The sequence below is a fragment of the Roseobacter sp. MH60115 genome (assembly GCF_015644665.1).
GTDB lineage: Bacteria > Pseudomonadota > Alphaproteobacteria > Rhodobacterales > Rhodobacteraceae > Roseobacter.
On the sequence record NZ_JADOBQ010000013.1, the window covers coordinates 1 to 86,645 of the forward strand.

General features: G+C 62.3%; 86 protein-coding genes. 34 read left to right on the forward strand and 52 right to left on the reverse strand.

The annotated features are described in order from the left end of the window. The 4 genes from ISX84_RS22445 to ISX84_RS22460 all read left to right on the forward strand — a co-directional run. A partial coding sequence (locus ISX84_RS22445; RefSeq protein WP_195822657.1) for an FCSD flavin-binding domain-containing protein occupies nt 1-206 on the forward strand: 206 nt, incomplete at its 5' end. Between the two features lie 84 nt (nt 207-290). After that, nucleotides 291-722 (forward strand): DUF302 domain-containing protein, encoded by a 432-nt coding sequence (locus ISX84_RS22450; RefSeq protein WP_195822658.1) that lies wholly within the window; start codon nt 291-293, stop codon nt 720-722. Between the two features lie 84 nt (nt 723-806). Beyond that, a complete protein-coding gene (locus ISX84_RS22455; protein ID WP_195822659.1) occupies nt 807-1,868 on the forward strand; it encodes a YeeE/YedE family protein in 1,062 nt (353 codons plus the stop codon). Nucleotides 1,869-2,128: 260 nt separating this feature from the next. After that, nucleotides 2,129-2,965: a prephenate dehydrogenase/arogenate dehydrogenase family protein gene (locus tag ISX84_RS22460; RefSeq protein ID WP_195822660.1), complete on the forward strand. Its 837-nt coding sequence runs from the start codon at nt 2,129-2,131 to the stop codon at nt 2,963-2,965. Nucleotides 2,966-3,177: 212 nt separating this feature from the next. Here the strand turns inward: ISX84_RS22460 and ISX84_RS22465 are convergent, their stop codons facing one another. The 8 genes from ISX84_RS22465 to ISX84_RS22500 all read right to left on the reverse strand — a co-directional run bounded on the left by ISX84_RS22465 (nt 3,178) and on the right by ISX84_RS22500 (nt 8,698). Continuing rightward, nucleotides 3,178-4,116 carry an MBL fold metallo-hydrolase gene (locus ISX84_RS22465; protein ID WP_195822661.1) on the reverse strand — a complete coding sequence of 313 codons (939 nt, stop codon included), beginning with the start codon at nt 4,114-4,116 and terminating at the stop codon, nt 3,178-3,180. After that, nucleotides 4,116-5,030, reverse strand: coding sequence for an MBL fold metallo-hydrolase (locus tag ISX84_RS22470; RefSeq protein ID WP_195822662.1), 915 nt, complete (start codon nt 5,028-5,030; stop codon nt 4,116-4,118). The genes ISX84_RS22465 and ISX84_RS22470 overlap by 1 nt, the downstream gene beginning before the upstream one ends. Before the next feature lie 137 nt (nt 5,031-5,167). Continuing rightward, the gene (locus ISX84_RS22475; RefSeq protein ID WP_195822663.1) at nt 5,168-6,109 is read right to left on the reverse strand and encodes a 3-keto-5-aminohexanoate cleavage protein; all 942 of its coding nucleotides are present in this window, start codon (nt 6,107-6,109) and stop codon (nt 5,168-5,170) included. A gap of 3 nt (nt 6,110-6,112) precedes the next feature. Further along, the gene (locus tag ISX84_RS22480; protein ID WP_195822735.1) at nt 6,113-6,856 is read right to left on the reverse strand and encodes a branched-chain amino acid ABC transporter permease; all 744 of its coding nucleotides are present in this window, start codon (nt 6,854-6,856) and stop codon (nt 6,113-6,115) included. Further along, a complete protein-coding gene (locus ISX84_RS22485) occupies nt 6,853-7,143 on the reverse strand; it encodes a 3-hydroxyacyl-CoA dehydrogenase NAD-binding domain-containing protein (RefSeq protein ID WP_195822736.1) in 291 nt (96 codons plus the stop codon). The genes ISX84_RS22480 and ISX84_RS22485 overlap by 4 nt, the downstream gene beginning before the upstream one ends. Continuing rightward, nucleotides 7,118-7,504, reverse strand: a complete 387-nt coding sequence (locus ISX84_RS22490; RefSeq protein WP_195822742.1) for an SDR family NAD(P)-dependent oxidoreductase — start codon at nt 7,502-7,504, stop codon at nt 7,118-7,120. The genes ISX84_RS22485 and ISX84_RS22490 overlap by 26 nt, the downstream gene beginning before the upstream one ends. Before the next feature lie 4 nt (nt 7,505-7,508). Next, nucleotides 7,509-7,862 (reverse strand): cupin domain-containing protein, encoded by a 354-nt coding sequence (locus ISX84_RS22495; protein ID WP_195822664.1) that lies wholly within the window; start codon nt 7,860-7,862, stop codon nt 7,509-7,511. Then, nucleotides 7,862-8,698, reverse strand: a complete 837-nt coding sequence (locus ISX84_RS22500) for a cyclase family protein (RefSeq protein ID WP_229884507.1) — start codon at nt 8,696-8,698, stop codon at nt 7,862-7,864. The genes ISX84_RS22495 and ISX84_RS22500 overlap by 1 nt, the downstream gene beginning before the upstream one ends. A gap of 217 nt (nt 8,699-8,915) precedes the next feature. Between ISX84_RS22500 and ISX84_RS22505 the strand changes: the two genes are divergently transcribed. Beyond that, nucleotides 8,916-9,686 (forward strand): IclR family transcriptional regulator, encoded by a 771-nt coding sequence (locus ISX84_RS22505; RefSeq protein ID WP_195822665.1) that lies wholly within the window; start codon nt 8,916-8,918, stop codon nt 9,684-9,686. Nucleotides 9,687-10,033: 347 nt separating this feature from the next. On the opposite strand, the gene ISX84_RS22510 is transcribed toward ISX84_RS22505, so the two are convergent. The 8 genes from ISX84_RS22510 to ISX84_RS22545 all read right to left on the reverse strand — a co-directional run bounded on the left by ISX84_RS22510 (nt 10,034) and on the right by ISX84_RS22545 (nt 16,889). After that, on the reverse strand, nt 10,034-11,263 hold the full coding sequence (locus ISX84_RS22510; RefSeq protein ID WP_195822666.1) for a rolling circle replication-associated protein: 1,230 nt from the start codon (nt 11,261-11,263) through the stop codon (nt 10,034-10,036). 368 nt (nt 11,264-11,631) lie between these two features. Further along, nucleotides 11,632-12,297 (reverse strand): M15 family metallopeptidase, encoded by a 666-nt coding sequence (locus ISX84_RS22515; protein WP_195822667.1) that lies wholly within the window; start codon nt 12,295-12,297, stop codon nt 11,632-11,634. Continuing rightward, nucleotides 12,275-12,841 (reverse strand): hypothetical protein, encoded by a 567-nt coding sequence (locus ISX84_RS22520; protein WP_195822668.1) that lies wholly within the window; start codon nt 12,839-12,841, stop codon nt 12,275-12,277. Before ISX84_RS22520 ends, ISX84_RS22515 begins: the two co-directional genes overlap by 23 nt. A gap of 61 nt (nt 12,842-12,902) precedes the next feature. Further along, a complete protein-coding gene (locus ISX84_RS22525) occupies nt 12,903-14,507 on the reverse strand; it encodes a hypothetical protein (RefSeq protein ID WP_195822669.1) in 1,605 nt (534 codons plus the stop codon). A 118-nt stretch (nt 14,508-14,625) separates the two neighbouring features. Beyond that, nucleotides 14,626-15,504: a hypothetical protein gene (locus tag ISX84_RS22530; RefSeq protein ID WP_195822670.1), complete on the reverse strand. Its 879-nt coding sequence runs from the start codon at nt 15,502-15,504 to the stop codon at nt 14,626-14,628. A 149-nt stretch (nt 15,505-15,653) separates the two neighbouring features. Continuing rightward, nucleotides 15,654-15,812, reverse strand: coding sequence for a hypothetical protein (locus ISX84_RS22535; RefSeq protein ID WP_195822671.1), 159 nt, complete (start codon nt 15,810-15,812; stop codon nt 15,654-15,656). A gap of 190 nt (nt 15,813-16,002) precedes the next feature. Next, the gene (locus tag ISX84_RS22540) at nt 16,003-16,212 is read right to left on the reverse strand and encodes a hypothetical protein (protein WP_195822672.1); all 210 of its coding nucleotides are present in this window, start codon (nt 16,210-16,212) and stop codon (nt 16,003-16,005) included. A gap of 149 nt (nt 16,213-16,361) precedes the next feature. After that, nucleotides 16,362-16,889 carry a cyclic nucleotide-binding domain-containing protein gene (locus ISX84_RS22545; protein WP_195822673.1) on the reverse strand — a complete coding sequence of 176 codons (528 nt, stop codon included), beginning with the start codon at nt 16,887-16,889 and terminating at the stop codon, nt 16,362-16,364. Nucleotides 16,890-17,008: 119 nt separating this feature from the next. Between ISX84_RS22545 and ISX84_RS22550 the strand changes: the two genes are divergently transcribed. From ISX84_RS22550 to ISX84_RS22570, 5 genes are read left to right on the forward strand one after another with little or no spacing between them, the layout of a single operon-like run. Next, nucleotides 17,009-17,521 (forward strand): flavodoxin family protein, encoded by a 513-nt coding sequence (locus tag ISX84_RS22550; RefSeq protein WP_195822674.1) that lies wholly within the window; start codon nt 17,009-17,011, stop codon nt 17,519-17,521. 59 nt (nt 17,522-17,580) lie between these two features. Next, complete coding sequence (locus tag ISX84_RS22555) at nt 17,581-18,288, forward strand: ABC transporter ATP-binding protein (RefSeq protein ID WP_195822675.1); 708 nt, start codon at nt 17,581-17,583, stop codon at nt 18,286-18,288. Between the two features lie 6 nt (nt 18,289-18,294). Beyond that, nucleotides 18,295-20,658 carry an ABC transporter permease gene (locus ISX84_RS22560; protein WP_195822676.1) on the forward strand — a complete coding sequence of 788 codons (2,364 nt, stop codon included), beginning with the start codon at nt 18,295-18,297 and terminating at the stop codon, nt 20,656-20,658. Nucleotides 20,659-20,662: 4 nt separating this feature from the next. Next, nucleotides 20,663-21,874 (forward strand): efflux RND transporter periplasmic adaptor subunit, encoded by a 1,212-nt coding sequence (locus tag ISX84_RS22565; protein ID WP_195822677.1) that lies wholly within the window; start codon nt 20,663-20,665, stop codon nt 21,872-21,874. Beyond that, entirely contained in the window at nt 21,871-23,523 is a 1,653-nt protein-coding gene (locus ISX84_RS22570; protein ID WP_195822678.1) for a PHA/PHB synthase family protein, read from the forward strand. Before ISX84_RS22565 ends, ISX84_RS22570 begins: the two co-directional genes overlap by 4 nt. On the opposite strand, the gene ISX84_RS22575 is transcribed toward ISX84_RS22570, so the two are convergent. Next, nucleotides 23,520-23,873 carry a phasin family protein gene (locus ISX84_RS22575; protein WP_195822679.1) on the reverse strand — a complete coding sequence of 118 codons (354 nt, stop codon included), beginning with the start codon at nt 23,871-23,873 and terminating at the stop codon, nt 23,520-23,522. The two genes, ISX84_RS22570 and ISX84_RS22575, sit on opposite strands and share 4 nt — an antisense overlap. A gap of 217 nt (nt 23,874-24,090) precedes the next feature. On the opposite strand from ISX84_RS22575, the gene ISX84_RS22580 reads away from it, so the two are divergent. Then, a complete protein-coding gene (locus ISX84_RS22580; protein WP_195822680.1) occupies nt 24,091-25,221 on the forward strand; it encodes a site-2 protease family protein in 1,131 nt (376 codons plus the stop codon). Between the two features lie 14 nt (nt 25,222-25,235). Here the strand turns inward: ISX84_RS22580 and ISX84_RS22585 are convergent, their stop codons facing one another. Then, nucleotides 25,236-25,682 carry a universal stress protein gene (locus ISX84_RS22585; protein WP_195822681.1) on the reverse strand — a complete coding sequence of 149 codons (447 nt, stop codon included), beginning with the start codon at nt 25,680-25,682 and terminating at the stop codon, nt 25,236-25,238. A 163-nt stretch (nt 25,683-25,845) separates the two neighbouring features. Here ISX84_RS22585 and ISX84_RS22590 point away from each other — a divergent pair, with 163 nt between their 5' ends. Further along, a complete protein-coding gene (locus ISX84_RS22590; protein WP_195822682.1) occupies nt 25,846-27,396 on the forward strand; it encodes an ATP-binding protein in 1,551 nt (516 codons plus the stop codon). On the opposite strand, the gene ISX84_RS22595 is transcribed toward ISX84_RS22590, so the two are convergent. Continuing rightward, a complete protein-coding gene (locus ISX84_RS22595; RefSeq protein WP_195822683.1) occupies nt 27,363-28,133 on the reverse strand; it encodes a response regulator in 771 nt (256 codons plus the stop codon). The genes ISX84_RS22590 and ISX84_RS22595 overlap by 34 nt on opposite strands. A 173-nt stretch (nt 28,134-28,306) precedes the next feature. On the opposite strand from ISX84_RS22595, the gene ISX84_RS22600 reads away from it, so the two are divergent. After that, the gene (locus tag ISX84_RS22600) at nt 28,307-28,984 is read left to right on the forward strand and encodes a helix-turn-helix domain-containing protein (RefSeq protein WP_195822684.1); all 678 of its coding nucleotides are present in this window, start codon (nt 28,307-28,309) and stop codon (nt 28,982-28,984) included. Between the two features lie 13 nt (nt 28,985-28,997). Here the strand turns inward: ISX84_RS22600 and ISX84_RS22605 are convergent, their stop codons facing one another. Beyond that, the gene (locus tag ISX84_RS22605; protein WP_195822685.1) at nt 28,998-29,429 is read right to left on the reverse strand and encodes a DUF2267 domain-containing protein; all 432 of its coding nucleotides are present in this window, start codon (nt 29,427-29,429) and stop codon (nt 28,998-29,000) included. Between the two features lie 22 nt (nt 29,430-29,451). Then, nucleotides 29,452-30,633, reverse strand: a complete 1,182-nt coding sequence (locus ISX84_RS22610) for a hypothetical protein (protein ID WP_195822686.1) — start codon at nt 30,631-30,633, stop codon at nt 29,452-29,454. Nucleotides 30,634-30,781: 148 nt separating this feature from the next. On the opposite strand from ISX84_RS22610, the gene ISX84_RS22615 reads away from it, so the two are divergent. Beyond that, nucleotides 30,782-31,267: an Hsp20/alpha crystallin family protein gene (locus tag ISX84_RS22615; RefSeq protein ID WP_195822687.1), complete on the forward strand. Its 486-nt coding sequence runs from the start codon at nt 30,782-30,784 to the stop codon at nt 31,265-31,267. A 54-nt stretch (nt 31,268-31,321) separates the two neighbouring features. Then, nucleotides 31,322-32,161: a universal stress protein gene (locus tag ISX84_RS22620; protein WP_195822688.1), complete on the forward strand. Its 840-nt coding sequence runs from the start codon at nt 31,322-31,324 to the stop codon at nt 32,159-32,161. On the opposite strand, the gene ISX84_RS22625 is transcribed toward ISX84_RS22620, so the two are convergent. Continuing rightward, a complete protein-coding gene (locus tag ISX84_RS22625; RefSeq protein WP_195822689.1) occupies nt 32,151-32,858 on the reverse strand; it encodes an endonuclease/exonuclease/phosphatase family protein in 708 nt (235 codons plus the stop codon). The two genes, ISX84_RS22620 and ISX84_RS22625, sit on opposite strands and share 11 nt — an antisense overlap. A 55-nt stretch (nt 32,859-32,913) precedes the next feature. Here ISX84_RS22625 and ISX84_RS22630 point away from each other — a divergent pair, with 55 nt between their 5' ends. Both ISX84_RS22630 and arcC read left to right on the forward strand, forming a co-directional pair. After that, a complete protein-coding gene (locus tag ISX84_RS22630) occupies nt 32,914-33,567 on the forward strand; it encodes a hypothetical protein (protein WP_195822690.1) in 654 nt (217 codons plus the stop codon). A gap of 116 nt (nt 33,568-33,683) precedes the next feature. Continuing rightward, nucleotides 33,684-34,598, forward strand: a complete 915-nt coding sequence (gene arcC / locus ISX84_RS22635) for a carbamate kinase (protein WP_195822691.1) — start codon at nt 33,684-33,686, stop codon at nt 34,596-34,598. 15 nt (nt 34,599-34,613) lie between these two features. On the opposite strand, the gene ISX84_RS22640 is transcribed toward arcC, so the two are convergent. Together ISX84_RS22640 and adhP are read right to left on the reverse strand one after the other, a co-directional pair. Further along, entirely contained in the window at nt 34,614-37,283 is a 2,670-nt protein-coding gene (locus ISX84_RS22640; RefSeq protein ID WP_195822692.1) for an HAD-IC family P-type ATPase, read from the reverse strand. A 62-nt stretch (nt 37,284-37,345) separates the two neighbouring features. Further along, nucleotides 37,346-38,368, reverse strand: a complete 1,023-nt coding sequence (adhP, locus tag ISX84_RS22645; protein ID WP_195822693.1) for an alcohol dehydrogenase AdhP — start codon at nt 38,366-38,368, stop codon at nt 37,346-37,348. Between the two features lie 210 nt (nt 38,369-38,578). On the opposite strand from adhP, the gene ISX84_RS22650 reads away from it, so the two are divergent. Genes ISX84_RS22650 through ISX84_RS22670 form a run of 5 tightly spaced genes read left to right on the forward strand, consistent with a single transcriptional unit; the run spans nt 38,579 to nt 42,221 of the window. Further along, nucleotides 38,579-39,199: a glutathione S-transferase family protein gene (locus ISX84_RS22650; protein ID WP_195822694.1), complete on the forward strand. Its 621-nt coding sequence runs from the start codon at nt 38,579-38,581 to the stop codon at nt 39,197-39,199. A 28-nt stretch (nt 39,200-39,227) separates the two neighbouring features. Continuing rightward, on the forward strand, nt 39,228-39,896 hold the full coding sequence (locus ISX84_RS22655) for a cupin domain-containing protein (protein ID WP_195822695.1): 669 nt from the start codon (nt 39,228-39,230) through the stop codon (nt 39,894-39,896). Continuing rightward, nucleotides 39,896-40,579 carry an SDR family NAD(P)-dependent oxidoreductase gene (locus tag ISX84_RS22660; protein WP_195822696.1) on the forward strand — a complete coding sequence of 228 codons (684 nt, stop codon included), beginning with the start codon at nt 39,896-39,898 and terminating at the stop codon, nt 40,577-40,579. The genes ISX84_RS22655 and ISX84_RS22660 overlap by 1 nt, the downstream gene beginning before the upstream one ends. Before the next feature lie 3 nt (nt 40,580-40,582). Further along, a complete protein-coding gene (locus ISX84_RS22665) occupies nt 40,583-41,656 on the forward strand; it encodes a flavin monoamine oxidase family protein (protein ID WP_195822697.1) in 1,074 nt (357 codons plus the stop codon). Beyond that, a complete protein-coding gene (locus ISX84_RS22670) occupies nt 41,646-42,221 on the forward strand; it encodes a TetR/AcrR family transcriptional regulator (RefSeq protein ID WP_195822698.1) in 576 nt (191 codons plus the stop codon). Before ISX84_RS22665 ends, ISX84_RS22670 begins: the two co-directional genes overlap by 11 nt. A gap of 18 nt (nt 42,222-42,239) precedes the next feature. On the opposite strand, the gene ISX84_RS22675 is transcribed toward ISX84_RS22670, so the two are convergent. The 25 genes from ISX84_RS22675 to ISX84_RS22795 form a co-directional block, all read right to left on the reverse strand. Beyond that, nucleotides 42,240-45,554, reverse strand: a complete 3,315-nt coding sequence (locus tag ISX84_RS22675; RefSeq protein WP_195822699.1) for a hypothetical protein — start codon at nt 45,552-45,554, stop codon at nt 42,240-42,242. Next, nucleotides 45,551-46,912 carry an ATP-binding protein gene (locus ISX84_RS22680; protein WP_195822700.1) on the reverse strand — a complete coding sequence of 454 codons (1,362 nt, stop codon included), beginning with the start codon at nt 46,910-46,912 and terminating at the stop codon, nt 45,551-45,553. The genes ISX84_RS22675 and ISX84_RS22680 overlap by 4 nt, the downstream gene beginning before the upstream one ends. Then, the gene (locus tag ISX84_RS22685; protein WP_195822701.1) at nt 46,905-50,177 is read right to left on the reverse strand and encodes a contractile injection system tape measure protein; all 3,273 of its coding nucleotides are present in this window, start codon (nt 50,175-50,177) and stop codon (nt 46,905-46,907) included. Before ISX84_RS22685 ends, ISX84_RS22680 begins: the two co-directional genes overlap by 8 nt. Continuing rightward, entirely contained in the window at nt 50,174-52,366 is a 2,193-nt protein-coding gene (locus ISX84_RS22690; protein ID WP_195822702.1) for a hypothetical protein, read from the reverse strand. Before ISX84_RS22690 ends, ISX84_RS22685 begins: the two co-directional genes overlap by 4 nt. After that, on the reverse strand, nt 52,363-53,208 hold the full coding sequence (locus ISX84_RS22695; protein WP_195822703.1) for a hypothetical protein: 846 nt from the start codon (nt 53,206-53,208) through the stop codon (nt 52,363-52,365). Before ISX84_RS22695 ends, ISX84_RS22690 begins: the two co-directional genes overlap by 4 nt. Beyond that, a complete protein-coding gene (locus tag ISX84_RS22700; protein WP_229884508.1) occupies nt 53,205-57,122 on the reverse strand; it encodes a hypothetical protein in 3,918 nt (1,305 codons plus the stop codon). The genes ISX84_RS22695 and ISX84_RS22700 overlap by 4 nt, the downstream gene beginning before the upstream one ends. A gap of 135 nt (nt 57,123-57,257) precedes the next feature. Further along, a complete protein-coding gene (locus ISX84_RS22705) occupies nt 57,258-58,160 on the reverse strand; it encodes a hypothetical protein (protein WP_195822704.1) in 903 nt (300 codons plus the stop codon). 8 nt (nt 58,161-58,168) lie between these two features. After that, nucleotides 58,169-58,600: a GPW/gp25 family protein gene (locus ISX84_RS22710; RefSeq protein ID WP_195822705.1), complete on the reverse strand. Its 432-nt coding sequence runs from the start codon at nt 58,598-58,600 to the stop codon at nt 58,169-58,171. A gap of 2 nt (nt 58,601-58,602) precedes the next feature. Continuing rightward, the gene (locus tag ISX84_RS22715) at nt 58,603-58,893 is read right to left on the reverse strand and encodes a PAAR domain-containing protein (protein WP_195822706.1); all 291 of its coding nucleotides are present in this window, start codon (nt 58,891-58,893) and stop codon (nt 58,603-58,605) included. A gap of 15 nt (nt 58,894-58,908) precedes the next feature. Beyond that, a complete protein-coding gene (gene vgrG, locus ISX84_RS22720) occupies nt 58,909-60,672 on the reverse strand; it encodes a type VI secretion system tip protein VgrG (protein WP_195822707.1) in 1,764 nt (587 codons plus the stop codon). A 9-nt stretch (nt 60,673-60,681) separates the two neighbouring features. Further along, nucleotides 60,682-61,374: a LysM peptidoglycan-binding domain-containing protein gene (locus ISX84_RS22725; protein ID WP_195822708.1), complete on the reverse strand. Its 693-nt coding sequence runs from the start codon at nt 61,372-61,374 to the stop codon at nt 60,682-60,684. Between the two features lie 3 nt (nt 61,375-61,377). Next, nucleotides 61,378-61,551, reverse strand: coding sequence for a hypothetical protein (locus ISX84_RS22730; protein WP_195822709.1), 174 nt, complete (start codon nt 61,549-61,551; stop codon nt 61,378-61,380). Beyond that, on the reverse strand, nt 61,551-62,006 hold the full coding sequence (locus ISX84_RS22735) for a phage tail protein (protein WP_195822710.1): 456 nt from the start codon (nt 62,004-62,006) through the stop codon (nt 61,551-61,553). Before ISX84_RS22735 ends, ISX84_RS22730 begins: the two co-directional genes overlap by 1 nt. A 5-nt stretch (nt 62,007-62,011) precedes the next feature. After that, nucleotides 62,012-62,470: a phage tail protein gene (locus tag ISX84_RS22740; RefSeq protein WP_195822711.1), complete on the reverse strand. Its 459-nt coding sequence runs from the start codon at nt 62,468-62,470 to the stop codon at nt 62,012-62,014. A gap of 20 nt (nt 62,471-62,490) precedes the next feature. Then, nucleotides 62,491-64,668: a cadherin-like domain-containing protein gene (locus ISX84_RS22745; RefSeq protein WP_195822712.1), complete on the reverse strand. Its 2,178-nt coding sequence runs from the start codon at nt 64,666-64,668 to the stop codon at nt 62,491-62,493. 13 nt (nt 64,669-64,681) lie between these two features. Further along, complete coding sequence (locus ISX84_RS22750; protein ID WP_195822713.1) at nt 64,682-65,419, reverse strand: hypothetical protein; 738 nt, start codon at nt 65,417-65,419, stop codon at nt 64,682-64,684. Then, nucleotides 65,419-65,991 carry a DUF4255 domain-containing protein gene (locus ISX84_RS22755; protein WP_195822714.1) on the reverse strand — a complete coding sequence of 191 codons (573 nt, stop codon included), beginning with the start codon at nt 65,989-65,991 and terminating at the stop codon, nt 65,419-65,421. The genes ISX84_RS22750 and ISX84_RS22755 overlap by 1 nt, the downstream gene beginning before the upstream one ends. Nucleotides 65,992-66,114: 123 nt before the next feature. Next, nucleotides 66,115-66,717 carry a hypothetical protein gene (locus ISX84_RS22760; protein ID WP_195822715.1) on the reverse strand — a complete coding sequence of 201 codons (603 nt, stop codon included), beginning with the start codon at nt 66,715-66,717 and terminating at the stop codon, nt 66,115-66,117. Further along, nucleotides 66,714-68,315 carry a transporter substrate-binding domain-containing protein gene (locus ISX84_RS22765; RefSeq protein ID WP_195822716.1) on the reverse strand — a complete coding sequence of 534 codons (1,602 nt, stop codon included), beginning with the start codon at nt 68,313-68,315 and terminating at the stop codon, nt 66,714-66,716. Before ISX84_RS22765 ends, ISX84_RS22760 begins: the two co-directional genes overlap by 4 nt. After that, on the reverse strand, nt 68,312-69,100 hold the full coding sequence (locus tag ISX84_RS22770; RefSeq protein ID WP_195822717.1) for a class I SAM-dependent methyltransferase: 789 nt from the start codon (nt 69,098-69,100) through the stop codon (nt 68,312-68,314). The genes ISX84_RS22765 and ISX84_RS22770 overlap by 4 nt, the downstream gene beginning before the upstream one ends. Then, entirely contained in the window at nt 69,100-70,383 is a 1,284-nt protein-coding gene (locus ISX84_RS22775; RefSeq protein ID WP_195822718.1) for a transporter substrate-binding domain-containing protein, read from the reverse strand. The genes ISX84_RS22770 and ISX84_RS22775 overlap by 1 nt, the downstream gene beginning before the upstream one ends. Nucleotides 70,384-70,395: 12 nt before the next feature. Next, entirely contained in the window at nt 70,396-71,013 is a 618-nt protein-coding gene (locus ISX84_RS22780) for an eCIS core domain-containing protein (RefSeq protein WP_229884510.1), read from the reverse strand. A gap of 149 nt (nt 71,014-71,162) precedes the next feature. Continuing rightward, nucleotides 71,163-72,113: a ParB N-terminal domain-containing protein gene (locus ISX84_RS22785; RefSeq protein WP_195822719.1), complete on the reverse strand. Its 951-nt coding sequence runs from the start codon at nt 72,111-72,113 to the stop codon at nt 71,163-71,165. After that, nucleotides 72,113-73,444, reverse strand: a complete 1,332-nt coding sequence (locus ISX84_RS22790; RefSeq protein WP_195822720.1) for a ParA family protein — start codon at nt 73,442-73,444, stop codon at nt 72,113-72,115. The genes ISX84_RS22785 and ISX84_RS22790 overlap by 1 nt, the downstream gene beginning before the upstream one ends. A gap of 3 nt (nt 73,445-73,447) precedes the next feature. Further along, nucleotides 73,448-74,389 carry a helix-turn-helix domain-containing protein gene (locus ISX84_RS22795; RefSeq protein WP_195822721.1) on the reverse strand — a complete coding sequence of 314 codons (942 nt, stop codon included), beginning with the start codon at nt 74,387-74,389 and terminating at the stop codon, nt 73,448-73,450. Between the two features lie 595 nt (nt 74,390-74,984). On the opposite strand from ISX84_RS22795, the gene ISX84_RS22800 reads away from it, so the two are divergent. Beyond that, nucleotides 74,985-76,052 carry a Fic family protein gene (locus tag ISX84_RS22800; protein ID WP_229884511.1) on the forward strand — a complete coding sequence of 356 codons (1,068 nt, stop codon included), beginning with the start codon at nt 74,985-74,987 and terminating at the stop codon, nt 76,050-76,052. Nucleotides 76,053-76,064: 12 nt separating this feature from the next. Here ISX84_RS22800 and ISX84_RS22805 read toward each other — a convergent pair whose 3' ends face one another. From ISX84_RS22805 to ISX84_RS22815, 3 genes are all read right to left on the reverse strand, one after another. Beyond that, on the reverse strand, nt 76,065-77,129 hold the full coding sequence (locus tag ISX84_RS22805; RefSeq protein WP_195822722.1) for a YeeE/YedE family protein: 1,065 nt from the start codon (nt 77,127-77,129) through the stop codon (nt 76,065-76,067). A 40-nt stretch (nt 77,130-77,169) separates the two neighbouring features. After that, on the reverse strand, nt 77,170-77,505 hold the full coding sequence (locus ISX84_RS22810; protein WP_195822723.1) for an ArsR/SmtB family transcription factor: 336 nt from the start codon (nt 77,503-77,505) through the stop codon (nt 77,170-77,172). A gap of 99 nt (nt 77,506-77,604) precedes the next feature. After that, entirely contained in the window at nt 77,605-77,964 is a 360-nt protein-coding gene (locus tag ISX84_RS22815) for a hypothetical protein (protein WP_195822724.1), read from the reverse strand. Between the two features lie 78 nt (nt 77,965-78,042). Between ISX84_RS22815 and ISX84_RS22820 the strand changes: the two genes are divergently transcribed. The 11 genes from ISX84_RS22820 to ISX84_RS22870 form a co-directional block, all read left to right on the forward strand. Next, on the forward strand, nt 78,043-78,780 hold the full coding sequence (locus ISX84_RS22820; protein WP_195822725.1) for a cytochrome c biogenesis CcdA family protein: 738 nt from the start codon (nt 78,043-78,045) through the stop codon (nt 78,778-78,780). A gap of 13 nt (nt 78,781-78,793) precedes the next feature. Continuing rightward, a complete protein-coding gene (locus ISX84_RS22825) occupies nt 78,794-79,366 on the forward strand; it encodes a thioredoxin family protein (protein WP_195822726.1) in 573 nt (190 codons plus the stop codon). 95 nt (nt 79,367-79,461) lie between these two features. Next, on the forward strand, nt 79,462-79,935 hold the full coding sequence (soxX, locus tag ISX84_RS22830; RefSeq protein ID WP_195822727.1) for a sulfur oxidation c-type cytochrome SoxX: 474 nt from the start codon (nt 79,462-79,464) through the stop codon (nt 79,933-79,935). Nucleotides 79,936-79,966: 31 nt separating this feature from the next. Next, a complete protein-coding gene (gene soxY / locus ISX84_RS22835) occupies nt 79,967-80,383 on the forward strand; it encodes a thiosulfate oxidation carrier protein SoxY (protein ID WP_195822728.1) in 417 nt (138 codons plus the stop codon). Between the two features lie 16 nt (nt 80,384-80,399). Beyond that, nucleotides 80,400-80,729, forward strand: coding sequence for a thiosulfate oxidation carrier complex protein SoxZ (gene soxZ, locus ISX84_RS22840; RefSeq protein WP_195822729.1), 330 nt, complete (start codon nt 80,400-80,402; stop codon nt 80,727-80,729). Nucleotides 80,730-80,754: 25 nt separating this feature from the next. Next, nucleotides 80,755-81,600, forward strand: coding sequence for a sulfur oxidation c-type cytochrome SoxA (soxA, locus tag ISX84_RS22845; protein WP_195822730.1), 846 nt, complete (start codon nt 80,755-80,757; stop codon nt 81,598-81,600). A 66-nt stretch (nt 81,601-81,666) separates the two neighbouring features. Further along, on the forward strand, nt 81,667-83,364 hold the full coding sequence (gene soxB / locus ISX84_RS22850; protein ID WP_195822731.1) for a thiosulfohydrolase SoxB: 1,698 nt from the start codon (nt 81,667-81,669) through the stop codon (nt 83,362-83,364). Nucleotides 83,365-83,388: 24 nt separating this feature from the next. Then, nucleotides 83,389-84,657 carry a sulfite dehydrogenase gene (gene soxC / locus ISX84_RS22855; protein ID WP_195822732.1) on the forward strand — a complete coding sequence of 423 codons (1,269 nt, stop codon included), beginning with the start codon at nt 83,389-83,391 and terminating at the stop codon, nt 84,655-84,657. Further along, nucleotides 84,641-85,657 carry a c-type cytochrome gene (locus tag ISX84_RS22860; RefSeq protein ID WP_195822733.1) on the forward strand — a complete coding sequence of 339 codons (1,017 nt, stop codon included), beginning with the start codon at nt 84,641-84,643 and terminating at the stop codon, nt 85,655-85,657. The genes soxC and ISX84_RS22860 overlap by 17 nt, the downstream gene beginning before the upstream one ends. Next, nucleotides 85,657-86,361: a c-type cytochrome gene (locus ISX84_RS22865; RefSeq protein ID WP_195822741.1), complete on the forward strand. Its 705-nt coding sequence runs from the start codon at nt 85,657-85,659 to the stop codon at nt 86,359-86,361. Before ISX84_RS22860 ends, ISX84_RS22865 begins: the two co-directional genes overlap by 1 nt. 28 nt (nt 86,362-86,389) lie before the next feature. Beyond that, nucleotides 86,390-86,645, forward strand: a 256-nt coding sequence (locus ISX84_RS22870) for an FAD-dependent oxidoreductase (protein ID WP_195822734.1), incomplete at its 3' end; no start/stop codon positions are given.

Here is an 86,645-nt window from a genome sequence, read left to right on the forward strand (position 1 = left end):
CGGCGAAATTCTCCAACACCTGCTGGTCGCTGATCGACGCCAATGACGGGGTGAAGGTGGGGGCGACCTACGAGGCGACGGCGGAGAAGATCGCCAAGGTGGACGGGTTCATCTCCGCCACCGGCGAAAGCAGCGCCCTGCGCCGCGCGACCTACGAGGAATCCGAAGGCTGGTACAAGGGGATCACAGCCGACATGTTCGGCTGACCCGCGCGCCGGGCTGACCTGGATCAAGGGCAGGCCCGGCGCGACATGTTTGACTGGGGCCACCCTCATCTGGAAGGAGAGACTATGAGACGTTTCATGCTTGCCGCGACGGTTGCCCTGATCGCGGGATCGGGCCAGGCGGCGGATCAGGCGGTCACCCACGCCTTTGACGGCAGTTTCGAGGATGCGGCCTTTGCCGTGGAAAGCGCCATTGTCGGGCGCGGGCTGGTCATCGATTATGTCAGCCACACCGGCGAGATGCTGAACCGGACCGGCGCGGATGTGGGCAGCACCAAGGCGTTGTTCAATGAGGCGGATATTTTCCTTTTCTGCTCGGCGCAGGTGTCGCGGGCCGTGATGGAGGCGGACCCGATGAACATTGCCCATTGCCCCTATGGCATTTTTGTCGCGGATCAGGCGGGCGCGGTGATGATCGGCTATCGTACCTACCCGCAGGGCGAGATGCAGCAGGTGCAGGCGCTTCTGGACGAGATCGTGCAGGAGGCGCTGGAATAGCCAGGCGGTGCTGCCTGCTTGACCCACATCAAGGTGTATAGCGCCCCGTTTCGGTAGGCCCGTTCTGACGGGAAAGGTCTGGCGATGGTGGAAACCCTGATTGACCGGTTCGGAGATGGGGCCGTGCTGATGATGGCGGGGGCCGTGGTTGGCGTGCTCTTTGGCGTCGCGGCGCAGCATTCACGGTTTTGCCTGCGCGCGGCAACGGTCGAGCTGTCCGAGGGGCAGGTCGGGCCGCGCCTGTCGATCTGGTTTCTGGCGTTTTCCGCGGCCGTGCTTTGCGTGCAGGGCGCGATTTCTCTGGGGTTCCTCGATGTCTCCGAGGCGCGGCAGCTGGCCGCCACCGGCAGCCTCTCCGGGGCGGTGATTGGCGGGCTGCTCTTTGGGGCGGGTATGATCCTTGCGCGCGGTTGCGTCAGCCGTCTGCTGGTGCTTTCGGCCACGGGCAATTTGCGCGCGATCCTGACGGGTCTGGTGCTGACGCTGGTGGCGCAGGCCGCGCTGCGTGGGGTTCTGGCCCCCCTGCGCGAAGGTCTCGCGGGGCTGTGGTTGATCGACGGCGGTGCCGCGCGCAGCCTGCTTGCGCAGCTGGGGGTGAGTTCCACTGCGGCGGCGATATGCGCCGCGATTGCGCTGATCCTCACCGTTGTGCTGGCGGTGGCCAGCCGCCTGCCGGTGACCCGCATGATCGCTGCCGGATGTGTCGGCGTGGCGGTCGGCCTGGGGTGGATTTTCACCTACACAATTGCCCAGAGCTCTTTCGAGGTGATCGCGGTGTCGTCCATCACCTTCACCGGGCCCTCGACCGACACGCTGATGGGGCTGGTCAATGCGACCCGCTTGCCGCTGAGCTTTGGGGTCGGGCTGGTGCCGGGCGTGTTTGCCGGGGCCGCCCTGATGGCACTGGCCTCGGGGGAGGCGCGGATTGAGCGGTTTGGCCCCGACACACCGATGGAGCGCTACCTGATCGGGGCGGTGCTGATGGGCTTCGGCAGCATGCTGGCGGGCGGCTGTGCCGTGGGCGCGGGCCTGTCCGGCGGGTCGATCTTTGCGGTGACCGCCTGGGTGGCGCTGCTTTTCATGTGGGTGGGGGCGATGCTGACCCACCGGCTGTTGCAGGTGCGCGTGAGCGGCTACAGGGTTTGACTTTGGATCAGACGCTGCTGGCCCGTCTATGCCAAGCGGAGGTTTATGGCCGCGCAGCGAATGTGTCTAAGAGCCCAAAGTTCCAAATGCTGCGCCATGCGCCAATGGCAGTTACCGTATATCGTTGACGTTGCTCGCATTAGTGCACTATCACTGCGGCCATGATGAAATTGTTCTTCGCATTGCAGGGCTATTATCCCCAGCTTCCATAGCTGCGGGTCATTCATCATTGGTTTTCCGCTGCCCTGACAGCGGTCAACATGCAAAACGACCTTGTGCCGGGCGGTACATTCAAAGGTCGAAAAATGAACAACAAAAGCAGAAGTCAAAACAGGTCGCTCGGCATCGTGGGATTTGGCGCGTTCGGACAACTTGCAGCCCGTCATCTTGGTCAGCATTTTGAGATAATGGCCTACGATCCGTCCCCGGACATTGCCGTGGCCGCAAAGCAGCTCGAAGTACGACTGTCATCTCTGCACTCGGTGTCGCAGGCTGACGTTGTCCTCATTGCGGCACCAGTGTCCTCATTCGAAGGGGTTGTCAGCGAGATTGCGGTTGCTTGTAAACCTGACGCACTGATTGTCGATGTCGGCTCGGTCAAAGTCGCTCCTTCCGAAATCATGCGGCGGCTGCTTCCGAACCACGTAGATATCGTTGCGACTCACCCTCTGTTCGGTCCTCAAAGTGGCAAGACAGGTATTGAAGGTCTGAAAATTGCGGTCTGTCCAATTCAGGGTAAACAACATGCGAGGCTGGCTGCGTTTTTACACAAGGTTCTGGGGCTGTCAGTCATCATGACAACACCAGAAGATCACGACCAAGAAGCAGCAGTTGTCCAAGGGCTCACGCATCTCATCGCCAAAGTGCTGTTGGGAATGGGCCCGCTGCCAACGTGCATGACAACGAAGAGCTTTGACCTGTTATCTGAGGCGATTTCCATGGTGCAGGATGATGCCCCGGAAGTATTTGAAGCGATTGAAAAGGCTAACCCCTACGCCGAGACCGTGAGACGACAGTTTTTTGACTTGGCCGCGAGTTTGAGTATCGAACTGGAAACAGCATCGAGAATACCATTGCACAATGAAACCGGACATTGATGGCGCAGCATCTAACGGCAGCAAAGTCCCGCAAAGCAGATGTAGAACATACTTTTTGCAACGGTGGGTTCGGGCGACATCGCTTTCCAGTGGCGGACTATTTGCCAAAAGGATCAAATCGTTCTTTCGGTAGGATGTTCCGGGAGTTGAAAGCCTATGGATTGGCGGGCGTCCAAGGGTCACACTACGTGGCGTGCAGGGGCGACACCGGCCTATTCAAACTCCATCTGCTCAAAGACCCGGCCCGCGTTCTTGGTCGCCAGCTCCTCGAAGGTGTCGAGATGGGCATAGGGGGATTGATCAACGTAATAGGCCTCGGCCAGCCCGCCGCCCGCGTCGATATGGGCGCCGATCTGGGTGCGCAGGTATTCCAGATAGCCCTTGGTGTAGCGGCGCACCTGATCCATGTTGGTCGGATGGCCGTGGCCGGGGATGACATAGGTGGCCTCCAGCGCCTCGAAGGCGTTGTCCCATGTGTCCAGCCAGTCGGCGGCATAGGTGTGCTCGAAAATCGGCAGCATGCGTTCGTGAAAGGCCATGTCGCCTGAGATCACGAGGCTCTGATCCGGCAGCCAGACCACGATGTCGCCCGGGGAATGGGCGGGGCCGAGGTAACGCGCCTCGATCCGGAACGCGCCCATCTCGACGGCATATGTGTCCTCGAAGGTCTCTGTCGGGCCCTGCAGGGTAGTGCCCTCGGCCCGGTCGCGGTTGTAGCGTTTCATGCCCTCCAGGATGCTGCCGCCGTAGTCCGCAATTTCCGTGGCGGCATCGACATGGGCGACGATGGGCACGCCCTGTTCCGCCCAATAATTGTTGCCGAGCATGGCGTGGCCCTGACCGTTTTCGTTGAAGACCAGTTTCACCGGCTGGTCGGTGATCGCCTTGATTTCATTGTGCAGGGCAGCGGCGAGCCCATAGGCGGCCCCGGCGTTGATCACGACGACCCCGTCGCCGGTCACGATGAAGCTGAGATTGTTGTTATGGCCCGCGTTTTCATAGGTCGGCGGGGCGGTGGCGCCGATGGCGGAGAAGACGCCGGGGATCACCTCCACCGGTTTGTCATAGAGCAGCGAGGCGGGGTATTTGTCCGCGATGTCCTCGCTGGCATAGGCGGATGTGGCAAGCAGAAAGGGCAGGGTCCAGCGCATTACGCGTCCTCCGGAAGAAAGCGATAGGTCGCGCCGTCGCGGGTGACGCGCCCGAGGCCGCCGTGGGGCAGGTGAAAGCCCATCAGCGGGATGTCATCGGTTGCCAGGTGATCCAGCAGCCGCAAGCGGGTCGCGGCCCCAAGGTCCGGGTCCTGATCGGCCCCGCTGGGCCAGTCGGGGCGGGCAAAGGCCACGTGATGGTTGCCGATGGCGTCCCCACCGACCATGACCGCCTGCGTGCCGTCGCGGATTTCAAACGCCATGTGACCGGGGGTGTGGCCGGGCGTGCCATGGGCCAGGATGCCGGGCAGGATTTCATCACCGCTGTTGAACAGGCTGATCTGATCCTCGACCGCCTGCAGCCTGCGCGCTGCCCCCACGGCAAAGGAGGCGCGGGCCTCGCCGATAGTGGTGACCGTGTCGGGGTCGGTCCAATAGGTCCATTCCGCTTGCCCGATCATCAGCTCCGCCTGCGGAAAGACCGGATCGTCGAAGTCATCGAGGATCCCCCAGAGGTGGTCGGGATGGGCGTGGGTAAAGACCACATGGGTGATGTCTTCGGGGGCGACGCCCTGTGCGGCGAGACTGTCAAGGAGGGCCCCGGCGCTCGGCATGAACCCCGCGCCTGCGCCCGCGTCGAAGAGGATGATTTTGTCATCCTGACGCAGCAGTGTCAGGTTGCAAGGGGGTTTCAGTTGGTCGGCGGAGACACCGTTTTTGGAGAGGATCTCCTGCAGCGGTTCTTGGGGCAGACCGTCAAAGAACATCGATCCCGGCAGTACCAGATGGCCGTCGCTAACGCTGGTGATGTCAAAAGACCCCAGCTGCAGCGTCTGGGCGACGGTGTAGAGAGGTGTGGCACAGGCCGCGCAGCCGCCGAGACCCGCAAGGACCTGCCTTCTGTCCAGTTTCATGCCGCCCTCCCAGACAAATTCTATTTCATGAATATGACATGGGAAAGACGGGGAACACAAGCCTTGCGTTGGCGGTCAGCTTGGTGGAAGTGCCGCTGTTTCGACGGGGCGCAAACCACCCCTGGACGGACCCGGGATCAGAACGCCACGCGGTCGCCGCCCTTGAGGTCCAGCATCGCGCGCGCCTCGTCCGGGGTTGCGACCTCGCAGCCCAGATCCTCGACGATGTGGCGTATTTTCGCGACCTGCTGCGCGTTGCTGTCCGCCAGTGTTCCGCGCAAGATAAAGAGGCTGTCCTCCAGCCCGACGCGCACGTGGCCGCCCATCTGACTGGCGGTTGTGGCCAGCGTCATCTGCGCCTCGCCCGCGCCCAGCACGGACCAGCGATAATCCTCGCCAAAGAGCCGGTCTGCCGTGCGTTTCATGAACACCAGATTGTCGACCTCCGCACCGATCCCGCCCAGGATGCCAAAGATGAACTGGATGAAGACGGGCGCCTTGAAGAGCCCGATATCCATGCAGAATTTCAGATTGTAGAGATGCCCCACGTCGTAGCATTCATGCTCGAATTTAACGTCATGGGGACTGAGCGTTTCTGCGGCCTCGCGAATGTCGCGGAAGGTGTTGCGAAAGATGTTGCCGTCCGAGTTGGCGACATAGTCCTTTTCCCAGTCGAATTTCCAGTCGTCATCGCCATAGCGCCCGGCAAGCGGATGGAAGGAGAAGTTCATCGATCCCATGTTCATCGAGCACATCTCAGGGGAAAACGTCTTGGCCGGGGTGATTCGGTCCTGAATGGACAGGGTCAGGGAGCCGCCGGTCGAGATGTTCACAACCGCATCGGTCGCCTGTTTGATGCGCGGCAGAAAGGGGGCGAAGTCATCGACATTCACAGAGGGCGACCCGGTGTCGTTGTCGCGGGCATGCAGGTGCAGGATGGAGGCGCCAGCCTCTGCGGCGGCCAGCGCCTGTGCGGCGATATCGTCATAGGTATAGGGCAGGGCGTCCGACATGGTGGGCGTGTGAATCGCCCCCGTCACGGCGCAGGTGATGATGGTTTTCTGTTTCGCCTTGGCCATGGGTCAGCCTTTCTTGGGGGAGGGTTTGACGCGGAAACAGAGCGGGAAGAGTTCGACGTCGAACCGGCTGCGGATCAGGCCCCAGAGGCCGGTCGGGGCCTTCAGCATGATCACGATGGCCACGGTGCCGAGCACGATGAGGTAGATCGTCCCGAGGTCCGCAAGGGTTTCGCGCAAGAGAAAGAAGATCAGCGTGCCGATGATCGGTCCTTCGATGGTGCCGATGCCGCCGATCACCACGATGAAGATCACGAAGGCCGTCCAGTCGTTGACCGAAAAGGCGGCGTCCGGCGAGATGCGCAGTTTCTGCAGGAAGATCAGCGCGCCGATCATGGCCGTCAGCGCGGCGGTGACCACGTAGACGATGAATTTCGTGCGCCAGATGTCGATGCCAAGCGAGCCTGCGGCCAGTTCATTGTCGCGAATGGCGGTCAGGGCCAGCCCGTTGCGCGACCGCAAAAAGAGGTAGACGGCGGCGATCACGAGGACGGCGGAGCCCATGGCGAGCCAATAGCTCAGGTGTTCGCGGCCCGACCGCGAGGCGGCCAGGGATCTGACGATGCCCACCGGCAGCGATGATCCGGACCCGCCCCCCAGTGCGGAGACCTGGGCAAAGGACAGGCGGAACACCTCGGCGATGACCCATGTGCCGATGGCGAAATAGGCGCCGCGCAGCCGGAAGATCAGAAGGGCGACCGGCACGGCGATGAGCGCGCCCGGCGGATGCAGGCCACCAAAGATCGTCAGCGCAAAGCGTCATCTGCAGCGGCATCCTCTGTCCATTCGGTACAGACAACCTTCACCAGTGGGATCATATGGGGCGAGGTCCACCAATGGGTGCCAAGCGCGCGAGATTTCAGACGCAGCCCGCCGATGATCCCGGTGATCGGCATGACCGAGGTGTTGGACGTTAGAGTGCAGCTCTCCGGGGCGTGTTCCTCGACCTCGGCAAAGATCTCTTGCTTGAGCGCCAGCTTTTCCGGGCGGCCTCGCAGCCAAGCGCCTTGGTCATCCCGTCCACCGCCGCCCTTGATGTATAGCCTGCCGGGTGGCCCAGAAGACCACGGGCGGAGGAGACAATGACGATCTTGCCACCTCGTTCATGCCCGAGGCGACCACCAGAATGTCGAGCTGGCCGAAGGTTTGAACCGTTTCGGCCACCATGTTGGCGCAAGCGGTCTCGCTGTCGGGCCGCGCGTTGATCTGGTGAACGGGGCCGGTGCATGTCGCGGCAACCTCGGCCATCGCAGTGGCATTGCCTGCGGCCAACACCAGTTTGCAGCCCGCCCCCGACAGGCACTGCGCAGCGACCGCGCCGAAAGCGCCGGAGGCCCCGGTGATCAGCGCCACCTTGTCCGTCACGTCGAACATCGAAAAGGGATTGTCGAGCGCCATGGGTCTACTCCGGCCTTTTGCCATCGGGATAGGGGATCACGACCAGCATTTTGCAGATATGGTTGGATTTGTTCTCGATGCGCCGCCGTTCACCCAGGGGGATGGTGCAGCTGTCCATGGCGGCCAGAACGGTCTCCGTGCCATCGACCTCCACGGTCATCTCCCCTTCGAGCACGACGTAGACCTTTTCAAAGGGTGTGCTGTCCGGGCCCGCACCGCCGCCGGGCAGGAATTGCGAGAACCCGACCCACTGGTTTTCCGGCCCGCCCTCTTCGAACCCCTGCAGCCGCAGGCCTGCGACCCCCCAATGGTTGGGGGCCTCATAGGGCTGTGCCTCGGAGAAGCGCTTGAGGTGCATCAGAAAGCCTCTCCGGCTTCGATGCGGTAGGCCTGCGCCGTGTCGGTGATCGCAACCAGGCGGATGATGCAGCCATCACCGCGGTCCCAGTTCCAGGGGAAAAAGGCAAAGGTCACCCGTTTGCCGGTCACCGCATCCAGATCACCGCCGACGTTTTCAATGCCCAGGATACCATTGGAGAACAGCGTGTTGTGGACAGGTTCCCATTCCGGGAAGTCATCTTTCCAGTCGTTGCCGCCGGACCATTCCTTATACTCTGCCTCCAGATGGGGCAGGATCGGTCCGTTGCGCTGCGGGCCGATCGCGGTGGCCAGCGGATGGTCGTTTGCCTGGGTATCGTGGCCAACCACCTTGACGCCTTTCTCCACCATCCAATCGGCGGCGGATTGCACCAGACCGGGGCAGTAGGCAAAGTAGTCACCGTCTTCATATTGCTTGTGCCAGCCGGTATTGATGATCAGCACATCGCCTTTCCGGATCGCGTGCCCGCAGGCCTGCTCCAGATCGCCCCCGGTGATCGATTCCCACTTCTTCTTGGGGATCGACACCACGATACCGGTGCCAAAGAAATGCGGCAGCGGCACCTCGTCGATAAAGGGCGTGCCCTGCACCACATGCGCCGGTGCGTCGATATGGGTCGTCACATGCATCGTGGTCGTGATGGTCTGGCTCAGCACGCCCGACTTAGCCATGTAGTGTTTCCGCTCGATGGCGACGTCCTTGAAGTAGGGCCAGTTCGGGCATTGATAGCCGAACCGATGGCTGAGGTTCACGAAAGTCAGCCCCATGTCGTTGTCGTCATTTGCCTGAAACTCAATACCGCGGATTTCCACCATGGAGTCACGTCCTCTGTTCACTGCCGGGCAGTGTGGGTTGGTTTTCGAATGTTCGGTTGGGCCTCCCAGCCTCGATGCATATTTTGATACACATGCACCGTATCGCGGTCAATATAAAATTACGATACGGTATTTCTGTACCGTATCGTGGGTATTTATCTTGACACCAGACGCAACAAGCGGGAGACCTAGGTTGTGACACATCCCCGGAGATCCCATGAAAACGGAAGAATTTGACAGCGGCAGGAGTGGCATCCAGGTGATTTCCCGCGCCGCGACGGTGTTGCGCAGCCTCAAGGAACACCCGGAAGGTTTGAGTCTGGGCCAGATCGCGGCTGAAGTTGGTTTGCCACGCTCGACGGTCCAGAGAATCGTCGGAGCGCTTCAGACGGAGCGATTGCTGATTTCAAATGCATCCGGTGGCGGCGTCAGACTGGGCCCGGAGCTTGGCGCGCTGGCAGAGGCCGCGCGCTACAACACGGCCGAGCAATGCAGATCGCTGCTGAGTGATCTGACGCAGGCGACGGGCGAGACCTCCGATCTTTCGGTCCTGCGCGGGGACAGGATGATTTTCATTGATCAGGTGCCGGGCACGCATCGGTTGCGCACGGTGTCGTCGGTGGGTGAGGTTTTCCCGATCACGACAACGGCCAACGGTCGGGCCTGCCTGGCCAGACTGCCGCGGGACATCGCGCTTGAGCGGGCGCACTCCGAGGCCGGTCGCAACGGTGTTGATTTTGACCTTCAAGAGTTTAGCGCGATGCTGGATGAGGTTACGAAAACCGGTCTTGCCTATGACAACGACGAGCATTCCGACGGTATTTCCGCGGTGGGCTTTGCCTTCGAAGACTTGGCAGGAGACCTGCACGCCATTTCTGTTCCAGTCCCAACCACGCGGTTTCTGCGGCAAAAACCCGAGATTGAAGCGGCCGTTCTACGCGCCGCGCGCGCCGTTGACAAACTCATGCAAAGCAACCGTTCCAAATAGCGGACCGTCTGATCCTTTTCCGGAGGCAGACGCTGCTGGGAACCACGAGTGACACATAATGAGAATTAAGTTAACACCAATGAGTAGTTATCTTATGGTGTTTACGCACATGAGGCAGGGCCATTTGTGCGAGATTGAAGTTATGCACCTTCAATGTCATGGTTAAAGCTGACTAGATGTAGCTTGTCAACGTCTTTCGCACCATGGAACGTATTTTCTTGAACCACCTTTTCCGCGCGTGGCTTTTTTTGGGTCCGGCATGGTTTTGCAGGTCTTGCGCGCCTTGACAGACGAATGCTTTTCAGCATGCAAGGTTCTGCTTTTACGCCGGAACGCAGGGGAGGGGGCTAGTGCCCCAATCGCCGGATTGCGCGGGGTTTGCGTTGTGGTGGTTTCTGTTCTTTGAACGATAGCGGCTTTTTTTGGCCGCTTGTATTTTTGGGAGTAGGTGCGTCGGGTTGGCAGTCCAATACGTGCCTTTCGACGTGAGACATTCGATACCCGAGACGTTGAAGGTTTTGGAGAGCTTCGTCTACGTTTGTTGCGTGCCATGGGTCATGGTCCTCAATGTATACGGCGGCGGTGCCGTCGATGTGTTCAACAAGGATGTACTTGTTTTCGATGTCGAGAATGTGCCTAGTCTCGTACAGGCCATCGAGATGCTGTTGAAATTCATCATATTCAGCATCAGGAGTAGAACGGGGCGGACGCTTTTGAGCGATATGCTCCGCCCATCGCTCATCGGTCCAATCAAGATCGAGATCGATAAGCTTGTCCTCGCGCTCTAGAAGTAGCTCCGAATAGGGAGGCAGTGAGCCGCGAGAGATGGACCAGAGGGCGCGATAGGCGTCAAGGTAAATTTCCGCCATACGCCCTTGGAGGTAGAAGCCCTTACGCTTGCCCTTTCTGTCAAAGACATCGGCGAAGGCGTAATCAAGAGATCGCGGAGCGAGAGACTGCTTAACGTGGGCGTCAGCAAGCTGCATGAAGAAATCATGGCCCAACGGGGGCTTTTTGGACATAGCAAGATGGGTCCGATGAACCTCAAGATTAAGGTCCTTGAGGACGTATTTCAGGGCGTAGGCGAATGCGCCGTAGTCAGGAGCCTGAAAATAGGACAAGCCATGCGGCCAGCCTGACCATTCAATACGGTCCCACTTTTCAACAGCTATGTAAATTTCGTGGGGTTTACGGTCGATTTTGGTTGGCGAGACGGGCAGGAGGTTGCCCGATATGAAAAGAATAATATGCCAATGAGCACGACCGTTGTTTGACCCATATTCGCCCGTGACGAGATACCGGACTTTGCGCTTGGGTTCCCCACGCTTGGTTTTACGAAGTCTCTTGAGAAACTTCTGAATATCCGAGTAGACGAGGGCTTGGGCGTGGGGGTTATCTTCCCCACCGCCGTAGGTTAAAGTAACAGCCAGCGTTTGTTCGCTGGTGTTTTGTTCGGCAATGCAGCGACCTACTAAGTCGTTCACACGGTTGGCGCGGCATTGCCAGCAATAGCGACACGCGACCATCTGAAAAAACGGGTGTTCGTCGATGTAAAGCTTACAGGGTGAAATGCACATCAAATCTTACCTCGCTTAAGCCATACGGGGATTGAGAGGTTGCGGGAGCGGAAGTAGGAGAGCGGGAGAACTTGACCGCCCCGCTTGAGAACAAGAGCATTGCTGCGCTGGACGCACAGAGAGGCGCGCGAGGGTTTTGCGGTTTTTTTGGTTGTCGGTGTCACTAATTGCATATCCCAACAAGAAGGGGGGAGGTTGCGCCCGCCCCGCGTCGATGAGAGCGACGGGGGCGGGCATCTGGACCCGCTGTTGCGGCTGAGAGGCGCTAAGGCGCGTCCAGAAGAGGGTGGCATACTGTGAGTGAGTGCCTCCGGCACTGAGGCCGGAAGGACACCACGTTTCGGCGCAGGAGTGCGCGATACAGTTGCTTAGAGTGGAGTGCGGCTTTGCTTGTGAGCGCGCAGCTTCGCAGCCAGAGGCCGGGAATAGGCGTTAGCGTTGAACACCTTTTCGCCGTCCCTGATCTTGCGCCAGTCCTTGAGTTGCCAGTGAGCAGGGTCCCAAAAGGACCAGTCGCCACCCCACTCAATGGGGATGTTGGCTTTCCGGGCAACCTCTTTACCAATCACGCCAATGAGCCGCCACTTGCGTTCGGCCATCTGCGGATCATCGTCCAATTCCCAATGATAGAGGGAATGCACGATATCGACAGCGAGGCCGTAGTTGTGCGGAGACGAGCCGGGCGGGGCCTTGGAATTGCCGCGCCGATAAATCGCACGTTGGGTGGCGGCATCGCGCACAAAGCAGTGGGCATAAAAAGAGAACCCACGCGCCTCAAGCTCTTTGTGAAACTTGCGGTAGAATTCCACAATCAGAGGGTGCGCGCCCTCGGTGGAAACCTTAAGTGCTTGTTGCTGATGCAGTTTAGACTTGACAAGCGCCATATCCCTAAGGGAGAGTGCAGCAGCTTGATACTTCTGCGGTTTCCTTTGGACGGGAGATTGACTTTGTTGGGCTACGGGGGAGCGTTGCACCGCTCCCCCTTTGAATTGGCGGAGGAAAGCCATGAGACTACTCCTTAACATCTTGATCATCGGGTTTCTCCTTTACTGCCTTTTCTTGTTTGCCTTTCTCGGGAACTTCATCTGAAGACGGGTTATCCTCAATGACCGAGTCGGGGTCCGGCTTGGGCTTGGCATCCTCGCGAATTTGACGCAGCGTCTCAGCAAGCATTTCATCACGGCGGCGCTCATTGAGCTTGGCCATGTACATCATGCGGTCGAGTTCAGTATTGCGACGGCCTTGCGGGATCGGGTTGGTGTAAGCTTCCTCATCCGTCTTTTCGACAAGATGAGAGGCGGCAGGACCCTTGACGTACATCTGAGCGCCCATTTCAGAGCGAAACTGGACGTAGACAGGGATGGCCGTAGAGAGAGAGCATTGGAAAATGCCATAGCAAGAAGCGACAAGAACGGCATCCTTCATGTCTTCGGTAAAGGAAGCCCAGACGGTGCATTGGTCCGTTGAGTTGACTGTGAACGCGACGGTGCGCGCACCATTCGGGCAGTCAAAAGCCAGTTTGTCGCTGGAGAGCATAAGCTCCCATCCGACAGGTGATTTGATATCAAAGATTTTCACGTGGTTTTCCTTTCGATGAGTGTGTCAGAAATCGTCAAAGACGATTTCTGACAGAAGTTGATTAGGCGGACTGATCGATACGCGTATCGTCCGCCTGCTCGATGAGAATATTGTAGTCATCTGTGTTTTCTTCGAGGCGCTTACCGCGCACCATGTCGGTGATGATGCGGCAGGAACCGATAGTATTGATTTCGAACGGTTCCGCTGTAGCATCCGCGAACACCTTGTGGTGCAGGTTGTTCGCAAGATAGAAATCGGAGGTAAGCGCAGGATCGACGGTTTCGACAGCCCAGATTTTCTGGCGATTTTCATCGAAGGGATCGCCAAGCTGGCGGTAGTATTTGCCACCGATGTTGACGAGAGAGCGATCCCAGCGGCTGTTGAGGTAGGAGTACCCAAAGGTACCATCCGGGTCGGTCTGTTCGACGTCCACGTCCTTATTCTGGATGACATCGACCTTTTCAGGATCGAGTTCATCGCGGGTGGCAGAAGGCCAATCGTCAGGGTCCATGGTATGGAGGAAGTGATCCCGCTGACGCTCGAACAACTGTTCGGGGACAATCTCACTGACGATAAGAATGATACCGCCGGTGTTCATAGGCGGGGTACGGATGGTGAGATTGAGCATGGTCTCACCGGTAGTGACACTCTTTTCAAGGTTGCCACTATCGGTTGCCCAACGCCGATTGTAGCCAATCAGCGTGGTCTTGCGATCAAGAACAATGGGCTGAGACAGTTGGGCGTCGGGGACGCGGATGCCATCCATAAGCATGTCGATGATATGGTCATCATCCAGACCAGCGTGCTTTTTACGCTGCGTGGCCATCCAAGCGGTTTTCTTGGCCAGTTCGATGTTTGAAAGAGAGAGCTTAACACCGTCCTGGGCGAGTTCTGCATAAATGGCAGGCAGTCCGCCAGCGTCCTGAAACGTCATGTTGGTACCAGACCAGCCGGTGACCTGCCTATAGCCGGTTTCGGTCTCGTACATGTCGCGGGCGACAGATGCGGTAGTACCGTCAGAACCGATACCGGAAACACGAACACGCTCCGCAATTCTGAGTTCGACCTCGCCGTCAATCGCAGCCTGATCGAAGTCAGGGACGATGGAGCGGAAAGTGGTGTTGCGCCACTCGCAATTGGCAAGCGTGGTGTCGAGGGGGGTGCGTTGAGGAAGTTCCTTTGAGATTTGCTTACGGCGGAAATTGACCCAGCAGTTATACGCCTCGACAAGAGCGGAGTTGATGGGATCGCCCTGTTTGGCATGGATACCCATGGTGCGGAAAATCTCGGCATTGCGATCAAAGTTGATCGGCGCAATGAAGGGGACAACATCGCCACCTTCTTTATCCGGCTCGCCCTTGTAGGACCGGTTGAAACGGTCAAGGGAGCCCTCGAAGCGTTCGAAGGCAAGGAAGGGGACGAACACAGCGCGGGTGGTAACCGCGACAGGGTTCATGAGGGTTTCCACGGTTTCTGTCATGTCGATTTTGACGCGGATACGGGACGAGCCGACTTGTTCCTCGCGAAGAAGGGGAATATAGGCATGGGGCACAACCTTACCCGCGAAGCAGGAGGTCTGGCCCCGGATTTCATTGGGGCGGATCGTCTTTGCGACACGCCGTGCAACGGCAGACGTGGTGTCTGTGAAACGAGAGTTCATTTTCATTTGAGTGCCTTCTTTTTCTTGGCGTTAAGCAACAGTCGTTTGTTGCGGTTGGGGGTGAAGTATTTGCGCAGAGCCTTGCGGATACGCTTGCGGCGTGCGCGGCAGTTCGCGCAGGCCATTAGTGCGAAGTCATCGCGGAACCCGCGCGACCCTTGGTGGTGTTTTTGGAAGGAACCCCAAGCCTAGGGGGAATGACCTTGCGCACGGCTTGCTCGAAGGTCAGAGAGGCGTCCGAGCCGTAAAGCTCGTGAACCTTGTCGGCGACCTCTTTGCCGTGTTTACGGACAATCTTTTGAAGCTTGCGATTGTACCCGAAGTCGCGGAGGGTATTGACAACGCCACCGACCTCTTGAGCAACATCGCCATACCGCGCCTCCGCCATTTCAGCATCGGGCGAACGAGGATCGATGTAGCTTTGAGCATCAATGTGAGATGCATTGGTTGTGGTCGCGCGACCGGGATCAAGAAGGGGTTCGAGACCCTCTTGATTGCGGGACTGGGTGGTCACCTGCTGGATATCGTAGCCGAAGCCCCCGAGAGGGGCCTTATTGCGACGTTGCAAATCCTTAAGTTCCTCGCGCATCATTTCGACGCGCAATTCGTCTTCTTCGGATTTGTTAAAGAGCGGCTCGTTGTTGTACCAGTTGGTAACAGAGCGCTCCATGGCTTCGGTGACGAAGTCACCGGACGCGAGGGCAGGGGGTGTGACAGCGCCACCGGTGAAACCCTGCCCGCCAGTGTACCCAAGGACGGTCAGGGGATTGAAGCCGTTTTCACGGGCCTCTTTGGAGAGCCTGCCAAGGTCGAGCTTATTAAGCTCTGACTGGTATTTGGCAAGCTCCAGTTGGTTGCGGTAATTGCGGTCTGAGGTTCTGGAAGCAGAACTGCCAGCCCGCTTGCCGTCGATCAGCGAGCCGATGCCGCCGCCAATCGCGCCGCCGGTGGGACCTCCGAAAAATGTCCCACCGATCTTGCCGAGGGTTGAAAAGAAACCCATTATTCTGCCTCCAACATACGCCGGAGACGGGCGTAGGTAGCTGTGGCCCTCGCAGCGTCAATATCGGCAAGGCGAATAGGACCGGGCTGTTTAATCTGCTCAGATAGCTGATTGATCAAACGGTTTAGCTGAGCGCTATCCATGGGAGATTACCCCTTGCGGTTGAGATGAGAGAGAATAAGATCAAGCGCGACCCCGGCTAGCGCGGTGAGACCCGCGACGATGGTTGTCGTGGTGTCGCTGTTGACGCCCAGACCCACGAGATAGGCGCCGAAGGCCGTTCCGGCGCGACGGAGGATGGGAGACATAATTTCGGTTATGATAACTTTACGCATTGGGTTGCACCCCTCTGGTTAGCGAGGCCACAAGATATAGTGTCAAGCGGCGTTTTCTGCGGTTTACTCACCCATGGGGCGAGTTGGACGGGTTGAGGTGCATAATGAGAATTATGTAAATTTAGTTATCGCATCCCGTTCATCTTGAAATGAACACTCATTGCTAGACCGGAAAATTGCCCTCATCGAAGGGATCGAATTCAGGGTCTTCCGGCACCACATCCGGTTTTGGATCTTCCGGTGGCGTCGGTGTGGGGTCCGGGTCGACAGGCTGCGGGTGTTCCGGCGACGGCGGCGCGGGCGGCGGGTCCGTGGGCATCGGCGTTTCGGAGGGTGGTTTTTCAGGTGGCCGTTGCAGATTTCGGGCAACCATAGCGGATCCTTTGCTGTCTGTTGCCTGTCCAATGTACCCGCCATGCCGTCGCGCCGACTTGATTGGGATCAAGGCTTGCTGTCCCTGTGTCCGTCTGAAGTCTGTTCGCCTGACCAACGGCGTGCATCGGTCCGATGCTACATCATCGTCTAGTGCAGCGATCCTCTGGTGCTGAGCGACAATGCGCGGCCCCAGCCCAGTTCCGACCCGGTCAGGACAATCTCCGACGGGACGCGAAAGGTCTCGCCGATCCCGGCCAGAAGGTCGGCGATTTGCCCGGAATAGATGCCAAAGACGACGGCGCGAAACTGTTGCGACAGGACCATCAGCCTGTCGAAATCATCACGTCCGACAAGCAGTGCCCCGACAGCCGTCTCTGCCATGGCTTGCGCCCTGCGGTGGTTCAGCGGGATCAGACAGGGCGCTGTCCAAAATGCTTTTTCATCGGACCAGACGCTATAACGGGCGCTGTTCTGCTTCTCTCTGCCCGTGTCCTCCACGCGGAGAGTGCCGGACAGCAGCAGGCAGATCGCGTCGGTACGCCCATCGGGATCAAAGACATAGGCCCCGCGTGGAACCTCAACAAAACGCCCGCGTTGCGCCAGAAACCGCAACACCTTTTCCGACCTGATCCCAAGCCGTTCGAGCTGCGTGTGGCGTGGTGATTTCGACTGCATGGTCTTCATCCGTTTTCGGCTGTTGATAGGCCGGGTTTTGACGCCGCTTTTTGATATTTATCAACGCCGTGGTGCACCTTCTCTGCGAGGGTTTTGCAAACCTCATCGGAGATGCCCCTATGAAACCCTACCACCCGAAGACCGGCATTGTGTATTACTCGCGGACCGGCCATTCCCGGCGCATGGCCCTAAAGCTGTCGAACCTCCTCAACGGCAGCCTGGTCGAGCTCAAGGCACCGGCCTATACCGCCGGTTTTCTCAGCTATCTGCGCGCCGGTTTCGACAGCGTGAGACAGCATTGCGTGCTGGGCCCGCAATCTTTCACGTCGCTGACGGAGTATGACCGCATTGTCCTCTGCGGGCCGGTCTGGACCTCATACCCTGCGGTACCGCTACGGGCCTTGCTGCGCTCTGATGTGGATTTGCCCTATACGGTTGCGATGTTTCTGACCAGCGGGGCGCATTCACCGCCGCACAAGGCGTTTACGGCGGGCGAGGCCGATCTAACCCACAGGTTTGTGGCGACAGCATGCGTTGCCAATGCGGATGAAGGCGGCGACGAAGAAGCCCATATCATCAAGCGGTTCCTGAGAGATCTCGAGGATGCGCGCGCGTCTTCTTACGGAACTTGATATCCATCAAGTTGCGCCCGTCCGCTGCCCTGTATCACCCGGGTGAGCAGGAGACGCCCGTGGCAGACATTATCTTCAAGACGCAAGGTGTCACCAAGGTTTACGACACCGGTGAGCTTAAGGTCTACGCGCTCGATAGCGTCGATCTTGAGCTCTTCAAGGGTGAGTTGACGGTGCTGCTCGGCCCCTCCGGCAGCGGGAAATCGACGCTGCTCAACATCCTCGGCGGGTTGGATCATGCAACGGACGGGCGGGTCTGGTTCGATGATCTGGAACTGACGGATATGTCCGACCGGGGCCTCACGCGGTACCGCCGCGATCATGTCGGTTTCGTCTTCCAGTTCTACAATCTGGTGCCCAGCCTGACGGCCCGCGAAAACGTGCAGCTGGTAACGGATGTGGCCCCGCACCCGATGCCTGCCGAAGAGGCGCTGGACCTCGTGGGTCTGGGCAAGCGCATGGATCACTTTCCGTCAGAGATGTCAGGGGGTGAACAGCAGCGGGTCGCCATTGCGCGCGCCATCGCCAAACGCCCGCAAATCCTGCTCTGTGATGAACCGACCGGCGCGCTGGACAGTACCACAGGTGTGCAGGTCTTGGAGGTCTTGCGCGACATCAACGAACGCTTTGGCACCACCACGGTGGTGATCACGCATAACGCGGAAATCCAGCGCATGGCGCATCGGGTGATCTTTTTCCAGGATGGCAAGATCAGCGAGACCCGGATCAATGCCGAACGGCTCGCCCCGTCCGAGATCGCGTGGTGATCCGCCATGCAGGCGATTGACAAAAAACTGCTGCGCGATTTCAGAAGGCTCTGGATGCAGGCGATTGCGATTGCGCTGGTCCTGGCCTGCGGGGTGGCGATCCTGCTGACCTCGGTGGGGATGTATTCGGCGCTGTCGGAAACCCGGACCGCCTATTACGAGCGTAACCGGTTTGCGGATGTCTTTGTGCACACGACGCGGGCCCCTGAATCGCTACTGCCTGAGATTGCCCGGATCGACGGGGTTCTGAATGTCGAGGCCCGGATTTCAGGCGATGCGATCCTCGACATTCCCGGACGGGTGAAAACGGCCGTGGGCCGGGTGCTGTCCTACCCCGAAGACCGGGAGCCGGTTCTGAACGTGCCCCTGCTGGTGCAGGGCCGGTTTCCCAATCCGATGGTGACGGATGAGGTTGTGGTCAACGCCCCTTTTGCGGAGGCCAACGGGTTTGAGCCGGGGGATAGTTTCAGCGCCAACCTGCGCGGGCAAAAGCGCGCGTTGACGATTGTGGGCACCGTGCTGTCGCCGGAATTTGTCTATACCATCGGGCCCGGTGCCCTGATGCCGGACAACACATCCTTTGGGATCATCTGGATGTCGGAACGGGCTGCTGCGGCGGCCTTTGACATGACAGGCGCGTTCAATGACGTGGCGATTGCGGTGGCTGCGGGCCTGCCCACGGCCCCTGTCATCGATGCGGTGGATGACCTGCTGGAGCCCTACGGCGGCTTCGGAGCGTACGACCGGACCACGCAGCAATCCGATGCCTTTCTGGATGCCGAGATCAGCCAGCTCAAGGGGATGGCCGCGATCCTGCCGCCGATCTTCTTTGGCATCGCGGGGTTTCTGGTCAGCATGGTGCTGAGCCGGATCATCGCGCTGGAGCGTAGCGAGATCGGACTGTTGAAGGCCATCGGATACTCCAACACGGAGGTTTGCCTGCACTATCTGATGCTGGCTGGGCTGATTGCGCTGGCGGGGGTCTTGCTGGGCTGGGGCGCAGGGACAGTGCTGGCCCGCAGCATGGCCAACCAATACGCGCAGTTTTTCAATTTCCCCTTCGTGATTTTCCGGGTGTCTTATTGGGTCTATGCCGCAGCGGGTCTGGCTGGGCTGGCGACCACCAGCCTGGGGGCTGCGCATAGTGCGCTGCAGGCGGCGCGGCTGGCCCCGGCCATCGCGATGCAACCCCCTGCCCCGCCCCGGTTCAAACGTTCGGTCATCGACGAGATGATGGCCCGCCTGCGTCTGACGCAGCCGACAATCATGATCCTGCGCAGCCTCTTGCGCTGGCCCTTGCGCAGCTTTCTGACCTCGCTGGGGCTGGCGCTGGCCGTTGCCTCGGTCATTGCGTCGATCTTCATCAATGATGCGCTGGATGAAATCGTCGACCTCGCTTTTTATCAGACCAACCGTCAGGACGCGATGCTGATCTTTTCCGATGATGTCCTTGAAACTGCCTTGGAAGAGGCCCGCACCCTGCCCGGCGTCCTGCAGGCCGAAAGCCAGCAGTTTCACACCGCCATCCTGCACAAGGGGCATCTGTCGAAACGCGTGGCCGTCGAAGCGCGCCGCCCCGGCACGGATCTCAGCCGCGTTATCGATGCCTCGGGCCGTCTGATGACGGCGCCGCCGGGCGGGATTCTATTGTCGCTTCGTCTTGCCGATCAGCTGGACGTGCAGGCCGGGGATGTGATCGAAGCAGAGTTCCTCAGCGGCAGGCGCGAGACCTTCGATCTGGTGGTGACCGGGTTGGTGGAGCAGCATTTCGGGCTGGGGGCCTATATGGATCTGGCGTTTCTGAATGCGCTCTTTCGGCAAGCGCCGCAGCTGACGACGGTGAATGTGACGCTGGATGACCACCAGACGGAGGCGCTGCACAAGGCGATCAAGGAATTGCCCGAACTGTCGGGCCTGATCGAGATGACCGAGAACCGGCAATCGTTTCAGGACACCATCGACCAGAATGTGACCGTGATGAACACCATCTACATCGTGATTGCCGTGCTCATCACCGTCGGCGTGACCTATAACGCCGCGCGCATCCAGCTGTCGGAACGGGCGCGCGAGCTGGCCAGCCTGCGCATCCTCGGGTTCGACCGGGGCGAGGTGTCCTACATCCTCGTGGGGGAAATGATGCTGATCGCCCTGATCGCACAGCCCTTTGGCTGGCTGATCGGGGCATGGATTGCGCGCACGATGACCAATGCCTTTACCAGCGATGTCTACGCCATTCCGCTGGTGTTGCAGCCCGCCACATTTACCAGCGCCAGTCTGGTCGTGCTGACCGCCTCTTTCGTGTCGGTGATGATCGTCCGCCGGCGGCTGGATCGGCTGAATCTGGTCGCCGTCATGAAGACAAGGGAATGAAATCATGACCTATTCTACACGTACGTTGGTTTTGATCGGGTTCGGCGTCGCCGTGGTGTCCGGGCTGGCCTACGTCAGCTTTCGCGAGGACCCGGTGCCTGTGGACCTCGCAGAGGTCACGCGCGGCCCGCTGGAAGTGACGATCAATGCCGAAGGCGAAACCGAAGTGCGCGACCTCTTCGAGGTGGCCTCTCCCATTGCGGGCACGGCGCTGCGGTCCCCCGTCGAGGAGGGCGACAGGGTGCGGGCGGGCGAAACGGTTGTCGCCATCGTGCAACCCGCGTCCTCGGGCTTGTTGGACGCCCGCACCCGGCTGCAGGCCGAGGCCACCTTGCAGGAAGCCCTGGCAGCGCGTCACGTGGCGCAGGCGGATTTGCGACAGGCCGAGGAAACCCTCAGCTTTGCCCGGTCGCAGTTCGACCGCACACAGGCCCTGGTCAACCGGGGTGTCGCCTCGATCACCAAGCTGGAGGATGACACCCAGCGTCTGGCGGTTGCCGAGGCCGCCGTGCAGGCCGAAGAGGCGCGGATCGAAATGGCGCAAGGCACGATCGAACGCGCGCGGGCGAGCCTGCTGGAAACCGATGAAACGGACCACCGGCCTGCCAGCTGCTGCGTTGAACTGAGGGCCCCGGCGGATGGTGTCATCCTGTCGGTGGGCGCCATCAGTCAGCGCCCGGTGTCCATTGGCACCCCGCTGGTCAGCATCGGCGATCCGGAAGACCTCGAACTGGTGGCCGACATCCTGTCCCATGATGCGGTCCGGTTGGAGGCCGGGGCGCTGGCCTATGTCGAGCGCTGGGGCGGCGACAAGACGCTGCAGGCCCGGCTTGACCGTATCGACCCCAAGGCGCGCACCAAGGTTTCCGCTCTGGGCATCGAAGAGCAGCGGGTGGACGCCTATTTCACCCTGACCAGCCCGCGCGCGGATCGGCCCAATCTGGGGGACGGCTTCTCCGTCTTTCTCAGGATCGTCGAATGGCATGCGGATGATGTGCTGCAAATGCCGCTGAGTGCCGCCTTTCGGGATGGGGCGGATTGGGCTGTGTTTGTCTCGAACGGTGGGGTGGCGGAGAAACGGACCGTGACGCTGGGCCGCCGCAATGCGCGGGTGACCGAGGTTCAGGGCGGTCTGGACCCCGGTGAACAGGTCGTCACCCATCCCAGCGATGCCATTTCAAGTGGCGTCACCCTCGTTGAAAGGTCGCAACTATGACGGATGCATCCGCAAAACAGCACAAGCTTGACCCCAAGTGGCACGCCGCCTTTGGTCAGCTGACCGGTGGGTTGTCCCCGGCGGCGCTGGCCACGGCCTATCTGGATTGGTCGCTGCACCTGATGGCCTCGCCGGACAAGCAATCGGACCTGCTGAAACTCGCGATATCGCCTGCCGCCGATGCCGATCTGTCGCAGGATCCGCGGTTCCGGCACCCGGCGTGGCAGATGTTTCCCTATAATCTGGTCGCACAGGGGTTCATGACCACGCAGACCTGGTGGGATACGGCAACCACCGGCATGCCCGGCGTTGATCCGAAACATGCCGAGATCGTGCATTTTGCCGTGCGGCAGTGGCTGGATATGCTTTCGCCTGCGAATTTCGCGGGCAGCAATCCGCAGGTTCTGGAACGGACGCGCGAGGAGCTGGGTCAGAATCTGGTCCGTGGCGCGCGCTACTGGATGGAAGATTTCAACCGGCTGATCTCCAACCAGCCGCGCCGTAGTAGCAGCCATCGCGTGGGGGAAGATCTGGCGACCACACCGGGGGATGTTGTCTTCCGCAATGGGTTGATCGAGTTGATCCGCTATCATCCCACCACCGACAAGGTGCGCCCGGAACCGATCCTGATCGTGCCGGCCTGGATCATGAAATACTATATTCTGGATCTCACGGCGCAGCGGTCCCTGGTGGCCTACCTGCGCGATCAGGGGTTCGAAGTGTACATCATTTCCTGGAAAAACCCCGACAAGAGTGATGCGTCCCTCTCCATGCAGGACTACGTGGATCTTGGTGTGCGGGCGGCCATTGCGCAGATCACATCCACCGGGGCCAAGCATCTGCATGCGGCGGGCTACTGTCTGGGCGGGACCTTGCTGGCGATCACAGCGGCGGCGATGGCGCGCGATGGCGATGACAGGCTGCGCACGGTCAGCCTGCTGGCCTCGCAGGTCGATTTCTCCGAGCCGGGGGAATTGGGCCTCTTCATCAACGAAAGTCAGATCGCGTTTCTGGAAGATATGATGGCCACGCGCGGCTATCTCGAAGCGGATCAGATGGCCGGGGCGTTTCAGTTGCTGCGCTCCAACGATCTGATCTGGAGCCGGGTCATCAGGCACTATCTTCTGGGCGAACGCACGGCGGACAACCCGCTGATGGCCTGGAATGCGGACGCGACCAGAATGCCCGCCACAATGCATTCCGAATATCTCAGGCGGTTGTTTCTGAACAACGATCTGGCCAAAGGCCGGTTCGAGGTGGATGGCGCATCCATTGCGTTGACGGACATCCGCGCGCCGATCTACAGCGTGGCGACGGAAAAGGATCACGTCTCGCCCTGGACATCGGTGTTCCGACTATCTCTGCTGACGGATACGGATGTTACCTTTGTGCTGACCAACGGCGGCCACAACGGCGGTATCCTGTCTGAGCCCGGTCATGCGGGTCGGCATTTCAGGCATGGCCATAAGGTGGAAGGGGATGCGCATATCACTGCGCAGGACTGGTTTGATCGTGAAACCCCACAGGACGGATCGTGGTGGGAACATTGGTCGGGATGGTTGAAAAAACGAAGCGGCGATCCCGAAGATCCCCGCTCGTCACGCATCACCGTTCTGGACAAAGCGCCGGGGCGCTACGTTTTTGGTTAGGACTTGCTGTTCTGATCCTTGAGGTTTGCCGCAAAAGTCTTGGTGCCCATCTCGACCAGCTTGCCGGTTTCGGCCTGATACTGATCCAACGCTTTCTGGACGAACTCGGTCTGGATCGCCTGAAGCTCGGTCATGTTCTTGCAATGCAGGATCTCATGCTGGGTCTTCACGTCTTCCTTGATCCGATCTGCGACGAAACTGGCCACTTCGGCCCCCATGTCGCCCATGGTCTCGATCCAGGCGCTGCTCATGCCAAGCATATTGCCGAGCCCGGCTTCCTGCAGTTGGGTGAACGCGGCCAAGGGCGCTTCGCTCAGGGATGAAGGTGACTTCTCTGCCTTATTTGCCATGTCTGGCCCTCCTATTTTTGATAGCTCGCCTCAATCCTAGGTCCCGATCCTGCTGTTTGATTGACATTGCTCAATCCGGCGTGCTGGGCGCGGCGCAGATCGGCGCGCAAGCGCTCAGACGGCAATTGCCGGAGATCACAAGCGCCCGGTCTCTTGAGAAAAGTCAATGAACACACATCCTTCGCCGCTAATCTGGCGACCAAAGATGAGGCGGCTTATGTTCTCAAACGCAGTCAAACTCTTTTCGATCAACGGCTTCGACATCAAGCTGGACCCAAGCTGGGTTCTCATCGCGGCCCTGATCACCTGGTCCCTTTCCCAAGGGTATTTTCCCTCTATCCTACCACATCAGAGCGCCGGTACCTATCTGGTCATGGCCCTGATCGCGATGCTGTGCTTTTTCGCCTCGCTGCTGCTGCATGAGCTTGCCCATTCCATCGTCGCGCGCCGGCTGGGGGTGCCGATCAAGGGGATCACCCTTTTCCTCTTTGGCGGTGTCGCGGAACTGGAGGCCGAGCCGCGTTCGGCAGCGGTGGAGTTCTGGGTGGCGCTTGCGGGCCCAGCAATGAGCCTTGCGCTGGCGCTGGGGTTCTGGATCCTGGCACAGCTGTCAGAAATGCTGGCGGCCGCGACGCCGGTGTCGATGGTGCTTGGCTACCTTGCGCTGATCAATCTCATCCTGGCGCTCTTCAACCTCGTACCGGCCTTTCCATTGGACGGCGGGCGGGTCTTGCGCGCCTATCTCTGGCACCGCAAGGGGGACGTGCTGGCCGCTACCGAAACGGCGGCGCAATCGGGCAGGGTGTTTGCCTATGTGCTGATGGGATTTGGCCTGGTCGCGCTGTTCAACGGGGCAATGGTTGCGGGGCTGTGGCAAATCATGATCGGGTTCTTTGTCCTGATGGCGGCGCGGGCGGCCTATCAGACCCAGCTGGCCAAGGCGGCATTTGACAACAAGACCGTGGTCGCCCTGATGAAACGCGATCCTATCGTGATCAGCCCGAACATGACGCTATCGGAATTCGTGAACCGCATCATGCTGCGCCACAATGTCAGCTTTGTCCCGGTTGTCGAAGACGGGGTTCTGCTGGGCCATATGGATCAGGCGGTGCTCGCAGGGATCGATCGCGAAAACTGGGCCAATACCCGCGTGGGCGACGTTTTTGCGGGGCTGGATGATCAGGTGTCGATCTCCGGCGAGATGCCGGTGCAGGACCTGATGGCCCGGATTGCCGACACCGGGCGGCGCAAGTTCCTCGTCGTCGACGGGCACCGGCTGATGGGCGTCATTTCACTGGCCGATCTGACCCACTATCTGCACATGTCCGATCTTCTGCGTCACAAGTAGGCAGGCCCCGGCGTTCAGGCGACCGAGAGGCAGGCGCACTGTGCCAGATGGTTGATACGTTGTGTCGTGCTGCCCAGGACGAGGCCCGAAATACTGCTCAACCCGCGCCGCCCGGTGACGATCAGATCGGCCTGTATCTCATTGGCGTGCGACAGGATTTCGGTGGCGGCATCGCCATGGGGCATATGTGTTTTCACCGATTTGCATCCCATGTCATCGGCGATTTTCAGGCCGTCGTCCAAGACCTGCTGCCCCGCTTCTTCGATTTGCGCAAAGGTCGGCTTGTCGATCGCGGCATGATATCCGGCCACGGCGCCCATGGAGAAAGCCGCCGTTTCTGCATGCGGCACATGCAGAATGGTGACCGTGCCCGCGTAGTGCTTGGCCAGATCACAGGCGATGCGCAGGGCCCTTTCCGCCTTGTCCGAGCCATCCATGCCCACAATGATTTGTCTGAACATCCCAACGGTTCCTTCTTGTGGTCGAAAGCTTTGCGCGCTCTAGAGTTCGGGTGGGCGCCTGAGCGTTTTTTCACAGTGCTGCAAAGCGGCATTGAGGAATATCAATTCAGGCTTGCGCCTTTGGACGACCTTTTGGCAGGCTGATCGAAAAGCGATGGTGTGAATGGGTAACGGCGATCAGGACAGCGGGCTTTTGCAGGCCATTCTGGAGATGGCGGCGGATGCGGTGATCGTGTCCGATCAGACGGGGAAGATCACACGCGCCAATCCCGCGGCCTGCCGTCTTTTCCAATACGACGCGGACGCGTTGATCGGGCAAAGCGTCAATGTTCTGATGCCCACGGCGCTGGCGGATTTGCATGACGGGTTCATGGCGCATCACGTGAAGACCGGCGAGGAGCGTATCATCGGTGTCGGCCGTGACGTGGAGGGGCAGCGACGGGACAAATCCATCTTTCCGCTGCACATCTCCGTCAGCTACGCGGATGTTTCGGGTCAGCGCATGTTCGTTGCGATCATGCACGACCTGACGCAGGACAAGGCCACCCAGCACGCCCTCTCCCGGTCCCAGCGGCTGGATGCGATTGGCCAGATGACGGGCGGTATTGCACATGATTTCAACAACCTGCTGACGGTCGTGATCGGGAACCTGGAGCTCCTGGAAATGCGCGGGGCCAGCGACCGGCAGATGGTGCTGATCAAGGACGCGCTGGATTCGGCAGAGCTGGGGGCCGATCTCACAGCACGTCTGATGGTCTTTGCGCGGCGCAGCAATCTCAAGCCGGTCGAGACCGACCTGCGCGTTCTATGTGAAGAAACACTGGCCATTCTCAGGCGCACGCTGGGGGCCAACACGCGCATCAAGACCAATTTCGCGCCTGATCTGAACCTGGTGATGATCGACCCTGTTCAGTTGCAATCGGCCCTGATGAACCTGGCGCTGAACGCCCGCGATGCGATGGGGCCGAATGGCGAGCTTCTGGTGTCGCTCTCCAATGTGACCATCGACGACACCTACATGGCGCAGGAAACCGACATCAAGCTTGGGGATTACGTCCGGCTGTCGGTGAGCGACAACGGTGCCGGCATGAGCGTCGACGCGCAGCAGCGTGCGTTCGAGCCGTTTTTCACCACGAAATCGGAAAGTGGTGGCACCGGGTTGGGGCTGGCCATGGTCTACGGCTTCGTGCGCCAGTCCGGCGGGCACATCACGCTCTATAGCGAGGTTGGCCATGGCACGAGCTTTGGCCTCTATTTCCCGGCGGTGCCTGTCCATGACGATCAGCTCACACCCTCTGATGACAGGCACGCCCGCGGCTCCCTGCCCCTTGGGCATGGTGAAACCGTTTTGGTTGTCGAAGACAATCCAAAAGTGCGTAAGCTGTCGGTCGAACGTATCCGCGATCTGGGGTTCAAAACGGAAGAAGCCAGCAACGGTGATGACGCCTACCGGATGCTCACCAGCGGCACCCACGCCGACGTCGTCTTCTCGGATCTGGTCATGCCGGGGGTGCTCAACGGCTATGACCTTGCGGCCAAGGTGACGTCAGAGTTCCCGCATCTCAAGGTGCTGCTCACCTCCGGCTACGCCAGCGATGTGGTCACCGATGCGATGGCGCGCGGCCAGAGCTATGACATCCTGCGCAAACCCTACCGCCAATCCGATCTGGCGCAGCGGCTTCAGGCGCTTTTGGCAGAGCGTTCCGAAGGATGAACCGATTGCACGTCACAGGCGAAGGTATAGCCCACCCCGCGCACCGTCTTGACCAGCTTCGGATTTGACGGGTCGCGTTCTATCTTCTTGCGCAGGCGGGCGATCTGGTTGTCGATCGTCCGGTCCAGCGGGCTCCATTCCACACCCCCGGTCAGATCCATCAGCTGATCCCGCGACAGCACCCGTTTGGCGCGCTCCAGAAAGACCATCAGCAGCTTAAAATCGCCGCTGGTCAAGCCACAGTCCGCCCCGGACCTGTCCAGCAGCTCAAGCCGGTCGGGAATCGCCGTCATGCCGTCAAAACAGAATGCCGGGCTCTCAGTGGCGCTGGCATCGGTAAAACCGCTCTGGGGTGTGGCCTCTGCGGGCTGGGACGTTCTGCGCAGTACACTTCTGATCCGGGCGATGACTTCGCGCACGTGGAACGGTTTGGTGATGTAGTCATCCGCCCCAATCTCCAGTCCGACCACCCGGTCGATGACATCGTCCTTGCCGGTGATCATGATGATCGGCACGCCGGACAGGCGCCGGATGTCCCGCGCCAGCTCCAGACCGTTGTCCGCGCCCAGATGAATATCCAATGTGATCAGGCTGATGCAGGAAGACTTGACCAGATCCATGACCTGACGGGCGTTTTCCGCTTCGAGAACGGAATAGCCCTCGTGTTCCATCACGTTGCGCAGAAGCGTGCGGATCTTTGCATCGTCCTCAACAACAAGAATTTTCTGATCTGACATAGTCTGCGTCCCCGGCCCTGCTTGATGTGGCCTCTTGCCATCTCAATTTAGTACGAAGGTTCGGCGCCAAATAGTGTCTCATACAAAATGATACAAAATCTTGCAGGAGCAGGATAAGCGAAAATACAAGGACTGTCCAAGTTGGCGCCCAATTCCTCGGGGGGCCTGCAAGGATGTATGTCACAATTCCAAAAGAACACGCTGAAACCACTCCCGCAGTCCCGCTTGAAAGCGCCTGTGTCAAATGTCCCGAAGCGCGCCTGAAAGCAGGCTCATACGTCTATTTCGAAGGGGACCCGGTGGTCTGGCTCTACCAGATCACCACCGGCGTGTTGCGGCTGACCCGGCTGTTGGAAGACGGCCGCCGCCAGGTGATCGCCTTTGGATATCCCGGGGATGTCGTGGGCTTCCCGGCGGGGGGGCTGCACCACACGGATTGCGAGGTGCTGGTGGATGCGCGCCTGCAACCCTATCGAAGATCAGCGCTGGAAAATGGCGAAGGCGATCCGAAACTGCATCAGGAACTGCTGCAGGCCGCGCTGCGCGAGATCAGCGCGATGCAGGATCATTTCATGATGCTCGGACAGAAATCTGCGCTGGAGAAAGTGGCGTCCTTCCTGTGTATCCTGTCTGACCGGGTGGGTCAGGATGTAGCAGGGCACAGGCAGGTGGACTTGCCGATGAGCCGCGCCGATATCGCGGATTTCCTCGGGCTGACGACGGAAACGATCAGCCGCACTTTTACCCAGCTGCGCAAGTCTGAGACCATCGCGATCGACAACATTCACACGATCATCATTCTGCGCCCGAAAGCGCTGCTTGCGCTGTCGCTCGGGGATCGCGGACGCTAGAGGGAAGATACCGCTAGGGTGCTGACCACAGGGCCCGAATGGCCATGGGCAGATTGGCCCGCACGTCTTCGATTTCACCTTTGGTCAGACGGGCATTCAGCAGGTCAAACACACAGCGAATGTCTTCGGGGCCGCGGTACTCCTCGGCCTCGCGCATCTGGCTGTCGATGGCGTGTTTGAACTCCTCGGCATTCCGGTCCTTGATCGGTGTGTGTTTGGGCACCCAGCCTTCGAAAAACATGCCCCGCACCAGCAGGGGCAACTGCGCGGAGAACTGCGCCAGTTCATTGGGCAAAAGGTGGTCGCGCACGCGGTGCAGGGTCAGGCGGAGCAACCGCAGGGTGCTGCGTTTCGAGGACCAGTCCAGCCGGGCGGCCAGTTCATTGATCCATTCATGGGTCAGCTGAACAGTGTGATCGATCACTTCCAAACCTTGTGCAGACATATGCGCGCTCTCCTTTCCGGGATCAGTCGTCGATGGGTTTCATGTCGATATCAAAGGCCTGACCGGGATTGCCGATCAGATACTGAAACACCGCATGGGTCATTGCGCCGATGCCGAGCAGCACAAGCGTGTAGTTCGCCACCCATCCGACGAAGGGGATGAAATTCAGCAGTGCGACAAAGGCAATCGCCGCGGCAAAGACCAGCACGCGCGCGATGTTGCCGGGGTTTTGATCTCCGCCGAACCCGGTCCAGATACGCATGGCGACGCTATAGGCACCCAATGCGTATCCAAGCGTCCATGTGACAAGGATCCCCAGCAGTGCAATCGGGACAAAGGGCAGCCCGACGAGCGTCAGACCGGTAATGGGCACCATGCCAAACAGGATGGACAGGCCAATGATGCCGAGCAGCATGGTCTGACCGGGCGCCGTCGTGATGCTGTGACGCATCTTTTCCAGACGCTTGGGCATGAAGGTCAGCATCAAGGCCCCCAGGGCCACAAAGAACAGCAGCGAGATGACAAAGGCGCTCAGCACGGAGGCAAAGGTGGGCAAAACGGGCATGTCCTGACGCATCTCACCCAATGCCGCCAAGACATCCCGGTCTGATGCCCGCTCGAACACCACCCTTTCCGATGGGGCGACACGCTCGGGCACCGATATCCGTTCCGGCGCGCTGTAGGTCAGGGTGCCGCCGACAGTGGCGTTGGGACCGAAGGAGATGGATTTTGCCAGAATACGCGCATCCCCCTCAATCGGCGCGTTCAGGATGACATCGCGCGCGGCGATCAACAGTGCACCCTCGACCTTGCCCTCAATGGTGACGGAATTGCCGAACAGGCGCGCGTTCCCGCTTGTTTCAGAGCTGCTTTCCGTGCGCACCGAAAAACCACCCGCCGTCAGATCCTGGGCGACGGCGCTGCGGATGATCACCGTGCCGCCAAAGGCATAGAGGTCTTCGGCGGTATCGGCCTGCACGGAGACATCCATGCCGGTGATGTGCAGATCCCCCTGCGAAACACCGCGGGCAACTGCCGAGCGTGCAGACATAAACGTATCCCCACGCGTATCAATCGTTTCGCTGACGACGGATCCGGAAAAGAACGTGTCGCTGCCGTTTTGGGCAGAGACCGTATCGGACCACAGCGGCGTACCGCTCCCAAGGAAGGCGACAAGGCTCAGCGCGTATCTGAGCAACAGCATGGGATGCTCCTCCAATCAGACTGCAGTCGCCTATGAGCTACCGCAGGCAGGAGGCTTTGGATTGATCGGAATCAATCGCGCAGAACACTGGTTTGCTAGGACACCGGCGACACATTCCCGTGTCGGGACTTCAGAAAGGAGACGTGTGATGTCACGCCAAATACTTCCCGAACTGCGCTCCGAGGCCGGTGGGTCTGCTCTTTTTCCGTCCTTCCAAAAGGAGATGAACCGGCTGCTGGAACAATTCCGGACGGGTTTTCCCATGCCGGATACGGGCGCGCCTTCTGTTTTTTCCACGCCGATGTTTCCCGCCATCGATCTGGTGGAGACCGAAGAGGCAGTCGAGATCAGCGCGGAGCTGCCCGGTGTTGCGGAAGAGGATCTGGACGCGTCAATCACGGGCGATCTGCTGACACTCAAGGGCGAAAAGAGCGCGGATCACGAAAAATCCGAAAACGGATATCACTTGATCGAGCGGCGGTATGGCAGCTTTCGGCGGCAGATACCGCTGGGGTTCGCGCCGGATGCGGGGGCCGTCGAGGCAAAGTTCGCAGATGGCATCCTGAAGCTGCGGATTGCGAAACCGGCAGCGGCCAAGGCCGACTTTCACAAAATCGACATCAGCAAGACCTGAAACGCGCGAGGGGCGCCCTCCGGTGCCCCCGCCTCTTTGGAAAGGACGTATGTTATGGGGATCAAGACACTTCTGGTGTGCCTGACCACGGCGGAACACGCCGAAACGCTGCTGAAGCTCGCGGTGCCGCTGGCACGTAAACACAACGCCCATCTGATCGGGCTGCACACGCTGCAGGCGCTGGTCGTATATCCGGGCATCGCCATGCACATCCCCGAGCCCGCTTTCGAGGCCTTCAACGAAAGTCAGAAAATCGAAACTGCGGCCATCAAGGCGGTTTTCCAAAAACACACGACAAATGAAGACTTCCAAAGCGAATTTCGCCTTGTGCGGGCTGACGCCGTCTCTGCCAATGAGCGCCTTGTGGAGAATGCCCGCACGGCCGATCTGGTCATCATGGCCCGGGGCGACAAGGAAGCGGACCGCTATGAGCAGCGCAATGCGCAGAGCGAGGTCATTCAGGAGAGCGGTCGGCCGGTGATTGTCGTGCCGCCGGAGTACGACGGCGCGGAGATCGGTAAAAACGTCCTGCTGGGCTGGAGTGCGACGCGGGAAGCCGCGCGCGCGGCACATGATCTGCTGAATGTCGCGGATGAGGGGGCGACCCTTACCGTCCTGCGTGTTGGCAGCACCCCGTCTGATGCTCTGGAGGATTCCGAAGGGGTCGATGTGGCCGAGATGTTTTCAAGACATGGGATGAAACCCACATTGGAGCATCGCAATACGGCTGGTGATACCGTCGCGGATGTGGTCGGTCAGGTGGCTTTTGAACGCGGCGCGGATCTGATCGTGACGGGGGCCTTCGGCCACTCCAAAGTCTACGACTTCGTGATTGGCGCCACCACCTATGCGCTGCTGCGCGATGCCAAGCTGCCGGTGATGTTCAGCACGTAGCGGCGGCGGGAATGACGATATCAGACCAGACAGGCAGGTGGTCCGACGCGCGTCTGGCCAGCGCGCCCTGCTCTACCCCCGCACCGCGCAATTCGACACCGTGACTGAGGGCGAACCGGTCCAGTGCCGCAATCGGGCGGCGGGCGTGAAAGCTGTGCCCCGGCGCATGTGTGTCGAACTTGCCCGCCAGAGGCTCCAGCCCCTTGCGGTGCGACCATTCATTGAAATCACCGGCAATCACGGCATGCGGGCTATTTGCCGTCGCGTGGCACAGCGCCTCCAACTGCTCGCGACGATCCCGGCGCAGCAGGCCCAGATGCGCCGCCACCAGGCTGAGACCGCCGCCGAACGTCATGTCCAGCCGCACCGCCCCGCGCGGTTCCAGCCCGGGTAGTGGAATCCGCGCAACCTTCACAACCTGCGCAGGGTCGCGCATCAGAACGGCATTGCCGTGCCAGCCAAGGCTGATCCCGTTTGAGCAAACGTCAACAAGCCGGAAATCCGTTTCCGCCTCGATCAGCTTGCGCGGGATCGCGGGTTTGCGCGTCCCGACCCGCCTGTCTGCCTCCTGCAAGACAACGATATCGGCCTGCAGCCGGTTGATGACCTGCAAGGTCCGCCCCGGCAGGCGTTTCTGGTCAAGGCCGCGGGCTTTGCGAATATTATAGCTTGCGATCCTTAGGACTGTGTCGGTCATACCTTATATATAGGGCAAGCGCCTCGGGATTGAACGTCAGGAAAGCGATCTAGCGATGTATACCGCGAAAAACTTTGGATCCGTCATGCTGGCCATCTGGGCGGCGCTTTTGCTTGCCGGTCTCGTGGCCCTGGCTCTGGGCCGCTGGTCGCTGGCCTTTGTCACGATGGCCACTCTGGCCTTGTCCCTTGTGCCGCCCACCCTCGCGTCGCGCTGGTCCTTGACCCTGCCGGTCCCCTTTCTTCTGGCCACCACCCTGTTTTTCTTTGCGTCGATCTTTCTGGGCGAAGCCTTCGATTTCTATGAGCGCCTGTGGTGGTGGGATCTGGCCCTGCACGGGTTTTCCGCCATCGGATTTGGCCTGATCGGGTTCCTTTTCGTCTTTATGCTTTTCGAGGGCGACCGCTTTGCCGCGCCGCCCTCCGCGATTGCTTTTGTTGCCTTCTGCGTGGCCATGACCATTGGGGCCGTCTGGGAGATTTTCGAGTTCGGCATGGACCAGGTTTTCGGGCTGAACATGCAAAAATCCGGTCTGATGGACACTATGGGTGACTTGATGATCAATACCGTCGGCAGCCTGATTGCGAGTGTGACCGGGTATCTTTACCTCGTGCGCAACGCGGCGGGGCCGCTTGGCCGCAGTCTCGCGCAGTTCATAGCGCTCAACAGACGGCTCTATCAGAAGTCAAAAAATCGCCTGAAGAAGTGAGGATGGCTAGCCATCCGATTGACCAATCTCAATCGGCAGTTGGCGCTTCACACTACTGAGACGGAAATGCGTCAGCCTGTCTGCGCATCCCATCTGTCTGATCATCGAGGTCGCCAATGAGAATTGTCGTTGCTTTGGGCGGAAACGCCCTGTCCAAGAGGGGGGAGACCCTCACCGCTGCGAACCAGCGGGCCAGTATTCGTACCGCAGCCCGCGCCCTGGCACAGGTGATGGACGCCGGACATCAGGTGGTGATCACCCACGGCAACGGGCCTCAGGTTGGCTATCTGGCCCTGCGCGGCGGTGCCTTTCCGCTGGACGTTCTGGGCGCGGAGACGGACGGGATGATCGGCTACGTGCTGCAGCAAGAACTGGACAATGCCTATCTGCCGGAGGCCAAATACGCGACCCTGCTGACCCAGATCGAAGTTGATCCAAACGACACCGCCTTCCAGAACCCGACGAAATTCATCGGCCCCATCTACACGGAGGAGGAGGCCGCTCGCCTGCGCGCCGATCACGGTTGGACAATCGGGCAGGATGGCGCGCATTTCCGGCGCACTGTGCCCTCGCCGCGGCCCAAGCGCATCCTGGAACTGGATGTGATCCGCCTGTTGCTGGATCAGGGCGTCGTGATCATTTGCGCGGGCGGCGGCGGTATTCCGGTTGTGCAGAAAGACGATGGCACGATGATTGGCGTTGAGGCCGTGATCGACAAGGATCACGCAAGCGGGCTTCTGGCGCGGGCGCTGGAGGCGGATGCCTTCCTGATGCTGACCGATGTGGAAGGTGTCTATTCCGGCTGGGGCACGCCCGATCAGGCGCTGATCACGCATCTTTCACCAGAAGAGGTAGCACAGATGGATTTTCCCGCAGGCTCCATGGGTCCCAAGGTCGACGCAGCCTGTGAATTTGCCGAAGCCACGGGCGGTTTCGCCGCCATCGGGCGTCTCTCGGACACGCTGGATCTGATCAACGGCACAACCGGGACGCGGATCAGCCTGCACCGCGAAGCAGCGCGGGAGGCCTGAGGTCCCGCACATCCGCTAAATCCCGTTGTGCCCCGTCAACACCAGACGCAGTTGCTTTTCCGTCTCGATCACGGCGAAGAACACGATACCGATGCCGACGATCAGCAGCCCGTCCGCCAGCGGCACGGCCTGCGTGCCGAGGATCGGTTGCGCAAAGGGCAGATAGGTCACCGCAAACTGTGCGACTGTCGCGATGATCACGCTGATCCAGACCGCGCGCGTGCCTTTGAAAGCGTTCCAGTTGATCGACGTGCCAAAGATATTGCGGATGTAGAAGAGGTGGAAAATCTCCAGCACCACCAGCATGTTCATGGCCATGGTTTGCGCCAGTACCAGCGGATATCCCTTCTCGAGCGCATAGGTGAAAAGCCCAAAGACGATGGCCAGAAACAGCGTGGTGACAAAGATAACGTGCCAGACAAGACCGCCGGTCAGCAGCCCGGTGTTGCGGTGACGCGGGGGGCGTTGCATGGTTTCGGCCTCGGGCGGTTCATAGGCGAGCGCAAGGCCCAGCGTGACCGCTGTGATCATATTGACCCAGAGGATCTGCACCGGTGACACGGGCAGGGCAAAGCCCAGCAGGAGGGCGGCGGCGATTGTGCCCGCCTCCCCGGCGCTGGTGGGCAGTATCCAGCTGACGAGCTTGCGGATGTTGTCCCAGACCGTGCGCCCTTCCCGCACGGCTGCCGAGATGGAGGCAAAGTTATCGTTGGCCAGCACCAGATCGGCCGCTTCCTTTGAGGCGGCCGAACCGGTGATCCCCATGGCGACCCCAATGTCCGCGCGTTTGAGCGCAGGCGCGTCATTCACCCCGTCACCGGTCATGGCCACGACCAGATCATGCGCCTGCAAGGCGGTGACCAGACGCAATTTATGCTCCGGCGACGTGCGGGCAAAGATATTCGTGCTCATAACCTCGACCGCGAGGATACCGTCATCCATAGCGTCAATATCCGCGCCAGTCAGAACCGCGTCGGGATTGGCCAGCCCGATCTGACGGCCAATGGCCGAGGCGGTGCCTGCATGGTCTCCGGTGATCATTTTCACGGCAATGCCAGCTTTCTTGCACTCCTCAACTGCGGCGATGGCCTCCGCCCTCGGCGGGTCGATGAGGCCCACCAGACCAATCAGGCTCAGGTCTCCTTCGATGGTATCTGCCAGTACACCGGCCTCCGGCGACCTGCGCGCGAGGGCGAGGACGCGCTGTCCACGGGCCGCAATAAGTGTGGCCTCGGCGGTCCAATGGGCAGCGTCCAGCGGTTCAGACCCGGCCGCGCCGATCTGATCGCGACACATCTCCAGCAGCTTTTCAGGGGCGCCCTTCACCACCGTCAGGGATTCGCCATCCGCGTTTTCGACCTGCACGGCCATGTAGCGGCGGACCGCATCAAACGGGATCTCGCCGGTGCGCTGCCAGCCGGATGCGGCCTCTCCCGCCTTCTGCCCAAAGGCCAGGAGCGCGCCCTCCATCGGATCGCCGTCAACGATCCAGGTGCCGCCTGCCTCCCGAAGCGCCGCGTCGTTACACAACAGGGCCGCTTGCGCGATCTCCGACAGCGCGGGTCCAGCCGCCCCACCATCCTCACGCGCAATATCACCCGTCGGCGCATAACCGTCCCCGGCCACCGTGAAGCGTCCGGACCCGGTCACGACCGACGCCACCATCATCTCGTTCCGGGTCAGCGTGCCGGTCTTGTCGGTGCAAATCACTGAAACCGCGCCGATGGTCTCGATCGCCGGCAGGCGGCGCACAATGGCATGGCGTTTCGCCATCGCCTGCACGCCCACGGCCAGCGTGATGGTCATGACGGCGGGCAAGGCTTCGGGGATCGCGGCCACGGCAAGGCTGACCACGGCAATGAACATCGCGTCGAAATCGAACTGTTGCACGTAATAGCCAAAAGCCAGCAGCGCCCCCGCGATCAGCAGAATAAGCACAGTCAGCCAGCGCGCAAATTTGTCCATCTGTACGACCAGCGGGGTTTTCAGCCCGCGTACCCGGCCCAGCATGCCGGAGATCCGCCCGATCTCCGACACTGCGCCGGTGGCCACCACAACACCGCGCCCGACCCCGGAGGTGATCAGCGTGCCGCTAAAGGCCATCGACGTACGGTCCGCCAGCGCCGCATCCGCCTCGACCGATGCCACCGATTTTTCCACCGGTACGGATTCGCCGGTCAGAATGGCCTCCTGCACCATCAACCCGTTCACCTGCAACAGACGCAAATCCGCCGCGACCCGGTCCCCGGGTTCCAGCAGCACAATATCGCCGGGTGCTACGTCCGCCGCGTCGATGCTGATCCGTTTCCCGTCGCGCAGAACCGATGCATGCGGTGCCAGCATCTGCCGGATTTCCGCCATCGCGTTTTCCGCGCGGCCCTCCTGGATGAAACCCATGGTCGCGTTGACCAGCACGACAGCCAGGATCACCCAGGTGTCGATCATGTGCCCCAGGGCCGCCGTCACCATCGCGGCGCCGATCAGGACATAGATCAGAACATTGTTGAAATGCATCAAAAACCGCACCACGACAGGGCGCGGCGGCGCTTCGGGTAGGTGGTTCTTGCCATAGCGGTCCAGCCTCACCCGGGCTTCGCCGGTGGTCAGACCCTGGGGAAAGGAACCAAGCTTGGTGAGGCAGGCATCGGCCGTATCGGCATGCGGATGGGTGAGGACGGGGGACACAGCATTCTCCGGTCGGGCCCTTTCGCAGAGCCAGAAGTCAGTTTTCGGACGTCAAACAGGGATCAGATTTCCAGCACAACGCGGCCATCAATCGTGCCTGCCCGCATGCGGTCAAAAACGGCATTGATATTGTCCAGCTTGTCCCATGTGTAGGTGGTCGAAACCTTCCCTTCCGCTGCGATGGACAGCGCCTCAGACAGATCGAGACGGGTGCCGACAATAGACCCGCGAATGGTCAGCCGCTTGAGCACAACCTCGAAAATCGGCAGCGGGAAATCACCCGGCGGCAGACCAACCAGCGACATGGTGCCGTGGCGGCGCAACATGCCCGTCGCCTGCGCAAAGGCCTTGGTGCTGACGGCGGTGACCAAAGCACCGTGCACGCCGCCCAGATGTTTCGCCACTTCCTTGACGGGATCGAGCTTGGCCGCGTTGATCGTCTCATCCGCCCCGAGCGCGCGCGCCAGATCGAGCTTGCTGTCGGCCACATCGACCGCAACCACATTCATGCCCATGGCTTTCGCATATTGCACCGCCATATGCCCCAACCCGCCGATCCCGGAGATCGCAACCCATTGACCCGGGCGCACTTCGGTTTCCTTGAGCCCCTTGTAGACCGTCACACCGGCACAAAGCACCGGCGAGGACGGTCCGAAGTCCAGCGTATCGGGGATGTGCCCGACATAATTCGCATCTGCTCGCACAAAATCGGCATAGGCTCCATCGACCGAATAGCCGGTGTTCTGCTGGCTTTCGCACAGCGTCTCCCAGCCGCCGGAGCAATGCTCGCAACGCCCGCAGGCTGTGTGCAGCCAGGGCACGCCGACGCGGTCGCCTTCCTTGAGATGGGTGACCCCGGCGCCGACCTGTGCAACCTCGCCCACACCCTCGTGGCCCGGAATAAAGGGGGCGGTTGGCTTCACCGGCCAGTCCCCCATGGCCGCGTGCAGATCCGTGTGACAGACGCCCGAAGCCCGCACCCTGACAAGCACCTGCCCCGGTCCGATCTCTGGCACGGGTACTTCGCGAATATCCAGAGGATCACCCAATTTCGTGACCACCGCCGCCTTCATCGTCTTTTGCATCGTCCAACACTCCGCATTCGGATTTCAGTTTGCCGGATGATTAGCGTGCAGAGGCATCGCAGCGTTGATCGACATCAATTGCCGCGCGCCTTCGGGCAGATTTTTCTCCGAAACCAGGTGTCCCTGCAGCCCGGTCAAAAACGCTCTTGCAAATTTACCAACCAAGTAGTAGGTAGGAAAAATCAAATCCAAACCAAAGAAGGTGTTCCCATGAAAATCTATGATGTCGAAGGCTTCCCGAACCCCGCGCGTGTGCGCATCGCATTGGCCGAAAAAGGGGCGACCGATCAGGTCGAGTTCATCCCGGTTGACGTGATGGGTGGTGAACACCGGTCCGACGCCTTCCGGGCCAAGAACCCGGATGCGGTTGTGCCCTGTCTCGAACTCGACGACGGCAGCCATATCGCCCAATGCAATGCCATCACCGAATACATCGACGGCCACTTCGAAGGCGCATCGCTGACCGGCGAGACCCCGAAAGAGCGCGCCCGGGTCTCCATGATGAACCTGCGGGCGGAAAACGGTCTACTGAACGCGGTCAGCACATATTTCCACCACGCGACCCCCGGCCTTGGTCCGGACATCGAAACCAATCAATGCGCTGAATGGGGGATGCGACAGAAGGATGTCGCCAGCCAGACCATGGCCTATCTGGATGGTGTTCTGGCCGAAAACGAATTTCTGGCCGGTGACAGATTTTCAATCGCGGATATCACCGCCTTTGCCGGGCTGGCCTTTGCGGATTTTGCCAAGGTAGACATCCCCGACAGCCTGTCCAATCTTGTGGCATGGCGCAGCAAAGTCGCCGCCCGCCCGAGCATCGCAGGCTAATCCGGCCCCCAGTCTGAAAGGACACAACATGGAACTGAACGCAGATTTCAACGCCCGGGTGGTCGTGCACTCGGATCAACTGGACTGGAACGCCTCGCCGATGCCGGGCGTGGACCGGCGCATGCTGGACCGCATCGGCGGTGAGGTTGCCCGCGCCACGACCATCGTGCGCTATGCACCCAACAGCAAGTTTTCCGCCCATACCCACACGGGAGGTGAGGAATTCATCGTGCTGGACGGGGTCTTTCAGGATGAGCATGGCGATTTCCGGGCGGGCACCTATGTCCGCAATCCCCCCACCACCTCGCATACGCCGGGGTCGGAGGCGGGCTGCACGATCTTCGTGAAGCTGTGGCAGTTCGACATGGAGGATCGCAATCAGTTCCGCAAAACCATGGCGGAGGAACTGGGTGCCGCCGTCGATGGTGTCGCCACCGCCGAATTGCACCGCGACGCGCGCGAGACGGTGACCTATAGCCACCTTGATGCGGGCGCGACGCTCACCAATGCGGATGCGGGCGGCATCGAAATGCTGGTCATCGACGGGTCCGTCGTGGAAAGCGGCGAAACCCTTGGCAAAGGCGCGTGGCTGCGCCTGCCCGAAGGCGCGCCTCTGACGGCTGTTGCCGGGGATGCGGGGGCCAAGGTCTGGATCAAGACCGGTCACTTGCCCCACGCAAAACCACCCGCTGTCTGATGGGACACGACAACCCACTGGCGCTGGTCGCGGGCGCGGGGGCTGGCCTTGGCCAGTCCCTGCTGGCGCGTTTTGCAGCCGCAGGGCTGACCCCGGTTGGCCTTGGCCGCAGCCGTCCTGCCGAGCCGGTCGGCGCGTTTCACACCCTTGATCTCGCGGATGAACGCGCTGTGCCGGACACCATCGCTGAGATCATCGCAGACCACGGCCCGCCGAAAATCGTCGTGCACAATACCGCCGAACTGGTCATCAGCCCGTTTTCGGACACCACGCTGCAGGACTACCAGAAGACATGGACCTCCATGGTGCAAACGGCGGTCTTGCTCGCGCAAGCCACGCTGCAACCGATGGTCCGCGCAGGCGGTGGCAGCTTCATCGTGTCCGGGGCCACCGCATCCCTGCGCGGCGGCGCGAAATTTTCCGCCTTCGCCAGTGCCAAATTCGCGTTGCGGGGGCTGACCCAATCGCTCGCGCGGGAATACCAGCCCGCTGGCATCCATGTTTGCCACGTCATCCTCGACGGCATCATCGATAGCGCCCGCTCGCGCGATCGGCACGGGTTAGACCCGACCCGGATGATGGATCCGGCAGACATCGCCGAGGCCTACTGGCAACTCGCCCAGCAGCCCAGATCGACATGGACGCAGGAACTTGACCTGCGCCCCGCCTCCGAAGGGTTCTGAGCCATGGATATTCTGATCATCGGCGGCGGTTTGTCCGGCCTTGCCCTGGCCGAAGCGCTGGATGCGCAAAACCGTGACTATATGCTGGTCGAGGCGCGCGGGCGCTTTGGCGGGCGGATCAAGACAGCGGTGCACGCGGGCGGCGCTTTCGATCTGGGGCCTGCGTGGTTCTGGCCGGGGCAGCCGCGTATCGCGGCGCTGATCGACCGCCTAGGGCTGGAGAAATTCGATCAGTTTGCCGACGGGGCTCTGACCTATGAGGATGAGCGCGGCCAGGTCGACCGCGGGCGTGGATTTTCGTCGATGCAGGGATCGTGGCGGCTCAAGGGCGGCCTTGAGGCTCTGACCCAATCCCTCGCCGCACGGGTGCCCGACAGCCGCAAACGGCTGAACGCGCCGGTGGTGGGTCTGACCCAATCCGCAGGCGGCGTGACCGCAACGCTGCACAACGGCGAAAAACTGGAAGCCCGTCAGGTGGTTCTGGCCCTGCCGCCGCGCATCGCTGCGCAGATTGCCTGCACCCCTGCCCTCCCTGCGGCGTCCATCCAAACCATGCAGGGCGTTGCCACATGGATGGCCGGGCAAGCCAAGGCCGTTGCCGTCTATGACAGACCGTTCTGGCGCCACGCAGGGTTTTCCGGCGACGCGATGAGCCGGAGAGGCCCGCTGGTCGAGGTGCACGACGCGTCACCCGAAAACGGCGGGCCCTATGCCCTTTTCGGTTTCATCGGCACGCCGCCGCCGCACCGGGCGGAGGAAGATGCTTTGCGCCGGGACGTCATCGCGCAACTAACCCGCCTGTTTGGGCAGGAGGCTTCAACCCCTTCGACGCTGTACATAAAGGACTGGGCCTTCGACCGCTTTACCGCAACCGAAGCGGACAAGGCCCCCTTGTATGCGCATCCCACCTACGGGCTGCCGGGGGCTTTGCGCGGGCTGTGGGACGGACGGCTGCAATTTGCGGGCACCGAAGTGGCCCCGCAGTTCGGCGGTTACCTCGAAGGGGCTTTGGAAGCCGCCGAAAACGTATTACTGACGATGCAAGACTATGGCAGAGGTCACGTACATGCGGATTGATACAAAAACAGCCCTGTTGAATTCGGCGGAACAGGCCGCGCGCAGGCGTGGGTTCGACGGGTTCAGCTATGCCGATCTGGCAGAGGACGTGGGCATCCGCAAGGCCAGCATTCACCACCATTTCCCGACCAAGGCCGCGCTGTCAGTGGCGCTGATGCAGCGCTATGCCGCCGAGATCAGGCAAGCTCTGAGCGCGATTGACACGACGCACCCCTCGGGATGCGCGCGTCTTGCCGCGCTGATCGACCACTATCGCGGCGCTTTGAATGGCGGCAAAAGCCTTTGCCTTTGCGTCTCCTTCTCCACCAGCCGCGACAGCCTGCCCGCCGATGTGATCACCGAGATCCGCAGCTTTCGCCAGATGGTCATCGGCTGGCTGACCCAGACCTTTGAACTGGGCCGGTCCGATGGCACGATTGCCGGGGTGACGATGCCCGACAAGGAAGCTGCCGCCACCCTGCCCCTGCTGGAGGGCGCCCAGCTTACCGCCCGCGCGCAAGAAAACCTCGACCTGTTCGAGAACGGCGTTCAGTTACTGCGCCAACGGCTCGCCAATCCCTCCTGATCCGACCGCGCGGATCGGTCAGGGTTTCGGCCCGTTCTTGACCCGCTGCACGAAATTATACCCGATGATCAGCGCCAGTATCGCGATCAGCCAGATCATGAACACCCCCGGCCAAAAGGACTCGTGATCACAAACGTCCAGCACGAAGAGCATGGCAATCACCACCCCCATGCCGATCCAGACAACCCCCAGCCGGAAGGCCAGCTGGTTGATCGCCCCGCTGTAAAACGACCGCACCGTCAGCAGCAGCACAACCGCAAAAAGCCCTGCCGCGGCAAAGGCGATATAGGCACGATTGGGACAGGCCCAGGTGCAGACCTGCGCCACCGATCCCTCCAGGCCACCCAGATGCGCCGGCAGTCGGGTCTGGTTCCAGTCAAGCGACACCGCCTCGCGGATCGCCGGGAAATCCGGGTCCTCCAGACGCGGCACCGGCCAGAACCCGACACCGGAAAAATTGTCCTCGAAATAGATGACATCATCGATGAACTGCGAGAATTTCAGAGTTTCCTCATTGCGGGTTTCATTCGCCTGCTGCCGCTGGAACACGAACTCATGCCCGCCGGGCGGCAGGATCGGCACGATGCTGCGGAGGATTTCGGAACGTTCCTTGCCCCGGAAATTACTGCGATCCATGCGCGCGCGCAGTGTCTTTTTCGTCTCTGTCGTGGGGCGTTCGAGGAAGATCAGGATCTTGTTGACGATCTCCGCCTCCAACTGTTCGCGTTGTGAAAACTGACCCTCTTCCAGACCTTCCGCGCGCTTTTGCTCCAGCATCCGGCCGGTCAGCAGCAAGTCACTCAGGTCGCTCAGCACGGGCTGCGTGCCCGGCACGTCCACCATGGCGAAATCCACCGCGACATTGACCTTCTGGCCCTCCGGATGCGGCAGTTTGTTGTGCACCGCCTGCACGATGTCGATCAGGTTCTGCACATTCAGATCGCTCAGGGTCTTGCCCTCGTAGCTCTCGAAAATCAGCGTGACGCCGTCGGGATGGGTCGGATCAAAGAACGTGGGCAGGGCGGCCCGAATATCGGCAAGGCTGGTGGTGGGGATGCGCTCAAACGCCTCCAGCTGCTTGGCGATATCCGTCGTGGCCCGGTCGATCTCGCGCGCGGACCAGTTCGACCAGTCGCGCAGGTCAAAAGCCACATCCGCCCGCGCCCGGTGCCGGTGCGCCGAATTGACAAACTGCCGCCGCGCCTCGATCCAGCGGTCCGCATGCAGCAGCGACAGGTTGCGATTTGCGGTATCCCCTTGCGGATTAGCATAGGTCAGCTCCATCCCGTAAAACGCCAGGCGGCTGATCAGGCTGAAATCCACCAATTGAAGCGTTGCGGCTGGTGGCGCCTCCTCACCTTCCGGCGGTTCGGGTGCGTCCTTGAGCGGGGCGAACCAGAAGGGATAGAACCCATAGACATCCGCAGTCGGCGGGCGATGCGGCACACAGCCACAGTCAGGTGCGGCCAGCGGGCCGTAAACGCGCTCTTTGAAAGGATCTTCGACCGTGCGTTGCGCCAGCGCGGTAGCCGCTTGGACCAAGGGAAGGGACAGCGGCGGCTGACCTTCGGGCGTATTCGGTGCTGGCGGGACGGTATCCAGCGCCGCGCGGAACAGCCCGGCATGGGGGTATTCCACCCCCACCAGTGACCGCATCCGCGTCGCCAGATCCACCCCGGTCGGGTCATCCAATGTCGTGCCGATGTCGGGCAGGCCCAGAATACGGGCCTTCAGCGCCGGCGTCAGGGACCATGTCGACAGGATGACCGGTTTGATCTGCGCCATCTTGGTCGCAACGGCGGTGTCGATCTGACCCTGTGCCACCGGGCGCAGGATGCGCCGCACATCTGCCTTGAGGATTTCAGGCTGGGTTGCAGGCAAATAGTTGCTCTGCGCCAGCGCCTCGCGGAAGGGTTCATTGAGCACGGTGCTGGCAATGGCCAGATCGGTGGCATCGGTCACACCCACCACCTCCGGCAGGGGCGGCAGCTCGAACTCCGGCACGCCTTCGGGCCGCGTGTCCAGCACCGGCGCCACCGGTTCCGCCGCTGCTGCCAGCGTCGTGGCCGCCAGTTCAACCTCGGCATTGATCGCCTCGGACACCGCTTGGGTGACGGCCGCCGTCAGGCCGGACACCAATGTCGCCTCGTCGGGCGCGATCCGACCGATGAAGGGTTCGACCACCGGCATGACATCCTGCAGGTCCTCAATGAAACTCAACGACTTTGTAGCCTCTTCGTCGATCAGGAACGCCCGGCCCAGAAAGTCGGGTCCAAGCACCAGCGCACTGATCTGGTCCAGCGTGCATTGGTCGAGCACCGCTTGCAGGTTGGTCTCCAGCGCCGCCCAAAGCTGTGCGGCACTTGCAAATTGCAGCTCCTGCACCGCGTCAAAGGCGGCCTTCAGATCGGCGCTTTCCGTCAACGCATCAAGGTTTTCCTGCGAGAAAGCAAAAAAGCGCGTGGAACTGTCGGTGGTGGTCACCGTGCAGGAGGCGGGCAGCGGGCCGGGAGCAGGCCCATCCGGCACCAGCGGCGCCTGGGATTTGCTCGCCTGATACTCTGCCAGCAGCGCGACCACAGCGGGGGGTGAACCCATCAGGCGCGGCAGCCTGTCGCCGGAGGACAGGGTCAGCCACGCGCCGAAACTGTCGGAACTGAGATCGTCAATCGCCTCCGGCAGCTGCACATCCATCTGCCCCAACCGCGCCATGGCCGCGAGGAAATCCTCCCCGGTCCCGACAATCGGGAAGGCCTGACAAATATCCACCAGCGCATAGCCCAGCTCAGGCCCCGCCAGCATATCGAGCGCCGTCTGCACCGCCTGCGCGCCCAGGCTTGATGCCGTCCCAAGCGTCGTACAGTCCGCGGGCGGTTGTGCATCGTTCAGCGCACCGGCAGCCATCTGTGGCCCGGCGGCAAGCCGCAAGGCCATCTGAGAGGTGCTGTTTGACGTAGCCAGTTGTGACAGCCGGTCGGGCTGCAGGGCGATGCTGCGCCACTCCGGCAAAAGCGCCGACAGAGTGCCGTAATCCGTCGCCAGATCAAGTGTTTGCGCGATATCCGTCCCCGGCCCTCTGCGTGGCACAGTCTGACACAAATCCGCCAGCGCCCGCCGTGTCACCGCCCCCAGCCGTCCATCTCGAAGATTGCCGTCATCCCGTTCGAGTGCCGCGCGCAACCCGGTCTGCACAGTCGCGATATCGTAGCCGTCAAGGGCATCCTGAGTGATGTTCTCGAAATCCGCGCAATTGGCCAGCAGGACGGCAGGCGCCATGACGCAAAAGGCAAACGCCATGCAGAGGCGGGTCAGAACTCGGCTCAAAACGCTCATGTGGTGCGTCCCTCTTTGCGCAATTCAATTGTGATGGCGTGGTCGAAATCTTCGGCAGCCACAGAAGGCCGACCGCGCCGCAGGGCCGTGATCGCCGCGGTGCGCACCACGTTGGAAATGGCGCCCCCGACCAGCGCGTGGCCCTTTGCCATCGCCGGCACGTCGACATCCCCTGCCAGCGGCACCTCTGCCAAGATATTCGACCAGATCTGCAACCGCTGGCTGGCGTCCGGTTTCACAAAACCCACCGACATCTGGAAGCGCCGAAAAAACGCCTCGTCGATGTTGCTGCGCAGATTGGTGGCGAGGATCACAAGGCTCTCGCACTCCTCGATCCGTTGCAGCAGATAGGCCACTTCCTGATTGGCATAGCGGTCGTTGGAGGTCGTCGTCGCATTGCGCGCGCTAAAGAGCGCATCCGCCTCGTCAAAGAACAAAATCCATTCGCGTTCGGCGGCCAGGTCGAACAGCAGGCCGAGGTTCTTTTCCGTCTCGCCAATGTATTTCGACACCACCATCGACAGATCGACCCGGTAGACATCCATACCCGTGCGCTTGCCCAACAGCGAGGCGGTCAGCGTCTTGCCGGTGCCGGGCGGGCCGTGAAACAGCGCCTTGAACCCCCGGCCAAACTGCCGGTGCAGGCCCCAGTCCGACAGGATTGTGTCGCGGTTCTCCAGCCAGGCCAGAATATGACCCAGCGCGTGGTGCAGATCGCTGGGCAGCACCAGATCGGACCAGTCCAGCGCCGTGGTCAAGCGCTGCGCGGGAAAGCTCGGCGAATAGTCGGGCCGCGGGGCCGCCCCGTCACAAAGCGCCACGATCCGGTGCACCGGCAGCGTCAATATCTGGCCGAATGCAGGCGTATCGGGATTTGTCGTGCTCAGCGTCACACCGGCCTTTCGGCGCAGTGGATGATCCGCGTCAAACATCGACATGGCCGCAATCCGCGCCGTCGTATCGGCCCCTGCCAGCAGGAACAGCGCCGTTTCCGCCGTCGGCTGGAAGGTTGTCGCAGTTGCCCCCGTGCCCCCGAATTGCGAAAACGCCCGGTCGATGGCGGAATTCTTGACGAAAAACGGATCGAGGATGGCGGAATTGACATGCGGCGCGATGGCCAGCGCCAGCACCAGGCGGGCGCCGATATCGAGATCATTCTCCGCGATGAGGTCCCCCAGGGCGGAGCCGACAAGAGCCTGCGGCGCGGGCGGCAGATCACAGGCGCTCTCGGGCGCGTCAAAGAAATGCGTCAGCCGCGCATCGATGACCTGCGCCAGCCATGTCAGTTCCGCCGCGACGGCGACGGCGTGAGGCGTCCCGCTGTCCAGCGACAGGGACAATTCGCGGCCATCATCCATCCTGCGTCCTCCAGATGACGTGACAGGGCACCGGCATCCAGGGCAGGGCAACCACCGTGTCCAGCGACCACGGCAGGCTGTCGAGCAGCACATCGAAGGGGCCGGGATCTACCCGCAGATGCGCGCCCGTTGCATCGACCCAAAGCTGTCCGTCCCGGCGGATGAACGCCTCCTGCAACCCGGCGGGGGAGGTCTGCCCCAGTGCCGACCATTGCGCGATGACAGACCGGGTCAGACCCTCGATCAATTGCGCCTCATCCTCTGTCAGCGGCACCGGCGGCGGGGCTGTGGCGCCATCCGGCAGCCCCAGCAAAACGTGTACCAGAGGATCGAGGGGGGCCGTCGCCGCCGCTTCCCCGGCCAGCGCGGCAAGCACAGATCGCGCCCGGCCCAGCTGATCCGGCTGCAATTCATTCTTTTCGGTCAAAAGCTGCAGCCGGGAAAAGAGCAGTTTGTAGTAGGGATGGAACAGAACAAGCCCCGCCTGATGGCTCAGAATGCGGGGTGTCGGCTCGGTGTCGGGTGTTCGAGGATCCGCCATATCGGCACCGCCGGACGCATCTGGGGCAGGACGGTCCATCTGGTCGAAGAGCTCTTTCAAACCGCGCAAGACCTGGTAGCGCAGCGCGGGCGAGGGCCCCGAGACAGGGTAACTCAACCGCGTGATCACGTGGCGCAACAGGTTTTGCCGGTCGTCCGCCTCCGGGCTGGCAAATTCCACAATGTACTGCAGGACAAGCTTCTGGTTCGGCGCGGTCGGCCCGGCCCGGGCGATCAGGTCCAGCAGCACATCGACGGGCAGTTTCGGGTTGTTCTCGCTCTCCGTGCCCGCCGTCTTTTCAAATCCACCACTGCCTGTCCGCGCCCCGGCCGTCGCTTTGAAAGACCCGGGCACGGCGGCCCAGACCATATCCGCGATGGCGATGATGTCGGAGGAGGCCTCGCCAAATGCCGCTTCGACAAGCGCGATCACCGGCGCGGCATCACCTGCACCCGCCTGCAGGTGATCCGTGGCTGGATGGTCTGCCGCCAGCCGATCTGCCGGTGGGGGTGGCGGGCCCTCATCACGGCTTTCTGGATCGCCAGCAGCGCGCCCGGTGTCTGACCCGCCTGCCCGTTCTCCCGCTCGGGCGGGATCATCGAGTTCAGCCCGATCTTGCACCTCCCGCGCGGTTGGATCGGACGCGCCTTTTTGTCCGACCTCAGAGCTTTCGGATGCAGCAGGTGACGCCCCCGCCACCGTCTGACCGGTGGCACCCTTTCCCGGGCCAGAGGTATCCGCGCGGCCCTCACGGGTCTCTTTTCCCTCAAGGGATCCACGCAGCCCGTGCGTGTCCTCCGAATGTTCCACGGAGGGCGTCGTCGCCACATCTGAGGTCCCAGATTTTTCGCCCAAAGCGGAAGGCTCCTCTTGAACCTTTGCGCCCCGCGCCGCCGAGGTCGCAGGGTCGATGCCCGGTTGGGTTTCCAGATCGCCCGATGCCCCGGGGGCGGGCCCGACCAGACGCGCAGGCGTGTCATTTTCCGAGGCTTCACCCGCTCCCTGCTCTGCCGGATCGGCACCTGCGCCACGGTCCTCCGAGGACGGCGCACTGCCGGTCGCCGCCGCCGAGGGTGCATGAAAAAAATCTGCCCCTTGCTCTTCGAGGTCCACCGTGGTCGTTTCTTCTTCATCGCATCCTGGCAGCGTTGGCGCGCCATCGGTGGCGCCCTGCGGCGGAGGTGCATCTGCGCTGCCACGCCCACGATTCAGGCCAGACGGCTGCCCCCCGGTGCCGTCGGCGATACCCTCCGACGAGGCCGCTGCCGACTGCGATCCCGCGCCAACTGCTCTCGACGAAGCTTGGGTCTCGATCGGCACCGGCGCACTGTGGTCAACACCTGATGTTGGCGCCCGCTGTCCGTCCCCTGCTGGCTGCGCCGCTGCCGCGAACACCTGCAGAACCGGGGCCCATTCACTGCGACCCCCTTGCTCGTCTGAACCCCCGTCAGAGGAAGACGACGCTGCACTCTGTCGTGCCTCGCTCCGGGCATCCTCAGCCTCCGGTGACACATCCTTGGCCGCCGTCTTCTCGGCGCGTCGCAGTGCTTCGATGTTCACCGGTGTCTCGTGCAGAATCGCAGATACAATCGTCAGCAACGCCCTCTGCGGGTGCGCAGTATCCGCCAGAACCCCCTGAACCGTTTGGTGAAATCCGGACGGGCTGGCAGGGACCAGATGTTCAAGAAGGCGCTGCAGCTCCTCCGCTGTCTGCGCCGCAAGAAACCCCGCCACCGATGCGCGCCGCGCTTTCCAATCGGCCCGCAGTTTGTCCACGTCAGAGATCTCTCCCCGAACCTGCGCCGAGGGCGCGACACCTGCCGCCGCTATCTCGCGCGTCGCGGGAATATCCGATCCCCGCGCTGTCGGGCCTTCCAAAGGATCAGGCGCTGGTAACCCGGCATCTGATTGCGGGGCCGCACCAGCATGGGGGCGCAAAAGCGCCGCTCCCTCAGGATGCACCAGCAGCCGTGCAGCCAGTGTTGCCGCATTGCGCTGTGCCCTCTCCAACGGATGACCGGCGCGGGTGAAAACGCCGATCAAGGCCATGTTCATGGCGTCGATGTAGTGCCCCGGAACCGCTTCCGCATCCGACAAAACGCGCTGCAATGCCTGTCGGTGAACCCCATCGGGCAACTGCGCCAAGGCTTTCTCAAATCCCTGCGGGCTGCGCCCGAGCGCCCCGCGCAGAACCGCAAACACGTCCTGACCCGGCTGGGCCACAAGCGGCACGATCTTGTCGGATGTATCAGAGACCCCCGACGCATCATCCCCGGCAACAAGGGGTATGATCGCGCCGCGGGGAGCACCCACCGCGTCGGGTGATACGGCCGCCACGGTGTCGACCGAGGGGCGCGCAGACCCTTGCGGTTCCACCGGGGCCAATTGATCGGCTGAGATCTCGCCCTCCGCCCTTTGCCGCAAGTACGGCGCCAGCGCCGCGAGAAGCCGCTCACGCAGGGTGTCCCGCAGGCGGGGCCAGTCCGGGTTCGCGGGCCACGCCCCAAGATCAATCTCCAGCGTCTCGATCCGGGCGTCGCACCCCACCACGCTGTCATGCGCAAAAACATCCTCCAAAGCAGGCAAAATCTCTGCCCGAACCTGACGCGCCAGCCGCTCCGGCGTGCTCAGCGGCCCCTCCTCCGCAGCAACCTTGAAATCGGTCTCGAAACGCCCGATCCTGTGGCGCTCCTCCAGGTCATATCGGGCCGGGCGGGCGCTCATGCCGCTCCCTCCATCTCGTGCAGAAAGGCGCGCAGCTCGGCGCGGGCATCCGCCTCCGGCCCCTGCGCGTCAACGGCCAGCCGCAGCCCCCGAAACCGCGCCATCTGCGCCATGTCCAGCCACCGCAGGGTGACAACAACATGCGCCGGCGCCAGCTGGTGCACCAGTTCGGCGACATAGCTGCGATAGCTTGTGCGCCGGGTGCGCGCCGTCCACCCGCTCAGCACCAGCGTGGCGCTATGCGCCGCGAAATCCGCATCCGGCCCGCGCAGCAAGACATCTTCCACCAGACAAGCGCATTCCGCCTCTTCATGCAGCCCCCGCCAGCTGACCCGCAGTGCGTTCACCCGCGCCATCGCCTCGGCTTTATCCGCCGTGGTCTCGATCTCATGGAGCGCCTCGGCATCGCCGCTGTCGAAAAGCACGGTGTAGCGCCCGCCGCTGACCGGGCTGATCACAAAGGCATCCGCATCGGCGGCCCGCTGAAAGAGATCCGGGTGCATCACCCCGTCCGCCACCCAGGGGGTCAGACCTTGCAGGGCCTCACCGGGCAGCGGGTCGGCCAGATCATCCCGCGGCACGATCATGTCAAAGGGGTTCAGCGGCAGCAGCAGATCGCGGCGGGCAAAACCGGGCGTGGGCATGTCGGTCTGATCATCCAGAGCCCAGCCGAGTTGCTGCATCCGGCCCGGCCCGGCGGCCCAGGTTTCAACGGCGATATCCGCCAGCAGCCCCAGTCGCGTCATGAACCCGCCGGGGATCAGTCCCGTGGGTCCGGTGCCGCGCGTGGCATTCAGCACCGGCAGGGCGCGCAGGTAGGCCAGACGCCAGTGCAGCTCAAACCGCTGGCGCGCCGCGATGGACCGGTAGTGATGCAGGCCGGAATGGCGAATGACGGGCAGGGTCTCGCCCTGTATCGCCAGCAGCAGATCCAGCAGTTTGATCCGCCGCGCGTGCAGCAAGGGATCATCGGTATCCTGCTCCGTTCCGGCGTCAAAGAGCCGGGGCAGCTGCGCCAGCGCCATCGACATTTCATCCAGCTGCGTGTTGATCGCATCACGGTACTGCGCAAAAAGATCATCAGCAGGGGCCTTGGGGGCCATACCGTTCTGCGCCGCCCGCGCGGGGGTGCCATAGAGCCGGTAGATCGCGGGCAGCATATCGTCCACATGGCTGCGGGTGAAATCGCGCCGCCGCCCGTCTTTCAGCACCGCCCAGTCCGCCTCTGCCAGATGGTGGTGCGCGCGCGAAATATTCTCCGCCGACACCCGGATGTATTCTTCGTGGATGCGGTTGTGATCAAGCGTCAGGCGGTTCTCGCCCACGCGCAGGTCCAGTTCGATCTCCTCCGCAGACTGCGGCAGGACCAGCGCCAGATAGCCGGGTTTCAGCTCCTCCTCCGGGTCCGCCACCGGCAGCTTGCGAAAGGACAGCTCACCGATGTCCCGGATGCCGGGGATCGCGCGCAGCCGTGTCAGATGCACATCGATGTCGGGGATGCGCGCGCCGGTCTCCGCCCGGGGGCGAAAGAACAGCTCCGGCTGGGCATAGACCGCATCGCGGGTGGCCCCGTGCTTGCGGTCGCGCTGCGCGGTGCGGCCCCGCAGGATGGCTGCGACATGGTAGTAGAACCGCGCCGCCACCCGCTCCGGGTCCGCCGTGGGGCTGACGTCGATCCGACCACTCAGCACGGTATCGCGTTTGCGCGCGATGGTGATCTGCCCCAGATCGGTGGCCAGCGGCCGCCTCTGCGCAAAGCACGTCGCCACCTGCGCCGCAAGGGCGTCTTCATCCACCTCCTCCGCTTCCGGCTCGGAGGGGATAACCACCACATCGTAAAGCCCGAGGCGCGCGCCCGGTGTGACCCAGGCGCTCGAAACGCCCGGCTGATCCGAGAGGTAGGAGGTCAGATCCAGATCGGTGACCGGGGCCGACGGCAGTACCGCGCGCGGGTCGTAAAGTGCGAGATCAAAATACCGCAGCTCGCCGTCCGCGTCGGTCAACAGATCGCGGATCGGATGCGCCGCCTGATAGCCGATTTCGCTGAGCGCGAAACAGGTCTGTTCCAGCAGCGTCACGCCGGGATCATGCAGGTTAAAATCAGTCCAGATATTGCCGGATGCGGCCTGCGCAAACTGCACCGCCTGCGCCCGCAGGCTGTCGAAATCGGTGGCCTCGGGCGCGCTCACAGCAGCCCCGCGTCGCGGTCGCCTTCGCCGCGCGAGCCACCCATGGTGGTGTCAAACCACAGCCGCGTCAGCCCGTAGCGGATGACCATGCCCTTGCCGAACCGCGCGTTCGAGCGGATCTGCAGCTTGAAGAAATGCCGCCCCTCACCCGCCACCCAGCGCAGCTTCAGCCGGTCGGCATAGCTGCCGTATACCGCCGTCTGCGCCTTGATGCTGCGCCGCTTGAACAGCCAGTTCAGGATCGGATTGCGCGGATGATAGGCATTCATCGCAATGGCATGCAGCATGGAATACCGCCCGGTGCGCGGCGTGCCGCCCACCCCTGCCATCACCTCAAAAGCCTGACAGCCGGTGATGTCGGGCGTGATATCGTGCCATCTGCCATCGGCTGGCACATGCGGGATGTCGGGGGAGTTCACCCCGATCCGCCCACCCATGCGCGCCACGCCATCGACATCCAGCCGCCAATCGGGCGCATCTGTATTGATGCCCGCGCGCCCGTCCGCCGTGAAACACAGACCCAAGGCCTTCGGGTTCTCGACACCTGCCGCAGGGTCAGCCTGCGCCAGAATCCCCTGCTCGGGCCGCAGATGCAGCGCGCCTTCGGCCTTGCCATGTTCCATCACCCAGGCCGGGCGCGGCGCACCAAGCCCCTTGTAGAGGCTCATCACCCGCAGCGACGTGCCCACGGAATTCAGCTGCAGCCCGTCGCCCGGCGTCTTGGAAAACCCGTCCTCGACCTGGTTGACGCTGCTGTCGATCAGATCACGGTATTCCCGTGCGGTCGGCAGCGCCCCGTCGCGGAAAAACGATTTCAGAGTGGTGCGATCCTGCTTTGTCACGAGGGACTCCTTTGACCGACGATAAGGTTGCCGCCCACAGACAGTCGGCTGATCCCGCTTTGCACCGGTGTTTCATTCTGCGTGGCCTGCACCACCGTCAGCGCATGTTCCGCCGCCGAGAGCGGCAGGCTCCACGGGCGCGATCCGCGCAGGCTCGGCCCCAGCGTGCCGCGCCAGTCATCCTGCGCGGAATCGAGCAGCACATGAGCACCCGCATCATCCGCAGCCAGATGCAGCAGCGAGAAATCCGTCACCCCGCGCACATAATCGAGATCGTTGATATGGGCGTTGAGCATCTTGAGATTGACCGACCAGCCGAACCGCCCAAGCGCGCTCGGCGCCGTCCAGACCGACAGGAACCGCCGCAGATCGCGCTGCAGCCGCTGCGCCATGGCCCCGTCATCGCGGTAGGGGTCAAAGGCCAGCTTGGCGCGCACCAGCAGCCGGTCATAGGTGGGGTTCACCACCTCCACATGGGCAAAACCGGGCGCGTGATCGTCAACGTAATCGCGGATGCGCTGCAGGGTGCTGACATCGAACATCTGTGCGGTGGGTTCAGGCGGCGGCTGGCGCACGACCACCAGCATGGCCTGACCGGGCGCGGGGGCGGGGCTCTCACGGCGCAACCCCGGCAGGCATTTCGCCATCCAAACCTCGGGGAAGGCGTCCAGCACCAGCCGCTCCACATCCCAAGGCGTGATCGCCCGCTTGCGGTGCCGCAACCGCTCCGACACCCGCGCGACAAAGGCATCGCGATGCTCGGGCGGGCGCACCTCTGCCGGGGTGGGAATTTCGGTGATCGTGGCAATGCCCGGCTGCGCGGGGTTGAAGGTCCAGACCCGGTCGAGGGTGCGGTCATGATAGCTGCCATCGGTGCAGCGGGCCCAGACGCCATTGGTCTGCAGGCCGGAGAGGGTCGGGAAAACGCTCAGGTCCGGCTCGGTCGCCACCGCCGCCATCCAGACGCCACCTGCGGGCATTTCCGGCGAATGCTGCGCGGCATCCTCTGGCAGATCCACCATCACCAGCCCTGATCGCATCAGCCCCGCCGTCGTATCCGAGGAAATCGCGGTATCGGGCAGCTCGGTCCAGCCGTGGATGGCCAGATAGAACCATTTCACCGGGTTGGGCCGGGGCACCAGCCGCAAATGACCGCTCTCTGCCATGTCAAAGAGCAGCGGCACCGGCCCGGTGGCATGATCACCCACAAGATGCAGGAAGAGATGCCCGAACCCCAGCCGCCGGGGGAAAACCCCGATCTCGCGCAGCATCCGGTTGGGAAAGACCTCGACCCGGCCAAAGGGGTTGATCTGCACGATCCGCTCGCCCGGATTGGCGGCATCGGGCGCGTTGACCTCAAGGGTCGCGCGCGCCGTGTAGGAGAGTTCGAACGCATCGATCTTCGGCACGAAAGGCGCGGGCGGGATCTTGCGCGCGGGGAAAGGCAGCAACCGGGGGCGCATCGCCTCGACCAGTGCCAGCGGGTATTGATCGGCGTGAAACCCGCCTGCCGTGCCCGACAACGTCAGGCGCACGGCCCCCGCGCGCAGGCTTTGCCGGGCGGTGAACATCTCGGGCGTTAAACGGCCCGCCGCGCGCACCGAATGCCCCTTGATGCGCCCACCGAAACTGCGCTCGGGCGTCAACTCCCCGGTCACCGGCAGGGTTTCAAAGAGCGGCAGCGGCGCGTCACTCACCGGCTTCCAGCCGTCACCGCTCAGATAGGTCACCGACAGCTCCGGCTGCGGGATATCCGGTTTCCCGGCATAGCTGGCGTAGTGGGCGGCAAACCCGCCCAGAGGGTCCGGCATCTCCGCCCAGGTCAAGGCCACGGCAATTTCGGTCACCGGTTTCTGCGCCATCTCCGGGCTGGCCACGATGAAACGCGCCCCATCCTGCGGCCGCGCCCCAAACGGCAGGAACGACTGATCGGTGGCGACGGGGCCATCATCCGACCAGGCCAGCAGCTTTTGCATGCCGCTCGCCGATACCTCGATGTCGATGGATTCCAGCGTGTACATCTCCAGAAACGAGACCGGGCAGATACGCGGATTGGCGGCATTGCGCAGCATCAGCGTCGGCGCAGGCATCCCCTCTCCCGCCGCAATGGCGGGCATGCCGGGGGCCAGCACCAGCACCAGGGTGATCCCCGCCTGCCCCGGCTTGCCCGAGGGCAGCACCTGGCTGACGGCGGCGGTGATCGGCCCCTCCGCAGTGCTCAACGACAGATCAAAGGCATCGCCCAGAAGCTTCTGGAACAGGTCTTCCGGCGTCAGGCTGTCTGGCCCGTCGGCGAAGATTTCGAGGATCATGGAGGCGGGCACATCGCCGATGCCCGTCAGGTCGCGCACGCCCTCGGACAGCGCCGCGCGGTGCGTCTCGATCTTGTTGTTGATGAGATCGCGGAAACCGTCCCGCGGGAAGGGCACCCGCTCGATCAGGCAGAGCGTGACAATCCGGCCCAGCAGCAACCGCAGCTGCCCCGCTGTCTCGATCTGTGTCGCCAGATAGTGATAAAGCCTGCTGAGACACAGGCCCTCGCCCGCCTCGGCGGCCATGCGCTCCGCGCCTTTGGCCAGCGCCTGAATGCCCGCCTCCAGCTTGCCCGGAAAGAACGCCCGCACCAGCGCGGGATCGGATTGCAGGGTGACCAGCGTCTCCGCCGCCGCCGGGACCTCTTCGGCAAACCGCCCCCCCTCTGCCGCGTCGGGCAGCGCGGGCAGGCCGGACGCCCGCTGCAGCACCAGCGCCACCTCAATCCGCCGCGTGCCCTGCGCCAGCGCCAGCATGGGCGAGCTGATGTCGAGCCCCATGCGCACCGGCCCCGCAGCGCCCACCGAAAACACCCCGGCAGCCTGCGACAGGTCCGGCTTGGGCTGCCAATGGGTGACCTGCAGGCCGGTGATCCCGCCCAGCTCCGCGTTGAAGGAAATCTGCGGGTCGGTCTCATAGGTCAGGGTGGCCACGGATTTCAGACGGGTGGAGCTGACATGCACGGGCGCGTCGGTGGCAAAGCGCTGCACGCTGTTGTCCGGCTTGCGCCCGGTGAGCGTGGTGCCTTCCGGCAGGAACAGCGCCTGCTGTCCCGCATCCAGATGCAGCAGCACCCGCTCCGGTGAGGCGGGGGCCGCCTGCTGGCCGATGATGTCCTCGTAGTAGAAATGCACAAACCGGTCGATCACGCCGTTGATCACCCCATCGACCTGCAGCGCCGTCTGCAACTCCGCCACCAGCAGGCCAAGGGCCGGGTCCATGTCACCCGACTTGATGCGCGCCTCGAAGGCGGCAATCGCATGGGGGCGCAGGGTTTCCACCGCGTTGCGCAACAGCGCATGGGTCGAGCGGTAGGCGGTGACCACCGCGCGTGCCTGGGTGAGCGCATCGCCCCGCGCCCGGCTGACGTTTGGGATGATGCTGCGCACCACCCGCAGGATGCCCGGCGGCGTGACACCGGTCAGCCTGGCCAGCCGCGCCTGCAGATCAGCCTCGGCATTCAGCTGCTGGATCTGTTTGGAAAAGGGCGACGGCCGCTCCGTCTCCAGCCGCGAAATCCAGTCCTGCAACCGCCGCGACAGCGCCCAGATCACCTGTGCCGCCCGGTCCGGATCGGTCTCGATGGCGCGGTCAAACGCAAAGGCCGCCTGGCGCACGTCAAAGGACGCAAGCTCCGAATAGATGTACGCCGGTTCCGACCGGAAAAGCCGCACCCAGGGCCCGGACGACTTTCGGCCCGGACCGCGCGGCTTGTCCTTGGCGTGCAGCCTGCGCCCCGCCTTGCAAAACGCTTCGGCCAGCGTTTCAGGCCGCACATCCGTGCGGTTTCGATGCAACGCATCCGGCAGCCTGTCGCTGCTGAGCGACCCCGGCGTTACAAGAATATCATCCCAACTTCGATGCACGGCAGCTATCGACACCTCTGGCAGTCATTGAAACAGCAGCCACCCCTGGCCGCAAAAACCCGAGCAATCGTAAACGTTTGAGAACAATAGGAGACCTTTTAACACTATGCGCCCGCTTGCCCGATGCAAGCAAAACAGCAGTCCCTGACCCTATAAGGGGTCCGTATTTTCTTCCCTTTCAGGTTGTGTTGCGATGAAAACACCACTGAGGGTGCCTACGTCCCCCGCGATGATGAATGTCCCGCCGAAACTGTCCGGCGCCCCGCCGGGATCGGCACTGGCAAACTGCGATGATTCCAGCAATGCGCGAATCGGTGTGACCGCGCGCCCGGTCTGAAACGGGATCTGGCGGCTGCCGTCTTGCTGCGTAAAGAACACCTGCCCCTGCCCCGAACTGGTCACCCGCGTGCCGCAAAGCCCCAGCCGCGTCCACTGCACCGCCTCGAAAGGCAAACCGGCGGCACTTGCGTCCACGGTGAACTGCGCCTGCTGCGATCCATAGCCGATATCCGCCGTAAACGCCGCCATCCTGACCGTGGTGACCGGTGCCTTATCCGTCGGTGAGGTCGTCAGTGTCAGTTGCACCTGACCTGCATAGACGACACGTCCGGTTGTGGGGATTTCAAAGCCGGTCGGGCTCTGCCCCACGACCACCGGCCCGTTATAGTCGATCCCCTCCGCCCGGTAGCGCATCGTATAGGCGGCAGGCAGCTGGCCCTTGGTGCCCAGCCCGGCAATCGGGGTGGCCACCGACCGGCGCGCACCATCCAGCGTGCCATCCTCCTGCGGGCGAATACGGCGCAGAGTCTGATCATAGAAAACCAGGTTGCGCGGCAAGGACTTGCGCGATGTCTGGCCAGTCACGAAAAAGAGGTCACTGCCGTCATCAGCCGCCGGTTGCCGCAGATAGGATCCGGCCAGCCGCCTGCCCTCCCGTTTGGTGACCACGCAAGGGTCATCCGGGGCCAGCCCCAGCAGTTCAAACGCCTTGCTGTTCTGCACCGCCTCCACAGCGCCACAGCCCGCCAGCGCAAAGACCAGCAGATATGTCACCGCAGCCTTCATGCGGCGGGCACCGGTTTCTGCGACACCAGCGTGCCTTCGGTGAGGTAGAAGGGGAACACCATGTTGTGCCGCTCGTTGGTCTCCACCACCGTGTAGTTCAGCGTCACCGCCAGATGCCCCTCCAGCGCCGCGCGCACGTCCACGGTCACGGCCCCCAGCTTGATGCGCGGCTCGAAAAACAGGATCGCCCGGGAAATCGCAACCTCGATCTCCGCTTCGGTCTCGCTGTTCATCGGCTCGAACACCAGATCATGCAGGCGGCAGCCGTAGTTGGGGTGCATGATCCGCTCGCCCGGGCGGGTCTCCATCAGGATGCGCAGGCTCTCGGCGATATCCTCTTCGGCCTGCACCAGACGGGCTTCGCCGGTGCCGTTGTCAAACGCGGGCGGAAAGGCCCAGCCCCGGCCCAGGAAAGACGGATCCGCCACCCCTAACCCCCGATCATCACAGTGGGGGCGCCCAGCACGATGCTGCCGCCATGCGAGGTGGTGTCGCCCATGCGCGCCGCAGGCTTGCCGCCGATCATCACCGTGGCCGATCCCTTGACGATGGTCGCAGGCGGGCCGACGCAGGTGCAATTGTCGCCCAGAACCGCCGCAGGCAGGTTCGTGATCAGCACCGTGGCCACGCCGGGGCCGATCACCGGCCCGCCGACATGGGGCACGATCCCCGTCACCATCGGGCAGGTCTGCATATCCGTGATCCGTGCTGCTGGTGGCATTGCCCTCTCCTCCCCCTAGTTGATCATGACCATCGCGCCCTTGACGGTCGTCTGCCCGCCGGAGCTGACCTCGGCCGTGGCCCCGCCCTTGCCGGTGAACCCGACATCGCCCTCGGCGGTGACATTCATGCCGCTGATGCTGGTGTCGCTGGTGGCCGCGATGGTCACCGCGCCCGTGGCCGTCAGAGAGATGTCGCCGGGGCTGCTCAGGGCGATCCCGCTGCTGGTCATCTCGATTTTGTTGCCGGTGGAATCCTGCAGCGTCACGCTGGTGGCATCATCATCCATCGTCACCTTGTGACCGCCGGGCGTCTCGATGGTGATGATCTTCTTCTCCTCATCGAACGTCAGCTTCATCGCCTCGCGGGTCACGATGCCCTTGACGAAATTATCCGCTGTCGGGGTCTCCGCCTGCGGGGTCTTGGCATTGTGCACCGACCCCAGCACCACAGCCGCATTGGGATCGGCATTCAGAAACCCCACCAGCACCTCGTCATCAATCTCCGGCATGAACTGGATGCCCGCATCCTTGGAGGCATAGGGCTGCGCATAGCGCGCCCAGACCTCCGGGGCCGGGTCCGCGATCATCGGCAGCTTGATCTTGATCCGCATCTTGCTGTCGGGGTCTTCGTCGAGCCTGACCACCTTGCCGACCTGCAACCCATGGATCGGCGCGGCCAGCCCGGCGGCACTTTCGCCCTCAAAACCGGGCGTATCCACGTTCCAGCTGTCGGGCAGGCCCAGCATGGCCTCGGTGGTCCAGGCCCCCTCCTCGATGACCTGCCGCACGCCGCCGACATAGGCATCACCGCTGAAGCGGTCGCCCAGCCCCACCAGTTCGATCACCGCGCCCGGCACGGCAAGGCCGGAGCCCTGAAAGCTGCAGGTGCCCTGGATCGAGGCCAGCACCGTGCGCAAGGTGCGCGCATCGGTGACAAGTTTCAGATCCGCCGCCGGGATCTCGCGCGGGGTGTTGATCAGATGGTCGCGCGCACCCAGCACATCGGCCAGATCGGAGGGCGTGTAGTTGCCCCATTTGCCCGTCGCCGGGTCCTTGCCTTTTTCCTGCACGATCTCCTGAGCCACGGAATCCCAGGCGCTCGCCTGCGCGCCGCCCAGACTGGTCTGGGCATCCACCCGCGCGTCAAAGCTGATCATATCCACCCCCGGCGTGACCGTCAGCACCGCAGAGCCATCCGCCTCGGGCGGTGCCGAGATGACCTTGCCGTCGCTCACCGTCAGCACATGACCGTTCCGGTCCGCAAGGCTGCGCAGATAGCCCCAGTCGGTGCAGGCGTGGCGCAGGATGTCGCGCGCCGTATCCGTCGTTGCGGTCACATCCGCCGACAGCCCTGCGTCCGACAGGATCTGCGCCATGACATCGCTGTCTTTCTTCTGCTCGTAAAACGCGGATTTGCGCGTGTGCGTCAGCTTGGCCGCCTTGTCGATGCACGACAGCTCCAGACGCGGCGCGCCCCGGGTGATGCGCAGACGCTTGGCAATGATCACCCCCGTGAAGAGCACCTGATCCGACCCGTCCCCATAGGCGGCGGCCATGGAAATCTCCGACCCGATCTTGAAATCCGACCCATCCGCCTCGGGAAACTCATTCTCCGCGATGGACCCCGCCATCAGCACCAGCTGCGCCTCGGGCAGGCGCCCCACGCCCGCGTCCACCTGCACGCGCGCGATCTGCAATTCATCGTCGATTGCGCTGCCCGCCACCTTGATCGTGACCGTGATCGGCCCGTCGGCGCCGGTATTGGGACTGTCAGCCATCGGTCCCCCTCATCGCATCGGCGGAAAGCGCAGCAGCGTATTGGGCTGCAGATCGCGGAAACTATCAAGCTCGTTGATCCGGGCAATCTCAAGGTATTTGCTGACGTCCTTGTAGACCCGCTGGCACAGGAGCGGCAGCGTATCGCCCTCCTGCACGCGGATCACATGGGTCATGTCGGGGGATTTGCGCTTGGCCTCCCGCGCCTCTTCCGCATCGGTCTTGGCCTCAACGAAATCCAGCTTAATCTTGGCCCGCAGCGCGGACCCATCGGGGTGGAACAGGTTGTAATCCACATTCAACGACGTCAGCCGCCCGAAAAAAGCCTTGAGCCCCTTGCCCCAGATCACCTTGACCGGCGTCGGCTCATGCTCGTCCCCGTCGTAATCATAGGCAATGGTGCGCAGCTTATCGATCTGCTCGGCCACGGTCACACCGGCGGCATCCGGCACCACACCGGTGCCATCCAGCACGATGGTGAACCCCAGCTTTTCAGGCTCTGAGCGGGCGAATTTCGCCACCGGCGCGGACTTGCCAAGCGCGCCCGCCGTGCTGCTGCCCTCGCCCGTGCCGGAATATTTCAGCCCGAATGTGTGCGAATAATCCTGCGGGTTGATCGTGGCTTCAAAGGTATTGGCCTCCCCCTTCTGCTCCTTGATCTGCCCGTTCTGGATCTTGCAGCGGATGATCTTCAGCTTCGCCATGGATCAGCGATCCTGCGACCGGCGCTGCGCGTCCGCCATCATCTCCCGCATGTCCTCCAGCAGGTCGCGCCGCATCTCCGCCAGCGCACGCGCCACGTCCACACGCTCCTGCTCGGCGGCCCGCGGGGCGGGGCCGAACTGCCCCTTGACCACCAGCGATCCGATTTCAATCGCCATCACATCATCCTCTTCAAAGTCGTATAGGCCAGCTCGATCGTCTCGATGGCCAATTCGTTTTTCATCGCATCGAAATTCCCGACGCTCCATTTCACCGGGAAGGCATTGCCCACCGACCAGGAGGCCACCGGAATCCGCATCTGGTTGAGCAGCGAGACGTTGATGTCCTTGGGCACAATCGCCTCGGCGAAATCCCCCTCCAGCGTGCTCTTGCACCATTGCACCAGCCCGCTGGCGGCGGTGGTCATCCCGCGTTTCAGCTGCAGATTGCTCCGGGTCGCCGGTTTCGGCAGCTGATGCACAAAACGGTTCTCGCCCCCCTCCACCAGTGGCTCCAGATCGATGCCACTCTCCAGCCCGCTGACCTCCTGAAACGCCATATCCGGTACTGGCGGGACCATGCCCACAAACACCACCGAAAAATGAAACGCGACAGGAGGATCAAACAGGTCCATGAGGCTCAGGCGTTCTCGATCACAAAGCCTTCATGCGCGATCTCGATGCTCTCCACCGCGACCTCATTGCCATCGGCCTTCAGATCCGTGCCCGTGACCTTGACCGGAAAGGCGTTCTGCACTTTCCAGACCATCGTCGGGTTCTGACCCTCATCCAGCAGCGAAATCGTCAGCGCCTTGCGGGTGATCGTGTTCATCTTGATCTCGGCGAACCAGTCCCAGATGGCGTTGTCCTTGGCGAACACCCCCTTCTTCATGGTGATGTTCGAGGTCTTGATCATGCCGGGCATCTTGATGGTGGAAAATACCGGGTTGTTGCCCGCCCGGTACTCGATGGCCTCGCTCTCGATGTCGAGGCCCGAGACCTCCTGAAAGGCCAGTTCAGTATCGTCCCACTTGACCTGAAAGTGGAACTTGGGGAGCGGCCAGATGGCCTGCGTTTGTGCGGAACCGTCGTCTGCCATGTCTGATTTTCCTCTCTAACTCAGGATTTCTGCATTTGCTGCTGGAAGGTGATCTCGATGAATTCCGCAGGCCGCGTCACCGCCACCAGCACGGTAATCCGCAGGATGCCTTCCAGAATATCCACCGGCGTCATGGTCTCGCCCAGACCCACATGCACGGAAAACGCATCCGTCGGCACAGCGCCCGCAAGCCCGCCCTGTTTCCAGACCGAGGTCAGGAAATTCTCGATCATCGACCGCATGGTGACCCAGGTCTGCGCCGTGTTGGGCTCGAACACATAGGCCTTGGAGGCGAGCCGGATCGATTCCTCGATCATGATCATGGTCCGGCGCACGTTGATGTAGCGCCAATCCAGGCTGTTACCGTCCAGCGTCCGCGCGCCCCAGACCAGCGTCCCCTCACCCACGAAAGGCCGGATCGCGTTGATCGACTTGCCGGTGGTGGAAACGTTGAGGTTCTCCTGCTCCTCGTGGCTGATGTTGACCATCGGCGCCACGACGGAATTCAGCGAGACATTGGCCGGCGCTTTCCAGACCCCCCGGCTGTTGTCGACCATCGTATAGATGCCCGCCATCGCCGCCGAGGCGGGCATGGAGTTCATGTAGCCGGTGATCTCGTTCATCACATCCGTGTACATCGGCACCACCGCCCGCAGCGTCTTGTCGATGGTCTCGGGCGACGGCCCGTCCGTCTCCACCCCATCCTGGCTGTCGTTCATCAGGATGCGGATTTTCTGCGGCGGCTGCACCGCCCCGCCAACCTCGATGGTGTAGCTGACCGTGGCCTCCGGCCCGACAAAGGCGGGGTCAGGCGCAAAGGTGACCTTGCCGCCGCTGCCCACTTTCCAGGTGCCCACGCCTTCCTCGGTCTTGGCTTTTCCGGCAGCCGTGTCCGCGTCCACCAGCTTCACGCTGGCCTTGTCGCCATCGGGATGATCCGCCGGGACATCCACCACGACAGAGGTGCCCGCCGCCACGGCAGGCGCATCCAGCAGACCGCCGACAACTTCCACCGCAATGGTGCGCGCGTCGGTGGCGATCTCATTCTCATCGGTCACCACAAGGTCGAATTGCCCCGCGTTGCCCTTCTCGGGATCGTGGATAAAGCTCACCTCGCCCGCTTCCAGCTGCGCCTGGGTAAAGCTGGTCAGCGCATCGGTGGTGCCGGTCTTGACCAGCTTGCCCGCCATACCGTCCTCGTCACCCTCGACCAGATAGGTGAGCCCTTCGGCATCGCTCTCGTCGTCACTGGCGCTGATGTCGGTGGTGGTCAGCGCAATGGTCCCGCCCTTGGGCAGCGACAGGGTGAAATCCCCCATCAGCACCGGCGCCGAGATCCGCTCGATCTCGTGGCGCAGCTCGTCCGATTTGCCGACACTGCGGCGCATCAGCCCGATCAGCGTCTTGCGGCTGCCCGGCTCGATATTCTCAAAGGTGAAATCGCGGCTCTGATAGATCGAACTGTCGAGCCACGGGTAATAGGCCGCGCCGAAATCGAGGTTGTTGATCCCGATGTCATTGCGGAAGGTCGCCACCGGGTTGCCCAGCGGATCGGCCTGCGGCAAGTAGCCGCCCGACATGTCCAGAATGGCAAAGCGGTTCTTCATGTCGTTGCCGCAGTGCTTCAGCATCGCCTGCTGCACCTTGACCGCGTTCTGCCGCACCAGCCGCGTGGTCTCGGGGATCACCACCATCGTGGGCTCCGGTTCCTTCTTCAGCCGCGCAATCGCCGCCAGCATCGCTTCGGCGTCGATCTCATCCGCGTCATAGGTGCCGATGGAGGTCACGTAACAGGCCCCGCCCCCGTTCTGAAAAAACAGCCGCATCGCACCGTAAAGGGCAAAGGCGCGGTTCTTCTGCACCAGCTCATATTGCTCCTGCCCGCGCGGACCTTGGGTGGTGAACACCGCCCGGGGCAGCGCCGCAGGCTGATCCGCCCCCTTGGCCGACAAGGGCGAGACCCCGTCAAAATCCTCGTAAGCTTTGATCTCGAAACTCGGCTCCGGCGCGCCACCGAAATAGCTGTGGAACTCCGACATCGAGGTGATCCGCCACGGCGTGCCGTGCAGCGAGACATTCCCGTTCATCGCGGTCTGCGTATAGCCGATAAAAGCAGGCACCGCCGTGGCAACCTGAACGACCGAATTGGGAAACGCACTCTTCTCGACGACATATACACCAGGGGTCTTCATTGCCATTTTGGGCTCTCCTTTACCAAAGCGTGACAAAAATATCGGATTGCAGGCGCACAGGCGCGCCCGGGTCCGGAATGGGTTTGAACGGCGGCGCCGCGCCGGGCAGCACGGAGACCAGCGTCTCCGGCCCGAAAGCACCGGATTTCTGCAGGGCAAAACGCTCGCCGGGCCGCGCCCGGGCGGCCACCGGGCTGGCGGTGCGGATCACCCGGGCGGGCCTTCCATCGGGCAGGTCCTGCAGGCCCAGATCCTCGAACCGCATATCGCCCGCACTGTCGATCACCTCCAGCCCGTCGAGATCGCGCGGGCCCACCAGATGATAGGCCCAATGGCTCTCCACCGCCGCCAGCGCCAGGGTCAGATAACGCAGCCCGTCGGGCGGTACCGCAATATCCAAAAGGCAGATCTCCGCCCCCAGCGTGCGGGCGGGCGCGGCGGGTGTCGTTTCCGCCGCCTCCGGCAAGCCGACCTCCGCCACCTCCAGGGGCGCTGTGACGGGAACCGCAGCCCCCCAGACCACACCGCGCGTGACCTGCATCACGTGACCCGATTGCGCCGCGACGGTCAGCTGCACCGCCTCGGGCCGCGCCTCCGCCTCATCGACCAGCACATACACCACCGCGCCACGCTGGCGCAGCAGGCACGCCGCCCGGCCAAAGCCCTGCGCATCGGTCGGGGTCACCACCAGCGGTGGCACATCAGATCCGAAATACGCATGCCGCAGCGACAGGCGCAGTATTTCGGTATAGGCCATCAGACGGCTTCCTGCTCGGTCCGCTGCGACGGCGCCGTGATCGTCGGCGTCACACCGGTGACAGCGCCTGCGTCAATCACGACCGAGCGCATCTTGAACATGATCGACGGCACATAGCGCCCGCCCAGATTGGACCAGAGCTGCGAAATCTCGTCCACGCGCAGGTTGCTGACCTCGACCGTCAGCTGCGACAGCCCCGGCGGCATGTCGGGCGTGTTCTGCGGCGTGAACACCGGCTGCGCCTGAAAGAACATCAGAGCGGCGGAGACCAGCTTGAGCCCCTCGCCATAAAGCTCCGCATCATGGCCCGAGGCGACGATGAAATAGATATCCACATGCATCGGCTGCGCCTGCGCCACCGGTCCCGCCCCGCCGCCAGATCGCGATCTGGGCACCGCATCGCGGGAGATATTGGTGAGAAACAGCGCCAGCCGGTTGCGCGCGGCCTGCGCGGGCTTGCCATCCGCATCGGTCAGTGACGACAGGTTCACCAGGTCTTCGGGCACCGAAAACCGAACCCTGAGATGATCGTTCAGCCGATCACGAACGAGTTGCAGTGCCTGGTCAATCATCGACAATATTCCGCGCCCTGCCCGCCTACAAAAACGTGTATGCGGACAGATGATTCAACTTTAATTTGAATTAACCGTACCGACCCGCCGCTAAAAAGCAAGCTTCCTTTCCCTAACGTAAAGTTAACGCACATGGCGCAGGCTTTTGACAAAGCCGGTCAGCACCAGCCCCGAGGCCAGAAACCACAGCGAGACATAGAGATAGGTGACCAGCAGGAACTGCGCGCTTTCATTCTGTGAAATAATGATATTTGCCCGGCCCACGATCTCATCCGCGCCGATGACCGACGCCGTGGCAGAGGCCATGATGATGATCAGGAAGTATTGCACCCAGGCAACCCAGAAGGTCTCGCCCGCGCCCGTGACGCCGGTGCGGCGCTGCTCGAAATAGCCGCGCGCCTGATCCGAGGTGAAACCGATCACCGGAAAGGTCAGCGCCAGCGTTGCCTTGATCCAGAGCGGCACCGCCATGATCGTCCCGCCGATCGTGACCTCGCTGGGGATCATCGACGCCATGTAGAACAGCAGCACAAAGCTGGGCACATTGCGGCAGACATTGGTGCCCAGATGCGCCAGCTGCCCCGCCCCGACCACGCGGCGCGCCCGGAGCCAGCCCAAAACGCCGCCGACCCCTGTGCCCATCGCCATCGACAGTACCGAGATCAGCAGGTTGGTCCCGAAGCCGCCCGCCAGATAGCCGGTATGGGTCAGCAGCACCTCGATCATCGCGCCCCCTCCCGCACGACCCAGCCGCGCAGGCGTCGAAAGAGCCACAACACCCCCAGCATCAGCAGGAAGTAAAAGACCAGCAACCCGTTCATGAAGGTGGCCACATCGCCGCCCTCGGAGACGATCAGATTGACGGTCGACACCAGTTCGGCCAGCGCAATCGCACTCGCCATGCCCGCCGCCTTGACGATGTTCACGCAGGCGGCCACCAACCCGTCATAGGCCCGCTGAAACGCACCCGGCACCAGCGCCCAGACGGTGGCCCCGGGCCGTTCGCCGCGTTCCTGCGCCAGCGCGTGCGACAGCAAAACCGCGTTTGTAGAGCCTGCATAGAGCGACAGGATCAGGGCGGCGACCCCAAAGGCCCCCGGGGTGATCAGCGCCGATTGCGCCAGCACCCCGCCAAGGCCGAAGAACACGATGTACATCTGCAGGATCGGCGGCGTCATCCGTGCGACGGTCACCAAAAGGCGCTGCGGCGCGAGCAACAGGCGCGCCCAAAGACCGCGTCCGCGCAGCGCCGCATCCATCATCCCCAGCGCCAGTCCCACCGTCAGCGCCCCGAGGATCGCCACCGCCGAAAGCGACAGCGTCAGCCCCAGCCCGCGCATCAGCCGCCCCCGGCTGTAGGCATCGTGAAAGACCCGCAGATCAATCCCGGTGCGGTCGCGCAGGGCCATCATCCAGCCCGGCGGCGGCGCGGCGTCTTCTGCCTGCGGAAACGGCGGCGCGCCCAGACAGGCTTTGGGCAAGGGATCACCCCGGCAGAGCGACGGCTGCGCCCAGGCCGCATTCAGCGCCTGCAGATAGGCGCTCTCCCCGATCTGCCATTTCCGTTCCAGCGCCAGAATATGCCCGGTGGCGTGCCATTCCCCGATCATCGCAGAGACAAACCGCCCCAGCGTGGCATCGGCCTCCCCCTGTGCCACGGCCATCGCCCAGGGCGTGACCAGAATACGCTCCTCCATCACCGAATAGGGATCGTCGGGGTTGGCCAGCACCCGCTGCACCAGCGCCGTGTCGTCAAAGGCCCAGGCGACGCAGCGGCCAAAGGACAGCGCCATCTTGGCCTCGCGATTGGCCGGGAAATACTGGCCCGCCACGCCGTAGTTTTCCTCCAGCGTGCGGTTGTAATAGGCGCCCTGCGTCATGCAGACGGGCTCGCCGCGCAGGTCTTCCCAGGACTGATGCGCATGATCCCCCGGGCCGTAGGCCACGACCCCGCTGGAATAGTAGCTGGGGTCCAGCAGCCCCGCCTGCGCCCGCCGCGTGACCGTGTCGCCCATGGTCGCGATCACCACGTCGATGACCCCCTGGTTCACCCGCGCCAGCCGGTTCGAGGCGGTGACGGAGACCAGCTCCAGCTCAACCCCCATGCGCGTGGCCAGCGCCCGGGCCAAATCAGGCTCTAACCCGGTGATATTGCCCTCTGCATCCAGCATGCCCCAGGGCGGGTAGTCGGTTTTCACCCCCACGATCAGCGTGCCGCGTTGCAGGATATGGGCCAGCCGCCCGTCGGCATTCTCCGGCAGCTGCACCTGCGCCAGCACCGCCTGCCCCCACAGGCAGAAAACCACGCTCAGAAACCGGATCACGGCACGGCCACGGCAATCAACCCATAGCCCAGACGCGCCGGACACATCCGCACCAGCAGGCTGTCGATCCAGCGCAGCGGCGCATGGGTGGTCAGCAGGCTTTCGGACAGCACGCTTTCGGCGCGCAGGCTATCGACCCGGAACCCGGCCTCGGACAATTCGGCGCGCAGACGGTCCGGGTCGTAAAGCTGGTAGGGCAATGTGACCTCGGTGCCCTCCATGATGCGGGTGTAGCGGATCAGCCCCTGCGCCGCGGGCCCGGCGGCCCGCTGTTCCCGCAGAAAGCGCCGCGCCTTGTTAGGGACGGATATCAGCAACCGCCCGGTCTCCGGTTTCAGCAGCCGGCGCATCTGGCGCAGGGCCGCAATCCGCGCATCCCGGTCGTCGATATGGGCCAGCACGCCAAAGAGACAGAGCATCAGATCGGCCCGCCCCTGCGCCCTGACATGCGCCTCCAGCGCCTCTACCTCCGGGCCCAGCACCTGCAGGTCGGACCACCCCATCTCCGCCGCCCGCGCCGCCAGCATCTCCAGCGCTGCGGGGTTGATGTCGAACCCGGCCGCCACCCCTGCCCGCCCTTTGAGACGCAGCAGATAGCGCCCGTTGCCACAGCCGAAATCGATCACGTGACCGCCCGGCGGCAGCAGCGCCAGCATCCGCCGCCAGGTGGACAGATTGGGGTTCGGATAGCGCCGGTCGTAATGCCCGGACCGGAAATAGAGCAGATAGGACCGCGTCGTCAGATCCTGCGGTGCCGCGGCGCGTATCTCCTCATGCTGGCCCATCAGTTCGGCGCAATCGCGCCGGAGCCCAGCGTGTTCTCGATCCGCTTGCGCCAGTCGGTGTCGCGCATCCGCACGATCAGCGCGCTGTCGATGGCGCGGCGCAGATCCTCATTGCCACCCGCCCGCGTGATGGCCCAGCCGTAAGGCTCGTTGCGATAGACACTGTCCTGCACGGTGATCTGCCCGTCATAGGGCGACCGCCGCGACATATACGACAACGCAATCCAGTCGCCCAGCACCGCCTCCACCTTGCCCTGATAAAGCTGCTCCACCCCCTCTTTCCAAGTGGGCGTCAGCACCACGCCCCCCGGCAATCCATCCGCAGGCATGGCCTCCACCTTGCGCATATTGCCGCCATGCCCATCGCAGGACAACCAGGCCGCCCGCGCTTTCAGCTTCTCCTGTTTCTCGCTGCCCTCATCGGCACGGAATGCCGCCTCCGTCGTCTCCAGCCGCAGGAATTCCTGCGCGGTGGAACAGCGCAGCACGGCGATGTTCAGCCCCGGCAGCGCCTGCGCCGACACGGGCGGATTTTCCCCGATGGCCCCGACAAAGGCCGAAGTAATCACGCCCAGAATCATTGCCGACAGCGCGGTGCCCACCACCGCCATGATCATCTCGAACACCTTGCCCATCAGCGTGGCAAAACCGTCGCCAATCCCCTTCAGCCCGGACGTGCGCGCAACCGCCTCCAGCATATAGGCCATCCAGGTCCGCACGACACCGGGCGGCGGATCATCCTCCGACCCCGTCGCCAGGTTCAGCATGAAGGCCCGCAACAAAAACGCGGTCACAAGGTTCAGCAGCAGAAACAGAATGATTGCCCGCGCGACCGTGGGCTGAAACACCGTGTCCGTGATGGTCTCGATCGCCACCTCGAAATCGATCGCGCCATCCTGCGCCACCGCCAGCGTCAGCCCCGATGACAGGTACTGCTGGCTGAAATCATAGGTCAGCATCCGCTCGGACGTGATGGTCAGGGGCGAGATCACCACATCCACCGTGCCCCGGCGCAACCCCTGCTCCTGCGCATCGATGCTGTCGCAATTCACAAAGGCCGTGGTCTTGTCGATATCCGTCGACACCGAATGCCACAGGTCCACGGCAAACCCGCGCGGCATCCCGTCCGGCCCCATGTAGGTGAAAGGTTCCGCCGAGCGCACCGCAACCACCAGATCATGATCGCCCTCGGGCACATCACAGGCCCCGGCAGGCAGGGCAAAACCCAGCGTCAGGACCAGCAGCAGACAAAGGCGGCAAAGGATCGGACAGCGATGTGACATGTGTTCGGGGCCTTAACGTTCCAATGGGGTGGCATCGGTGGCGGTCGACAAAAGCTGCCCCCGGATGGACTTGCCCTGCGCCACCCCGCCAGCCCCCAGAGACACTGCCTTTGCCCCCATGTCATCCGCTTCCTTTTCAAGGCCTGCGTCATCATTGACCGGCACGCCGCCCGCCAACTGCCGTGTCGGGCGCACCCTGCCCTGCGCCTGCTGCACAGTGTGCCAGGTTTCATGCGGCAGGTGCTTTTCCTGACCGCTGGCGAGGTGAATATCGGTGCCCTGCGCATAGGCATGCGCGCCCACTTTTTGCGGTTCGGACGAATTGTAATGCACCTGAACAGCGCTCATATCCATGCCCGACAGACGCTCGACCCCACTGCGCAGGGCGCCCGGCAATCCGCCTTTGGTGCGCCCCTCGTCCTCCACCGGTTTGAGCTGTGCCGCCCCCTGCCCCCACCGCGCCAACTGCGCCACCACGGCGCTGTCATCGGCGCGCTGTTGCAGCACGCTCAGGCCGCTGTCTTGCCGCGCAACCGCCGGCATATCGGAACTCTGCTGCACGGGTGCAGGGCTTTTCACAGGGGTCTGAACCGGAACGGATTTGCGGTCGGAGGCTGAAATCTGCGCCAAGAGGATTCTCCTTATGGTGGCAGAGTAGCACCGGAATTCCCTTACGTCATTTGATCTTTGGTTAATCAATCCCTAAAGGGTGCAGGGTGGACACATTCTGCGGCGCTTTCGACGTAACTTTTTGATTTTACTACATCTTATATAGCGAATTAGGGCTTCTTGATCTGGTATTTCATCACCACTTTGGCCAGATCGACCAGCAAAGCCTCCAGATCGTCTTCGGACACCTTCGTATTGCGCATCTGGATTTGATAGCCCTTGGGCTGCTTCTTGGCCGTCATCGGGATACCGCGCACATCGAACCGCTGCACCGTGTCCCCGGTCAGCGCCGGCGGCAGCAGAGGCGACAAGCGCTCACCCCGTTTCAGCTTGGGAATGATCGCCCGATACTGCCGCTTCGGGGTGGTGGTGATGTCCACTTCCTCCAGGATCTGATCGCGCAATTCCAGGCAGGCCAGCCCCAGCGAGACGTCCCCCTGCCCCACGTTCAACCGCTCCGCGATCTCGGTCTGGGTAAGCTCCCGCAGGCTCTCCGCCAGCAGCCCGATGGAGATGAGTTCCTCGAACCCGTTGAGGTCCCGCCGCATGGTGTTCTCGTGGAACCGCTCTTCCAGATCGGCAAGGTCGCGGTCCCCCTGCACCGTGGCGATCACCGCCTTGACCGGCTGCCCCAGCGCCCGGCAGGCCTCCAGCCGCCGCCGCCCGGATTGGATGTAGAATTCCGCCGTGGTCTCCAGCGGGTTTGCGCGGTCCGCCTCCCAGGTCTCCTCCACCGGGCGCACGCGAATGGGCTGCGTCTGCCCGCGCCGTTTGATGTTGGCCACCAGCGCGGCGAAATCCTCATCTTCCTGCCAGGGCGCAATCCGGTCGCTGCCCACCTCATCCCTGATCTGCGAAGGGTCGAGATCAAGCACCACGGTGCCCGCCATCACCCCCTGAAACAGGGAGCCATGCGCATCGTCGATCCGCTGTTTCAGCATGTTCATGGCCGACCCGGCCCACATGCCGCCCATGGCGCCCTTGCGGTCTGTATCCGTCTCTGCAGGGCCTGTCAGAGCCTCATCCGGGATCGAGGCATCGAGTTTGCGTTTGCGGGCCATCAGCTCCAGCGCTCCTCTATGAAGGTCTTGGCAAATTCTCTTGGGGGCAGCTCCGGCCAGATGCGCTGCACCAGCGCGTCATTGACCGCATTGGCATTGGCCATGAAGGCCTTGGCCGAGGCGCGCCGGGTCTTGGGCGGCATGTATTCATAGATGCTCTTGTACTCTTCGGCGGCATTCGCAATGGCATCCGACCGGCTGTACCAGACCTGCATGACCTCGCGCGGTGCCTTGCGGTAGAGGTCGAGGATCTGATCGGTATCCTGCGTGTTTTGTTCCTGCACAATGGTCGGCAAAACCATATGCTCACCCGCCCCAATCTCGATATCTGCCTCGAATCCCATAATGAACTCCAGGTACTCGCCGATGTTGGACACATAGGTGGCCAGGGTCGCCAGATCGAACCCTTTCATGGTCTGCGGGATCACCACATTATCCGCCGCCACCAGCCCGTTGAGCTGCATCAGCGTCAGCGAGGGCTGCTGGTCGATCACGATCACATCGACGGTTTCCGACAGAGCCCGGGTATAGGCAGCCATGTCAAAAGCTCCATCTTCTCCGCGGAGATCGTCATTCGCAGTGCGCGGCCCGTTGTCGGCATCCCATGTCGCGATGGCATCTTTCAGCACCCGGTAGACCGGCACCTGGGATTGCTGAGACATGAAAAACAGGCTGATGTCGCCGTTCTGAATATTCGCCCCGCCGGGGATCAACCGGACGCCGGGCCAGGGTGTGGATTGCCAGATCCGATCCAGATCGCGCCCGGACGGTGGGGTCAATTTCACCGCAGCCGGATCGTCCACCCCCATAAAATCCGCCAGCGTCGGCGTGTCCGGCTCAAAAAGCGGCAGCTTTTCGTCGGCAAAATAGAGGCTGACGGTGGCCTGCGGATCGGCGTCGATCACCCCCACGCGCAGCCCGTAGTGCAAGTTCACATATTGCGCAAAATGAGCCGCGCTTAGTGATTTGCCGGTCCCGCCTTTCTGGGCACCGAAGGTCACAACCTTGACCGGATCGCCCGCTTGTCGCCAGTGCAAGTAGGGTCGCTTGGCCGCCTTGTTCGAGCCGATGATCGCGCGGATCAGCATGATCTCAGACGGCGAGAATGTCCGCTCCCGGCCCTGTTTTTCACCCTCCGGGAACATGGCTTCTTCATTCGATATCCGGGTCAGATAGGTCGTGTCGACGGCCAGCAGGCTTGCAACTTCCACCATGGAAAAACGCCGTGCAACGCGCGTGCGCAAAGTCAAATCGCGCTGCAATTTGGTATTCACCGCGCCCATGACCCGGCTCATATTCCGGATAAATTGCTCAAACTGCCCGTATGCCATCAATTATATCCACGGATATTTTTGTGTATTCATCCCTGATTTCGCCGGGATGAACGCTGTGTTCAAAGAACAGGAGGGCGTGTCGTTACGCAAGTGCTTTTGTGCCAGCCCCCAGCGTTTCAGGTAGCTTTTCAGCAGGTTTCTTTTCTGGGCATGGGCGGTGATGCCGGAGGCTTTCACAAGCTTTTCGAACTGCTGGATGGTCGGAAACTGGCGCCAGTGTTGTGGCCAATGCTGCCGGATATGGATAATGATTTCGGCGGTTTCGTTCTCTGAAAAGCCGGATTTATGTAGCCATTTAACTTGCTCTGAGACGTGGACCTCTCCTGAATCCAACCTCAATTCCGCCCACAATTTGATGAGCCGTGCGGCTATATCCGCGGAGATGGGATCCGGTTTTCGGCGTGCGAGATGCTCATCCGTCGAGGCGAGCATCTGAGATGTGGGCATTGTCTTTGCGGAGGGGTAGGGCGCGCCCTTGAAGCAGCGAGCCCATTGTCCAAGCAAGTGATCCAAATTGGATTCCAAATCCATCGCAGAGTGATTTTTATGGATATGATTTTTAGAGTCCTTAAGGCGTTCACTGGGCTGAACACTGCGTTCAATTCTGGGCGTGGTTTTACCTTTCAACGACGCCCGCCAGTCCTGCCAGAATGTGACGCGATATTTGAGCCGGTAGTTGTAGCCGCTTGCGGTTTGCTGCTCCTCGGTCTCGATCAAATCTGCTCCTCGTAGTTCCTTGAGATAGCCGGAAATGGCGGATTTTGATCGGCCGGAGCGTTGGCTCAGCTGGTCCAGGGAGGGCCAGCAATAGCCTTCGGTATTGGCCATCCGGCAAAGCTCTACCAGCGTGCGAAAGGCGCCTGGGCTCAGGTCGATGTCGAGGATCTCGACGGGGAGGGCAACGAACCCTTTTTTGCGGTCAAATGACGGGTGCTCGGACATATTTACCTCGTTCCCGCAATGCAAAAAGCTTGCAGGTTATGGGGTGCCGCGCTATCTTTGGGTATCAGACAAGGACAGCCGACATGGTTGTTTTGAATGAAGCCGAGTGGTTGCCGCCGCTCGGCTTTGTTTTTGCAGTTGCCAATACTACATCAGCGCCTCCTTTTGCGGCTGCGCAAAAAAGGGTCGGGGCAGGCCCAGCGGGTGACGCCGGACGTTTGCTGTCTTAAAGTGATCCCACATTTGGGCCGCCTGCTCAATTCACGGACTACTGCCGCGTTTTCTTGGTATTAAGGCCTATATAGCCCGAAATACCAAGACTATGGCAAGATTTTCTTTGCTTTGAGCGGGCGGTACATGATTCATGCACCTTATTCCCTTATTTTCATAGCGTTTTCAAAGAGGGTTGGCTGATCCGTAGAGCGGTTCGTCGCCCCGTGTACCCATGGGGCAGGGGGCAGGTGTGGCGAATCCCCGGTACAGCGCGGAGGGCGATTCCCCGTAGGACGGGTGACTGCATCGGGTTGGAAACATCACGGAGCGCGCTGTTATTGGGTGTAAACGGGTGTAGTTGCGGGTTGCGGAATGGGTGTAAATGGGTGTAGTTGCGGGTATGCTGACCACGGACACGCTGACCATCTCTCCTAAAATGCTCTCGCTGATCTCGGAGATTGACGAGTTCAAAGGCGCGTGGCGGGCGTTGGGGACACTGGCGCCGGAACGGCTGTCGGCGCTGCGGCGGGTGGCGACGATCGAGAGCATCGGTTCGTCTACCCGGATCGAAGGCAGCAAGCTGTCGGATGCGGAGGTGCGCCAGCTCCTGAGCAACATCGAGGTGCAGCCGTTCGAGACGCGCGACCAGCAGGAGGTGGCCGGATACGCCGAGGCGATGGAGACGATCTTTGCCGCCTGGGATCAGATCACCATCACCGAAAATCACATCCTGCAGCTGCACCGCGATCTGCTGCGGCACAGCGGCAAAGACGAGCGGCACCGCGGGGGCTACAAGACCGCCAGCAATTCCATCGCGGCCTTTGATGAGGGCGGCGTGCAAATCGGTGTGGTGTTTGAAACCGCGTCGCCTTTCGACACGCCGCGGCTGATGCGGGAGCTGCTGGCGTGGTATGCCGAACAGACCGAGCGCAAGGCGCTGCATCCGCTGCTGATCATCGGGATATTCGTAGTGGTCTTTCTGGAAATACATCCGTTTCAGGACGGCAACGGGCGGCTGAGCCGGGTGCTGACCACCTTGCTGATGCTGCGGGCGGGCTATTCCTATGTACCCTACGGGTCCATGGAGAGCGTGATTGAGCAGAGCAAAGAGGCCTATTACCTGGCCTTGCGCCAGACCCAGAGCACCATTCGCACGGCCCATCCGGACTGGCAGCCGTGGATGGAGTTTTTCCTCAGTGCGGCGCAGCGGCAGATGTCGCGGCTGAAGACGCGGGTGGAGCGGGAGCGGCTGATGATGGGCGCGCTGCCGGAACTGGCCGCCGAGCTGGTGCAGCTGACGCGGGACCACGGGCGGCTGACCATGGCGGAGGCCGCGCGGCTGACCGAGGCGAACCGGAACACGTTGAAACAGCACTTCCGCAAGCTGGTGGAGGACGGGCATCTGAAGCTGCACGGGCGCGCGCGGGGGGCGTGGTACGCGCTGCCTTGAAGGGCGGGGGCGTCAGGATTGCAGCCAGCCGAAGGGGCGGCCCATGATCAGCTGGCGCAGGCCGAAGGCGGCGCCGGTGAAGATCGACAGAAAGACGATGGGGGCGTTCAGCGTCAGCAGCGAGAAGGCGGACAGCCCCTGTCCGATGGTGCAGCCCATGGCCAGAATCGCGCCGAAGCCCATGAGGACCGCGCCCAGCACCTGACGTTTCAACTCGCGCGGGTCCTCGCAGGCTTCCCAGCGGAAATGCCCCTTGATCAGGCTGCCGATGAAGGCCCCGGCGAGCACGCCAAAGACCGCGCCGACGCCAAAGGTCAGCCCGCCGCCGCTGGAGGTCATCAGGAAGAGCAGCGATTCGCCCAAGGGCGAGGTGAAGGTATGGCTGTTCACCGGGGCGGCGCCAAAGCGGGCGTCGGCCACCCATTGCGTGCCGGCCCAGCCGCTGACGATGGCGAGGCCCACCAGCGTGCCCCAGGCAAGCGCCTTGGGGCTGCGCAGAAAGTCGCGGGACCAGAGGGCGGCGGCGGTGATCGCGGCGCTGATCAGCAGGCCGAAGGGCAGGGGAGGGAGGCCGGTGGCCATGCTCAGCAGTTGCGGGTAGCTGCGGGTTTGCGTTGATATTTCGGTGAGCGATAGACCGGCGAGGCGCAGCTGGGCCAAGGGTCCGGACAGCATGACATAGGCGCTGATCCCCATGACCAGCACGATCACGAAAGAGCGCAGATCGCCGCCGCCGAACCGCGCCAGTGCGCCGAACCCGCAGTTGCCCGCCAACGACATGCCGTAGCCGAAGAGCAGCCCGCCGGTGATGGCAAAGGCGGGTGACCAGGGGGCCAGATGATAGATGGTCTGCGCGGGATCGAGCGCGCCCAGGGCCACGAGGCCAAAGGTGCCGAGGCCCGCCACCCCGATGGCCAGGATCCACATACGCATCCGTATGTCGCTGCCCTGGTAGAGCGCGTCTTCGATGGCACCCAGGGTGCAGAAACGTCCAAGTCGCGCGGCGAGCCCCAGGATGAGGCCGCCCCCAAGCCCGATCAGGGCCAAAAGCCCTGCGTCTGAAATGCTGTCCAGCATGTGGTTCCTCCCGTATGTCTACGGGGCGTGGCGAGGCGCGCTACCCGTCCTTGCAGAACAGGTCGTAGACGAGATCAAGTATCTGAACGGCGCGGGGATCTGTCAAACTGTAATAAATCGCCTTGCCCTCGCGGCGCGGCGCAACCAGCCCTTCGGCGCGCAGCCGGGCCAGCTGTTGCGAGACCGCGGCCTGCCGGGCGGAGAGCAGCTCTTCCAGCTCGGTCACGGATTTTTCGCCGGTGGACAGGTGGCAGAGGATCATCAACCGCCCCTCGTGGCTGATCGCCTTGAGGAAGTTCGACGCATTGCAGGCACTCTCCATCATCCGCTCGATTTCGGCGTCGGACATATCCTTGGTGATGACGGGAAGTGACATGAAGCTCTGGCTATCTCGCAATTTCGGGTCCTCATACCCATTGGGCGTTGATATGGCAATTAATGCAACAACCCGCCAGGTCCAGAGCGGTGCACATGCCTACGATTTAGGCTCTGTTTCCTCCGGATGGGCGTCGAGCAGCTTGCCCAGCAGGAACCAGAAGAACTCATCCCCCGCATAGCCTTCGATGCGGCCCAGCTCCTTGCCGTCATGGACCAGCACGAAGGTGGGGGTGAAGACCGGGCGCGAGGTAAAGGTAATATCCTCGGGCAGGGCGCGCAGGTTGACCCGGCGCAGGGGCGCGCGTTTGCCTTCCTCGGTCTTGGGGTAGATATGCGCGAGATCCGCGTTCCACCGGGCGCACCAGTGGCAGCCGTCCTGTTCGACCATGACCAGATCGGCGGCCAGCGCGGGCAGGGGGGCCAGCCCGAGGGCCAGGGCAAGGAGCAGGCGTTTCATCGGCGTTCCAATTGACGGACCACATAAACATATAATATCTTGAATATGTAATCTGCACAAGCACTGGGGCGGGCCGGGATGTTGGATGTCAGTCTATTGGGGGCCTTTCTGGGCGGGCTGATCGTCTTTTTCTCGCCCTGTGTGCTGCCGATTGTGCCGTTCTACCTCAGCTATATGGCGGGGGCGTCGATGTCCGAGATCAGCGCCGAGGGGGTGCTGGCGCCGGGTGTGCGCCGCCGGGCCTTTGCCGCGTCGGTGATGTTTTCGCTGGGCATCATCACGGTCTTTGTCCTGCTGGGCGCGGCGGCCTACGGGTTGAGCCAGAGCTTTCGCGCGGCGCAGACGGAGTTCCGGTTTTTTGCGGCGCTGGTCGTGCTGGTGATGGGGCTGCATTTTCTGGGGGTGCTGCGGATCGGCTTTCTCAACCGGGCGTTCCAGGTGCAGGCGGGCGATACCCAGGCCATGTCCGTGCTGGGCGCTTACGTGGTCGGGCTGGCCTTTGCCGCCGGGTGGACGCCCTGCGTCGGCGGGGTGCTGACGGCAGTGGTGTTCACGGCCAGCACCGAGGCCACGGCCCTGCGCGGGCTGATCCTGCTGCTGGTCTTTGGGGTGGCGATGACCGCGCCTTTTGTGGTGGCCGCGCTGTTCATCGGGCCGTTCTTGAGGTTCGCCGCCCGGTTCCGCCGCCACCTGCCGAAGGTCGAAAAAGCCATGGGCCTGCTGCTGCTGCTCTTTGCGGCGCTGATCGCCACGGACAGCGTCAACCACATTGCCCAGTGGATGCTGGAGACCTTCCCCGCCTTTCAAAACATCTAAAGGAGACCGCCTGATGAAACGCCTGCTGATCCTTCTGAGCCTGATCGCACTGCCCGGCTTTGCCGCCGAACTGGGCGATGACGGGCTGCACAAGACCGACTGGATGCGCGACACCTTCAAGGACCTGCGCGAAGACCTGGCCGAAGCCAATGACGAAGGTAAAAGGCTGGTGCTGATGGTGGAGCAGCGCGGCTGCATCTACTGCACGAAGATGCATGAGGAGGTTTTTCCGCGCGCGGATATCGCCAGCTACATCGCGGAGAATTTCTTTGTCGTGCAGGTCAATCTGCATGGCGATACCGAGATCACCGATTTCGATGGCGAGACCCTGAGCGAGAAACAGGCGGCGCGGAAGTGGGGGCTGCTCTTTACCCCGTCGATTCTGTTCCTGCCCGAAGAGGTCGACGCGGGCGCAACGGCGCAGAGTGCCGCCGTGGCCCTGATGCCGGGCGCGTTTGGGCCGGGCACGACGCTGGATATGTTCACCTGGGTCTATGAGAAGCGATACGCGCTTGATTCAGAGGAGGATTTTCAACGCTATCACGCGCGGCGCATTCAGGAACGGGCGGATGGCAGCGCCGACTGAGAGGATTTCAAATTCGAATAGTTGAATTTGTTCTTGATCGTTCACGGTTTCGTGTCCTATGGTATGCTGAACATTGAATGTGTTTGGGAGGACGCATGGAACGCATTTTTCTGGCAATTTTGGCCCTGACCGCTTCGACCTTCAGCGGGGCGGCGGAGGAGATCGCGCCCACAGCCGTGGTCTATGTGGACGGCGGCGTCGAGACCTCTCTGACCGGTACGGCGGGCGATCCGGCCATGGGCCGCGAGATCGTCGGCAACAAGAGCCTTGGCAATTGCGTGGCCTGCCACGAGGTCACCGATCTGGCCGATGTGCCGTTTCATGGCGAGATCGGGCCGATGCTGGACGGGGCAGGGGACCGCTGGACCGAGGCGGAGCTGCGCGGCATCGTCGCCAATGCCAAGATCATGTTCGAGGACAGCATGATGCCGTCCTTTTACAAGACCGAAGGCTTCATCCGTCCCGGCAACGCCTATACCGGCGAGGCGGCGGATGACACGTTCGGCCCGCTGCTGACCGCGCAACAGATCGAAGATGTGGTGGCTTATCTGGCCACCTTGAAAGAGTAACGACCCCGAGGGGATCAAAGGAGGTTCACGCATGGAACTGACACGACGCAACGCACTGCTGATGGGCGTCAGCGCCTGTCTGGTTGCAGGGCTGCCGCTGCAGGCGGCGACGACGCCCGAAGAGGCCATTGCGGCCTTTACCGGCGGCGCCGAGATCGGATCGGGGGACATCACCCTGACCGCGCCCGAGATCGCGGAGAACGGCAATACCGTGCCGATCGAGGTCGCCTCGGAGACGGCGGTGGAGATCATGGTGCTGGCCTTGGGCAACCCGACCCCGCCGGTGGCGACCTTCAAATTCGGCAAGCTAGCCGCGTCGCGCGCCGCCTCGACCCGCATCCGCCTTGCAGGCACGCAGGACGTGGTCGCGATTGCGAAGCTGGAAGACGGCTCCTTCGTGCAGGCCGCATCGACGGTCAAGGTGACAATCGGCGGCTGCGGCGGCTAATCAGGAGAGTTCAGACATGGCAACAGGTGTAAAACCCCGCGTTAAAGTGCCCAAGACAGCAGCCGCTGGCGAGACCATCACGATCAAGACGCTGATCAGCCACAAGATGGAATCCGGCCAGCGCAAGGATGATGACGGCAACGTCATCCCGCGCTCGATCATCAACCGCTTTACCTGCGATTTCAACGGCGAGAACGTCATTGACGTGGTGCTGGAACCGGCGATTTCCACGAACCCCTATCTGGAGTTCGAGGCGGTTGTGCCGGAAGCCGGTGAGTTCGTCTTTACCTGGTATGACGACGACGGCTCGGTCTACGACACGAGCAAGAAGATCGCCGTCGAATAATCCGTTTGTCTGGGGAGGGACAATTATGAAGATATGGACTGGCGCAGTGCTGGCAAGCGCATTGGCCGCCGTGCCGCTGAGCGCGGAGCCTGTGGAGGACACGCTGATCCTCAACGAGGATATCACGCTGGTGACCCGCACCGCCGCCCCCGATCATCTGTCGGATGTGATGGACGAGGTGATTTCGGGCTGGCATTTCCGCGGGACCGAAACGCGGGCCATGCAGGCGGATGATTTCGACAACCCCGGCATGATCTTTGTGGAACAGGCGGAGGAGGTCTGGAACACGGTCGATGGGTCCGAAGGTAAATCCTGCGCCAGCTGTCATGAGGGCCCCGAGAGCATGGCCGGTGTGCGCCCGGTCTATCCCAAGTACAACGAGGCGGCGGGCGAAGTGCGCACGCTGGAGATGCAGATCAACGACTGCCGGGAAAACCGGATGGGCGCGGAGACGTGGAAATACACCGGCGGGGACATGGTCAATATGACCGCGCTGCTGGCCTCGGTGTCGCGCGGCATGCCGGTGAATGTGGCGATTGACGGTCCCGCGCAATCGACCTGGGAGGCGGGCAAGGAGCTTTACTACACCCGCACCGGTCAGCTGGAGCTGGCCTGTTCCAATTGCCACGAGGACAATTACGGCAATATGATCCGCGCCGACCACCTCAGCCAGGGGCAGATCAACGGTTTTCCGGTCTACCGCCTCAAGAACACCAAGCTGAACGCGGCGCATGCGCGGTTCAAGGGCTGCATCCGTGATACGCGGGCCGAGACCTATTCGCCCGGCAGCCCTGAGTTCATCGCGTTGGAGCTTTACGTCGCCTCACGCGGCAACGGGCTGAGCGTCGAGGGCCCGTCGATCCGAAACTGAGCCTTGAATGCCCCGCGCGGTGCCCGTGCGGGGTTTTCTCCTTAAGATACATTCAGGAATACGCATATGATATCCCGCCGCGATTTTCTCCAGACCAGCATGGCCGCGAGCGCTCTTCTCGGCGCGTCGGGGTTCGGGCAATGGGGGCGGTTGGCCGCACAGCAGGCGCTGACGCAGGATCAGCTGCTGCAGTTCGAGACCTTTGGGAATGTCTCGCTGATCCATGTCACCGACATCCATGCGCAGCTGAAACCGATCTATTTCCGCGAGCCGTCGATCAACATCGGTGTGGGGGATAACAAGGGCGCCGTGCCCCATGTCACCGGGGCGGAGTTCCGCAAGATGTACGGGATCGAGGACGGGTCGCCATCGCATTACGCGCTGTCCTCGGGGGATTTCGAGGCGCTGGCGCGGGGCTATGGCCGGGTTGGCGGGTTGGACCGGGTGGCCACGGTGATCAACCAGATCCGCGCCGACCGGCCCGATGCGCTGCTGCTGGATGGCGGCGATACCTGGCACGGCAGCTACACTTGCTATCACACGCAGGGTCAGGACATGGTCGACGTGATGAACGCGCTGAAGCCTGATGCGATGACCTTTCACTGGGAATTCACGCTGGGCTCGGAGCGGGTGAACGAGATCGTCGAAGGGCTGCCCTTTGCGGCGCTGGGACAGAATATATTCGATGCGGAATGGGATGAGCCCGCCGAGCTTTTCCCACCCTACAAGTTCTTTGAACGGGGTGGCGTGAAAGTCGCCGTGATCGGGCAGGCGTTTCCTTACATGCCCATCGCCAACCCCGGCTGGATGTTCCCCGAATACGCCTTTGGCATCCGGGACGAACACATGCAGGAGATGGTGGATCAGGTGCGCAGTGAAGGCGCGGAGCTGGTCGTGGCGCTGAGCCACAACGGTTTTGACGTGGACAAGAAGATGGCGGGGATCGTCAGCGGCATTGATGTGATCCTGTCGGGCCACACCCATGACGCGCTGCCGGAACCGGTGCTGGTGGGGGAGACCGTGATCGTGGCCTCCGGGTCGAATGGCAAATTTGTCAGCCGCGTTGATCTGGATGTGCGCGACGGGCGCATGATGGGGTTCCGGCACAAGCTGATCCCGATCTTCTCGGATGTGATCACGCCTGACCCGGAGGTGGCCAGATTGATCGATACTGTGCGCGCGCCCTATGAGAGTGCCCTGACGGAAGTGATCGGCAAGACCGACAGCCTGCTCTACCGCCGGGGCAATTTCAACGGCACCTGGGACGATCTGATCTGCGACGCGCTGCTGTCGGAGCGGGAGGCGGACATCGCGCTGAGCCCTGGGGTGCGCTGGGGGCCGTCGATCCTGCCGGGGCAGGACATCACCCGCGAGGACATCTGGAACGTGACCTCCATGAGCTATGGCGCGGCTTACCGGACTGAAATGACCGGAGAATTCCTGCATGTGGTGCTGGAAGACGTAGCCGATAACCTTTTCAACCCCGACCCCTATTACCAGCAGGGTGGCGACATGGTGCGCACCGGGGGCCTGGGCTACCGCATCGACATCACGAGGCCGCAGGGCAGCCGCATCACCGAAATGACGCTGCTCAGCACCGGCGAAAAGATCGACCCGTCCAAGACCTATCAGGTCGCGGGCTGGGCCTCGGTCAACGAGGGCACCGAAGGGCCGCAAATCTGGGACGTGGTCGAAAGCCATATCGCCAAACAGGGCACCGTGACGGTGTCGCCGAATACCAGCGTCAACGTCGTTGGCGCCTGATCGAAACAAACATGGAGTAAAGCCATGACGCAGAAGACGTCGCGCAGGACGTTTCTTAAAAAGGGCCTCGCCGCCGGTGCCGCCGCCACGGTGGCCGGCGGTGCCCGTGCCGCCACGCCCGATCCGCTGATCACCGACGTGCAGCCCTGGGCCAGCGGCTTGGGTGACGGGGTCGATGCCACGCCCTACGGGCTGCCCATTGAGTTTGAGGGCGACGTGATCCGGCGCAACGTGGAATGGCTGACCGCCGACACGATCAGTTCGATCAACTTCACGCCCATCCACGCGCTGGACGGCACCATCACGCCGCAGGGCTGTGCCTTTGAACGGCACCATTCCGGAGCGATCGAGCTCAGCAAGCAGGATTACCGGCTGATGATCAACGGGCTGGTGGACCGCCCGCTGATCTTTTCCTATGCCGATCTGGAACGGTTCCCGCGGGAAAACCATGTGTATTTCTGTGAATGCGCGGCCAATACCGGCATGGAATGGGCGGGCGCACAGCTGAATGGCGCGCAGTTCACCCATGGCATGATCCACAACATGGAATATACCGGCGTGCCGCTGCGCACGATCCTCGCCGAAGCGGGGCTGGGGGCGGCGGGTGACCTGGCCGACAAATGGGTCTACGTCGAGGGGGCGGATGCCTCCTCGAATGGCCGGTCGATCCCGATGGAAAAGGCGCTGGATGACGTGCTGGTCGCCTTCAAGGCCAATGGCGAGGCGCTGCGCAAGGAACATGGCTATCCGGTGCGGCTGGTGGTGCCGGGCTGGGAAGGCAACATGTGGGTCAAGTGGCTGCGCCGCGTCGAGGTCATGGACGGCCCGGTCGAAAGCCGCGAGGAGACCAGCAAATACACCGACACGCTGGAAGATGGCACATCGCGCAAATGGACCTGGGCGATGGATGCGAAATCGGTGGTCACGTCACCCAGCCCGCAGGCGCCGATCACCCATGGCAAGGGGCCGCTGGTGATCACCGGGCTGGCCTGGTCGGGGCGCGGGGCGATCACCCGCGTCGATGTCTCCAAGGATGGCGGCAAGTCGTGGGAGACCGCGCGGCTGGCCAAACCGGGGGAGAAGATGGCGCTGACGCGGTTCTATCTCGATACCGATTGGGACGGCGCGGATATGTTCCTGCAAAGCCGCGCCATGGATGAGACAGGCTATGTTCAGCCCACCAAGGCGCAGCTGCGCGCGGTGCGGGGGCTGAATTCGATCTATCACAATAATTGTATCCAGACCTGGTGGGTGCGCCCGAGCGGGGAGGCGGAAAATGTCGAAGTTTCTTAAAGGCGCGGTTGCCTTGACCCTGCTGAGCAATCCGGTTTTTGCCGAAGGGTTTGGCCTGGGCCGGGAGGCTTTGCCCGCTGAAATCGCGGCTTGGGATCTGGACGTACGCCCCGATGGCACGGGCCTGCCTGCAGGTTCCGGCGATGTGCTGACGGGGGAGGAGGTCTTTGCCGATAAATGCGCCTCCTGCCATGGTGATTTTGCCGAAGGGGTGGGCAATTGGCCCAAGCTGGCCGGTGGATGGGACACGCTGGCCGATGAGGACCCGCTGAAGACCGTGGGCAGCTATTGGCCGTATCTGTCGACCACATGGGACTATGTGAACCGGTCGATGCCTTTTGGCGATGCGCAGTCGCTGGAGGCGGATGAGGTCTATGCGATCGTGGCCTATATCCTCTATTCCAACGATCTGGTGGAGGATGATTTCGTGCTGTCGGAAGAGACATTTGCCGATTTCGAGATGCCCAATCAGGATGGGTTCATCGTGGATGACCGGATCGAGACGGAGCATGCGCAATGGGTGGGGGAGCCCTGCATGGAGAACTGCAAGGAGGATGTGCAGGTGACCATGCGGGCCATGGTGCTGGACGTGACGCCGGAGGCGGAAACCGCGGCGCCTGAGGCGGAAGCGGCGGTGGCACCGGCAGCTGCCCCGGCGGTGGAGGTGGCTGCGGTGGATCCCGAGCTGATCGCGGCGGGCGAGAAGGTGTTCCGGAAATGCAAGGCCTGCCACCAGATCGGTGAAGGAGCCAAGAACCGTTCCGGCCCGGTGCTGACCGGGATCGTGGGGCAGGCAGCGGGCCAGGTCGAGGGGTTCAACTATTCCAAGCCGCTGATGGCCATGGCCGAGGACGGTCTGGTCTGGGATGCGGAGAACCTGCAGTCGTTTCTGTCCAAACCCAAGGCCTTCATGAAGGGCACCAAGATGAGTTTTGCGGGGTTGAAGAAAGACGCGGATCTGGCCGCGATCACCGCCTATCTGGCCAGTATCCCCGAGTGATGTTGCGGGCCGTGTTTCTCCCTGCTGTCCTGGCCGCGATATCCGTGGCCGGGGCGGTGTGGGCGGAGGATTTCGGCGATGCGGAGGCCGGGGCCAAGGTCTTTACCAAGTGCAAGGGCTGCCACGAGATCGGGCAGGGCGCGCGGGATCGGATCGGCCCGCATCTGAATGGGATTTTCGGGCGCAGGGCGGCGGCGCATGAGGGCTACGCCTATTCGAAATCCATGGCGCGCGCGGGCGATGACGGGTTGATCTGGACGGCGGAGACCCTTGGCGCTTATGTAGAGAACCCCCGCGCGCTGGTGTCGAAGACGCGCATGAGTTTTCGCGGGCTGAAGGATGCGCAGGATCGGGCGGACTTGCTGGCGTTCCTGCGGGACTATTCGGACAACCCCGCCGATGTGCCCGAGGCCGAACCCACCGCGCGCGCCACCGATCACGACGTGGACCCGGCCATTCTGGCGCTGAAGGGGGATGCGGAATACGGCGAATACCTGTCGAGCGAATGCCTGACCTGCCATCAGCAGGACGGCAGCGCCGAGGGCATCCCGTCGATCACGCGCTGGCCGACCGAGGATTTCGTGGTCGCGATGCATGCCTACAAGCGCAAGCTGCGCCCGCATCCGGTGATGCAGATGATGGCCGGGCGGTTGAATGACGAGGAGATTGCGGCGCTGGCCGCGTATTTCAAGGACCTCGAATAACGGGGTCGTTTTCTGGGAGGGAAACCACATGACACTGAACAGACGTACGTTTTTGGGGACGGGGGCGGCGGTTGCTGCGAGTTTGAGCGCCCCTTCGGTTCTGGCGGACGGGCATGGCAGGCCGCGGGTGGTGGTGATTGGCGGGGGGGCCGGGGGTGCCACGGCGGCGCGCTACATTGCCAAGGACAGCCAGGGCGGCGTGGAGGTCACGCTGGTGGAGCCGTCGCGGACCTATTTCTCTTGCTTTTTCTCCAACCTCTACATCGGCGGCTTCAAGGAGATCG

Coding starts and splice junctions, on each gene's coding strand:
- ISX84_RS22450 (WP_195822658.1), top strand. CDS start 291: ATGAGACGTTTCATGCTTGCCGCGACGGTTGCCCTGATCGCGGGATCG.
- ISX84_RS22455 (WP_195822659.1), top strand. CDS start 807: ATGGTGGAAACCCTGATTGACCGGTTCGGAGATGGGGCCGTGCTGATG.
- ISX84_RS22460 (WP_195822660.1), top strand. CDS start 2,129: ATGCAAAACGACCTTGTGCCGGGCGGTACATTCAAAGGTCGAAAAATG.
- ISX84_RS22465 (WP_195822661.1), bottom strand. CDS start 4,116: ATGCGCTGGACCCTGCCCTTTCTGCTTGCCACATCCGCCTATGCCAGC.
- ISX84_RS22470 (WP_195822662.1), bottom strand. CDS start 5,030: ATGAAACTGGACAGAAGGCAGGTCCTTGCGGGTCTCGGCGGCTGCGCG.
- ISX84_RS22475 (WP_195822663.1), bottom strand. CDS start 6,109: ATGGCCAAGGCGAAACAGAAAACCATCATCACCTGCGCCGTGACGGGG.
- ISX84_RS22490 (WP_195822742.1), bottom strand. CDS start 7,504: ATGGCGCTCGACAATCCCTTTTCGATGTTCGACGTGACGGACAAGGTG.
- ISX84_RS22495 (WP_195822664.1), bottom strand. CDS start 7,862: ATGCACCTCAAGCGCTTCTCCGAGGCACAGCCCTATGAGGCCCCCAAC.
- ISX84_RS22500 (WP_229884507.1), bottom strand. CDS start 8,698: ATGGTGGAAATCCGCGGTATTGAGTTTCAGGCAAATGACGACAACGAC.
- ISX84_RS22505 (WP_195822665.1), top strand. CDS start 8,916: ATGAAAACGGAAGAATTTGACAGCGGCAGGAGTGGCATCCAGGTGATT.
- ISX84_RS22510 (WP_195822666.1), bottom strand. CDS start 11,263: ATGTGCATTTCACCCTGTAAGCTTTACATCGACGAACACCCGTTTTTT.
- ISX84_RS22515 (WP_195822667.1), bottom strand. CDS start 12,297: ATGATCAAGATGTTAAGGAGTAGTCTCATGGCTTTCCTCCGCCAATTC.
- ISX84_RS22525 (WP_195822669.1), bottom strand. CDS start 14,507: ATGAAAATGAACTCTCGTTTCACAGACACCACGTCTGCCGTTGCACGG.
- ISX84_RS22530 (WP_195822670.1), bottom strand. CDS start 15,504: ATGGGTTTCTTTTCAACCCTCGGCAAGATCGGTGGGACATTTTTCGGA.
- ISX84_RS22535 (WP_195822671.1), bottom strand. CDS start 15,812: ATGTCTCCCATCCTCCGTCGCGCCGGAACGGCCTTCGGCGCCTATCTC.
- ISX84_RS22540 (WP_195822672.1), bottom strand. CDS start 16,212: ATGGTTGCCCGAAATCTGCAACGGCCACCTGAAAAACCACCCTCCGAA.
- ISX84_RS22545 (WP_195822673.1), bottom strand. CDS start 16,889: ATGCAGTCGAAATCACCACGCCACACGCAGCTCGAACGGCTTGGGATC.
- ISX84_RS22550 (WP_195822674.1), top strand. CDS start 17,009: ATGAAACCCTACCACCCGAAGACCGGCATTGTGTATTACTCGCGGACC.
- ISX84_RS22560 (WP_195822676.1), top strand. CDS start 18,295: ATGCAGGCGATTGACAAAAAACTGCTGCGCGATTTCAGAAGGCTCTGG.
- ISX84_RS22565 (WP_195822677.1), top strand. CDS start 20,663: ATGACCTATTCTACACGTACGTTGGTTTTGATCGGGTTCGGCGTCGCC.
- ISX84_RS22570 (WP_195822678.1), top strand. CDS start 21,871: ATGACGGATGCATCCGCAAAACAGCACAAGCTTGACCCCAAGTGGCAC.
- ISX84_RS22575 (WP_195822679.1), bottom strand. CDS start 23,873: ATGGCAAATAAGGCAGAGAAGTCACCTTCATCCCTGAGCGAAGCGCCC.
- ISX84_RS22580 (WP_195822680.1), top strand. CDS start 24,091: ATGTTCTCAAACGCAGTCAAACTCTTTTCGATCAACGGCTTCGACATC.
- ISX84_RS22585 (WP_195822681.1), bottom strand. CDS start 25,682: ATGTTCAGACAAATCATTGTGGGCATGGATGGCTCGGACAAGGCGGAA.
- ISX84_RS22590 (WP_195822682.1), top strand. CDS start 25,846: ATGGGTAACGGCGATCAGGACAGCGGGCTTTTGCAGGCCATTCTGGAG.
- ISX84_RS22595 (WP_195822683.1), bottom strand. CDS start 28,133: ATGTCAGATCAGAAAATTCTTGTTGTTGAGGACGATGCAAAGATCCGC.
- ISX84_RS22600 (WP_195822684.1), top strand. CDS start 28,307: ATGTATGTCACAATTCCAAAAGAACACGCTGAAACCACTCCCGCAGTC.
- ISX84_RS22605 (WP_195822685.1), bottom strand. CDS start 29,429: ATGTCTGCACAAGGTTTGGAAGTGATCGATCACACTGTTCAGCTGACC.
- ISX84_RS22610 (WP_195822686.1), bottom strand. CDS start 30,633: ATGCTGTTGCTCAGATACGCGCTGAGCCTTGTCGCCTTCCTTGGGAGC.
- ISX84_RS22615 (WP_195822687.1), top strand. CDS start 30,782: ATGTCACGCCAAATACTTCCCGAACTGCGCTCCGAGGCCGGTGGGTCT.
- ISX84_RS22620 (WP_195822688.1), top strand. CDS start 31,322: ATGGGGATCAAGACACTTCTGGTGTGCCTGACCACGGCGGAACACGCC.
- ISX84_RS22625 (WP_195822689.1), bottom strand. CDS start 32,858: ATGACCGACACAGTCCTAAGGATCGCAAGCTATAATATTCGCAAAGCC.
- ISX84_RS22630 (WP_195822690.1), top strand. CDS start 32,914: ATGTATACCGCGAAAAACTTTGGATCCGTCATGCTGGCCATCTGGGCG.
- arcC (WP_195822691.1), top strand. CDS start 33,684: ATGAGAATTGTCGTTGCTTTGGGCGGAAACGCCCTGTCCAAGAGGGGG.
- adhP (WP_195822693.1), bottom strand. CDS start 38,368: ATGCAAAAGACGATGAAGGCGGCGGTGGTCACGAAATTGGGTGATCCT.
- ISX84_RS22650 (WP_195822694.1), top strand. CDS start 38,579: ATGAAAATCTATGATGTCGAAGGCTTCCCGAACCCCGCGCGTGTGCGC.
- ISX84_RS22655 (WP_195822695.1), top strand. CDS start 39,228: ATGGAACTGAACGCAGATTTCAACGCCCGGGTGGTCGTGCACTCGGAT.
- ISX84_RS22660 (WP_195822696.1), top strand. CDS start 39,896: ATGGGACACGACAACCCACTGGCGCTGGTCGCGGGCGCGGGGGCTGGC.
- ISX84_RS22665 (WP_195822697.1), top strand. CDS start 40,583: ATGGATATTCTGATCATCGGCGGCGGTTTGTCCGGCCTTGCCCTGGCC.
- ISX84_RS22670 (WP_195822698.1), top strand. CDS start 41,646: ATGCGGATTGATACAAAAACAGCCCTGTTGAATTCGGCGGAACAGGCC.
- ISX84_RS22675 (WP_195822699.1), bottom strand. CDS start 45,554: ATGAGCGTTTTGAGCCGAGTTCTGACCCGCCTCTGCATGGCGTTTGCC.
- ISX84_RS22680 (WP_195822700.1), bottom strand. CDS start 46,912: ATGGATGATGGCCGCGAATTGTCCCTGTCGCTGGACAGCGGGACGCCT.
- ISX84_RS22685 (WP_195822701.1), bottom strand. CDS start 50,177: ATGAGCGCCCGCCCGGCCCGATATGACCTGGAGGAGCGCCACAGGATC.
- ISX84_RS22715 (WP_195822706.1), bottom strand. CDS start 58,893: ATGCCACCAGCAGCACGGATCACGGATATGCAGACCTGCCCGATGGTG.
- vgrG (WP_195822707.1), bottom strand. CDS start 60,672: ATGGCTGACAGTCCCAATACCGGCGCCGACGGGCCGATCACGGTCACG.
- ISX84_RS22725 (WP_195822708.1), bottom strand. CDS start 61,374: ATGGCGAAGCTGAAGATCATCCGCTGCAAGATCCAGAACGGGCAGATC.
- ISX84_RS22730 (WP_195822709.1), bottom strand. CDS start 61,551: ATGGCGATTGAAATCGGATCGCTGGTGGTCAAGGGGCAGTTCGGCCCC.
- ISX84_RS22735 (WP_195822710.1), bottom strand. CDS start 62,006: ATGGACCTGTTTGATCCTCCTGTCGCGTTTCATTTTTCGGTGGTGTTT.
- ISX84_RS22740 (WP_195822711.1), bottom strand. CDS start 62,470: ATGGCAGACGACGGTTCCGCACAAACGCAGGCCATCTGGCCGCTCCCC.
- ISX84_RS22745 (WP_195822712.1), bottom strand. CDS start 64,668: ATGGCAATGAAGACCCCTGGTGTATATGTCGTCGAGAAGAGTGCGTTT.
- ISX84_RS22750 (WP_195822713.1), bottom strand. CDS start 65,419: ATGGCCTATACCGAAATACTGCGCCTGTCGCTGCGGCATGCGTATTTC.
- ISX84_RS22755 (WP_195822714.1), bottom strand. CDS start 65,991: ATGATTGACCAGGCACTGCAACTCGTTCGTGATCGGCTGAACGATCAT.
- ISX84_RS22760 (WP_195822715.1), bottom strand. CDS start 66,717: ATGATCGAGGTGCTGCTGACCCATACCGGCTATCTGGCGGGCGGCTTC.
- ISX84_RS22770 (WP_195822717.1), bottom strand. CDS start 69,100: ATGGGCCAGCATGAGGAGATACGCGCCGCGGCACCGCAGGATCTGACG.
- ISX84_RS22775 (WP_195822718.1), bottom strand. CDS start 70,383: ATGTCACATCGCTGTCCGATCCTTTGCCGCCTTTGTCTGCTGCTGGTC.
- ISX84_RS22785 (WP_195822719.1), bottom strand. CDS start 72,113: ATGGCCCGCAAACGCAAACTCGATGCCTCGATCCCGGATGAGGCTCTG.
- ISX84_RS22790 (WP_195822720.1), bottom strand. CDS start 73,444: ATGGCATACGGGCAGTTTGAGCAATTTATCCGGAATATGAGCCGGGTC.
- ISX84_RS22795 (WP_195822721.1), bottom strand. CDS start 74,389: ATGTCCGAGCACCCGTCATTTGACCGCAAAAAAGGGTTCGTTGCCCTC.
- ISX84_RS22800 (WP_229884511.1), top strand. CDS start 74,985: ATGGGTGTAGTTGCGGGTATGCTGACCACGGACACGCTGACCATCTCT.
- ISX84_RS22805 (WP_195822722.1), bottom strand. CDS start 77,129: ATGCTGGACAGCATTTCAGACGCAGGGCTTTTGGCCCTGATCGGGCTT.
- ISX84_RS22810 (WP_195822723.1), bottom strand. CDS start 77,505: ATGTCACTTCCCGTCATCACCAAGGATATGTCCGACGCCGAAATCGAG.
- ISX84_RS22815 (WP_195822724.1), bottom strand. CDS start 77,964: ATGAAACGCCTGCTCCTTGCCCTGGCCCTCGGGCTGGCCCCCCTGCCC.
- ISX84_RS22820 (WP_195822725.1), top strand. CDS start 78,043: ATGTTGGATGTCAGTCTATTGGGGGCCTTTCTGGGCGGGCTGATCGTC.
- ISX84_RS22825 (WP_195822726.1), top strand. CDS start 78,794: ATGAAACGCCTGCTGATCCTTCTGAGCCTGATCGCACTGCCCGGCTTT.
- soxX (WP_195822727.1), top strand. CDS start 79,462: ATGGAACGCATTTTTCTGGCAATTTTGGCCCTGACCGCTTCGACCTTC.
- soxY (WP_195822728.1), top strand. CDS start 79,967: ATGGAACTGACACGACGCAACGCACTGCTGATGGGCGTCAGCGCCTGT.
- soxZ (WP_195822729.1), top strand. CDS start 80,400: ATGGCAACAGGTGTAAAACCCCGCGTTAAAGTGCCCAAGACAGCAGCC.
- soxA (WP_195822730.1), top strand. CDS start 80,755: ATGAAGATATGGACTGGCGCAGTGCTGGCAAGCGCATTGGCCGCCGTG.
- soxB (WP_195822731.1), top strand. CDS start 81,667: ATGATATCCCGCCGCGATTTTCTCCAGACCAGCATGGCCGCGAGCGCT.
- soxC (WP_195822732.1), top strand. CDS start 83,389: ATGACGCAGAAGACGTCGCGCAGGACGTTTCTTAAAAAGGGCCTCGCC.
- ISX84_RS22860 (WP_195822733.1), top strand. CDS start 84,641: ATGTCGAAGTTTCTTAAAGGCGCGGTTGCCTTGACCCTGCTGAGCAAT.
- ISX84_RS22865 (WP_195822741.1), top strand. CDS start 85,657: ATGTTGCGGGCCGTGTTTCTCCCTGCTGTCCTGGCCGCGATATCCGTG.